General features: G+C 66.0%; 104 protein-coding genes, 3 tRNA genes, 5 pseudogenes and 1 riboswitch (1 of these 113 running past the window's edge). Of the genes and pseudogenes, 60 read left to right on the top strand and 52 right to left on the bottom strand.

Translation table 11 applies throughout. From position 1 onward, the window contains the following. The first annotated feature begins 65 nt into the window (after positions 1–65). From HEQ16_08770 to HEQ16_08710, 13 genes and pseudogenes are all read left to right on the top strand, one after another. Positions 66–157: transfer RNA gene (locus tag HEQ16_08770), tRNA-Ser, on the top strand. Then, entirely contained in the window at positions 130–465 is a 336-nt protein-coding gene (locus HEQ16_08765; GenBank protein MCO4054128.1) for a type II toxin-antitoxin system RelE/ParE family toxin, read from the top strand. Before HEQ16_08770 ends, HEQ16_08765 begins: the two co-directional genes overlap by 28 nt. Next, the gene (locus HEQ16_08760) at positions 462–749 is read left to right on the top strand and encodes a helix-turn-helix transcriptional regulator (GenBank protein MCO4054127.1); all 288 of its coding nucleotides are present in this window, start codon (positions 462–464) and stop codon (positions 747–749) included. Before HEQ16_08765 ends, HEQ16_08760 begins: the two co-directional genes overlap by 4 nt. A gap of 325 nt (positions 750–1,074) precedes the next feature. Next, positions 1,075–1,356: a type II toxin-antitoxin system ParD family antitoxin gene (locus HEQ16_08755; GenBank protein MCO4054126.1), complete on the top strand. Its 282-nt coding sequence runs from the start codon at positions 1,075–1,077 to the stop codon at positions 1,354–1,356. Next, a complete protein-coding gene (locus tag HEQ16_08750; protein MCO4054125.1) occupies positions 1,353–1,637 on the top strand; it encodes a type II toxin-antitoxin system RelE/ParE family toxin in 285 nt (94 codons plus the stop codon). Before HEQ16_08755 ends, HEQ16_08750 begins: the two co-directional genes overlap by 4 nt. 64 nt (positions 1,638–1,701) lie before the next feature. Beyond that, a pseudogene (locus HEQ16_08745) lies at positions 1,702–2,181 on the top strand (IS66 family transposase). Between the two features lie 80 nt (positions 2,182–2,261). Then, the gene (locus HEQ16_08740) at positions 2,262–3,590 is read left to right on the top strand and encodes a DNA cytosine methyltransferase (GenBank protein MCO4054124.1); all 1,329 of its coding nucleotides are present in this window, start codon (positions 2,262–2,264) and stop codon (positions 3,588–3,590) included. 1 nt (position 3,591) lies between these two features. Further along, a complete protein-coding gene (locus tag HEQ16_08735) occupies positions 3,592–4,659 on the top strand; it encodes a restriction endonuclease (protein MCO4054123.1) in 1,068 nt (355 codons plus the stop codon). A 622-nt stretch (positions 4,660–5,281) separates the two neighbouring features. Further along, complete coding sequence (locus HEQ16_08730) at positions 5,282–5,674, top strand: hypothetical protein (protein MCO4054122.1); 393 nt, start codon at positions 5,282–5,284, stop codon at positions 5,672–5,674. Positions 5,675–5,730: 56 nt separating this feature from the next. Beyond that, positions 5,731–7,240 (top strand): annotated as a pseudogene (locus HEQ16_08725) (NAD(P)H-hydrate dehydratase). Positions 7,241–7,541: 301 nt separating this feature from the next. Continuing rightward, positions 7,542–8,556: pseudogene (locus HEQ16_08720) on the top strand (sugar ABC transporter substrate-binding protein). Between the two features lie 104 nt (positions 8,557–8,660). Beyond that, complete coding sequence (locus tag HEQ16_08715; protein ID MCO4054121.1) at positions 8,661–9,755, top strand: ABC transporter permease; 1,095 nt, start codon at positions 8,661–8,663, stop codon at positions 9,753–9,755. Then, positions 9,752–10,534 carry a sugar ABC transporter ATP-binding protein gene (locus HEQ16_08710; protein ID MCO4054120.1) on the top strand — a complete coding sequence of 261 codons (783 nt, stop codon included), beginning with the start codon at positions 9,752–9,754 and terminating at the stop codon, positions 10,532–10,534. Before HEQ16_08715 ends, HEQ16_08710 begins: the two co-directional genes overlap by 4 nt. A 303-nt stretch (positions 10,535–10,837) precedes the next feature. On the opposite strand, the gene HEQ16_08705 is transcribed toward HEQ16_08710, so the two are convergent. Further along, positions 10,838–13,546, bottom strand: coding sequence for a GNAT family N-acetyltransferase (locus HEQ16_08705; GenBank protein MCO4054119.1), 2,709 nt, complete (start codon positions 13,544–13,546; stop codon positions 10,838–10,840). A gap of 105 nt (positions 13,547–13,651) precedes the next feature. Beyond that, positions 13,652–14,179 (bottom strand): histidine phosphatase family protein, encoded by a 528-nt coding sequence (locus HEQ16_08700; protein MCO4054118.1) that lies wholly within the window; start codon positions 14,177–14,179, stop codon positions 13,652–13,654. Between the two features lie 247 nt (positions 14,180–14,426). Further along, a riboswitch (TPP riboswitch) is annotated at positions 14,427–14,540 on the top strand. Between HEQ16_08700 and HEQ16_08695 the strand changes: the two genes are divergently transcribed. The 4 genes from HEQ16_08695 (at position 14,531) to HEQ16_08680 (ending at position 18,222) form a co-directional block, all read left to right on the top strand. After that, positions 14,531–15,139 (top strand): HMP/thiamine-binding protein, encoded by a 609-nt coding sequence (locus tag HEQ16_08695; protein MCO4054117.1) that lies wholly within the window; start codon positions 14,531–14,533, stop codon positions 15,137–15,139. It overlaps the preceding riboswitch by 10 nt. An 80-nt stretch (positions 15,140–15,219) precedes the next feature. Then, positions 15,220–15,807: a thiamine permease gene (locus HEQ16_08690; GenBank protein ID MCO4054116.1), complete on the top strand. Its 588-nt coding sequence runs from the start codon at positions 15,220–15,222 to the stop codon at positions 15,805–15,807. Between the two features lie 28 nt (positions 15,808–15,835). Next, on the top strand, positions 15,836–17,491 hold the full coding sequence (locus tag HEQ16_08685) for an ATP-binding cassette domain-containing protein (protein ID MCO4054115.1): 1,656 nt from the start codon (positions 15,836–15,838) through the stop codon (positions 17,489–17,491). Then, positions 17,491–18,222, top strand: coding sequence for an energy-coupling factor transporter transmembrane protein EcfT (locus HEQ16_08680; GenBank protein ID MCO4054114.1), 732 nt, complete (start codon positions 17,491–17,493; stop codon positions 18,220–18,222). Before HEQ16_08685 ends, HEQ16_08680 begins: the two co-directional genes overlap by 1 nt. A gap of 26 nt (positions 18,223–18,248) precedes the next feature. On the opposite strand, the gene HEQ16_08675 is transcribed toward HEQ16_08680, so the two are convergent. The 7 genes from HEQ16_08675 to HEQ16_08645 all read right to left on the bottom strand — a co-directional run bounded on the left by HEQ16_08675 (position 18,249) and on the right by HEQ16_08645 (position 24,438). Next, a tRNA-Phe gene (locus tag HEQ16_08675) sits at positions 18,249–18,324 on the bottom strand. A 99-nt stretch (positions 18,325–18,423) separates the two neighbouring features. Then, complete coding sequence (gene yacG / locus HEQ16_08670; GenBank protein ID MCO4054113.1) at positions 18,424–18,627, bottom strand: DNA gyrase inhibitor YacG; 204 nt, start codon at positions 18,625–18,627, stop codon at positions 18,424–18,426. Between the two features lie 33 nt (positions 18,628–18,660). After that, positions 18,661–19,320, bottom strand: a complete 660-nt coding sequence (locus HEQ16_08665) for a Maf-like protein (GenBank protein MCO4054112.1) — start codon at positions 19,318–19,320, stop codon at positions 18,661–18,663. A 70-nt stretch (positions 19,321–19,390) separates the two neighbouring features. Further along, the gene (locus HEQ16_08660) at positions 19,391–20,251 is read right to left on the bottom strand and encodes a phosphatidylcholine/phosphatidylserine synthase (protein ID MCO4054111.1); all 861 of its coding nucleotides are present in this window, start codon (positions 20,249–20,251) and stop codon (positions 19,391–19,393) included. 198 nt (positions 20,252–20,449) lie between these two features. Continuing rightward, positions 20,450–21,148 (bottom strand): phosphatidylserine decarboxylase, encoded by a 699-nt coding sequence (locus tag HEQ16_08655; GenBank protein MCO4054110.1) that lies wholly within the window; start codon positions 21,146–21,148, stop codon positions 20,450–20,452. Positions 21,149–21,268: 120 nt separating this feature from the next. Next, positions 21,269–22,525, bottom strand: coding sequence for an MFS transporter (locus tag HEQ16_08650; GenBank protein ID MCO4054109.1), 1,257 nt, complete (start codon positions 22,523–22,525; stop codon positions 21,269–21,271). Next, entirely contained in the window at positions 22,522–24,438 is a 1,917-nt protein-coding gene (locus HEQ16_08645) for an ABC transporter ATP-binding protein/permease (GenBank protein MCO4054108.1), read from the bottom strand. The genes HEQ16_08650 and HEQ16_08645 overlap by 4 nt, the downstream gene beginning before the upstream one ends. A gap of 220 nt (positions 24,439–24,658) precedes the next feature. Here HEQ16_08645 and HEQ16_08640 point away from each other — a divergent pair, with 220 nt between their 5' ends. Beyond that, complete coding sequence (locus HEQ16_08640) at positions 24,659–25,006, top strand: hypothetical protein (protein MCO4054107.1); 348 nt, start codon at positions 24,659–24,661, stop codon at positions 25,004–25,006. 38 nt (positions 25,007–25,044) lie between these two features. Here the strand turns inward: HEQ16_08640 and HEQ16_08635 are convergent, their stop codons facing one another. The 5 genes from HEQ16_08635 to HEQ16_08615 form a co-directional block, all read right to left on the bottom strand. After that, complete coding sequence (locus HEQ16_08635) at positions 25,045–26,646, bottom strand: citramalate synthase (GenBank protein MCO4054106.1); 1,602 nt, start codon at positions 26,644–26,646, stop codon at positions 25,045–25,047. Next, positions 26,643–27,143, bottom strand: a complete 501-nt coding sequence (locus HEQ16_08630) for a GNAT family N-acetyltransferase (GenBank protein MCO4054105.1) — start codon at positions 27,141–27,143, stop codon at positions 26,643–26,645. Before HEQ16_08630 ends, HEQ16_08635 begins: the two co-directional genes overlap by 4 nt. Further along, positions 27,140–27,364: a hypothetical protein gene (locus HEQ16_08625; GenBank protein MCO4054104.1), complete on the bottom strand. Its 225-nt coding sequence runs from the start codon at positions 27,362–27,364 to the stop codon at positions 27,140–27,142. Before HEQ16_08625 ends, HEQ16_08630 begins: the two co-directional genes overlap by 4 nt. Further along, on the bottom strand, positions 27,361–27,732 hold the full coding sequence (locus tag HEQ16_08620; protein ID MCO4054103.1) for an endonuclease domain-containing protein: 372 nt from the start codon (positions 27,730–27,732) through the stop codon (positions 27,361–27,363). The genes HEQ16_08625 and HEQ16_08620 overlap by 4 nt, the downstream gene beginning before the upstream one ends. 179 nt (positions 27,733–27,911) lie before the next feature. Continuing rightward, positions 27,912–29,459 carry a cysteine--tRNA ligase gene (locus tag HEQ16_08615; protein MCO4054102.1) on the bottom strand — a complete coding sequence of 516 codons (1,548 nt, stop codon included), beginning with the start codon at positions 29,457–29,459 and terminating at the stop codon, positions 27,912–27,914. A 326-nt stretch (positions 29,460–29,785) separates the two neighbouring features. Here HEQ16_08615 and HEQ16_08610 point away from each other — a divergent pair, with 326 nt between their 5' ends. Then, positions 29,786–30,109 carry a hypothetical protein gene (locus HEQ16_08610; protein ID MCO4054101.1) on the top strand — a complete coding sequence of 108 codons (324 nt, stop codon included), beginning with the start codon at positions 29,786–29,788 and terminating at the stop codon, positions 30,107–30,109. Positions 30,110–30,112: 3 nt separating this feature from the next. Here HEQ16_08610 and HEQ16_08605 read toward each other — a convergent pair whose 3' ends face one another. Then, positions 30,113–30,637, bottom strand: a complete 525-nt coding sequence (locus HEQ16_08605) for a CreA family protein (GenBank protein MCO4054100.1) — start codon at positions 30,635–30,637, stop codon at positions 30,113–30,115. Positions 30,638–30,808: 171 nt separating this feature from the next. Here HEQ16_08605 and dctP point away from each other — a divergent pair, with 171 nt between their 5' ends. From dctP to HEQ16_08590, 3 genes are all read left to right on the top strand, one after another. Continuing rightward, positions 30,809–31,897 carry a TRAP transporter substrate-binding protein DctP gene (gene dctP, locus HEQ16_08600; protein ID MCO4054099.1) on the top strand — a complete coding sequence of 363 codons (1,089 nt, stop codon included), beginning with the start codon at positions 30,809–30,811 and terminating at the stop codon, positions 31,895–31,897. A 23-nt stretch (positions 31,898–31,920) separates the two neighbouring features. After that, complete coding sequence (locus HEQ16_08595) at positions 31,921–32,430, top strand: MarR family transcriptional regulator (GenBank protein ID MCO4054098.1); 510 nt, start codon at positions 31,921–31,923, stop codon at positions 32,428–32,430. Between the two features lie 111 nt (positions 32,431–32,541). Next, on the top strand, positions 32,542–33,765 hold the full coding sequence (locus HEQ16_08590) for a DUF2865 domain-containing protein (protein ID MCO4054097.1): 1,224 nt from the start codon (positions 32,542–32,544) through the stop codon (positions 33,763–33,765). Between the two features lie 57 nt (positions 33,766–33,822). On the opposite strand, the gene HEQ16_08585 is transcribed toward HEQ16_08590, so the two are convergent. From HEQ16_08585 to HEQ16_08575, 3 genes are all read right to left on the bottom strand, one after another. Continuing rightward, positions 33,823–35,166: a glutamate--tRNA ligase gene (locus HEQ16_08585; protein MCO4054096.1), complete on the bottom strand. Its 1,344-nt coding sequence runs from the start codon at positions 35,164–35,166 to the stop codon at positions 33,823–33,825. Positions 35,167–35,251: 85 nt separating this feature from the next. Further along, on the bottom strand, positions 35,252–36,202 hold the full coding sequence (locus HEQ16_08580; protein ID MCO4054095.1) for a DUF808 domain-containing protein: 951 nt from the start codon (positions 36,200–36,202) through the stop codon (positions 35,252–35,254). Positions 36,203–36,226: 24 nt separating this feature from the next. Continuing rightward, a complete protein-coding gene (locus HEQ16_08575) occupies positions 36,227–37,960 on the bottom strand; it encodes an NAD+ synthase (GenBank protein ID MCO4054094.1) in 1,734 nt (577 codons plus the stop codon). A gap of 199 nt (positions 37,961–38,159) precedes the next feature. On the opposite strand from HEQ16_08575, the gene HEQ16_08570 reads away from it, so the two are divergent. Both HEQ16_08570 and HEQ16_08565 read left to right on the top strand, forming a co-directional pair. Beyond that, positions 38,160–39,014, top strand: coding sequence for a porin family protein (locus HEQ16_08570; GenBank protein MCO4054093.1), 855 nt, complete (start codon positions 38,160–38,162; stop codon positions 39,012–39,014). A gap of 450 nt (positions 39,015–39,464) precedes the next feature. Beyond that, positions 39,465–39,752: a hypothetical protein gene (locus tag HEQ16_08565; protein MCO4054092.1), complete on the top strand. Its 288-nt coding sequence runs from the start codon at positions 39,465–39,467 to the stop codon at positions 39,750–39,752. A 27-nt stretch (positions 39,753–39,779) separates the two neighbouring features. Here the strand turns inward: HEQ16_08565 and HEQ16_08560 are convergent, their stop codons facing one another. The 11 genes from HEQ16_08560 to rpiA form a co-directional block, all read right to left on the bottom strand. Beyond that, complete coding sequence (locus HEQ16_08560) at positions 39,780–41,495, bottom strand: IS66 family transposase (protein ID MCO4054091.1); 1,716 nt, start codon at positions 41,493–41,495, stop codon at positions 39,780–39,782. A 76-nt stretch (positions 41,496–41,571) separates the two neighbouring features. Next, the gene (tnpB, locus tag HEQ16_08555; protein MCO4054090.1) at positions 41,572–41,916 is read right to left on the bottom strand and encodes an IS66 family insertion sequence element accessory protein TnpB; all 345 of its coding nucleotides are present in this window, start codon (positions 41,914–41,916) and stop codon (positions 41,572–41,574) included. Beyond that, positions 41,913–42,296: a transposase gene (locus tag HEQ16_08550; protein ID MCO4054089.1), complete on the bottom strand. Its 384-nt coding sequence runs from the start codon at positions 42,294–42,296 to the stop codon at positions 41,913–41,915. The genes tnpB and HEQ16_08550 overlap by 4 nt, the downstream gene beginning before the upstream one ends. 760 nt (positions 42,297–43,056) lie before the next feature. Further along, positions 43,057–43,236, bottom strand: coding sequence for a hypothetical protein (locus HEQ16_08545; protein MCO4054088.1), 180 nt, complete (start codon positions 43,234–43,236; stop codon positions 43,057–43,059). Then, on the bottom strand, positions 43,233–43,526 hold the full coding sequence (locus HEQ16_08540; GenBank protein MCO4054087.1) for a GIY-YIG nuclease family protein: 294 nt from the start codon (positions 43,524–43,526) through the stop codon (positions 43,233–43,235). Before HEQ16_08540 ends, HEQ16_08545 begins: the two co-directional genes overlap by 4 nt. A 189-nt stretch (positions 43,527–43,715) precedes the next feature. Then, a complete protein-coding gene (locus tag HEQ16_08535) occupies positions 43,716–44,009 on the bottom strand; it encodes a GIY-YIG nuclease family protein (protein MCO4054086.1) in 294 nt (97 codons plus the stop codon). 199 nt (positions 44,010–44,208) lie between these two features. Further along, positions 44,209–45,594, bottom strand: a complete 1,386-nt coding sequence (locus tag HEQ16_08530; protein MCO4054085.1) for a 3-deoxy-7-phosphoheptulonate synthase class II — start codon at positions 45,592–45,594, stop codon at positions 44,209–44,211. A gap of 204 nt (positions 45,595–45,798) precedes the next feature. After that, positions 45,799–46,920: an iron-containing alcohol dehydrogenase gene (locus tag HEQ16_08525; protein MCO4054084.1), complete on the bottom strand. Its 1,122-nt coding sequence runs from the start codon at positions 46,918–46,920 to the stop codon at positions 45,799–45,801. 258 nt (positions 46,921–47,178) lie between these two features. Next, on the bottom strand, positions 47,179–48,540 hold the full coding sequence (gor, locus tag HEQ16_08520; GenBank protein ID MCO4054083.1) for a glutathione-disulfide reductase: 1,362 nt from the start codon (positions 48,538–48,540) through the stop codon (positions 47,179–47,181). A gap of 36 nt (positions 48,541–48,576) precedes the next feature. After that, positions 48,577–49,101: a DUF2059 domain-containing protein gene (locus tag HEQ16_08515; GenBank protein MCO4054082.1), complete on the bottom strand. Its 525-nt coding sequence runs from the start codon at positions 49,099–49,101 to the stop codon at positions 48,577–48,579. 53 nt (positions 49,102–49,154) lie between these two features. After that, positions 49,155–49,865, bottom strand: a complete 711-nt coding sequence (gene rpiA / locus HEQ16_08510; GenBank protein MCO4054081.1) for a ribose-5-phosphate isomerase RpiA — start codon at positions 49,863–49,865, stop codon at positions 49,155–49,157. A 174-nt stretch (positions 49,866–50,039) separates the two neighbouring features. Here rpiA and HEQ16_08505 point away from each other — a divergent pair, with 174 nt between their 5' ends. Beyond that, positions 50,040–50,897: a hypothetical protein gene (locus tag HEQ16_08505; GenBank protein MCO4054080.1), complete on the top strand. Its 858-nt coding sequence runs from the start codon at positions 50,040–50,042 to the stop codon at positions 50,895–50,897. Positions 50,898–50,953: 56 nt separating this feature from the next. On the opposite strand, the gene HEQ16_08500 is transcribed toward HEQ16_08505, so the two are convergent. From HEQ16_08500 to HEQ16_08490, 3 genes are all read right to left on the bottom strand, one after another. Then, positions 50,954–52,072 (bottom strand): hypothetical protein, encoded by a 1,119-nt coding sequence (locus HEQ16_08500; protein ID MCO4054079.1) that lies wholly within the window; start codon positions 52,070–52,072, stop codon positions 50,954–50,956. 22 nt (positions 52,073–52,094) lie between these two features. Continuing rightward, complete coding sequence (locus tag HEQ16_08495; protein ID MCO4054078.1) at positions 52,095–53,321, bottom strand: OpgC domain-containing protein; 1,227 nt, start codon at positions 53,319–53,321, stop codon at positions 52,095–52,097. Positions 53,322–53,650: 329 nt separating this feature from the next. Next, on the bottom strand, positions 53,651–55,099 hold the full coding sequence (locus HEQ16_08490) for an NAD-dependent succinate-semialdehyde dehydrogenase (GenBank protein MCO4054077.1): 1,449 nt from the start codon (positions 55,097–55,099) through the stop codon (positions 53,651–53,653). A gap of 367 nt (positions 55,100–55,466) precedes the next feature. Between HEQ16_08490 and HEQ16_08485 the strand changes: the two genes are divergently transcribed. Continuing rightward, on the top strand, positions 55,467–55,817 hold the full coding sequence (locus HEQ16_08485; protein MCO4054076.1) for a hypothetical protein: 351 nt from the start codon (positions 55,467–55,469) through the stop codon (positions 55,815–55,817). 21 nt (positions 55,818–55,838) lie between these two features. On the opposite strand, the gene HEQ16_08480 is transcribed toward HEQ16_08485, so the two are convergent. Further along, positions 55,839–56,120 carry a DUF427 domain-containing protein gene (locus tag HEQ16_08480; GenBank protein ID MCO4054075.1) on the bottom strand — a complete coding sequence of 94 codons (282 nt, stop codon included), beginning with the start codon at positions 56,118–56,120 and terminating at the stop codon, positions 55,839–55,841. Positions 56,121–56,272: 152 nt separating this feature from the next. Between HEQ16_08480 and HEQ16_08475 the strand changes: the two are divergent. After that, positions 56,273–56,947 (top strand): annotated as a pseudogene (locus tag HEQ16_08475) (hypothetical protein). A gap of 182 nt (positions 56,948–57,129) precedes the next feature. After that, complete coding sequence (locus tag HEQ16_08470) at positions 57,130–57,741, top strand: LysE family translocator (protein ID MCO4054074.1); 612 nt, start codon at positions 57,130–57,132, stop codon at positions 57,739–57,741. A 9-nt stretch (positions 57,742–57,750) separates the two neighbouring features. On the opposite strand, the gene HEQ16_08465 is transcribed toward HEQ16_08470, so the two are convergent. Both HEQ16_08465 and HEQ16_08460 read right to left on the bottom strand, forming a co-directional pair. Next, positions 57,751–59,220: a cytochrome P450 gene (locus HEQ16_08465; protein ID MCO4054073.1), complete on the bottom strand. Its 1,470-nt coding sequence runs from the start codon at positions 59,218–59,220 to the stop codon at positions 57,751–57,753. A gap of 304 nt (positions 59,221–59,524) precedes the next feature. Continuing rightward, positions 59,525–60,958, bottom strand: coding sequence for a DUF2083 domain-containing protein (locus HEQ16_08460; protein ID MCO4054072.1), 1,434 nt, complete (start codon positions 60,956–60,958; stop codon positions 59,525–59,527). A gap of 230 nt (positions 60,959–61,188) precedes the next feature. On the opposite strand from HEQ16_08460, the gene aceA reads away from it, so the two are divergent. The 3 genes from aceA to HEQ16_08445 all read left to right on the top strand — a co-directional run bounded on the left by aceA (position 61,189) and on the right by HEQ16_08445 (position 64,063). Then, complete coding sequence (gene aceA / locus HEQ16_08455; GenBank protein MCO4054071.1) at positions 61,189–62,502, top strand: isocitrate lyase; 1,314 nt, start codon at positions 61,189–61,191, stop codon at positions 62,500–62,502. A 139-nt stretch (positions 62,503–62,641) separates the two neighbouring features. After that, positions 62,642–62,881, top strand: coding sequence for a hypothetical protein (locus tag HEQ16_08450; protein ID MCO4054070.1), 240 nt, complete (start codon positions 62,642–62,644; stop codon positions 62,879–62,881). Positions 62,882–63,367: 486 nt separating this feature from the next. Beyond that, entirely contained in the window at positions 63,368–64,063 is a 696-nt protein-coding gene (locus HEQ16_08445) for a phosphoglycolate phosphatase (protein ID MCO4054069.1), read from the top strand. 12 nt (positions 64,064–64,075) lie between these two features. On the opposite strand, the gene HEQ16_08440 is transcribed toward HEQ16_08445, so the two are convergent. The 3 genes from HEQ16_08440 to HEQ16_08430 are packed head-to-tail and all read right to left on the bottom strand — an operon-like array spanning position 64,076 to position 66,511. After that, positions 64,076–65,719, bottom strand: a complete 1,644-nt coding sequence (locus HEQ16_08440) for a sensor histidine kinase (GenBank protein MCO4054068.1) — start codon at positions 65,717–65,719, stop codon at positions 64,076–64,078. Next, positions 65,716–66,315 carry a sigma-70 family RNA polymerase sigma factor gene (locus HEQ16_08435; GenBank protein MCO4054067.1) on the bottom strand — a complete coding sequence of 200 codons (600 nt, stop codon included), beginning with the start codon at positions 66,313–66,315 and terminating at the stop codon, positions 65,716–65,718. Before HEQ16_08435 ends, HEQ16_08440 begins: the two co-directional genes overlap by 4 nt. Continuing rightward, positions 66,308–66,511, bottom strand: coding sequence for a hypothetical protein (locus tag HEQ16_08430; protein MCO4054066.1), 204 nt, complete (start codon positions 66,509–66,511; stop codon positions 66,308–66,310). Before HEQ16_08430 ends, HEQ16_08435 begins: the two co-directional genes overlap by 8 nt. 185 nt (positions 66,512–66,696) lie before the next feature. Between HEQ16_08430 and HEQ16_08425 the strand changes: the two genes are divergently transcribed. Then, positions 66,697–67,482, top strand: coding sequence for a response regulator (locus tag HEQ16_08425; GenBank protein ID MCO4054065.1), 786 nt, complete (start codon positions 66,697–66,699; stop codon positions 67,480–67,482). 203 nt (positions 67,483–67,685) lie between these two features. Here HEQ16_08425 and HEQ16_08420 read toward each other — a convergent pair whose 3' ends face one another. Then, the gene (locus tag HEQ16_08420; protein MCO4054064.1) at positions 67,686–67,853 is read right to left on the bottom strand and encodes a DUF1328 domain-containing protein; all 168 of its coding nucleotides are present in this window, start codon (positions 67,851–67,853) and stop codon (positions 67,686–67,688) included. A 106-nt stretch (positions 67,854–67,959) separates the two neighbouring features. After that, positions 67,960–68,475: a pyridoxamine 5'-phosphate oxidase family protein gene (locus HEQ16_08415; protein MCO4054063.1), complete on the bottom strand. Its 516-nt coding sequence runs from the start codon at positions 68,473–68,475 to the stop codon at positions 67,960–67,962. 160 nt (positions 68,476–68,635) lie between these two features. On the opposite strand from HEQ16_08415, the gene HEQ16_08410 reads away from it, so the two are divergent. Then, entirely contained in the window at positions 68,636–69,184 is a 549-nt protein-coding gene (locus tag HEQ16_08410) for a DUF1269 domain-containing protein (GenBank protein MCO4054062.1), read from the top strand. A gap of 289 nt (positions 69,185–69,473) precedes the next feature. Here the strand turns inward: HEQ16_08410 and HEQ16_08405 are convergent, their stop codons facing one another. Together HEQ16_08405 and HEQ16_08400 are read right to left on the bottom strand one after the other, a co-directional pair. Then, a complete protein-coding gene (locus HEQ16_08405) occupies positions 69,474–70,775 on the bottom strand; it encodes an ArgE/DapE family deacylase (protein MCO4054061.1) in 1,302 nt (433 codons plus the stop codon). A 4-nt stretch (positions 70,776–70,779) separates the two neighbouring features. Beyond that, positions 70,780–71,441, bottom strand: a pseudogene (locus HEQ16_08400) (ABC transporter ATP-binding protein). A gap of 112 nt (positions 71,442–71,553) precedes the next feature. Between HEQ16_08400 and HEQ16_08395 the strand changes: the two are divergent. The 6 genes from HEQ16_08395 (at position 71,554) to glf (ending at position 76,162) form a co-directional block, all read left to right on the top strand. After that, positions 71,554–72,045, top strand: a complete 492-nt coding sequence (locus HEQ16_08395) for a DUF992 domain-containing protein (GenBank protein MCO4054060.1) — start codon at positions 71,554–71,556, stop codon at positions 72,043–72,045. A gap of 121 nt (positions 72,046–72,166) precedes the next feature. Next, positions 72,167–72,334 (top strand): hypothetical protein, encoded by a 168-nt coding sequence (locus tag HEQ16_08390; GenBank protein ID MCO4054059.1) that lies wholly within the window; start codon positions 72,167–72,169, stop codon positions 72,332–72,334. Between the two features lie 87 nt (positions 72,335–72,421). Then, positions 72,422–72,856, top strand: a complete 435-nt coding sequence (locus tag HEQ16_08385; GenBank protein MCO4054058.1) for a hypothetical protein — start codon at positions 72,422–72,424, stop codon at positions 72,854–72,856. Between the two features lie 236 nt (positions 72,857–73,092). Further along, positions 73,093–73,521 (top strand): hypothetical protein, encoded by a 429-nt coding sequence (locus HEQ16_08380; protein ID MCO4054057.1) that lies wholly within the window; start codon positions 73,093–73,095, stop codon positions 73,519–73,521. Positions 73,522–73,671: 150 nt separating this feature from the next. Continuing rightward, positions 73,672–75,024, top strand: a complete 1,353-nt coding sequence (locus tag HEQ16_08375; GenBank protein MCO4054056.1) for a glycosyltransferase family 1 protein — start codon at positions 73,672–73,674, stop codon at positions 75,022–75,024. 4 nt (positions 75,025–75,028) lie between these two features. Next, the gene (glf, locus tag HEQ16_08370) at positions 75,029–76,162 is read left to right on the top strand and encodes a UDP-galactopyranose mutase (GenBank protein MCO4054055.1); all 1,134 of its coding nucleotides are present in this window, start codon (positions 75,029–75,031) and stop codon (positions 76,160–76,162) included. An 87-nt stretch (positions 76,163–76,249) separates the two neighbouring features. Here glf and HEQ16_08365 read toward each other — a convergent pair whose 3' ends face one another. Continuing rightward, the gene (locus tag HEQ16_08365; GenBank protein MCO4054054.1) at positions 76,250–77,371 is read right to left on the bottom strand and encodes a beta-glucosidase; all 1,122 of its coding nucleotides are present in this window, start codon (positions 77,369–77,371) and stop codon (positions 76,250–76,252) included. 252 nt (positions 77,372–77,623) lie between these two features. Between HEQ16_08365 and HEQ16_08360 the strand changes: the two genes are divergently transcribed. The 4 genes from HEQ16_08360 (at position 77,624) to HEQ16_08345 (ending at position 82,602) form a co-directional block, all read left to right on the top strand. Next, positions 77,624–78,757 carry a DNA repair exonuclease gene (locus tag HEQ16_08360; GenBank protein MCO4054053.1) on the top strand — a complete coding sequence of 378 codons (1,134 nt, stop codon included), beginning with the start codon at positions 77,624–77,626 and terminating at the stop codon, positions 78,755–78,757. Further along, positions 78,754–81,435 (top strand): AAA family ATPase, encoded by a 2,682-nt coding sequence (locus HEQ16_08355; GenBank protein MCO4054052.1) that lies wholly within the window; start codon positions 78,754–78,756, stop codon positions 81,433–81,435. The genes HEQ16_08360 and HEQ16_08355 overlap by 4 nt, the downstream gene beginning before the upstream one ends. Positions 81,436–81,531: 96 nt before the next feature. Further along, a complete protein-coding gene (locus HEQ16_08350; protein MCO4054051.1) occupies positions 81,532–81,759 on the top strand; it encodes a hypothetical protein in 228 nt (75 codons plus the stop codon). A 282-nt stretch (positions 81,760–82,041) separates the two neighbouring features. After that, on the top strand, positions 82,042–82,602 hold the full coding sequence (locus tag HEQ16_08345; GenBank protein ID MCO4054050.1) for a PRC-barrel domain containing protein: 561 nt from the start codon (positions 82,042–82,044) through the stop codon (positions 82,600–82,602). 67 nt (positions 82,603–82,669) lie between these two features. On the opposite strand, the gene HEQ16_08340 is transcribed toward HEQ16_08345, so the two are convergent. Continuing rightward, complete coding sequence (locus HEQ16_08340; GenBank protein MCO4054049.1) at positions 82,670–83,299, bottom strand: TetR/AcrR family transcriptional regulator; 630 nt, start codon at positions 83,297–83,299, stop codon at positions 82,670–82,672. 158 nt (positions 83,300–83,457) lie between these two features. On the opposite strand from HEQ16_08340, the gene HEQ16_08335 reads away from it, so the two are divergent. Both HEQ16_08335 and HEQ16_08330 read left to right on the top strand, forming a co-directional pair. Beyond that, positions 83,458–83,934: a DUF4281 domain-containing protein gene (locus HEQ16_08335; GenBank protein MCO4054048.1), complete on the top strand. Its 477-nt coding sequence runs from the start codon at positions 83,458–83,460 to the stop codon at positions 83,932–83,934. Between the two features lies 1 nt (position 83,935). Next, entirely contained in the window at positions 83,936–84,766 is an 831-nt protein-coding gene (locus HEQ16_08330; GenBank protein ID MCO4054047.1) for a hypothetical protein, read from the top strand. A 45-nt stretch (positions 84,767–84,811) separates the two neighbouring features. On the opposite strand, the gene HEQ16_08325 is transcribed toward HEQ16_08330, so the two are convergent. Beyond that, positions 84,812–84,886 (bottom strand) — tRNA-Val (locus HEQ16_08325). 238 nt (positions 84,887–85,124) lie between these two features. Here HEQ16_08325 and HEQ16_08320 point away from each other — a divergent pair. After that, a complete protein-coding gene (locus tag HEQ16_08320) occupies positions 85,125–85,700 on the top strand; it encodes a L,D-transpeptidase (GenBank protein ID MCO4054046.1) in 576 nt (191 codons plus the stop codon). Between the two features lie 105 nt (positions 85,701–85,805). On the opposite strand, the gene HEQ16_08315 is transcribed toward HEQ16_08320, so the two are convergent. Together HEQ16_08315 and HEQ16_08310 are read right to left on the bottom strand one after the other, a co-directional pair. Further along, positions 85,806–87,485, bottom strand: a complete 1,680-nt coding sequence (locus tag HEQ16_08315) for an ATP-binding protein (protein MCO4054045.1) — start codon at positions 87,483–87,485, stop codon at positions 85,806–85,808. Positions 87,486–87,656: 171 nt separating this feature from the next. Next, a complete protein-coding gene (locus HEQ16_08310) occupies positions 87,657–88,043 on the bottom strand; it encodes a DUF971 domain-containing protein (GenBank protein MCO4054044.1) in 387 nt (128 codons plus the stop codon). A gap of 186 nt (positions 88,044–88,229) precedes the next feature. Here HEQ16_08310 and moaA point away from each other — a divergent pair, with 186 nt between their 5' ends. Further along, positions 88,230–89,249 (top strand): GTP 3',8-cyclase MoaA, encoded by a 1,020-nt coding sequence (gene moaA / locus HEQ16_08305; protein MCO4054043.1) that lies wholly within the window; start codon positions 88,230–88,232, stop codon positions 89,247–89,249. A gap of 6 nt (positions 89,250–89,255) precedes the next feature. On the opposite strand, the gene HEQ16_08300 is transcribed toward moaA, so the two are convergent. Beyond that, on the bottom strand, positions 89,256–91,076 hold the full coding sequence (locus HEQ16_08300) for a hypothetical protein (GenBank protein MCO4054042.1): 1,821 nt from the start codon (positions 91,074–91,076) through the stop codon (positions 89,256–89,258). 864 nt (positions 91,077–91,940) lie between these two features. On the opposite strand from HEQ16_08300, the gene HEQ16_08295 reads away from it, so the two are divergent. The 6 genes from HEQ16_08295 (at position 91,941) to HEQ16_08270 (ending at position 98,922) form a co-directional block, all read left to right on the top strand. Then, positions 91,941–92,501 (top strand): phosphohydrolase, encoded by a 561-nt coding sequence (locus HEQ16_08295; protein ID MCO4054041.1) that lies wholly within the window; start codon positions 91,941–91,943, stop codon positions 92,499–92,501. Positions 92,502–92,882: 381 nt separating this feature from the next. After that, a complete protein-coding gene (gene solA, locus HEQ16_08290; protein MCO4054040.1) occupies positions 92,883–94,040 on the top strand; it encodes an N-methyl-L-tryptophan oxidase in 1,158 nt (385 codons plus the stop codon). Positions 94,041–94,045: 5 nt separating this feature from the next. Next, positions 94,046–94,936, top strand: coding sequence for a DMT family transporter (locus HEQ16_08285; GenBank protein MCO4054039.1), 891 nt, complete (start codon positions 94,046–94,048; stop codon positions 94,934–94,936). After that, on the top strand, positions 94,933–96,111 hold the full coding sequence (locus tag HEQ16_08280) for a multidrug effflux MFS transporter (GenBank protein MCO4054038.1): 1,179 nt from the start codon (positions 94,933–94,935) through the stop codon (positions 96,109–96,111). Before HEQ16_08285 ends, HEQ16_08280 begins: the two co-directional genes overlap by 4 nt. 79 nt (positions 96,112–96,190) lie before the next feature. Continuing rightward, on the top strand, positions 96,191–96,904 hold the full coding sequence (locus HEQ16_08275; GenBank protein MCO4054037.1) for a TRAP transporter small permease subunit: 714 nt from the start codon (positions 96,191–96,193) through the stop codon (positions 96,902–96,904). Positions 96,905–97,023: 119 nt separating this feature from the next. Beyond that, the gene (locus HEQ16_08270) at positions 97,024–98,922 is read left to right on the top strand and encodes a TRAP transporter large permease subunit (GenBank protein MCO4054036.1); all 1,899 of its coding nucleotides are present in this window, start codon (positions 97,024–97,026) and stop codon (positions 98,920–98,922) included. A 22-nt stretch (positions 98,923–98,944) separates the two neighbouring features. Here HEQ16_08270 and HEQ16_08265 read toward each other — a convergent pair whose 3' ends face one another. After that, complete coding sequence (locus HEQ16_08265) at positions 98,945–99,250, bottom strand: hypothetical protein (protein ID MCO4054035.1); 306 nt, start codon at positions 99,248–99,250, stop codon at positions 98,945–98,947. Between the two features lie 261 nt (positions 99,251–99,511). Further along, entirely contained in the window at positions 99,512–100,600 is a 1,089-nt protein-coding gene (locus HEQ16_08260) for a TRAP transporter substrate-binding protein (protein MCO4054034.1), read from the bottom strand. A gap of 561 nt (positions 100,601–101,161) precedes the next feature. Between HEQ16_08260 and HEQ16_08255 the strand changes: the two genes are divergently transcribed. From HEQ16_08255 to ureC, 3 genes are all read left to right on the top strand, one after another. Then, positions 101,162–102,043 carry an urease accessory protein UreD gene (locus HEQ16_08255; GenBank protein MCO4054033.1) on the top strand — a complete coding sequence of 294 codons (882 nt, stop codon included), beginning with the start codon at positions 101,162–101,164 and terminating at the stop codon, positions 102,041–102,043. Positions 102,044–102,062: 19 nt separating this feature from the next. Beyond that, positions 102,063–102,683 carry an urease subunit gamma gene (locus HEQ16_08250; GenBank protein MCO4054032.1) on the top strand — a complete coding sequence of 207 codons (621 nt, stop codon included), beginning with the start codon at positions 102,063–102,065 and terminating at the stop codon, positions 102,681–102,683. A gap of 147 nt (positions 102,684–102,830) precedes the next feature. Further along, complete coding sequence (gene ureC, locus HEQ16_08245; GenBank protein ID MCO4054031.1) at positions 102,831–104,546, top strand: urease subunit alpha; 1,716 nt, start codon at positions 102,831–102,833, stop codon at positions 104,544–104,546. Between the two features lie 187 nt (positions 104,547–104,733). On the opposite strand, the gene HEQ16_08240 is transcribed toward ureC, so the two are convergent. After that, positions 104,734–104,943 (bottom strand): cold-shock protein, encoded by a 210-nt coding sequence (locus HEQ16_08240; protein ID MCO4054030.1) that lies wholly within the window; start codon positions 104,941–104,943, stop codon positions 104,734–104,736. Between the two features lie 208 nt (positions 104,944–105,151). Further along, positions 105,152–106,693, bottom strand: a complete 1,542-nt coding sequence (locus HEQ16_08235) for a HAMP domain-containing histidine kinase (GenBank protein ID MCO4054029.1) — start codon at positions 106,691–106,693, stop codon at positions 105,152–105,154. 77 nt (positions 106,694–106,770) lie between these two features. Between HEQ16_08235 and HEQ16_08230 the strand changes: the two genes are divergently transcribed. The 4 genes from HEQ16_08230 to alaS form a co-directional block, all read left to right on the top strand. After that, complete coding sequence (locus tag HEQ16_08230; GenBank protein ID MCO4054028.1) at positions 106,771–107,313, top strand: thermonuclease family protein; 543 nt, start codon at positions 106,771–106,773, stop codon at positions 107,311–107,313. 301 nt (positions 107,314–107,614) lie between these two features. Then, positions 107,615–108,268, top strand: a complete 654-nt coding sequence (locus HEQ16_08225) for a uracil-DNA glycosylase family protein (GenBank protein ID MCO4054027.1) — start codon at positions 107,615–107,617, stop codon at positions 108,266–108,268. A 302-nt stretch (positions 108,269–108,570) separates the two neighbouring features. Continuing rightward, positions 108,571–109,659 carry a recombinase RecA gene (gene recA, locus HEQ16_08220; protein MCO4054026.1) on the top strand — a complete coding sequence of 363 codons (1,089 nt, stop codon included), beginning with the start codon at positions 108,571–108,573 and terminating at the stop codon, positions 109,657–109,659. 178 nt (positions 109,660–109,837) lie between these two features. Further along, positions 109,838–111,874, top strand: partial view of an alanine--tRNA ligase gene (gene alaS / locus HEQ16_08215; protein MCO4054025.1) — the 5' portion only. 621 nt of this gene lie beyond the right edge of the window; the window shows 2,037 of its 2,658 coding nt (coding positions 1–2,037); its start codon is at positions 109,838–109,840; its stop codon lies beyond the right edge, outside the window.

Here is a 111,874-nt window from a genome sequence, read left to right as displayed (position 1 = left end):
TTTCACCGAAGGCGCCAGCGGCAGGCTTGCCAAATCGGGTCCGCAGCGTCATACACCGATCGCACGGAGACGTGGCCGAGCGGCTGAAGGCACTCGTTTGCTAAATGAGCATACCTGGAAACGGGTATCATGGGTTCGAATCCCATCGTCTCCGCCAGCCTTACCGATGATGTGGTGAAGGCAGGGCTGCACGCTTTGCCGGCCGACCAGATCGCCCGCTTCCTGCGGATCGGCGACATGATCCAGGCCTTGGGGCTTGAGCGTGGCGGAGAGCCCCATGTGAAGCATATCCTGGGGCCTCTTTGGGAAATGCGCATGAAGGGCCGCGATGGCATCTCACGCGCCTTCCGTGTGGTGGCAAGGCCGAAGCGGGTTGTCGCGGTCCGGGTCTTTGTCAAGAAAACGCAGAAGACCCCACGACGGGAAATCGAGCTTGCCTTGAAGCGAGCGGAGCACGTGAAATGACCAGGTTCGATGATCTGAAGAAGGAGTTGCTGAAGCGTGACGACGTTCGCGCCGAATATGACGCCTTGGCCGAGGAATTCTCGCTTGCCGAAGCGCTCCTGCGTGCCCGCGCCGAGGCTGACATGACGCAAACCCAGGTGGCAGAGAAGATGAAGACCTCGCAGTCCTATGTCGCCAAGCTCGAGAGCGGACAGGCGAGCCCGTCAATGAAGGCCTTGCAGCGCTATGCGGCAGCGACAGGAGCGCGGTTGAGAATCAGTCTGGAGCATGTCGTGACGCCATGAGTGATAACTCAGGACTGTCTACCGACTATGGTTTGTCGATGTTGCACTTCAGATTTGAGACCGCCCTCGCTAAAGTGCAGACGCGCACGCATATGCTCTGGCATGTATTCTATGCCTTGAAGGGTTAAAGGGGCTGCGCCCCATCGCCCGTAAAGGGGGCCGAGGCTCCGCGCTGCGCTTGTGCGCCCGCACCAACCCCTTGACCCGCCCTCCCCGCTCATTGGCGCGGGCCTAGTCAGGCTTGCGGGGAAACCCTTCTTTTCAAAAAAGCACTTGTCAGCGGTGGTAATGTTGCCTACCATAAGAACAAAGAGAGGACATATCCATGGCCAATGTTGAAAAGGTGAGCGTTGCCCTTACCCCTGAAATGGCAGCAACCATGCGTCAGGTTGTGGACGCAGGCGAATATGCGTCCGCAAGCGAAGTGATGCGCGAGGCGCTCAGAGAATGGAAGTCGCGCCGTTTGCAGCGCGAACAGGCGATAGAAGAGCTTGGCCGTCAGTGGGACATTGGCATTGCCAGCGGCGCTGCCGTGGATGGTGAGCAGGCCTTTGCACGTATCCGCGCGCGGCTGGACGAAAAATTACCTGCCTCCAGCGCACAATGACATTCCGCCTACGCCCCGAAGCAGAGGCCGACATAGAGGGCATTGCCCTTTATATTGCCGAGGACAACCCCGTTGCCGCCCGCAACTGGTTCAATGACATCTACCTGCGCTGCCAGCGCCTTGGCTCTATGCCTGCCATGGGGGTTGCGCGGTTTGATGTGCGGCCAAACCTGCGCATGTTCCCCGTCGGCAACTACCTCATTCTGTATCAGGAGATAGAGGGCGGCGTTGAGATTGTGCGCGTTCTGCACGGCGCAAGGCAGTGGCAAGAGCTTTTGTAGGCGTGGGAGACAGGCAAACATGATCACAAAAGACCCGCATGCGCCTCTCATGGTTCGGTTTGATAGTTTGACCGAGCTGTGGAGGGTCGAAGATGACGTGCGCGGCCGGAATGCAGACACCCGCGCGAAGCTCCGGCAGGAAAAGTCTGCGCCTGTCGTCGCGCGCCTCTTCGATCTTTGGGAACGGGAGCTCGGCAAGGTCTCCGGCAAGTCCAAGACGGCGGAAGCAATCCGCTATGCGCTCGCCCGCCGTGAAGCACTCGAACGGTTCCTCTCCGACGGTCGCATTGAAATCGACTCCAACATCGTCGAACGGGCCATCAGGCCTCAAACCATTACGCGAAAGAACAGCCTCTTTGCCGGAAGTGAAGGCGGTGGCAGGACCTGGGCTACACTGGGAACGCTTCTGCAAACCGCCAGGATGAACAATGTCGATCCTCTCGACTGGCTGTCGCAAACCCTCGCGCATATCGCCCAAGGATGGCCCGCATCCAAAATCGACGCCCTCATGCCCTGGAACTTCAGGTCAAACGCCCTCAGCTAACCGCTTACGAATGAGAGGGAATACTGGTAGCATAATCGTTATGCATATGTACGAATCGCGGCGGCATCGAAGAATAGCACATGCGCTTTAGACCCTCCTCTGACGCCGTAGTGTCACTGTTTTCTGGTGCCGGAGGCATGTCGCTAGGCTTTGCCGAGGCAGGGCTAAAGCCGTCGCTAGCCGCCGACTTTGAGAAAGATGCCTGTGCGACCTATGCCGCCAACCTTGGCGACGCGATTCAATGCCTCGACCTTGAAGCACCCACTCCGAAATTTATGAAAGAGCTTTCGCGGTATGAAGGAGCATTCGCCCTCATTGGTGGGCCGCCGTGTCAGGGTTTCAGCAGTGCTGGGCTTAAGCGAAGCGGCGACGCCCGTAATAAACTAATTTTTAGCTATTTGAACATCGTCGAGGTGATACGGCCACGCTGGTTCCTTTTCGAAAACGTAGAAGGTTTGCTGACTTCTAACGACGGCGAAAGCGTCACTGACCTTGTGCGAAGCTTCATTTCAATTGGCTACCGAGTACGGCTTGAAAAAGTGAATTTTGCAGCATACGGGCTCCCGCAGGCAAGAAAGCGGGTCTTGTTGATTGGCAATCGCATCGGCGTCGATTTCGAACTGCCTGCGAAAACTCACTCCTACGATGCAGGAAAACATCGCGCACCCTCTAGGCTTCCCCAAGCCCCGTCTTTTGATGAAGCGGTCGCAAGTTTGGGACGCGCTGTCCGAGAAAATAGAGCAGTCTGCACATACGTCAGCGGTGCTAGAAACGCCTACGACGCAGCAATGCGCGTTGGAAACACATGCGGAGGCGTTGATTTACATGCCGCCGAAGAAATGTCCGAAAGTATGCAAAAGGTGTTGCAGCACTTAAGCCAAGGGCAGACGATGAAGGACGTGCCCGAAACGCTATGGCACGAGAGTTTTAGACGGCGGGCTTTTCGTCGCGTAATGGACGGAACACCAACCGAAAGGCGCGGGGGTTCCCCCAGCGGGGTTAAGAGACTTGTGGGAAATCTGAACGCTCTTACCATTACGAGCGCGGCTACACGAGAGTTCATACATCCCCACGAAAATCGCCCTCTTACTTTGCGCGAAGCAGCGCGTCTGCAATCATTTCCCGACCGCTATACATTCGAAGGCGGCGCTATGAGCATTGCCCGTCAAATTGGAAACGCTTTCCCTCCGCTTGCTGCTAGCAGACTCGCAATGCACCTGGCGACGTTGGACGGACAAGCAGGTGCAGGCGTTGGCAGCTTCAAAGAAAGTGGCGCGCTCATTGGATTCCACTTGACCGATGCAATGGGAATGAGCCCCGCATTGGCGAAAACTGACGCCATGCTCGCCGGTCTTTCAATGCAGCAAGTACCTCTCGATTTTAACGCTCTAATGCAGCGAAGTGCATAAAATGGCGCGCGATACTCGCCTGTCCCTTGAACAAACAAAGCGCCTTTCAAGCGCAGGCGTGCTCGGGACAGGGCGCGATATCGTAATCACGCTCGGGGACAATGAGCTTCTGACGTTGCTTGCGGTCATCGCCACGGACACGAACCGCCCCGACTTATTGCGCGGACTACCGACGCTTCCTCCCAGTGCCGGTGGCGACTACTACAGGATTCCAGTCGGCTGGTTTGAGAAACAAAAGGCCACCATTGGTTTGATAGAAACTTATTTGAAGTTCGTGGCTGAGTTGAAGGACTTCGAGACATATTTTGACTGCCTTTGCAGCCTCCACAAAAGGCGGAAGAAATATGCAGTTATTTTGGCTGCGCAGCCTCTACCAACGATGGTTCAGGTTTCACCTAAGTCGCTTTTGGAATTTGGCGGACTGCCTTCTGATGCACTCGCGTCTTGGTTGACATGGCGGAAGTGGTTTTTTGACATCGACAATCGAGCAGCACAGGAAACTGGTTATCTCTTTGAACCTATCCTCGCCAGTTCCTTGGGGGGTGAGCCGTATTCGGCGAGCCGGTCGCCAATACGACGCGTTTCTGACGGCAATAAAGGACGGCAGGTTGACTGTATCGTTGGTAAAGACGCCTACGAATTCAAGTTGAGGGTCACCATTGCGGCCAGTGGGCAAGGAAGATTTGGGGAAGAAATAGCCTTTGCGCGAGATTGTCGCGCATCAGGTTATCGTCCGGTCTTGTTGGTTCTAGACCCTACCCCCAATCCTCGCCTGTCCGACTTAAAAGCTGCATTTGAAGCGGTCGACGGAGTCGCATTTATAGGCGATAAGGCATGGGAGCACTTGGAGAAGGAGGCTGGAAGCACTATGGCGACATTCGTCGAACATTATGTCAGGCGTCCCATTGCAGAAGTGGGAACCCATGCCCCCATCCTTCTCGACCTCAACGCATCTGCGGCAACCGACCGTCGCGAGTTCACGTTTCGCCTCGGCACGGAACACGAATGGAAAATTTCCCGCGCGGAGAACCAAGCGCTCGCGCTTTCGGACGACGGCGAGCCTTCATGAAGGCCTAGTTAGCTAAAAGCCCCCACCTTCGGACATTTAGTTTTGTTGCATAATTCAAGAATTTTGCACGCTTCTTCAACATCAACGATTTCAAACGCTTGAAGCGTGCAGAAATCGCGTGCATAATCAGGGTATGAAATCGATCGGTTATGCCCGCGTTTCGACATCCGGCCAGACTGACCCGCCCCCATTGAATTGGTCCACCCTGAAGTATGTCTTGTGGCAACGAGGAGGATCTGATCGATGCCGAGAGAGCGTCACAAACCCGAAGAGATCGTCGCGAAGTGGCATGTCATGACAACCTGTCACCCTGATGACTGAGCCGATCTGAAAAAGGCATCCCGCAACGGAGATGCGCCCCATAATGACAAGACTACCGGCCGCCACGCTGATGCCTTCGGCTGCGGCATCCACCAGCCCGGCATGCGCTTTTGACTGGAAGCAGGCCTCCGGCACCGAGACCACCCTTATGGCAAGCGAGCATCCCGGTGCGGTTCGATCCCCCTGCATTCGACTGATGTGTCCGGGCGCAGACGATGAATCCGGGCCCGCCAGCAGCTGATCCAGATCAAGCAGCTGCATGCCGGCCGGAGGCAGTGTCGTCCCCACAGGAGACGACGCCATGACGACATATGCCCCGCTCAAGACCATCACGCTGCATCTGGCCCGCACCAGGGAGCATCCTGACGGATCGACCCGTCACGGCTATCAGTTGACTGCGCCCCTGGGACAGGATGGCCGCATCGACGCCGAGGCATGGAAGCACCATCGCAATGGTTGCATCGTGCATCGCTTCTGGGGCGACGAGCCACGCCAGCGCGGCGTCCTTGTCCACCGGGCGGGAGGCGCCGCCGGCGCGCACTGGAGCTTCGATTATGACCGCAGCACCGACAATGACGACGAGGACGGCTACCGGCTGGCCGATCATGTCTTTGCGCCGGGGGAATATGTCTCCATCCGGGATGCCGACGATGAGCTGCACACCTTCCGGGTCGTCTCAGTGGAGCCGTTCTAGGCGGCGCGCCCGCCGCTCGGGGCCCGTGCAGGCCCCTGGCACTGGATCGCGCACACATGGATGAGCGGCAGCGCCAGCTCCTGTCGAATGCGCAGATGGCAGCGGCGGATGCGGCCGCCATCGCATCGGGCGTGCCGCTCGACCGGCTGATGGAAGCCGCCGGGCGCGCCGTCGCAGACGAGACGCCGCCGGGGAGCCCGGTGCTGGTTCTGTGCGGGCCGGGCAACAATGGCGGCGATGGTTATGTCGCCGCGCGGCTTCTGGCAGCCGCCGGCCGCATGGTCCGCGTGTTTGCGGACGGCACGCCAAGAAGTGCGGCAGCGGCGAGAGCGGCGGCGCTCTGGACTGGCGAGATCAGCCCGCTGGCGGTCTTCCATCCCGAGCCCGGCTGCGTGGTGATCGACGCGCTGTTCGGGGCAGGTCTTGCCGGCCCCATCGCCGGCCTGGCCGCTGCGGCCATCGCAAGGCTGAACGATGCAGGCTGCCTCGTGGTGGCGGTGGACGTGCCATCCGGCGTCGATGGCGACACGGGCCAGGCTGCGGGCATCGCGGTGAGGGCCGCGACAACGGTCTGCTTCTTCCGGGCTCGCCCCGGCCATTGGCTCTGGCCCGGCCGGGCCCTGCGCGGCGCACTGCGCATCCGCGACATCGGCCTGATGCCGGCGCATCTGGCAGGACAGGCGCCCTCCACGCATGTGAACGTGCCTTCGCTGTGGCGTGCGGCCCTGCCCGAGCCCGGCCTCGATGCCCACAAATATCGGCGTGGGCACTGCCTCGTCATCAGCGGCCCCGCCTTGCATGCCGGCGCGGCGCGGCTGGCGGCGACCGGATCGCTCAATGCCGGGGCAGGCGCCGTCACCCTCGCCGGCGACCGCGAGGCGCTGCTGGTTCACGCGCACCATGTCACCGCGATCATGCTGCGCGAGACAGCCGACGCCGCAGCGCTGGAGGCCCTGCTTGCGGAAGGCCGCCATGGCAGCGCCGTGATCGGGCCTGCGGCAGGGCTGGGCGAGGCCACCGCCGCGCGCATGGAAGCGCTCCTCGCCAGTGGCCTTGCCCTCGTGATCGATGCCGACGCCATCACCGTGCTGGCGGGCCGGCCGGATCTGCTGGCCGCGCGGCGAAACGCCTGCGCCGGTGGTGCTCACCCCCCATGCGGGTGAGTTCGAGCGCCTGTTCGCGGGCCGGCTCGATGCGGACGCGGCCTATGCCGCCCTGCCTGCCCGCCACCGCGCCTCGAAGCTGGAAAAGGCCCGCGCGGCGGCGCGGCTGAGCGGGGCGATCCTGGTCCTGAAGGGCGTGGACACGGTGATCGCGGCGCCCGATGGGCGCGCGGCGATCAACGCCAATGCCGGGCCGGAGCTGGCGACGGCGGGATCGGGCGATGTGCTGGCGGGCATCATCGGCGCGCATCTGGCGCAAGGCATGCCTGGTTTCGAGGGGGCCGCCGCGGGCGTCTGGCTGCATGCGCATTGCGGCGGGCTCTACGGCGCTGGCCTGACGGCCGACAGGCTGGTGGAGCAGATGAAGCCGCTCGCCGCCTTCAGGCGGGATGTCCGGGCTTGAGGGAGAGGCCGACGCGCGAGATTCCGTCGCCCTTGCAACCAGCCATGAAAGCGCGACAGCGCGACAGCGTGGACCTATGCAGGGGCCCGGGCTGCCGCGCTTCACCGCCCGCTCAGCACCAGTGGACCACTTTCATGCCGCACTGCCGCCCGGAATTTGCTCCGTTGTTGACACGGCAAAAGAGAAAGTTAAGGTTGATGGCCGAGCGCGCGGGAGGCACAGGCTAAGACAAGTCTTCAATCGCCGTACGGCAGTTCAGTCCGCGAGACTGCAAGAAACGTCCATTTGGGAGGAATTAACGATGCTAAAGAAGATTTTGCTCGCCGGCAGCGTGCTGGCCATGATGTCGTCCTCGGCTGTCGCCGCGGATATCGTCGGCTTGATCACCAAGACCAACACCAATCCCTTCTTCGTCAAGATGAAGGAAGGCGCGGAGGCCAAGGCCAAGGAGCTTGGCGTCACGCTGCGATCTTATGCCGGCAAAGCCGATGGCGACAATGACGGACAGGTCCAGGCCATCGAGGCGCTGATCGCCGCCGGCGCCAAGGGCTTCATGATCGTGCCCTCGGATTCGACCGCCATCGTGCCGACCATCAAGAAAGCCCGCGACGCCGGCATGCTGGTGATCGTGCTCGATACCCCGCTCGATCCGATCAACGCGGCGGACGCGACCTTCGCCACCGATAATTTCAAGGCCGGCGAACTCATCGGCAAATGGGCCGCGGGGCAGCTTGGCCCCGACGGCGTGAAAAAAGCCAAAATCGCCACGCTCGATCTTACCGCCAACCAGCCGACAGTCGATTATCTGCGCCATAACGGCTTTCTGACCGGCTTCGGCATCCCGGTGAAGAACCCCAAGCGCTATTCCACTTCGGATGATCCGCGCATCGTCGGCAGCGGCGTCACCGCCGGCTCCGAGGAAGGCGGGCGCAAGGCGATGGAAACCATCATGCAGAAGGCGGACGGCATCAACGTCGTCTATGCCATCAACGAACCGGCGGCAGCCGGCGGCTTTGCCGCGATGAAGGCGGCAGGTAAGGAAAAGGGCGTGCTCTTCGTCGGCGTCGACGGCGGCTGCCCCGGCGTCAAGGCGGTGGCGGCTGGAACGCTCGGCGCCACCTCGCAGCAATATCCGCTGCTGATGGCCTCCAAGGGGGTCGAGGCCATCGCCGCTTTCGTCAAGACCGGCAAGAAGCCGGAAAAGTACCCCGGGCCTCGAATTCACCGATACGGGCGTGACGCTGATCACCGACAAGCCGGTGCCGGGCGTGCCCTCGATCACCAGCGCCGAAGGCTTGAAGCTCTGCTGGGGCTGATCGCCTGATGCATCAATCGTTTTCCAGCCGGCGGGCATTGCCCCGCCGGCTGGTTCTTAGCCGGTTGCCTTTGCCCCCGCGATGCTCCTTCAGGACGGCCTGCCATGTCTTTGCCCAACGAGAGCAGCCAAAAGAACGAACCGTCCGGGGCGGAGTTCGAGAAGGGTCTGCGCGAGGCTGCGACCGACATCGCCTCTTTCGACGAGGATAAGCCTGGCGTGATGAAGCGCCTGCAGCGCTTCCTGCATGCCTATCCGACCGTCGTCCCCTTCATCGTGTTGCTGGCCGGCCTTTTGCTTGGGGCGTCCGTGAACTGGACGCGCTTCGCCACCGGCGCGAATCTCTCCACCATTCTGCTGCAAGTCACCATCATCGGCATTCTGGGCATCGCCCAGACGCTGATCATCCTCACTGCCGGCATCGATCTGTCGGTCGGCGTGGTGATGGTGCTGTCCTCCGTCGTGATGGGCCGGCTTTGCGTCATCAATGGCTGGCCGGTGGAGCTGGGCTTCGCCATGGGCGTCTTGGTCGGCACCGCGTGCGGAATGCTGAATGGCCTGCTCGTGACACGATTACGCATGCCGCCTTTCATTGTGACGCTCGGCACATTGTCGATCCTGACCGCGCTGAATATCTGGTATTCGGAATCCGAATCGATCCGCAATGTCGATTTGCAGGAGCAGGCGCCCTTTCTGCTGGCGATGGGCGAGCCGATCCAGTTCGGCACCGCGCGCATCATCTACGGCTCACTCTTCATGCTGCTGATCGCGGCGCTGGTCTGGTTCATGCTGAACCGCACCGCCTTTGGCCGCCACATCTACGCGGTCGGCGACGACCCGGAAGCCGCGCGGCTCGCCGGCATCAATCCCGATCGCACCTTGCTCGCGGTTTATGTGCTGGCGGGCTTCATCTCGGCGCTGGCCGGCTGGGTCTTGATCGGGCGCGTCGGCGCGGTCAGCCCGACGAGCGGTCAGGACGCCAATCTCGACAGCATCACGGCGGTGGTGATTGGCGGCACGAGCCTGTTCGGCGGGCGCGGCTCGATTGTCGGCACCTTGATCGGCGCGCTGATCGTCGGCGTCTTCCGCTCCAGCGTGTCGCTCGCCGGACTCGACGTATTGTGGCAGCAATTCGCGGTCGGCGTGCTGATCATCGTGGCGGTGGCGCTCGATCAATGGATCCGCAAAGTGTCGTCATGAGCGTCGAGCCCGTTTTGCAAGCCCGCGGCCTGGTCAAGCGCTATGGCCGCGTCACCGCGCTCGATCATGCCGATTTCGACCTGATGCCGGGCGAGATCCTGGCCGTGATCGGCGACAACGGCGCGGGCAAGAGCACCTTGATCAAGGCGCTCGCCGGCGCGGTCATTCCTGATCAGGGCGAAATTCGGCTGGGCGGCGCTACCGTGCATTTCCGCTCGCCCATCGAGGCGCGCGACGCCGGCATCGAGACGGTCTATCAAAATCTGGCGCTCTCCCCGGCGCTGTCCATCGCCGACAACATGTTTCTGGGCCGCGAGCGCCGCAAGCCCGGCTTTCTCGGCAATATGCTGCGCCTGCTCGACCGTGCCACGATGCAGAAAGAGGCCCGCCAGCATTTGAGCGCGCTGGGTCTGATGACGATTCAGAACATCAATCAGACGGTGGAGACCTTGTCCGGCGGCCAGCGTCAGGGCGTGGCGGTGGCGCGCGCCGCCGCCTTTGGCAGCCGCGTCATCATCATGGACGAGCCGACGGCGGCGCTCGGCGTCAAGGAATCTCGCAAGGTGCTGGAGCTGATCCTCGATGTGCGCTCCAAGGGCCTGCCCATCGTGCTGATAAGCCACAACATGCCCCATGTCTTCGAGGTGGCCGACCGCATCCATATCCACCGGCTCGGGCGGCGCGCCTGCGTGATCCGCCCCTCCTCGCACTCCATGTCGGACGCGGTCGCCATCATGACCGGGGCCATGCGCCCGCCCGAGGATGCGCAGGCGGCGTGAGGGAGCCGGGTCAGCGAAGCGACAAGGCGCACCGGGTCTGACTTGGCTCGGAATCAGACGATAGCCCCGCGCAACGCGCCGCGCGATCACGCGCGATCAGGATCAAGAACAATGGCATGAAGGCTGCCGCATGTGCTGGCGGGCGTCATCGGCGCGCATCTGGCGCAAGGCATGCCTGGTTTCGGGGGGGGGGCGCCGCGGGCGTCTGGCTGCATGCGCATTGCGGCGGGGTCTGCGGCGGGGTCTGCGGCGCTGGCCTGACGGCCGACAGGCTGGTGGAGCAGATGAAGCCGCTCGCCGCCTTCAGGCGGGATGTCCGGGCTTGAGGGTGAGGCTGACGCGCGAGATTCCGTCGCCCTTGCAACCAGGCGACACCACGAAGCCGAGCTGGCGGCACATGGCCAGCATCCGGGTGTTCTCTGCCAGCACCTCGCCATTGATCTCGGCGAACCCCTCGGCACGGCCGAAGGCGATGATGCGCTTCATCAGGTCCTGGCCAATGCCCCTTTCCTGCTGGTCCGAGCGGACGAGAACCGCATACTCGCCGCGCTCATGGTTGGCGTCGCCATGCAGGCGGACCACGCCAAGGATTTCGCGCGTGGCGGGGTCGAGCGCGACGATGGCCATTTCGCGTGCATAGTCGAGCTGGGTGAGACGCGCCACGAGGGCATGATCAACGTTGCGCGCGCCGAGAAAGCGCAGCCGCAGATCCGATTGCGTGCAGCGCTCGAGCATGGCCATGAGCCCGTCGGCATCGGTGGGGCGCAGCGGGCGCACCAGAAGGTCCCGCCCATCGGCCAGCCTTGCCATCTGTTCGAGCTGACGCGGATAGGGGCGGATCGCGAAACGGCGACCCGAGGCCAGCGTGCGGTCAATGGCGGCGAGCGGCGCGACCTGCACCCGCGCATCGAGCGCCATCACGCCTTTGTCGTCGGCAAGCACCGGGTTCAGATCGAGGCCGACGATCTCGGGGTTGTCCTCCACGAGGCGGGAGACACGCACCAGCATGTCCGCGATGCGCTCGGCGTCGGCTGCAGGAACGTTGCGATAGCCCGCCAGCAGGCGTGAGACGCGGGCGCCGCGCATGAGCGCCCGCGCCTGGGCGAGGTCCAGCGGCAGCAGCGCCAGCGCCTTGTCGGCAATGACCTCCACCGCGGTGCCGCCATGGCCGAACAGCGCCACCGGCCCGAAGGTGGGATCCAGCGCCACGCCGATGATCAGTTCGCGCGCATGGCTGCGGTGGATCATCGGCTGCACGGTCACGCCCTCGATCCGCGCATCGGGGCGCAGACGCCGCGCGCGGGCCATGATCTCGGCGGCGGCGGCTTCCACCGCCTCGCGCGTCGAGAGCCCGAGGCGCACTCCGTCCACATCGGATTTGTGGCTGATGTCGCGCGACTGGATCTTGACGACGCTGGCGGAGCCGGCATCCAGATAAGGCGCTGCGGCCTCGGCCGCCTCCGGCGGGGTGCGCGCCAGCCGCACTGGGGCCGCGGAGATGCCGTATGCGCCGAGCAGGCTCGACACTTCTGTCGGCGTCAGCCAGGAGCGCCCATCATCAAGCGCGGCGGCGATGGCGCCATCCGCAGCGGCATGATCGGGCACGATCGACGCCGGCATGGCGGGCACGGTCTCCAGCAGCGCGTCGCGCGCCTTGCGCACCTGCATGAGTTGCGCTGCCCCGCGCATGGCTGCGCTCTCGGTCTCGAAGCTGGCGATGCCCGCCGCCCTGAAGGCATCGGCCACTTCGGCGTCGCAGCCCATCCAGACGGCAAAGATGGGACGATCGGCCCCGCCCCTGGCGCGGTGGGCTTCCAGCGCCCGGATCACGCCGTTGGCCGCTGCTGTGGGGGAGGTCAGCGCTGTGGGACAGTTCATGGCCAGCATGGCGTCGACGCCGCCATCGGCGAGCAGCGCCGCCGTCGCAGCCTCGTAACGGCTTGCCGGCGCGTCGCCAATGATGTCGACCGGGTTGGCTCCCGACCAGGTCTCGGGCAGCGCCGCATCGAGGGCAGCCAGCGTCGCGGGCGAAAGAGCGGCGAGGTTGGCGCCATACTCGGCAAGCTTGTCCACCGCGAGCACGCCCAGGCCGCCGCCATTGGTGACGATGGCGAGCCGGTCTCCGGGATAGCGCTTGTGGACCGCCAGCGTGGCTGCGGTCGCGAACATGTCATCAAGATCCATGACCCTGAGGCAGCCCGCGCGCCGGAACGCGGCGGCATAGACCTCATCCGAGCCGGCCAGCGCGCCGGTGTGGGTGGCGGCAGCCTTTGCGCCCTCGGCATGGCGGCCCGCCTTCATCACGAAGACAGGTTTGACGCGCGCGGCCTTGCTGGCGGCCGACATGAACTTGCGCGCATCGGTGATGGCCTCGACATACAGCAGGATCGCGCGCGTGGCCGGGTCTTCTGCGAAGTGATCGAGGCAATCTCCGAAATCGACATCGACCGCGTCGCCCAGCGACACCACTCCTGAAAAGCCGACGCCGCGATGGTGGCCCCATTCGACCAGGCCCGCGGCGATCGCACCCGATTGCGAGATCAGCGCGAGCGGACCTTCCCTGGGCAGCCGCGCCGCGAAGCTGGCGTTGAGACGCGCCCGGGGCGAGAGCACGCCCAGGCAATTGGGGCCGACGAGGCGCAGTCCGGCCTGGCGGGCCTCGGCAGCCGCACGCTCCGCCGGCGAGCCGGGTCCGCGGCCAAGACCCGCCGTGAGGATGATCGCCGCCTGCGCGCCCGTGCGGGCCGCATCGGCGATGACGGCTGGAACCGCGTGGGCGGGGGTGGCGACGATCACCAGATCCACCGGACCCGGCAGATCCTGCAGGCGCGCGCGGCATGGCACGCCGAAAACGTCGTCATGGCTGGGATTGACGGCATGGAGCGCGCCGCCATAGCCGCCCTCCAGCACGCAGCGCAGCACGATGCCGCCCAGCGCTCCCGCGCGCGGGCTTGCGCCGACGACGGCGACGGATGCGGGAGAGAGAAGTGTGCCCAGACGATACGTGCTCATGCCAACCCCGTTAAGCGCCGCAAAAGCGCGTCGCCATGACTTTCATCATGACAGGCCCACATCGATGTGACGGAAACAGGACCGGGTTCGCCTGAGCGGCAGGCGTCAGGGGCGCAGGCGGCCCACGACGCGAAGCTCACCGCCCTCGCGCGTGAGGACCACGGCCTCGCCGGAAGCGGGCACGATGCCCGTCAGCGCGGTGATGTTGACCTGATGGGTCACGACGACCAGCGCGCCCTGCCCTGCCCAGGCCAGCAGCTTGCGGCGGGCCTCGGCTGTCTGGGCCGGGCCGACAGCCCGATCGCCGAAGAAGGAGTTGAACGCCGTCTCCGCGCGCCAACGCCCGGAAAACCCGAGTTCGGCCGTCTCGCTGGCGCGGCACCACTGCGAGGCCCAGACATCGCCGATCGCGATGGCCCGCGCGCGGAAGGCTTGCCCGATCCGTTGCGCCTCAGCGCGTCCGACCGCGTCGAGGTTGCGCTGCGTGTGGCAGGCGCCGAGCTGCATGCCGGGCGGATCGCCCGTGCCCGGCGCATTGGCATGGCGAAACAGCGCGATGCCGCCCGCCTGCAGCGCAGCCCAGCCATCGGCCTCGGTGGCTGAGGCGCGGCCGGCCAGCGCCGCCGGCGCCATGACGGCAGCGAGCCCCAGGGCGCGAACGCAGCGGCGGCGGTTCATGGCAAAGACAATGGCGAAAGCATTCACAGGATGAGCCTTGCCGGACGTGCGATCATGGCTCCGCTGCCATCCGGGCGCCCCGATGAGGTAGGGATGCGGACCGGCGACGCAACCCGCAGCGCCGCAATGCCGCAGCGTCGCCGTCCACAGAAAGGCGGGGCCTCGTCCTTGCAGGCCGGGCGGGTTGGGGCTATAGCGTTTGTCACTTCCACAGGGGTGCTCCGTGTTGCCGGGGCTGAGATGCGGGGCGCGAAGCCTCCGGACCCTCAAGCTGATCTGGGTAATTCCAGCGGAGCGAGGCGGACCATGTTTTCAGGCGCACAGATTTCCCTTTATCCCATGACCGACGATTTCGTGTCGGTCATCCTCGGCGCCATCAAGGCGCTCGACCCTTACCGGCCGCATTTCCGCATCGAGACCGATGACGTCTCGACGCTGATCGTGGGGCCGCCCGGGCAGTTGTTCCCCGCCATGCGCGACCTGTTCGTCTCGGCCTCGAAGTCGGGCGTGCACTGCGTGCTCTCGGCGGCGGTTTCGCGCGGCTGCCCTGGCGAGCCTGATGATCCGATCTGCACGCCCATCAATGACAGCCGTCACGGCGAGCCGCTAGAAGCACGCATCGCTCATGCGAAGGCGGCCGTGCTCGCCGCGCCGCTCACCGGCCAGATCGTGGCCGCCCAGTTCTCGCTCTATCCGCTCGGCGACGGGCACCATATGGACGAGATCTACGGCTGCATCGACTTTCTCAAGGCGTCGGGCGTGTTCGGGAAGTCCAAGAACTTCTGCACCAAGCTGCGCGGCGATGCCGGCCCGGTCTTCGCCACGCTGAGCGAGGCCTTCCTGCGTTTCGGCGCGCCCGAAGGCCATGTCGCGCTCGACATGACGATCTCGGCCAACAGCCCGTCCAAGCCCTGACGGCTCCGTTTCCGCAGGGGCCGTGCGCGCTCACGCCCCCTCTCCCCATCCAGATCCCCCGGACCAGAAGGCGTCGCCTCATGACAAGCTCCCATGCGTGGACCCAGCGTGAAATCCTGATCGTGGCCGTTCTCGGCGCCGTTTTCGGCGTGCTGTATCTGGGTTGGGTGCAGGTCTGGCTGCTGCTCCAGCCCCTCTTCGGGCCGATCACCATGGATGTGGTGATGGGCTTCTGGTTCATCGTCTCGATCATCGCGGCCGCGATCATCCGCAAGCCCGGCGCGGCGCTGGCGTCGGAGATGCTGGCGGCTGGCATCCAGATCCTGCTCGGCAGCCCGGCCGGCCTTATCCTCCTGCTCACCGGCTTCGTGCAGGGCGCGGGCGCGGAAGCCGTGTTTGCGGCCACGCGCTGGAAGAGATATTCGCTGCCCGTGCTCGTGGCGGCGGGCGTCGGGGCCGCGGTGTTCTCGTTCATCTACACCTGGTTCCGCTTCAATTACGGCGCGTTGGCTCCCGGCCTGCTGGTGACCATGTTCACGCTGCGCTGCCTCAGCGGCGCGCTGCTGGCAGGCGTGCTGGGCCATCTGGTGGTCGAGGCGCTCTACAAGACGGGCGTGCTCTCCGGCCTTGGCATCGACCGGGCGCGCCGTTCCGCCGTCCATGCCTGATGCGGGGGCCGCGGCCGGCGCCGATGCCATGCTGCGGGACGCCGCATCATGGCACGGCGTCAGCGTGCGCTACCCCTATGCCCCACGCGATGCGCTCGGGCCCGTCGACCTTGCGCTCAGGCCCGGCGAGCGGCTGCTGCTGCTGGGGCCGTCCGGTTCGGGCAAATCAACGCTGCTGGACACTCTCACGGGCCTGATTCCGCAAAGCATGCCCGCCACCGTGACCGGCGCGATCGCCATCGGCGGCGAGCCGGTGGAAAGCCGCACGCCGGCGCAATGGTCCGCATCGGTGGCGCGCTACTTCCAGGATGCCGACCAGACGCTGTGCGGCATGCGCGTCGAGGACGAGATCGGGTTCGCGCTGGAGAACCGGGGCCTCGCCGAGAGCCTGATCCGCGAACGGGTCGCGGGCGCCATGGCCCTGCTCGGCCTGCCCGAAGTCTGGCGCGAGCGCCGCACCACCACCCTCTCGGGCGGCGAGCGGCAACTCGTGGCGCTGGCGGCGACGCTGGCGCAGGGCGCGCCCGTCATCGTCGTGGACGAGCCGACCTCGCACCTGGCTCCGCTCGCTGCGGCGCGCCTGCACGCCATCCTCACCGAGGTGGCCGCCGGCCGCAGCATGCTCATCGTCGACCACAGGCTCGATGGGCTGATCGATGTCGTGGACCGGGCGGCGGTGCTTGGCGCGGACGGCGCCATTCTGGCGCAGGGCGAGCCGGGTTGGCTGTTCCGGCACCATGGCGCCGACCTCGACGCCGCCGGCATCTGGCGGCCGCTCGCCAGCCGGCTCGATTCGGCGCTGGCGGCAGAAGGGCTGTCCGCGCCGGACGCGCCGACCACGATGCTGGCGCTGATTGCGCAACTCGACGCCTTGCCGCCGGCCCGGCGCGCCGCCGCCCGAGCGGTGATGGCGCGCGCGGCCCAAACCGGCCCCTCCCCTCGCCTTGCCGCTGCGGCGCCGGCGGCGCCCGTGGTGGCGCGGCTCGAGAGCGCCGATTGCGCGCCCTTTCTCGGGCCTGCGGTGCTGAGGGGCATCTCGATGGAGATTCGCGCGGGCGAGATCGTCGGGCTCATCGGGGCCAATGGCGCGGGCAAATCCACGCTGGGGCTGAGCCTTGCCGGGCTGCTGCGCCTCAAGGGTGGGCGGCGCGAGGGCGAGGCCGGGGGCGTGGCCTTCCAGAACCCGGAGAACCAGCTCATCGCCGGCTCCGCCGCCGAGGAGATTGCGCTGGCGCTTGATCGCTCCCTGCCGCTGGAGGCCCGGCTTGCCCGCGCCGCGCCGATTCTGGCGCAATGGGGATTGGCAGGTCTTGGCCCGCGCCACCCGTTCGAACTCTCGCAAGGGCAGAAGCGCAGGCTTGCGCTGGCGGCTCTCACGGCCGGCCCGCGCTGGCCGCTGCTGGTGCTCGACGAGCCGATGGCGGGGCTGGATGCATGCGGCGCCGCGACGCTGTCGGACGAGATCGTGCGCCTTGCGGGCGAAGGCCGCGCCATCGCCCTCATCACCCACGACATGGACCTCGCGCTGGCGCTTTGCACACGCTGCATCGTCCTGGGCTCAGGCGGCATCCTCGCGGCAGGCGCGCCGGGCGACATCCTCGGCGACACGGACCTGCTGGCGCGCGCCGGGCTCGCGCCGCCGGCCATTGCGCCGCTCCTGACCTGGCTGGAGGGAAGCGGCTGATGCTGCGCACCCTTCATCCGCTGCCCAAGCTCATCGTCTGCATGATCTGGCTGATCGCGGCGATCGTGGTGTTCGACGCGCATTTCCAACTGGCCACCATCGCGCTGGCCTGCGCGGCGCTGATCATCTTCAACCGCACCTCGCCGCTGCTCGTGCTGGCGCTGATGGCGCCCTTCGCGCTGTTCGGCTTCGGCTTTCTCACCACCAGCGTGGTGTTCCGCCAGGAAAGCGAGTTTGCGCGCAGCATGGCGCGGGAGGCGCTGTTCACGTCAGAGGGATTCTCGGCGGGCTTCGTGCTGTTCCTGCGCGCCATCGCCTGCGGCATGGTCTCGGCGCTGTTCACCCTGTCCACCGATCCGGGCCATCTGGTGAAGGCGCTGATGCGGGACTGGAAGCTCTCGCCGCGCATCGGCTACGCGCTGTTCTCGGCGCTGAACCTCGTGCCGGACCTCGCCGCCGAGGCGCAGCAGGCGCGCCTGGCGCGCGCCATGAAGCGCGGCAAGCCGCCCTCGCGATTCGCCGGGCCGATCGAGACCGTCAGCCTTATCCTGCCGCTGCTCGCCTATGCGATCCGCCGCGCCACCCGCGCCGCCATCGCCATGGAGGCGCGCGGCCTCACCGCCGGGCCGCGAACCATCGTGGGCGCCCCAAGGCTACGCACCCGCGACGCCATCTTCACAGGCGCCAGCCTCGCCCTGCTGGCGCTGACCTTCACGCTCAGGCATGGCTGATGAACGGCTGTGTGTGAAGGGGATTGTGGTGCCCGAGACCGGAATCGAACCAGTGACACAGCGATTTTCAATCGCTTGCTCTACCAACTGAGCTACTCGGGCGCCGGCGCTGCGAAGGTCTGAAGCGCGGTGGTGGGCGGGGTATAGTCGCTCGCTTTTGGCCTGTCCAGCCGTTTCGTCGCCTCTCGATGTCGTTGGCTGTCACGGTTGCCGTTCGGGCGCGTCCTGGTCGGAGGGGCCTTCCTGATCCTCTGTGGCGGGGATGGCGTAGGAACCCTTGAGCCAGCGGTTGAGATCGATGTCGGCGCAGCGCTTCGAGCAGAAGGGCCGGAAGGCTGCATCGACCGGCCGGCTGCAGATCGGGCATGGCCGGCGCTTCGGCGGCGCGGGTTCGGGTGCGTTCATCGGGCGCTCCTGATGTGCGGGGGCGGGGCTGCCTCAGCTTGCCGCCTGCAGCCAGCCCATGTGGATGGGGTAGCCCTCCCCCCCCAGCAGGGCGAGCGTCTCGTAAAGCGGCAGCCCGACAACGGCGGAATGCGAGCCCACCAGCTTGACGATGAACGAGCCCGCCAGGCCCTGCGCAGCGTAGCCGCCGGCCTTGCCGCGCCACTCGCCGCTGGCGAGATAGCTGTCTATGTCCTGCCCGGACAGGCGCTTGAAGCGCAGCCGCGTCTCCACCAGCCGCTCGCGGTAGGCCCCGCCCGGCGTGACGAGCGTGACGCCGGTGTAGACCCGGTGCGCCCGGCCCGAAAGCATCCGCAGGCACTGGGCCGCCTCGTCCACCACCTCGGGCTTTGGCAGGATGCGGCGACCGAGCGCCACCACCGTATCGGCCGCGATGATGTAGGCGCCGGCGAGATCGGGCTGCAGGGCGGCGGCCTTGTGAGCCGCCTCGGCTTTCTCCCGGGCGAGGCGGCGGGCGAGATCACGCGGACGCTCATTGCGGCCGGGGGTCTCGTCACGATCGGTCGGCAGCAGCGCGTCGGGCCGCACGCCCGCCTGTTCGAGAAGAGCGAGCCGGCGGGGGCTGGCCGACGCCAGAACCAGCTTCGGCCTCCAGCTCTCAGTTTGCGGTTCCTTGCGGCCGAACACGGGCATCATCCTGGGTTTACGAGGGCACGGACAGGCGAGCGGAAGCGCGAGGCCAAAGGCCCGCGAGCCGAACGCCTCAGGCGGGCGGGCCGGACACCTGGGGCGAGGTCGCTGGCAGGTCAGCGGCGCCCTCCCCGGCCCGGGCGCGGTCGGCACGTTCAAGCGCGCGGAAGCTGCGGATGCTCAGCGGCACCGTGGCGAAGTAGCCCAGGACAATGACGCTCAGCGCCTCGAACGGATAGGCCACCACCAGCGCAACCGCGAGGATGACCAGCACGAAGATCGGTGCCACCCAGTGGCGCGGCACCTTGGCGCCAAGGGTCTTGCCCGCAAACATCGGCACGGTGGAGATGGTGAGGAACGCGCAGGCCAGAAGATAGATCGCGACCGGCACCGCGCCATAGGGCGCGACGGGCACGCCAAGGAAGTGCAGATACAGCGGCAGCATGCCCGTGACCGCTCCGGCCGGCGCCGGCATGCCGGTGAAGTAGTTCTTCTGCCAGTCAGGCCGGTTCGGATCGTCGATCATCACGTTGAAGCGCGCCAGCCGCAGGCACATGGCGATCGCGAAGATGATGCAGATGATCCAGCCTATGTTGCGCAGGTCCTTGAGCACGAAATGGTAGAGGATCACGGCCGGGACCACGCCAAAATTGACGAAGTCGGCGAGCGAATCAAGCTGCGCGCCAAAGCGGGAGGTGCCCTTGAGGAACCTGGCCAGACGGCCGTCCACGCCGTCGAGCGCCGCCGCGATGAGGACGCAGACCACGCCTAACTCGAGCCGGCCCTCAATGGCCAGGCGCATGCCCGTTAGGCCCAGCGCAAGGCCCAGCAGCGTGATGAGATTGGGGGCAAGCAGCCTGAACGGGATGGGCTTGAAACGGCGCTTGCGCGGCTCGTCCTTGTCCGGCTGGAAGGGGGGGAACAGTTCGCTCAAAGGGGCCTCTCCGCAGAAGGGCGCAACCTAGTGCATATTCGCAAGGGTGAACAGGCGGCCTCGATGCGACCGCGCGGCGGGAGCCGGGCCCTCTGGTGGGGGTCGCCGTATCCTCCGATTCAGATGACACCGGCTCGCGCACCATCGCCGCGATCGAGGGGCTGGCGCTCCAGTGAGAACCAGCGCCCCGCCGCGACGTCACTGCGTGCGGAAGATTCGCGGCGTCTCGGTCGAGCGCAGGTCTGCGAGCACGGTTTCGCCGGCGATGGCGGTCTGGCCTTCGGACACCAGCGGCCTGGTGCCGAGCGGCAGGTAGACATCGACACGGCTGCCGAAGCGGATCAGGCCGAAGCGCTCGCCCGGAGCCAGAACGGCGCCCTCCTTGATGAAGGGCACGATGCGGCGCGCGATGAGCCCTGCGATCTGCACCACCAGCACCGGGCCGGTGGCCGTCTCGATGTGGAGCGCATTGCGCTCATTGTCATCGGAGGCCTTGTCCAGTTCGGCATTGAGGAACAGGCCGGGCGTGTAGGCGATCTTCTTCACCGTGCCGCTCACCGGCGAGCGGTTCACGTGGCAGTCGAAGACGTTCATGAACACGGAGATGCGCGTCATCGGCTCAGACGGCAGTTCCAGCTCCGGCGGCGGCACGGCCTGCACGATCATGCTCACACGGCCATCGGCGGGAGAGATCACCAGTCCTTCGCGCTGCGGGGTGATGCGGACGGGATCGCGAAAGAAATAGCAGATCCAGATGGTGATGATGAGGCCGACCCAGCCGAACGGCGACCAAAGATTGCCCAGCACGACCGTCGCCACCGCCGCGATGGCGATGAAGGGATAACCCTCCTTGTGGATGGGCACGAAGATCTTGCGGACGGAATCGAGGATGGACATGAAATCGCGGCTTTCGGTTCACGGCGTGGAAGGAGCCGCATTGATGGCCTGATTTAAGCGCGATTGGCCGCGCGCGCCATAGGGCAGTTGGCGCCCGCGCGGATTTGGCCGGGGCTTGCGTCAGGCGGGGCCTGAAGCCTCTGGCCGGGGCATGGCGCCGCCGACCAGCGCGTCGAGCCTCAGATAGGCGATGGCGGCGCACAGGCTGCCAGCCAGCCCTACCCACAGCGCCATCTGCTGGCCGGCGCGCTCGTAGATGAAGGCGAAGAGCAGCGGCGATGCCGCGAACATCAGGTTGAGGAAGAAGGACAGCCGGCCCAGCATGCTGGCATAGCCGCTCGATCCGAACATTTCGAAAGGCAATGTGGCGCGCGAGGTGGCGATGAGGCCAGTGGCGACGCCGTATATGGCCATGGCGGCGCCAAGCGCCGCGAGCTGAGCCCCGCCCGGCGCCATCAGCCCCAGCGCGGCCAGCATCATCACGAACACGATCGGCGAGCCCAGCGACGCAGCCGCGGCGATCCGCACGCCGGTGAACCGTCCCGCCAGGGCAAAATCGGTGACGCGCGCGAAAAAGGTCGCATAGGCCGTGACGGAGGCCAGGATGATGGCCATGCCGGCGTCCATGCCCGCTTCCCGGAACATGGCCACGAAATAGAGCGGCAGGCCCCATGACACGAGCCCGCTGAAGCCTGCGGCGACGATGAGCAGCCAGAAGCCGTGCCGGCGCTGCGCTGCCGTGAGCTGGCCCGGCGTCGGCGCGCTGTCGTCAGCCTCGGCAGCCGCCGATGCCGCGGGTGCGCGCACGAGGCCATGGACCAGCGGCAGGCACAGGAAGACCTGCAGGCCGGCATAGATGAAGCATACGGCTCGCCAGCCCAGGTTGACCTCCAGCCAGCCGGTGAGCGGCCAGACAAGCCCGTTCGAGAGCCCGCCGAACAGCAACAGCGCGCTGAGCCCGCGCCGCCCGCGCTCGGGGAAGCTCTGCGTCACGGCCGCGAGCGAACCGATGCTGAGGGCCAGCGGCGTCGCCAGCCCGATGAGCAGCCAGGAGGCGAGATAGGTCACGGGCCCGGTGCTGAGCCCGATGCCGACCAGACCCGCGCCCAGCAGCAGCTTGCCGATCAGCAGCGGCTGGCGCGCGCCCGACCGGTCGATCCAGGCGCCGAGGCCGGGGCCGGCCAGCGCGGCGACGAAAAGCATCACCGTGATGCCGCCATAGATCACGTCGCGCCCGAGGCCGAGATCGCGGCCGATCGGCTCGTCGAGGATGGAGGGCAGATAGAAGGTCGTGCCCCAGCCAAGGATCTGGGTGAGCGCGATGCCTGCGATGAAGAGCGGGAAAGGCCGCCGCGCCGGCGCGACCGCTGCACTCATCGCGTCAGCGTCACCCGCACGCTCGGCTCCTCGGCGGCGGCCGCGCGCTTGAGGGTTTCCTCGGCGACGGCAACCTCGCGCTGGCGGTTCCACAGCGCCGCATAGATGCCGTCCTGCTGAAGCAGCCCGTCATGGGTGCCGCGCTCCGCGATCAGGCCCTTGTCGAGCACGATGATCTCGTCGGCGTTGACGACGGTGGAAAGCCGGTGAGCGATGACGAGCGTGGTGCGCCCCACCGACACCTTGTCGAGCGCATCCTGGATCTCGCGCTCCGTGAACGTATCAAGCGCGCTGGTGGCCTCGTCGAGCACGAGCACGGGCGGGGCCTTGAGCAAGGTGCGGGCGATGGCGACGCGCTGCTTCTCCCCGCCGGAGAGCTTTAGCCCGCGCTCGCCGACCTGGGTGGCGTAGCCCTCGGGCAGCGAGGCGATGAAGCTGTCGATCTGCGCCATGGCGGCGGCGTTCCGCACCTCGTCATCGGTGGCGCCGTCTCGGCCATAGGCAATGTTGTAGCCGATGGTGTCGTTGAACAGCACCGTGTCCTGCGGGACCATGCCGATGGCGGCGCGCAGGCTGGCCTGCGTCACCTCCGCGATGGGCTGGCCGTCGATCAGGATGCGGCCGGAGCCCGGCTCGTAGAAGCGGAACAGCAGCCGCGAGATGGTGGACTTGCCCGCGCCGGACGGACCCACGATGGCGATGGTCTTGCCCGGCGGCACCGTGAAGCTGATGCCCTTGAGAATGGGCCGCTCGGCAATGTAGGCAAAGTGCACGTCCTCGAAGCGGACCTCGCCCGCGCTGACCGCAAGCGGCTTCGCACCCGGCTTGTCGATGATCTCGGGGTCGCGGCCCAGCAGCGCGAACATCTCCTCGATGTTGAGCGTGGCCTGCTTGATCTCGCGATAGACGGTGCCCATGAAATTGAGCGGCGTGTAGAGCTGGATCAGCAGTGCGTTGATCAGCACGAAATCGCCGATGGTGTTGCGATCCGAGCGGATGCCGTCCACGCACATCCACATCGCGATCGTCAGCGCCACCGAGAAGATCGCCGCCTGGCCAAAGTTCAGCACGGCCAGAGACTGGTAGGCCTTGACGCTGTTGCGCTCGTACTTGGCCATCGCGACGTCGTAGCGCGCGGTCTCGCGCGGCTCGGCGCCGAAATACTTCACGGTCTCGAAGTTGAGCAGCGAATCGATCGCCTTCGCGTTCGCGTCGGTGTCGCTGTCATTCATGTTGCGGCGGATGTTGATGCGCCACTCGGTCGCCCTGATGGTGAACAGCATGTAGACCGTGACCATGGCGAGCAGCAGCAGCACGTATCGCCAGTCGAAGGTGAACAGCAGCACGACGATGATGAGCGTCAACTCGACGATGACCGGCACAAGCTGGTTGAGCCCGAGCCGCACCATGTCCTCGATGCCCGATCGGCCGCGCTCCAGCACGCGGGTCAGCGCGCCGGTCTTGCGCTCGAGATGGAAGCGCAGCGAGAGGTGATGCAGATGGGCGAAGGTCTGGTGCGCCAGCTTGCGCACGGCATGCATGAACACCGGCGCGAACACCGCATCACGCAGCTGGATGAAGGCAGCGGAGCCGATGCGCATCACGCCATAGATCGCGGTGAGAAGCAGCGGCGCGGCGACCAGCCAGGACCAGCTGATCGAGCCGGCGCGGCCCTGCTCGGCCGTGAGGGCGTCGGTGGCGTATTTGAAGGAGAACGGCACGCCGACGAGGATGACGCGGCCGATCACCAGCAGCGCGAAGGCGAGGATGACGCGGATCTGAAGGTCGCGTCGGTCCTTCGGCCAGAGATAGGGCCAGAGCGCCTGAAAGGTCGTGACGAAGCCGCCGCTGCCCGCGGAGACGGCGGGGCGCCTGGCGCCGCTTGAGGACTGGGAAAGGGGCGCTGGCGACATCAGATCGGATCATCCACGGTGAAGCACGGCATATAAGCCAGCGCGGCCTTGCGAACGACCCTTTTCCCTGCAACCGCGCCCTGCCCCCAGCGCAGCCGGGGGGCGGCGCCGTCCATGCGATTTACCTTGTTTGTGCCGCGACGACGGTGTCTCATTGGAGCGCGCCGCCTCCAGCGGGCGGCCCCACCCATGTTGGCGATCTGCGACAAGAGGATATTCCATGCGCGTTCCATCGATATCATGGCCCATCGCGGCGGCTGCGGCCGCATCGGCGGCAATAGCCGGCCCTGCCCTGGCGCAGTCCGCGCAGCGCCCGCCGGCGGAGCTGATTATCATCAATGCCCGCAGCGTGACGCTGACCGCCCTCGAGATCGCCACCACCGGCCAGCAGCCGCGCCTCGTCGGCAAGCTCGCCAAGCCGCTGGCTCCCGGCGCCCAGGTGAGGCTCCGGCTGACCCGGCCGAGCGGCTGCACCTATTTCGTGCTCGCCCGCTTCGATGACGACAGCGAAAATGATTCCGACAGCACCAACCTGTGCGGCGAGCGCCAGATCCGGCTGACCGACTGATCCGCCGCCACGCGCGCCACCGCGGGCGGCGGGCAAGCCTACTCGCCCTTCGCCCCGGCCCGCACCAGCCGATAGGTGATCGAATCGACCAGCGCCTGGAATGAGGCGTCGATGATGTTCGGGCTGACACCGACCGTGGTCCAGCGTTCAGAGCCATCGGCGGAATCAATCAGCACACGCGTCACCGCATCGGTGCCGCCCTGGAAGATGCGGACCTTGTAGTCCACCAGCTTCAGGGCCTTGATGAACTCCTGATAACGGCCGAGATCCTTGCGCAGCGCCTTGTCGAGCGCGTTGACAGGGCCGTTGCCCTCAGCGACCGACATGCGCGACTGCCCCCCGATCCTGACCTTCACGATGGCTTCGGAAAAGGTGACCAGCTCGCCCACGGCATTGTAGCGACGCTCGACATTGACCTTGAAGCGTTCGACATCGAAATAGGATGGCACCTGACCCATCACGCGCTTGGCAAGCAGGAAGAAGGACGCGTCCGCGCCCTCATAGGCATAGCCTTGCGCCTCCTTCTCCTTCACTTCGGCCAGCACGCGGCCAAGGCGCGGATCGGCCTTGTCGATGGTGACGCCGATGCGCTCGAGTTCGGCGACGAGGTTGGACTTGCCGGCCTGATCGGAGACCAGCACGCGCCGCTGGTTGCCCACCGCCTCTGGCCTGACATGCTCATAGGTTTCCGGCTCCTTGAGCACGGCCGAGGCATGGATGCCCGCCTTGGTGGCGAAGGCCGAAGCGCCGACGAAGGGCGCGTGGCGGTTGGGCGAGCGGTTGAGGATCTCGTCGAGCTGGCGCGAGGCCTTGGTCAGGTCGCCCAGCCGCGCCTCGTCCACGCCAATGGCGTAGCGGCTGGCCAGCGTGGGCTTGAGCTTCAGGGCGCCGATGAGGGTGACGAGGTTGGCGTTGCCGCAGCGCTCGCCCAGCCCGTTCAGCGTGCCCTGGATCTGGCGCGCGCCGGCCTCGACCGCCGCCAGCGAATTGGCCACCGCGCAGCCGCAATCATCATGCGCATGAATGCCGATATGGCTTCCGGGCACGATCTCCGCCGTGCGCCGCACAATGGACGCCACCTCCGCAGGCAACGTGCCGCCATTGGTGTCGCACAGCACGACCCAGCGCGCGCCGGCCTCAAATGCGGTGCGGGCGCAGGCCAGCGCGTATTCGGGATTGGCCTTGAAGCCGTCGAAGAAATGCTCGCAATCGACGATAGCTTCGCGGCCTGCGCCGATGGCGGCCTTCACGCTCTCGGCGATCGAGGCGAGATTGTCCTCGTTGCTCGTCCCGAGCGCGACGCGGACATGGTAATCCCAGCTCTTGGCCACGAAGACGATGGTGTCCGCCCTGGCATCAAGAAGCCCGGCGATGCCCGGATCGTTCGAGGCGCTGCGGCCGGGCCGGCGCGTCATGCCGAAGGCGGCGAACCTGGCGCGGCTCGTGGCCTTCTCCGCGAAGAAGGCGGTGTCGAGCGGGTTGGCGCCCGGATAGCCGCCCTCGACATAATCGATGCCGAGGCCATCGAGCAGCGCGGCGATGCTGCGCTTGTCGGAGAGCGAGAAATCGACGCCGGTGGTCTGCGCGCCGTCGCGCAGCGTGGTGTCGAAGAGATAGACCCGTTCGGCCGCAGCGCTCATGGCCCGTCCCCGTCTTCGGCAGGCTCCGGGCTGAGCGGTTTTTCCATGACCATGCTGGGCAGCCATTCCTCGCCGATGCTCAAGGTCGAGCGCCGCACCGCGACATAGCCCAGCCGCTCGAAGAAGGGCAGCGCATTGTCCGTGGCGGCCACGGCCATCTTCGCCGCGCCGCGCGCCTGCGCGAGGCGCTCCAGAGCGTCCATCAACTGGCGGCCCACGCCCATGAAGGCCATGTCCGGGTGGACATGCACGTTCTCGATGACCGTGTTGTCGCGCATGGCCGCGAAGCCTACCGGCTCGCCATCCTCCTCGGCGACAAGCACGAGGCAGCCCGACAGGTGCTTCGACCACGCCTTTTCATCATCGGCCTTCGCGCCCCAGAGCGCGCGCTGCTCGTCGGAATAGGCATCGGAGGCAAGTTCCTCGATGGAGGCCTGGAACAGGATGCCGAGATCGGCGAAATCGGCGGGAAGCGCAGGGCGCAGGGCATAGCTCATGGCGTCGGCTCCGTGCCGCTTTCGCCGGGCTCGGGGGCCGGCCGCCAGGTCGAGCTGAGTTCGCCCGTCACCGGGTCCCTGGCGTCCATCAGCACGACGCCGAGCGCCACGATCTCGGCTCGCAGCCTGTCGGCCTCGGCGAAATCGCGGGCGCTGCGTGCCGCGATGCGCGCCTCGATGAGCGCGTTCACGCGGGCGGGGTCGATTGCGGATGCGGTCATGGTTGTGTCTCTTTGGTGTGCAGTTCGCGCCATATCGTGTCCTCGATCATCTGCGGACTGCTCAAGATCTCATGGTTCCAGAAGCGCAGGACATGAAAGCCCTGCGAGGCCAGCCACGCATCTCGGAGCATGTCGCGCGGACTTTCATTGTGCTGCGCGCCATCCGCTTCCACGATCAGCCGCCGTTCCAGAAAGGCGATGTCGGCGATGTATGGCCCGATGGGCTGCTGGCGCCTGAACTTGAAGCCATCGAGCCTGTGGCCACGCACCAGCCTCCATAACACTCGCTCGGCATCGGTCGGCGCCTTGCGCATGGCCTTGGCAAAGGTCCGCAAGCGTTGGCCGCGCGTCTGCGCCGCTGCCGCCATGCCGCGCGACCCCTCTCCCTCACCCTCTCCCGCAAGGGGAGAGGGGGGCTTTGGCAGTTGCGCTCTGTCTTCGATGAGCGGGCCTGGCGCCGGGATTTGCTGAACGGTCACGTCGTCGAAGTCACCTCTCCCCTTGCGGGAGGGGTGCGGAGAGGGGTTGCGCCGCTCTGGCCCGACGCTCACCGCTTGACCTCCCAGCTCGTGGTCGGCTCGCCCGTGACCGGGTCCTTGCCGTCCTTGAGCGCGATGCCCATGGCGGCAAGCTCGTCGCGGATGCGGTCGGATTCGGCGAAGTCTCTGGCGCGGCGGGCTTCGAGGCGGGCGGTGATCAGGGCTTCAATGATCGCCTTGCGTTCGTCTGGTTCAATCCGCGCTGCTGCAACCCCGAAACCGAGGGGACTCAGGACGAGGCGTTGCCCGATGAGGCCGAGGGTGGCCGACAAGGAAGCCGCCGCCTTCTTGTCGCCTTTGGATGCCGACCTGGCCAGCCCATGAAGCACAGAAACAGCGCTCGCAGTGTTCAAGTCATCCAGCATCGCTTCCAAAAACTCAGCGGAGACATCATCTGCACTGAATTCATATGGCGAGGCTTTCGACAATGAATCGCTCCACCGTTGCAGTGCGCCTTCCGCCTCCTCCAGCGCCCGCACCGTCCAGTCGATCGGCTGGCGGTAATGGGTCTTGAGCATCGCGAGGCGCAGGACTTCGCCCGGCCAGCTGCGGCCGCCGAAGGTGTCGGTGTGCAGCAGCTCGTGAATGGTCACGAAGTTGCCGTCTGACTTGCTCATCTTGCGGCCTTCGACCTGAAGGAAGCCGTTGTGCATCCAGACGCTCGCCATCTTCTCGATGCCGAAGGCGCAGCAGCTCTGGGCAATCTCGTTCTCGTGGTGCGGGAAGACGAGGTCGATGCCGCCGCCATGGATGTCGAACTGCTCGCCGAGCAGTGCGCCCGCCATGGCCGAGCATTCGATGTGCCAGCCCGGGCGGCCGAAGCCCCAGGGGCTGTCCCAGCCGGGCTCTGTTTCGGGGTTCGAGGGCTTCCACAGCACAAAATCCATCGGGTCACGCTTGTAGGGCGCGACATCGACGCGGGCGCCGGCCAGCATGTCGTCAAAATTGCGCTTCGACAGCGCGCCGTATTTCGGCACGCCCGGCAGCGCGTCCATGGATGAGGGCGAGAACAGGACATGGCCTTCGGCCTCATAGGCCACGCCGCGCTCCACCAGCTTTGCGATGATGCGCACCATGTCCATGGGCTGCTCGCCATTGGCGACAAAGTCGGTGGCGCGCGGGGTGTGGGTGGGCTCAAGCACGTTCAGCGCCTTGAGGTCGGCGTTGAACTGGGCGACCGTGCCTTCGGTCAGGTCGCGCATCTCGTCCAGCAGCGGACGCTTGCGGCTCCAGCGCTGGAAGGCGCGCGCGTTGATCTTGTCGTCAACATCCGTGATGTTGCGGGCATAGGTGACGCGGGTCTGGCCCGCGCCGCCGTCGAAGGCGCCCTGCCGCGCGAGATGCCTCAGCAGACGGAACAGCACGTCGAACACGATCATCGGGCGCGCATTGCCGATATGGGCGAAGTCATAGACCGTGGGTCCGCAGACATACATGCGCAGATGGTCAGGATCGAGGGGCGTGAAGGGCTCCCTGGTCCGCGTCAGCGTGTTGTAGAGCTTCAGGGCAGACCTGGCTTCTGGGCCGGGTTCGGGCTTGGCGTCGGGCGGGGACATGTCGCGGGTTCCGAATGGATTGAGAACAGGCATGGCCTGTCCGACCTCCGGCCGGATCGCTTGTCATCTGTGCGTTAAGAAGACGAGACGGCTCCAGCCAGCGTGTGAGCTAGCTGCAAATCCTGCAAATCGCGAGAGCGAAGGTGGCCGAGATCATCATCGGTTTGTCTTGCCTTTTGTGGCCGCTTTGGTCAAGAGGCTGACCGGCGGGCCAGCCGTTCAGGGAACAGCTCTCGCGCCTGAGGATGCTTCATCAAATCTTAAGCGTGTCGGTCCACGCTTTATCGATTGAGCGCAGCTCTCAACCTGTCCAAGGTCCTTTCTTCATGCGCCGCGTCGTCCTGTCCCTCTCCTTCGCGCTTGTGGCCGCCGGCGCCGTTTCGTTTTCGGTGGTGCCCTCGGCCGCCCCGCGCGGCAAGAGCGATCAGAGCGTGTTCCTGCTGCCGGCCAGCGATGGCTACGGCGTGGCCGACTGCATCTCCGGCAATCGCGAATGCGGCAAGATCGTCGCCAATGCCTGGTGCGAATCGAAGGGCTTCGTGCGCGCCGCCTCGTTCGGCGCGGTGTCCCCGACCGAAATCACCGGCTCGGTTGGCGGGCGCGGCGGCGCCCCGAAGGATCCGCCGCTGATGATCGCTTGCGCGGACTGAGGCTCACTTCAGCCATTCGGCGCATTTCGGAGCCGGCTCGGCCACGCCCCAGGGCATGATCGGCACGCTCGAGGTCGAGTTCTTGGGCGAGCCCTCGATGAGCCTGTCCGAATACACCATGTAGATCAGCACGTTGCGCTTCACGTCACAGCCGCGCACGATCTGCATCCGCTTCCAAACCAGCGAGCGGCGCTCGCGCAGCATCACATCGCCCTGCTCGAACTTGGCCTTGAAGCGGATCGGGCCCACCTGGCGGCAGGCTAGCGAAATGTCCGAGACCTCTTCGGCCACGCCGAACATGCCGGCGACCCCGCCGCGTTCGGGCGTGGTGTAGTGGCAAGCCACACCATCGATCAGCGGATCATCGACCCCGTAAACCGCGAGCTTGTCGTCGGGGGTCAGCATCTTCCACACTGTGGACTTCTTGAAGATCAGGTCAGGTTCGCTCTCCGCAAGAGCGGTCTGTGCGGCCCCGGCCGCGGCCAAAGCTACGCTGGCGGCTAAGGCGAGGGTGATGGCGCGGCGCATGGTCGGGCATCCTCTGACGATCCGCTTCCCAGATGGTGCCGCGGTCACGCTTTTTGAAGAGGCCGCTGGCTGCGCGAGGAGAGGCCGCCGCGTCGAACCGGGCTTCACCATGTTCGAAAGCATCGATAAGGTGCATTCAAGAACGACGCAAACGGCACCGGGGAGGACACCATGAAGCGCCGAGATTTCCTGAAGACGGGCTCCATCGCCGCGGCAGCAGCCACGATCGCCGCGCCTGCCATCGCGCAGTCGATGCCGGAGGTGAAATGGCGCCTCACCTCGAGCTTTCCGCGCTCGCTCGACACCATCTTCGGCACGGCGCAGACGCTCGCCAGATACATGGCTGACGCCACCGATGGCCGCTTCCAGATCCAGACCTTCTCGGCAGGCGAGATCGTGCCCGGGCTCCAGGCGCTCGACGCGGTGTCAAACGGCTCGGTGGAATGCGCGCACACGCCCACCTACTTCTATGTCGGCAAGGACCCGGTGCTGGGCTTCGGCACGGGCGTGCCGTTCGGGCTCAATGCGCGGCAGCAGCATTCGTGGTGGCATTTCGGCGGCGGCGAGAAACTGATCAACGAAAGCCTCGCCAGGTTCAACGCCTACTCCATACCGGCTGGCAACTCCGGCTGCCAGATGGGCGGCTTCTTCCGCAAGGAACTCAACACGCCGGCAGACCTCAGCGGCCTCAAGTTCCGCATCGGCGGCATGGGCGGGCAGGTGCTGGCGCGGCTCGGCGTGGTGCCGCAGCAAATCGCGGCGGGGGATGTCTATCCGGCGCTCGAACGCGGCACGATCGACGCAGCCGAGTTCGTTGGCCCCTATGACGACGAAAAGCTGGGGCTGAGCCGCGTCGCCAAATACTACTACTATCCCGGCTGGTGGGAGGGCGGCGCCATGCTCCACCTCGTGATCAACCAGGCCGAGTGGAACAAGCTGCCCAAGCATTACCAGGCCATCCTGACCCAGGCCTGCGAGGCGGCGAACAACTGGATGCTGGCCAAGTATGACGCGGTGAACCCGCCCGCGCTGCGCCGCCTCGTGGCGGCCGGCACGGAACTGCGCGCCTTCCCGCAGCCGATCATGGAGGCTGCGCTCAAGGCCGCGAATGATTACTACGCCGATCTTGCCGGCCGGAACGAGAGCTTCAAGCGCGCGCTCGATTCGATGACAGCCTTCCGCGCCGAGACGCTGCTGTGGTGGCAGGTAGGCGAGTTGTCCTATGATGCGTTCATGGCGCGCACGCGCGGCAGGACCTGAGGCGTCGCGCGCGGGGCGCCGCGATGTCCGGCACCGATCAGGACGGGCTGCCGCCGCTTGATGCTGCGGGAGACAGGCTGAAGCTCGAACGCTTCCTGCCCTATCGGCTCGTGGTGGCCGCGACGCTGGCCAGCCGGGCGCTGGCCCGCATCTACAGCCGCCATTTCGGCATCGGCATCCCGGAATGGCGGGTGATGGCCATGCTGGGCCAGTTCGACAGGCTGACGGCACGCGATGTGGGAGAGCTCTCCCACATGCACAAAACCAAGGTGTCGCGCGCGGTGAGCGAGCTTGTGGAGCGCGGGCTGATCGAGCGCACGCCCAACCGCGACGATCGGCGCGAAGCCTTCCTGTCGCTCAGCGCCCCCGGCCGGCGCATCTACGACCAGGTGGCGCCGATGGCGCTGGCGTTCGAAAAGCGCCTCAGCGACGACATACCGGCTGCCGAGATGCAGGCCTTCGAGCGGGTGCTTTCCACCCTCACAGAACGGGTCCGCGTGCTGTCCGCGGGTTTCACCGCCCCCGACGACTAATTTTTTTCCGGCCGGGGCCGCAACATACTTCCGTCTCGATCATCATCTGTTATCTCTGGCCCCGCAGATCAGGCTTCGAAGCCTGGCTGAGTTTTCTGGAAGCGGAGCATCATGGTTGCACGTCCTGGCCGGCCGGCTTTTCTTCGGCTGGCAATCCTGCTGGTCACGCTCTCCGGCGCGAACGAGATTGCCCAGGCGCAGGCGCCGCAATGCGATGGGTGGCGCGGAGAACTTGCGCGCCTGGAGCGCTCGGGCAGCGGCAATCCGCGAGCGGCGCAGAACGCGCAGAGGGTTGGCGCTGAGCTGGCCCGGGCGCAGCAGGTCTACAGTTCGCTTCAATGCGGCGGCTCCTGGGTGTTCCAGCAACCGCCGCCACAGTGCTTCGCGCTTCGCGGCCAGATCGGCCAGCTTCGTGCCCAGCTCGGGGCCCTTGAAGCAGCGGGCGGCGGCAGCGAGAATCGCCGCCGCGCGCTGATTGCGGCCATCGAGGATAATTGCCGGCCTGGCATCTACCGCACCCAGCCCATCGCGCCGCAGCCACAGCCACAGCCACAGCCGCCACGCAGTCTGTTCGAGGCCCTGTTCGGCGCGCCGGATCGCTCGCCCCCGCCGCCTTATGGCGCGCCGCTGACAGATGGCATCCTGCTGGACGAGGAAGCCAGGATTCCGAGCTGGGGCTCGGGCCGTCCTGTCTGCGTGCGCACCTGCGACGGCTACTTCTTCCCCCTCGCCAACAGCCCCGGCGGACGCGAAAGCCAGAGCGACATGTGCCGCGCCCTTTGCCCGGCGGCAAGGACCGAGGTGTTCTTCATGAGCGCCGACGGCAACATCGAGAATGCCAGCAGCCGCACGGGTTCGAGCTATTCGAGCCTGCCCAATGCCGGGCGCTACCTGCGTCAGTTCGATCCATCCTGCGGCTGCCGCAAGCAGGGCCAGAGCTGGGCCCAGGCGCTGGCAGAGGCCGAGGACATGCTGGAGCGCCGCCGCGGCGATGTGTTCGTGACCGAGCAGCGCGCCAGGGAGATGTCCCGCGCGCGCCTGACCCCCTCGGCGCAGGCCCGGGCGCAAACCGCCCGCCAGCGCGAGCAGCAGGCGACCGCCCCGGTGGCGCCGCAAGCCGAACAGGCGGCCGACGCCGCAGCCGCCCGCGCGCTGGATGAAGCCGGCCGCAGCGCGCCCACCGCCGGCACCGAGTCATCCGGCATCGGCCCGAGGAACCTTGGAACCGGCACCGTCGCCGCCGGTCAGGGCGAACGGCGCGAGGTGACCAATTCGGCAGGCGAACGCCGCACGGTGCGGATCGTGGCGCCGGCCCTTTCGCCGGTCATTCAGTAACGGGCGCCTGCGCAGCCACGCAGCTGACCGTGCGGATGGCTGCGGGCAAGCCCCCGTTCAGCAGATCTCGCCCTTGAGGCGGCGCTCGATTCGTTCGCGGCCCATCAGCGGGAGAAGCGGCGCCAGTTCCGGCCCGTGCTCGCGGCCGGTCAGCGCCAGCCTGAGCGGCATGAACAGCGCCCTGCCCTTGGCGCCCGTCGCGATCTTGATCGCCTCGGTCCACGGCTTCCAGTCCACAGCTTCCAGCGGGCCGGGCGGCAAGGCTTCCAGCGCCTTGCGCGCGAAGGCCTCGTCCCCGATCACCGGGTTGATCGGTCCGGCGACGACGCGCCACCAGTCAGCGGCGTCGGCGAAGCGGTGAAGGTTGCCGCGCACAGCCAGCCAGAATTCCTCCCCGCCCGCGATTCCGAGCGCGTGCAGGCGCGGCGCGGCCTCTTCGGCGGGCATCTGGTGCAGCAGGCGTGCGTTGAGCTGCTCAAGCTCGGCCTCGTCGAAACGGGCCGGCGCGCGTCCGACATGGGCGAGATCGACGATCGCGGCGAGTTCGCCGAGGCTCGATACGGGGCGCACCGCCTCCGCCGAGCCCACCAGCACGGCGAGCGCAGCGACGGCCAGAGGCTCCATGCCGCTCTCGCGCAGCATCCCGAGCGATAGATGGCCAAGACGTTTGGACAGCCCTTCCCCGCTCGCGGTGGTGAGCAGGTTATGGTGGGCGAACACCGGCGGAACTGCGCCGAGCGCCTCGATGATCTGGATCTGGACGGCAGTGTTGGTGACATGATCCTCGCCGCGGATCACATGGGTGATGGCCATGTCGATGTCGTCCACCACGGAGGGCAACGTGTAGAGATAGGTGCCGTCGGCCCGGATCAGCACCGGATCGGAGAGCGAGGCGCAGTCGACTTGCGCTTCACCTCGCACCAGATCCGTCCAGCCCACGGCGGCCGCATCGAGGCGGAATCGCCAATGGGGACGCCTTCCCTCAGCCTCCAGCGCGGCGCGGTCCGCATCGGTGAGCTTGAGGGCGGCGCGGTCGTAGATGGGCGGAAGGCCGCGGGCGAGCTGGCGCTTGCGGCGGCGGTCGAGCTCGTCGGGCGTCTCGTAGCACGGATAGAGCCGGCCCATCGCGCGCAGGCGGTCGGCGGCCGCGCCGTAAAGGGCGAAGCGATCCGACTGTGCATGGACCTCGTGCGGGGAGATGCCGAGCCAGGCCAGATCCGCAGCGATGGCTTCGGCGAAGGCGGCGGTCGAGCGCTCCTTGTCGGTGTCATCGAAGCGCAGGATGAAGCGCCCGCCGTGACGCAGCGCGAAAAGCCAGTTGAACAGCGCTGGCCGGGCATTGCCGATATGCAGGCGGCCGGTCGGCGAGGGTGCGAAGCGAACGATGGGGGCTGGGATCATGCCGCGCTTATGGCGAAGCCGCGCCCAAGGTGCAACGGCTCTTCAGCGGCGGCCGGCTCCGGAATCGTCAGGCCCTGCGCAGCGCTCAGTGCGCCTTCGCGCCCGGCCGGACGAGGGAAAAGGCGCCCGCCACCAGCGCCCCAAGGGCAAGGCCGAGGATGCCGGAGCCGGTCGCCGCGACGAGCCAGGCGGTGAAGCCCCGCGCGCCGCCCACCAGGGCCGAGGCGCTCGCGCCCGCTCCCTCAAGCGCATGCTCGACGCCGGCCCAGCCAAGCTGCGCAAGGCCATGGACGACGATGCCGCCGCCGACCCAGAGCATGGCCGCCGTGCCGATGAGGCTGAGCAGCCTGAGGAAGGGCGGCATGGCCTTGACCATGCCCCGACCGATGGCGCGCGTGGCGGCCAGGTGGCCGCGCGCCATGAAAACGCCGAGGTCATCGCCCTTCACGATCAGCGCCACCGCACCATAGACCAGCAAGGTGACGCCGATGCCGACAGCCGCAAGCACGAAGGCCTGCATCCAGACGCTCTGCTGGGGAATCGACGCGAGCGTGATGGCCATGATCTCGGCCGAAAGGATGAGGTCGGTGCGGATCGCGCCCGCCACCCTGGCGTCCTCGAGGCTGCGCCCGTCGGCAGCGACGATGCCAGCCATGGCCGCCTCGGCCGGAGCCTCATGGCCTGCGACCATTTCATGCACTTTTTCATAGCCCTCGAAGCACAGGAACAGCCCTCCCGCCATCAGCAGGGGCGTGATCGCCCAGGGCGCGAAGAAGGCCAGCGCCAGCGCGCCCGGCAGCAGGACCAGCAGCTTGTTCTTCAACGAGCCCATGGCGATCTTGCCGATGATGGGAAGCTCGCGATCGGCCGCGAAGCCGACGACATAGCGGGGCGTGACGGCCGTGTCGTCGATGACGATGCCGGCAGCCTTGGCGCCGGCCTTGGTCGCCTGGGCGGCCACATCGTCGAGGGAGGCGGCGGCGACCTTGGCGATCGCCGCGACATCATCCAGCAGTGCTATCAATCCGCCGCTCATCAGGCGTCACCTCGGGCAAGGGCATCAGAAGTCGACGACGTCGAGGCGGGATGCCCCTTGCGGGGTGGGGTTGCCGGCCGCCGGCGCATAGGGCGGCTCGCCCGGATCGCGAAAGCGATTGACAATGGGGTAACGCCGGTCGCGCCCGAAAGATCGCTTCGTCACCTTCACGCCGGGGGCTGACTGGCGGCGCTTGTACTCCGCCAGGAAAAGCAGGCGCTCCACCTTCCTGACGGTTGCGAGATCATGGCCGCGCGCCACGATGTCGCTCAGCCGCATCTCGTGCTCGACGAGGCAGGCGAGCATGTCGTCGAGCGCGGCATAGGGCGGCAGCGAATCCTGATCGGTCTGGTTCTCGCGCAGTTCGGCGGTCGGCGCCTTGCTGAGGATGCCGGTCGGGATGACGACGCCGTCGGGACCCAGCGCGCCTCGCGGCTTCCAGCGGTTGCGCAGCGCGCTCAGGCGGTAGACCTCCATCTTGTAGAGATCCTTGATGGGGTTGAAGCCGCCATTCATGTCGCCATAGAGCGTGCAGTAGCCCACCGACATCTCGGACTTGTTGCCGGTGGTGATGACCATCGGCCCGAACTTGTTCGAGACGGACATCAGCACCGTGCCGCGGGCCCGGCTTTGCAGGTTCTCCTCGGTGATGTCGGCGGGACGGCCCGCGAAGAGCGGCGCGAGCGCGGCCTCGAACCCCGCAACGATCGGCGCGATGGGGACAATCTCGTAGCTGACCCCGAGCGCGCGGGCACATTCGAAAGCGTCATTCAGACTGTCCTGAGATGTGTAGCGATAGGGCATCATCAGGCAGCGGACACGATCGGCGCCCAGCGCATCCACCGCCATCGCGGCGCAGATGGCGCTGTCGATGCCGCCGGAGAGCCCAAGCACCACGCTGCGGAAGCCGTTCTTCTCGACATAGCCGCGCAGGCCGAGCACGCAGGCCGCATAGTCAGCCTCGTCCGTCTCCTCGATGAGCGCGAGCGGCGCCGACACGCAGCGCCAGACGCCGCCCTCGCGCGCGAAATCGACGAGTGCGACGGTTTCGCCAAAGGCCGGAAGCTGAGCGGCCAGGGAGGCGTCGGCGTTCAGCACGAAGGAGGCGCCGTCGAAGACCAGTTCATCCTGCCCGCCGACCTGGTTGAGATAGACCAGCGGCAGCCCGCTCTCGACCACGCGGGGAACAGCCACGCCCATGCGCTCGTCGATCACGCCCCGGCGATAGGGCGAGCCATTGGGCGAGAGCAGGATCTCCGCGCCTGTCTCGGCCAGGCATTCGACGACATCGACACCCCAGATGTCCTCGCAGATGGGAAGCCCCAGCCGCACGCCGCGGAAGGTGACGGGGCCGGGCAGCGGGCCGGGCTCGAAGACGCGCTTCTCGTCGAACACGCCGTAATTCGGCAGGTCGACCTTGAAGCGCACCGATTGGACGCGGCCCGCATCGAGCAGCGCATAGGCGTTGTAGAGCTTGCCGCCCTCGACCCAGGGCAGGCCAACCAGCAGGCCCGGCCCGCCATCGGCGGTGAGGGCGGCGAGTTCATCGCAGGCACGGCGGCACGCATCCTGGAAGGCCGGCTTCAGGACAAGATCCTCCGGCGGATAGGCCGACAGGAACAGCTCCGGAAACATCACGAGCGCAGCGCCCTGCGCGGCCGCCCCGGCGCGCGCGGCGCTGGCTTTGGCGGCGTTGCCGACCGGATCGCCGACGGTTGGATCAAGCTGGGCGAGAGCAATGCGCAGGCGGCTGGTCATGAAAACGATTTAGCGCCCCGGCCCACAACGGGCAACGGGGCCGCCTGCATGACGGCTCCTGATTTCGGCATCATGGCTGGAATGAGGCAATAAGGGCCACACTTAACCTTTTCTTAGGATTACGTTTACCGGGCATTAGGGTTACCAAGAGATAACTGCTCCATCGTCGGAACCAGCTGATTTGTCCGGAGCAACCTTGATGCGTCTTCATCTCTCAGCCGTGGCAGCTTTCGCCTTCGCAGGTGTCTTGCCCGCATTCGCCGCCGATTACCCCATCCTGCGCGGCACATCCTCGCCGTCGCTGCCGCCGGCGCCGATGATCCAGGAAGACGCTTCGCCTTGGGAGGGGTTCTATCTGGGCGGATTGGCGGGATTCTCTTCCGTCAACTTCAATCCAAGGACCGGCGCTGCCGATCTGGCACGGCAGATCGCACTGCGCGGCACGGCGGTGGAGAACGAGTTTCAGGCGTCGCGCGCCTTGCAACCCAGTCAGTTTAGTGGCCGCGGTACGACTTTTGGTGGTTTCCTCGGTTACAATATGCAGTTTGGTGAAGCCGTGCTGGGCTTCGAGGCCGACTATATGCGCATGAACCAGGGCGACATGCGCTCCGATCTGAGCAACCGGACCTACACCACAAGCACCGGCTATAGGGAAACCGTTAACTTGGATGGCACCACGATGGCACGATTGGATGATCTGGTGACGTTGCGCCTGCGCACAGGCTACGCCATGGGCAACGTCATGCCCTATCTTACAGGGGGCCTTGCAATGGGTTTTGGCAGGGTCACCAATAAGGCAACAGTTACTCTTTCCGGAGTTGATGCCGATCCGACGCAAGCGCCTGACCTGCCGTCCTTCACCATCAACACGCCCCGTCGTAGCGAAACACGCAAGAATGCATTCATGATGGGCTTCTCGGCTGGCGCAGGCGTAGAAGCCATGTTTGGCGGGCTGATCGTCAGGGGCGAGTATCTCTTCACCCGCGTGGCCGCCCAGGGCGGCGTCGTGATCGACGTCAACCAGGCCCGTGTCGGCGCCGGCGTGAAGTTCTGATTTCTGCCACGCATCGCGAGCACTCCGAGACCGCCGGCACAGCCCGGCGGTTTTTGTTTGCATCGCTCCACGCCGTCATTGCGAGCACAGCGTCACGCCGGCGCTGCGGTTCGCCCCACGCCGTCATTGCGAGCGCAGCGGCACGCCGGCGCTTTTGCATCACCCCACGCCGTCATTGCGAGCGCAGCGAAGCAATCCAGCGCTCTTGCATCACCCCACGCCGTCATTGCGAGCGCAGCGAAGCAATCCAGCGCCCTTGCATCACCCCACGCCGTCATTGCGAGCGCAGCGAAGCAATCCAGCGCTCTTGCATCACCCCACGCCGTCATTGCGAGCACAGCGAAGCAATCCAGCGCTGCGGTTCACCCGGATCGTCAGCATCGCGGCGCACAAAGGCTGGATTGCTTCGCTGCGCTCGCAATGACGGCGGTGTATGAATGACGGCGGTGCATGAATGACGCGCTGTCGGTATGGCTGCCAATGCGTTGCGCCTCCGGCACGGTGAATGAAAACAGCGCATGGCTCCTCCTCACGCAGCGGCACAGCCCAACGCTGCGGTTCGCCCCACGCCGTCATTGCGAGCGCAGCGAAGCAATCCAGCGCTGCGGTTCGCTCCACGCCGTCATTGCGAGCGTAGCGAAGCAATCCAGCGCTGCGGTTCGCCCGGATCGTCAGCATTGCGGCGCACAAAGGCTGGATTGCTTCGCTGCGCTCGCAATGACGGCGGTGTATGAATGACGGCGGTGTATGAATGACGGTAAGCGGTTAGCTGAGGGCGTTTGACCTGAAGTTCCAGGGCATGAGGGCGTCGATTTTGGATGCGGGCCATCCTTGGGCGATATGCGCGAGGGTTTGCGACAGCCAGTCGAGAGGATCGACATTGTTCATCCTGGCGGTTTGCAGAAGCGTTCCCAGTGTAGCCCAGGTCCTGCCACCGCCTTCACTTCCGGCAAAGAGGCTGTTCTTTCGCGTAATGGTTTGGGGCCTGATGGCCCGTTCGACGATGTTGGAGTCGATTTCAATGCGACCGTCGGAGAGGAACCGTTCGAGTGCTTCACGGCGGGCGAGCGCATAGCGGATTGCTTCCGCCGTCTTGGACTTGCCGGAGACCTTGCCGAGCTCCCGTTCCCAAAGATCGAAGAGGCGCGCGACGACAGGCGCAGACTTTTCCTGCCGGAGCTTCGCGCGGGTGTCTGCATTCCGGCCGCGCACGTCATCTTCGACCCTCCACAGCTCGGTCATGGCCATGACGCTGTCCGTGGCAGCCTGCGAGACGCCGCTGATGTGCAGATCGTAGAACCTGCGCCTGAGATGCGCCCAGCATCCGGCAAGCCTCATCGTTTCTGTGCTGCCGGTTTTGGCCTGGCTTTTGGCGTGGCTCTTGGCCTGGCTCTTGGCCTGGCTCTTGGCCTGGCTCTTGGCCTGGCTCTTGGCCTGGCTCTTGGCCTGGCTCTTGGCAAGGCTGCTATAGGCCACGTATCCATCGACCTGCAGGATGCCGTTGTACCCGGACAGATGACGGGCCACACATTCAGCGCCTCTGCCGTCTTCGAAGCGATAGGCCACCATTGGCGGACTGGTGCCGCCATAGGGGCGATCATCGCGCGCGTAGGCCCATAACCAGGCCTTGGTTGCTTTCCCCGATCCGGGAGCCAGAGTGGGCAAGCTCGTTTCGTCGGCAAAGATCCGCTCACCCTCCTTGATCTTTTCGAGGATGTAATCGGCCAGTATCTGCAGTTCAAACCCAAGATGGCCCATCCATTGGGCCATCAGGGATCGGCTGATCTCGACCCCGTCGCGCAGGTAGATCGCCTCCTGACGGTAAAGCGGAAGACCGTCGGCATATTTGGAGACCGCGATAAAGGCGAGCAGCCGTTCCGTTGGCAATCCGGCTTCGATGATGTGTGCCGGTGCGAGCGCCTGGATCACGCCGTCATGGCCACGGAAGGCATATTTGGGACGGCGCGTCACGATGACCCTGAACTTCGGCGGAATGACATCGAGCCGTTCGGAACGGTCTTCGCTGATCAGCACCTTCTCCAGGCCCTCATATCCAGCGGGGAGTTCCGGCTCGATGACCTCCTCGATGCGCTCAAGATGCGCAGCAAAGCCTTTGCGCGGGCGTGGAGCGCGTTTCGGCTTGTCCCTGGCGCCCCGGTCGAGTTCGCTCTGGACGCTCGAAAGGCCGGTCTCCACCTCCTCGAAGGCAAAGGCAATCTGCTCGTCGTCGAGGACCCCAGGACCACCGGCGCGGAGCCGTTCAGAGCGCTTGCCATGTTGCGCGCGCTGCAAGACCTTCATGATCAGCGTCAGGTTGGCAATCCGCTCGTTGGCGCTCTGTTCGATCGCCTCCAGCCGGGCGATTTCAGCCTCCGCGGCTCTTAATCGAACATCCCCTTGCGCCTGCGCACGCGCCAGGGCGAGCACCATCGCCTTGAGCGCATCCACGTCGTCCGGCAAGGTGTTCAGGGGTAAATCCATGGGTGCAAATAGAGCACAAAACCGCTCACTTTCCCAATGATTACAGCAGCATGATTCATCTTGCCGCAGATCGACATCATCCCGTCAGCAAGGGTCGCCGCACCTTTGTCGGACGGATCTTCTTCCAGTCCATCCCGGCCAGAAGAGCCATCAGCTGCGAATGGTCCAGGCGAATGCGAGCCGCCGATAGGGCAGGCCAGCAAAAGCCTTGCTCCTCAAGCGTCTTCGAATAGAGACAAACGCCGCTGCCATCCCACCACACGATCCGAACACGGTCCGCACGTTTCGACCGAAACACGTAAAGCGCGCCGTTGAACGGGTCGAGGCCGCCATCCCGGACAAGCACCATCAGGGATGCGGCACCTTTACGAAAGTCGACGGGCTGGCACGACACGTAAACGACGACACCCAGGCCAATCATGCTTTGCGCACCGCCCTCAGTATCACGGTCAGATGATCCGCATCGATGTCGCCGCCAACACGGACAACCGTATCCCGAATGACAATCTCCACAGCCCAGTTGCCAGCCGCCTCGACGCGCGCAAACTTCACCTCATCGTGCGCAACGGGCATGGCTTTGACCGCCCCGGATGCCCGGGCCTGTCGCCGCCATCCATAAAGCTGCGAAGGGTCAACCCCGGCAGAACGCGCAATCGCCGAAACATTCGCACCAGGCAACAGCGTCTGGGAAATCAGTCGTGCCTTCTCGTCGACCGACCAATCACGTAGCCTGCGCCTCGTCCGCACCGGCGCTGCCGTCAAAACCTCAAAAACTCGATCTTGATTCATACTCTCGCTCATAGGATTCCCCACATGATTCACCGGGAAAATGAGCGATCAGAACACCAAAAGATACGTGGGGTTGCCTACACGCTTACGAATGACGCGCTGTCGGCATGGCTGCCAATGCGTTGCGCCTCCGGCACGGTGAATGAAAACAGCGCATGGCTCCTCCTCACGCAGCGGCACAGCCCAACGCTGCGGTTCGCCCCACGCCGTCATTGCGAGCGCAGCGAAGCAATCCAGCGCTGCGGTTCGCCCGGATCGTCAGCATCGCAGCGCACAAAGGCTGGATTGCTTCGCTGCGCTCGCAATGACGGCGGTGTATGAATGACGGCGGTGCATGAATGACGCGCTGTCGGCATGGCTGCCAATGCGTTGCGCCTCCGGCACGGTGAATGAAAACAGCGCATGGCTCCTCCTCACGCAGCGTCACAGCCCAGCGCTGCGGTTCGCCCCACGCCGTCATTGCGAGCGCAGCGAAGCAATCCAGCGCTGCGGTTCGCCCGGATCGTCAGCATCGCAGCGCACAAAGCCTGGATTGCTTCGCTGCGCTCGCAATGACGGCGGTGTATGAATGACGGCGGTGTCGCAGCGCACAAAGGCTGGATTGCTTCGCTGCGCTCGCAATGACGGCGGTGTATGAATGACGGCGGTGCATGAATGACGCGCTGTCGGTATGGCTGCCAATGCGTTGCGCCTCCGATACGGTGAATGAAAACAGCGCATGGCTCCTCCTCACGCAGCGGCACAGCCCAACGCTGCGGTTCGCCCCACGCCGTCATTGCGAGCGCAGCGAAGCAATCCAGCGCTGCGGTTCGCCCGGATCGTCAGCATCGCAGCGCACAAAGGCTGGATTGCTTCGCTGCGCTCGCAATGACGGCGGTGTATGAATGACGCGCTGTCGCAGCGCACAAAGGCTGGATTGCTTCGCTGCGCTCGCAATGACGGGTTCGGTCATGTCCAGATGAGTTCGTCGTGAAGATCGCGCCAGTCTGGGTTGACCCCTTCGATCAGCTTCAATTTCGCCTTCCGCGATCCGCCCTTCAGCTGCTTCTCGCGGGCAATGGCGTCAATCATGGTTTCGTGGCGCTCGTAGAACACCAGAATCTTGCATCCATAGCGTTTGGTGAAGCCCTCAATGACCCCATTCTTGTGCTCCCAAACGCGCCTCGGCAGATTACTCGTCACGCCGATGTAAAGCGTCCCGTTGCGCTTGTTCGCCATGATGTAAATCGCGGGCTGCCGCACTTTGCCGTTCCGTCATTGCGAGCGCAGCGAAGCAATCCAGCGCTGCGGTTCGCCCGGATCGTCAGCATCGCAGCGCACAGAGGCTGGATTGCTTCGCTGCGCTCGCAATGACGGCGGTGTATGAATGACGGCGGTGTCGCAGCGCACAAAGGCTGGATTGCTTCGCTGCGCTCGCAATGACGGGTTCGGTCATGTCCAGATGAGTTCGTCGTGAAGATCGCGCCAGTCTGGGTTGACCCCTTCGATCAGCTTCAATTTCGACTTCCGCGATCCGCCCTTCAGCTGCTTCTCGCGGGCAATGGCGTCAATCATGGTTTCGTGGCGCTCGTAGAACACCAGAATCTTGCATCCATAGCGTTTGGTGAAGCCCTCAATGACCCCATTCTTGTGCTCCCAAACGCGCCTCGGCAGATTACTCGTCACGCCGATGTAAAGCGTCCCGTTGCGCTTGTTCGCCATGATGTAAATCGCGGGCTGCCGCACTTTGCCGTTCCGTCATTGCGAGCGCAGCGAAGCAATCCAGCGCTGCGGTTCGCCCGGATCGTCAGCATCGCAGCGCACAAAGGCTGGATTGCTTCGCTGCGCTCGCAATGACGGCGGTGTCGCAGCGCACAAAGGCTGGATTGCTTCGCTGCGCTCGCAATGACGGCGCTTCAAGGGCCGCTATCGTCTTCAGTTCGCCTCACTCTGCGGCTTCGACCTCGGGCCGGCCCTTGGCCTGGCGCTCCTTCTTGATCAGTTCGGCCACGAGAAAGGCCATTTCCAGCGCTTGTTCCGCGTTGAGCCGGGGATCGCAGGCCGTGTGATAGCGGTCGGACAGGTCGACATCCGAAATGGAGCGCGCCCCGCCGGTGCATTCGGTGACGTTCTTGCCCGTCATCTCGAGATGGATGCCGCCGGCATGGGCGCCTTCGGCATTGTGGACCGCGAAGAAGGCCTTGACCTCGCCCAGGATCATGTCGAAGGGGCGGGTCTTGTAGCCTGAGGCCGACTTGATCGTGTTGCCGTGCATCGGATCGCAGGACCACAGCACATCGCGGCCCTCGCGCTTCACCGCGCGCACCAGCGCCGGCAGGTGGTCGAACACCTTGTCGGCGCCGAAACGTGCGATCAGCGTGAGACGTCCCGGCTCGTTCGACGGGTTGAGAATGTCGATCAGCTTGATGAGCTCATCAGGCTTGAGCGAGGGGCCGCATTTGAGGCCGACCGGGTTCCTGATGCCGCGACAGAACTCGAGATGCGCGTGGTCAGGCTGGCGGGTGCGGTCCCCGATCCAGATCATGTGGCCGGAGGTGTCATACCAGTCGCCGGAGGTGGAATCGACGCGGGTCATGGCCTGCTCGTAGCCGAGCAGCAGCGCCTCGTGGCTGGTGTAGAAATCGGTCGTGCGGGTTTCGGGATGCCGCTCGGGGTCGATCCCGATGGCGCGCATGAAGTCGAGCGTTTCGGTGATGCGTTCCGCCAGCTCGCGGTATCGGCTGCTCTGGTGGCTGCCCGAGACAAATCCCAGCATCCAGCGATGCGCATTGTCGAGATTGGCATAGCCGCCGGTGGCGAAGGCGCGGATCAGGTTGAGTGTTGCCGCCGACTGGCGGTAAGCCATCAGCTGGCGGCGCGGATCGGGGATGCGCGCTTCGGGGGTGAAGGCGATGTCGTTGATGATGTCACCGCGGTAGCTTGGCAGCTCGACGCCGTTGATGGTCTCGGTGTTGGCCGAGCGCGGCTTGGCGAACTGGCCGGCGACGCGGCCCACCTTCACCACAGGCGAGCCGCCCGCGAAGGTCAGCACCACCGCCATCTGGAGGAACATGCGGAAGAAGTCGCGAATGTTGTCTGCCGAGTGCTCCTCGAAGCTCTCGGCGCAATCCCCGCCCTGCAACAGGAAGGCCTCGCCGGCCGCGACCTTGCCCAACGCCCGCTTGAGCTTGCGCGCCTCGCCTGCAAAAACCAGCGGCGGAAAGCCCGAGAGCGTCTTCTCGACCGAAGCCAGCGCCTCAAGATCGGGATACTGCGGCACCTGCTGAACGGGCTTTTGCCTCCAGCTATCCGGGGTCCAACGCTCGGCCATGGCCTTCTCCTCGCAAACTTGCGCCGCGCCCTGGCCCATTGATGGGTGCGGCGGCGTGACGCTGGAGCTTTAGCGGGTCAGGCTGGCCTGCGCAATCGCGCGCTGGGCCAGCCGGGAGCGCCTCGACGCCCCTGGGCAGCACCATGGCAACCCGATCATCGCGAATGGCGGGGCCGGGACAGCCGCGTCTTGAGGCGCGGCGGTTCAGAAGCTCTCATCGAGCAAGGCGCGGTAATCTGCGAGCGTGACGGGGCGGGCATTGGTGGCGGTGGTGTGATCAGCGAGCGCGTTCCCGGCGACGGCCTCGAACCAGTCGCGCTTCACGCCCATGGCCGAGAGCGAGGCGGGCAGGCCCAGGCTGGCCGAGAGGCCGGCGATGAAGGCATCGAGGCGCGTGCCCTCGGGCAGTCCAAAGGCTGAGGCCAGCCGCTCATACTTGTCGCCGACCACCGGGCGGTTGAAGCGCAGCACGGCCGGCAGCAGCACGGCATTGAGCGTGCCGTGATGCAGGCTGACCTGCTTGAGCCCGCCCAGCGCGTGGGACATGGCGTGGACCGCGCCCAGCCCCTTCTGGAAGGCCATCGCCCCCATCATCGACGCCATCAGCATCTCCCAGCGGGCCTGGCGATCCTGCCCGTTGGCGACGGCGCGCGGCAGGTTGGCCACAGCGCGGACCGCGCCATCCAGCGCGATGGCGGCGGCGGGCGGGTTCTCCAGCGGGGAGATGAAGCACTCGATGCAGTGGGTCAGCGCATCCATGCCGGTGGCTGCGGTGAGCAGCGGCGGCAGGCCAAGGGTCAGTTCCGGGTCGCAGATAGCACGGCGCGGCATCATGGCGGGGCCGACGATCACCAGCTTGCGGCCATCGGCAAAGCTGATGACCGCGCCACGGCCGACTTCCGAGCCGGTGCCCGCCGTGGTCGGGATCGCGATCATCGGCGCGCCCTCGGGCTTCATCAGCTTGAGCCCGCCGAGGATGAGCGCGTATTGCCGCAGCGGCGCGGCATGGGTCGCCAGCAGCGCCACGCCCTTGGCGAGGTCAAGCGGCGAGCCTCCGCCGAGCGCCACGATGCCGTCGCAGCCATGCTCGCGATAGGCGGCCAGCGCCTGCATCACGGCCTCTTCCGTGGGGTTGGCCGGCGTGCCGTCGAACACGGCGGCGCCGGGCATGAACTCCAGGACGCGCGCGGCGAGCCCTGCGGCCACCACGCCCTTGTCAGTGACCAGGAGCGGCCGGCTGATGCCCGCCGCCGCCATGTCCTCGGGCAGGCCGGCGATGGCGCCGAAATCGAACCGGATCGTTGTCAGATAGGAAATGATCGCCATGGCATGATCCGGTCAGGTTGCGGTGTTGATGGTAAGCGATCCTGCGGGAGCGCAGCAGGCAGGGCAAGCGCCGCCGCCGCACCCCCCGGCTGCATCCGGCTGGGGCCGGACGCTCGCTGCTGGACGTTTCGTGATTCCCTTCAGGGCCTTGGAGCCGTTTGCGCACAGGCTGAGTCCGCCGGCTGAGAATTTGAGTCAGCGCATGACGACGGCGGGTGAAATGCTTCAACCGATGATTCAGGATGGGAGAAGGCGGCGTCAGCTGGCGCGCGGGGTGCGCATGGTCACGAATTCTTCCGCGGCGCTGGGATGCAGCGCGATGGTGCGGTCGAAATCCGCCTTGGTGGCGCCCATGGTGATGGCGACGCCGAGCGACTGCATGATCTCGCCGGCATCGGGGCCCAGCATATGCGCGCCCAGCACCGTGTCGGTGTCGGCGCAGACCACGAGCTTCATGTAGGTGCGGTCCTCGCGGCCCGTCATGGTGGCGCGCATCGGGCGGAAAGCCGTGTCGAAGATCCGCACCTTGCAGCCCATCCGGATCGCTTCGTGCTCGGAGCGGCCGATGGCGCCGATCTCGGGCGTGGTGAAGACGGCCGTGGCGATGGGGAAATGCTTCACTGTCCAGGGCCTGGCTCCGAACTCGCTGTCGGCGAAGGCATGGCCCTCGCGGATGGCGACCGGGGTGAGATTGACGCGGTTGGTCACGTCTCCCACGGCGAAGATCGACGGGCAGGAGGTGCGCGAGGCATCGTCCACCTTGATCGCGCCATCGGGACCAAGTTCGACCCCGGCGCTTTCGAGCCCCAGCCCCGCCGTGTTCGGACGGCGGCCGGTGGCCACCATCAGCACGTCGGTCTCCAGCGTAAACCCGTCCGACAAGGCAAGGTGGCGCACGCCCCCCTCGCCTTCCGCGATGGAGGCGATGGTGACGCCAAGGCGCAGGCTGATGCCGCCCCGCAGCAGCGCCTCCTTCAGGCGCAGTCGGATATCCTCGTCGAAGCCGCGCAGCACATTGTCGCCGCGGTGCAGCACCGTGACTGCAACGCCGAGGCGCGCGAAGACGGAGGCAAACTCGAGCGCGATGTAGCCCGCCCCGACCACGACCATGCGGCGCGGCAGCGACGGCAGGTGGAAGACCTCGTTGGAGGTGATGCCAAGCTCGCCGCCCGGAATGGCTGGATCGAAGCTGGGCCAGCCTCCGGTCGCCACAAGGATGCGGCGGGCGCGGATGGTCTCGCCCGAGCGCGCCAGGCGCACCGTGTCCGGGCCCGTGACGACGGCGCGTTCCTCGACGATCTCGACGCCGGCGGCGTTGAGGCCCTTGCGATAGAGCCCGGACAGGCGCGCGACCTCGGCCGACACGGCATCGCGCAGCCGCGGCCAGTCGAAGCTGGCTTCCCCCACGTTCCAGCCGAAAGCGGCCGCGTCCGCGATGTCGTCCGCGAAGCGGCTGGCATAGACATAGAGCTTCTTGGGAACGCAGCCGCGAATCACGCAGGTTCCGCCGATGCGGTCTTCTTCGGCGATCATGACGCGCGCGCCATGTCCTGCGGCGATGCGCGCGGCGCGCACGCCCCCCGATCCCGCGCCGATCACAAACAGATCAACGTCGCGCATGATTCCCCCGGGGGCCGACCAGCGGCCGTTGCAGGCTCAGAGCGTGTGGCCCTTCTTGCGCATTTCCTCGCGGAAGCGCGTCAGGAAAAACTCCGTCGTCTGCTGCATCCAGGGTTCCATGGCCTGGAACACGTCATTCAGAAGCTGAATCTGCACGTTGACGTACTTCTTGCCGATGGTCGAGTTGAAGAAGGTGTTCAGTTCCTTCAGCTCGGCCTCCGGGAAGGCCGTCGCGGCGAGGCGCGCGGTCCGCTCGATGATCTCGCCGCGGCGGGTCCTGATCTCGGGCAACAGGGCGACGAGGGTGTCATCCATGTCCTTCAGCAACTCCGGGCGCGCTGCCGAGAAATTCTGGCGGATGCGCAGCGCCATGTCGGGGAAGGCCGCATCGAAGGTGCGGGCGATGCCGGAGGCTTCGAGAAATTCGCGCGCGACGCGAAGATGGGACTCCGCCGCCGGCTGGGCGGTGACGGAAGGCGTCGAGGGAGCGGTCTGCGCGGCCACCGGAGCGGCGACGAAGGCGGAAGCGGCCACAAGCGCCGCCATGATGGTATGCTTCATTGGCAGTTTCCTTTGCATGTTGACGTGTCCTTGTCAGACCGCAGCATGTGTCGTCAATCAAATTGGCCCAGCAGGCGCACCCCTGAGGCCGCCGCGAGAATGGCGCCGCTTGCGATGCCGAGGAACAGGCCGTGCTCCATGACGCCCGGAATCGCCACAAGCCGGGCGGCCAGCGCCTCGGGTTCGTCAATGCGCCCGAGCGCGGCGTCGAGGAGGTGATGGCCACCATCGGTCATGACAGGCTGGCCGGCTGCATCGCGGCGCAGGGTCAGCGGTCCCTTGCAGCCCGAGGCCGCCAGCGCCGCTTCCACAAGCCGTGCCGTGCTGGCGATGCCGAAGGGCGCCACCTCGATGGGCAGCGGAAAGCGGCCGAGCATCTCGACCAGCTTGGTCTCGTCGGCGATGACGACCATGCGGCGGGACGCGGCCGCGACGATCTTCTCGCGCAGCAGCGCCGCGCCGCCGCCCTTGATGAGCCGCATGCCCGGGTCGATCTCGTCCGCCCCGTCAACGGTGAGGTCCAGTTCGGGGGTCTCATCGAGAGTCGTCAGCGGCACGCCCGAAGCGCGCGCCAGCGCCGCGGTCTGCTCCGATGTCGGCACGCACAGCACGGACAGGCCCTCACTGACGCGCAGTCCGAGCAACTCCACGAAATGCCTGGCCGTGGAGCCAGTTCCCAGACCGAGCCGCATGCCAGGCCTCACCAGTTCCAGCGCGCGGGCTGCAGCGGCGCGCTTCAGGGCTTCGAGATCGGCCATGCTCATCTCCGGTTCATGGACCGCCGCATATCGGTTGAAGAAGCGAAGGTAAACCTGTCGATGTCATCGCGCGGTGCGGCAACGCATGGCGTGCATGGCGACGCTGCCGGAAACGCTCTCCGGCAAGCGAAGCCGGCACGAGCTTGACATGGCGCGGCTTGAGCAAGGATGCCTGGGACGATGATGAACTGCGGTCTGCGTGGCGCCCTTGCGGCCCTGTCATTGCTCGCGGCGGCACAGCCGGCCTTTTCGTCTTTCGACATGCGCGAGGGGCCAGGCTGGTGTCGCCAGGTCAAACTCTCCGCCGACGCCAACCCTGAAACGGCGATCGCCCGCAAGTTGGCGACGCTGGCCGAGAAGGCTGCGCGCCGGGAGACCATCACGCTGGTCGCGATCGGCTCGTCCTCGACGGAGGGCTCCGACCTGAGCGACCGCAGCCTCGCCTATCCCACCCATCTGGAGGCCAGGCTCAACGCGATTCTGGGGCCAGGCGCCGTGCGTGTGGTCAATCGCGGCCGTGGCGGCGAGCGCATCACCGACACGGTCAAGCGCTTCGCCGAGGATGTGGCGCCGATGAAGCCCGACCTCGTGGTTTGGCAGCTTGGCGCCAACGACATCGTGCGCAGCATCGATCCCGATATCGTGGCCCATGGCGTCGCCGAGGGCATGGCGCAGCTTGAGGCGATCGGCGCGCCGGTGGTGCTGATGGATTCGCAGGTGGCGCCGGCGGTGGCGGCCTCTCCCATGCTGCAACCCGTGCAATCGGTGCTCAAGACCGCAGCGGAGCGCCATGGCGCGATGCTGTGGAGCCGCTTCGCGCTGATGCAGGGCATCCTCGAAGCCAGGCTTGCCGAGGACAGCGACCTCATCAAGCCGGACCGCCTGCACATGACGGTGCCCATGCATGTGTGCACCGGCGTGGTGCTGGCCGAAGCCCTCGCGGTTCATCTGGTCCGTGCCAGCGTCGCTGTCGCAGCCCTGCCCCAGCAGCAGCGCATGCCGGCGGCACGGCTCGATCTCGTCCGCAACGAATACTGAGAGGGCCTCGACGGCCCCGTCCGGCGCGAAAGCGCGTGGCGCAGCGCCGGGCGGGATCAGTGCGAAGGCTGGGCCGCGAGATCGATCAGCAGCACACGATCAGCAGCGGTTTCAGTGATCCAGATCTGGTCGCCAAGCCGGGTCATGGCGCGGGCCTGACCGCGCTCGGACAGGGGCGCCACAGAGGCCGCTGAGCCGGTCGCGGGATCGAAGCGCAGCAACCGGTCACGTCCTATATCGGTGACCAGCACGGCGCCGCCTGAATCCAGCGCCACCGCATGGGGGCGAGAGCCGGACCCAAGGCGCCAGGCATCCCAGGCCCGGCGGCGGGGATCGAGCCGCGCGATCCGGCCCGAGCGGAAGGCGCTGACCCAGACGCGGCCGCCGCTATCCACCACGATGCCTTTCGGACCTTCCACGCCCGACGGCATGGCGAACGCCTCCTGCCGCAAGGATTCGGGATCGAGACGCACGACCTGATTTGCAGCGTAAGAGGCGAACCAGATCAGGCCATTGGGGCCCATGGCCATCTGCGCGGGGCCGCGACCGGCCACCGATTCCAGCAACGTCACCTTGCCCGTGGCGGTGTCGAGCTTGCCCACCCAGCCATTATAGCCGGTGAAGACCACCAGATTGCCGCTGGTGCAGACCGCGCCGCTGAGATCGGCGATCTCGCCATTGGGCATGGAGTGGCGGCTGACCTGCTCGGTGGCAGGATCGACCTCATGGATCACGTTCAGCGTCGGATCCAGCACATAAAGGCGGCCATTGGGGCAGCGGGTCAGGCCGCGCGGCTTAGCGCCATGGCCAAGAGCGATGTAACCGACCGTGCGCGAGGCGACCTCGATTGCGCCAACCGCGCTGCGCGCCGCAGCCGAGAACCAGACCGTGGGATTCTCGCCTACGGCCGCAACGATGCCTTGAGGCAAGGCGGAGCCGTCGAGCGCGATGACGGTGACCAGACCGGGCCGCAAGGGCGCAGCCGGCGGGCCCGGTGCGTCAGATGCCGGCGGCGCCGCACCATTTGCCGAGGGATTTGCGGCGGTTGACTGCGCCCGAGCCGGCGCGCCAGCCATCGACAGGGTGAGCGCGACGACGACGGCCCACAGCGCGCTGCGGGCGAAAGCTGGCCCGGACTGTCCGTCGCTGGAGTCTGTCATCATCCGCAGGCCCATGGCGTGATCATGCCACATGCGGTCACTTTGTCGAGGGCTGGGCCATGACCTTGCCCATCAGCGGCGCGGCGGCGCCTTGTGGAGCCTCCGGCGCGGGGCGGGCAGCGGCCTCGCGCTTCAGCGTACGCGCCTGCCAATCGAGCAGCGCGGCAAAGCCGATGAGCAAGGCGACGCCGCCGAGCGTGACCGCGAACTGAACTCCCAGCCCATAGGCGGCCTGCTTCACCAGCACCGTGGCGATGGTGGAGGCAACAAGCCCCAGCACGAAGACCGGCAGGCTGTGACGGCCAGCCAGGGCCAGCATCCGGCCCGCGCCTTTATCGAGCCAGGCCGCGCCGCGATCGACCAGAACTGCGATCAGCCAGAACTTCGCCAGCGCATCGAAAAGGCGCAGCGGCGTGAGGTTGGTCTTGTCAGCTAGCGGCAGATAGGCAGGGTCCAGCACCTCGATGTTGGCGAAGGCCGCGAACTGGCGCCAGGGAGCGGCGGCGAGGACCGTGAAGGCAACATAGCCAAGCGCCAGCACCGTCACGACCTTGAGCAGCGCGCCGCGCGCGAACAGTCCGTCAAGCCTGCCGGCGGCAGCCAGATGCGACACGACAAAGCCAAGCACGAAGAGAAACTGCCACGCGAAAGGGTTGAAAAACCAGACGCTCGAAGCATTCATGTTCGGCAGGTTGAGGCCCGTGACTTGCACTGCTCCGTATAGAGCAGCGCTCATGAGCAGCGGCAGCGCCCAATGCACCCGCAAGGCCAGAGCCGCCAGCGGCAGGGCGGCAAGAAGGATGACATACATGGGCAGGATGTCGAGGAAGTGCGGCAGGAAGGTGAGCGTCATGATGCCCAGCACGGTTTCCGCCGGCTGGCTGAGGAGCACGTCAAGCCCGCTTGCCTCCAGATATTCCGGGTCGCCGAAGCGCTGCGCGGCATAGGCCAGAATGCCGGTGACCAGCACAACCAGCGCCACATGCGTGACGTAGAGCTGCCAGACGCGGGTGAAGATCGGCAGCGAGCCGCGCATGATCGCGCCGGTCGTGAGCTCGGCCTTCAGAAACGGGCGCGAATAGGCATGATAGGCGGCAAGGCCGGCCAGCAGAACGAACGCCTCCGCCGCATCCGCAAAGCCGAAGGCGCGAGGCGTGAAGCCTGCAAACACGAGCCCGGGAACATGCGTGATGAAGATGATCAGAAGCGCGAGGCCCCTGAACACGTCCAACCTCACGTCCCTGCCGCGCACGGGCGCCGCCATCGCCATTCCTCCAGGGCCCAGCCAATGCGCCGCCTCACGGCTGCGCAGATTTCACATGAACAGATATTCAGCTTCTTCGTTCCATCTACACCACATTCACGTGAGCCGGTCAGGAACAGCCGTGCGATGACGCAGATGTGATCCCTGCCACGGTGTGGTTAAGGTAGTGCGAACAGCCTCTGCGCCGAGACGTCGCAGGCCGGCACGCCTCCGCCCGGCGCGCCTGCCCAGCAACGGCAAAACCCTCCGGCAATGCAGCCGGAGGGTCGGATTGACGCCGCGAAGTTTTGGCGAGATATTTGTGATATCTTGGCGAGATCTTGGCGAGATCAGGCGCCGATGCCGCCCAGAAGCACGTATTTGATCTCGGTGAACTCATCCATGCCGTGTCGGGAGCCCTCACGGCCCAGCCCCGATTCCTTGACCCCGCCGAACGGCACTTCAGCCGCGCCGAGCAGCGCGGTGTTGACGCCCACCATGCCGTATTCCAGCGCTTCGGAGACGCGGAAGACGCGCCCGAGGTCGCGGGCGTAGAAATACGAGGCGAGGCCATACTGCGTGGCGTTGGCCTGCTCGATGACATCGGCCTCGTCCGTGAAGCGAAAGACTGGAGCCATCGGGCCGAAGGTCTCGTCGCGCGCCACCACCATGCGGGTGGTGGCATGGCTGATCACCGTGGGCTCGAAGAACGTGCCGCCCAGCGCATGGCGCTTGCCGCCGACCACAACCTTCGCGCCGTTGGCGACGGCATCCTCGATGTGGCTCTCCACTTTTTCTACCGCTTCCATGGTGATGAGCGGGCCCTGCATCACGCCGACCTCGAGGCCGTTGCCGACCTTGAGCTCCATGACCTTCCTCGCGAACTTCTCCACGAAGGCGTCATAGATCGCGTCCTGCACGTAGATGCGATTGGCGCAGATGCAGGTCTGACCCATGTTGCGATACTTCGAGATCATCGCGCCTTCGACGGCCGCGTCGAGATCCGCGTCATCGAAGACGATGAAGGGCGCGTTGCCGCCCAGTTCGAGGCCGACCTTCTTCACCGTGGCGGCGGCCTGGCGCATCAGCAGCTTGCCCACCTCTGTTGAGCCGGTGAAGCCGATGGCGCGCACCGTGGGATGCTCGCACCACACGCCGCCAATGGCGGGGGCGTCGCCGGTCATGATGTTGAGCACGCCTGGCGGCAGGCCGGCGCGGTGGGCCAGTTCCGCCAGCGCCAGCGCAGTCAGCGGCGTCTCGGGGGCGGGCTTGATCACGGCCGTGCAGCCAGCGGCCAGCGCCGGCGAGACCTTGCGGGTGATCATCGCGGCCGGGAAGTTCCACGGCGTGATCGCGGCGATGACGCCGACCGGCTGGCGGGTGACCAGCACGCGCGCATTGGGAAAGGGCGAGGGAATCGTCTCGCCATAGATGCGCTTGGCCTCCTCCGCGTAATACTCGACGAAGGACGCGGCATAGACCACCTCGCCCCTGGCCTCGGCAAGCGGCTTGCCCTGTTCGGAGGTCATGATGACGGCGAGGTCATCGGCATTGGCCATGATGAGGTCGAACCACTTGCGCAGGATCGCGGTGCGCTCCTTGGCCAGCTTCCTTGACCAGAGCCTGAAGGCTGCGCCGGCCGCCTCGACCGCCTCGGTGGCCTCGGCCGCGCCCAGATGCGGCACCTTCGCCAGAACCTCGCCCGTCGCCGGGTTGGTCACGGCCTCGGTGCCTTCGCCGACCCAGCGGCCATTGATGTAGGACTGCGACTTCAGGAGGCTGGGATCTTTGAGTTGCATGGCGTTCCTCTTGGTATGGCGTCCGTCTTGCGGCCACCTGGTTTGCAAGGATGCGTCACCATGAGCGGCCCACCCTGCGTTCCCGGCTGAGATAGCAGCTTGAAGGCACGATTTTAAGACGCGGCGACTGCATGGCCCGGCAGCGCGCGCCAGAGACAGCCGCACCCCGCCCTGCCGGTCCTGGCCTGCCGGTCCTGGCGTGCCGGTCCTGGCGTGCCGGTCCTGGCGTGCCGGTCCTGGCCTGCCGGTCCTGGCGTGCCGGTCCTGGCGTGCTGTGGCCCGGCGGGCGTTCATCCTCTTTGCAGATTGACAGCGCGGCGATTCGACGAAAACCTGCCGGAGGGCAACGATGATTCCGGGGGTTTTCATGATGACATCGATGAAGCTTGCGCTGGCGGGCGCCGCGGCCGCGCTTTGCCTTTCCGCCACCCCGGGTCTGGCCTGCAATCGTGGGGTGGAGGTGTGCACCTTCACGCTGTTCAACAACACGTCGATCAAACTTGAGTCCTTCTGGGCCTCGCCCGCGCGCGTCTCCAAATGGGAGAACGACATCCTCGGCTCGAAGGTGCTGAACGCCGGCAGCGAGATCAGCGTCAACATGAGCGACAATCGCCCCGACTGCATCTACGACTTCCGCTTCAAATTCGCGGATGGCGACATCATCACGCGCAGCGCGGTGAATGTGTGCAAGCTCGACCGCTACACGCTCGACGAATGACGCAATCGCAGGGCGCCGCCGTCACCCGACCCTGACGCCTTTCCAGAAGGCGATCCGGCCCCGGATCTGCTTCGCTGCGTCCCTGGGCTCAGGATAGAACCAGGCGTCGTCCTTGTTCTCCGCGCCATCCACCACGAGGCTGTGATAATGCGCCGTGCCCTTCCAGGGGCAGATGCTCGTGGTCGCGCTTGGCCTCAGCACGGCTGGATCCACGGCTTCGGGCGGGAAATAGTGGTTGTTTTCGACCACTACAGTGTCATCGGACAGGGCGATGACGGTTCCGTTCCAGACTGCCTTGACCATGCCGACCTCTTTCAGGCTACTGCCGTGACCGCCACGGAAAGCGCCGGCGCGGACGCCAATGCCGCGCCATTTCCGCGCTCGGTGCGTGAGTGACATATGGGGCTGCAGCAGCTAGGCTCCACCCATTGTGGCGGGTGTTCGGGGGAGCATCCATGATTGTCTGGCTTTTCGAGCACATCGTCCTCGTTCACATCGTCGTCGGCGCCTTCGGGCTCGCGGCCTTCTGGGTGCCGGTGATCGGGCGCAAGGGCGGGGTGAACCATCGCCGCTGGGGACGGTGGTTCGCCTGGGCCATGCTCGTCAACGGCGTTCTGGCTGCGGCCATGGCTGCGCTGACGCTGATCGCACCGTTGCCCACCCACCCCAAGCTGACCGACACGACGATGATTCGCGGCATATTCGGCTGGATGATGCTGTATCTTGGCGTGCTCACCGCAAGCCTTGCCTGGCATTCGCTGGTGGTGGTGGCCAACAAGGCGGCCCATGCGCGCAACCGCGAGCCGATCCATCTCGTCATGCAGTTCGCCACGCTGGCGACGGCGCTCAATTGCCTCGTGCTCGGGATCATGATCGGCCAGCCGCTGATGATCCTCATGCCCTTCATCGGCTTCGCCTCGGCCGCCACCAATCTGTGGTTCATCGCCAAGCCCGCGCCGCCGCGCATGGATTACCTGATCGAGCACTTCAAGGCCGGCGTCGGCGCGGGGATTTCCTGCTACACGGCCTTCCTCGCCTTCGGGGCCGTGCGCTATGCGCCCCAGCACGCGCTCAATCCCATCGCCTGGTCGGTGCCCTGCATCGTGGGGCTCGGCATCATCTTCTGGCATGCCGGAAAGCGGAACTATTTCGAGCGTTTCGGCTGGAAGAAGAAGCGTGTCGCGGCGGACTGACCGCGGACGCGGCATTGCATGGGGCCAGTTGCGGCAAGCGCACATCATGCCTGAAAAAGAGGTGAAATTCTCGCACAGATCCGCTTAGGTGGCGGCTCCGAACCGGAACGCGGCTCTTCATGGCAATCGACGCTATCCTTGCCTTCACCGGCGCCTTTGTGGTCCTCGCGGTTTCACCGGGTCCGGGCCTTGTCGCCATCCTGTCGCGGACGCTGGGCGGCGGCTACGCCTCGGGCCTTGCCGTGACGGCCGGGCTTGTGGTGGGCGATGCGGTGTTCCTCGCCATCGCCATGGTCGGCCTTTCGGCCATCGCCAGCGCGATGGGGCCGCTATTCCAGATCGTGAAATATGCCGGGGCGGCCTACCTGATCTGGCTGGGCATCCAGGCTTTCCGCAGCGCAGGCGGGCCGGTCTCGATCGAGGCCGCGCGGTCCAAGGGCCTCGCCAGGGATGTGCTGCTGGGCCTCGTCGTCACGCTCGGAAACCCCAAGCCCATCATCTTCTACGGCGCGCTGCTGCCCACATTCCTTGACCTCTCCCGCATCGGCGTGATCGATTTCGTGGTCCTCATGTCGGTGGTCGTGGCGGTCTCGTTCGTGGTCTATGTCGTGTACATGGTCCTTGCCCGGCGCGCGGGGCGGATGCTGGTGTCGAGCGGAACGGCAAAGCGGCTCAACCAGACCACCGGCGTCATGCTTGTGGGCTCCGGGCTGATGGTGGCGGCGCGCTGAAGAGCGCGCTCAGCGGCCGGCACGCAGCTTCACGCGCATCATGATCTCGCTTGCCGGGCGCGTGGTGAGGCGCGCCACGGGCAGGACCTCATCGGGCGCGATCGCCTCGAAATCATAGCGGCGCACGAGGCGCGCCAGCATCAGCCCGCTTTCGATGGTGGCGAAGGCCGCTCCCACGCAGATCCGCGGGCCGAGGCCGAAGGGCATGTAGCTGCCGGGCACGATCTGTTTTTCCGCCGCGCCCGCGAAGCGGTCCGGGTCGAAGCGGTCGGGGTTCGCCCAGAGCGCATGGTGCCTGTGGGTGGTCCATGGCGCGATCATGATCATGGCGCCCTTGCGCGCGCGGTAACGGCCGATCTGCACATCCTCAGCAGCGACGCGCGGAATGAAGGTGATGGGCGGATAGAGCCTCAGCGTCTCGCGGAACACGTCGCGCACGAGTTCGAGCTTCTTCACATGGGCAAGCTCCACCTCGCCCTCGCCCACCACGGCGTCGATCTCGGCGCGCAGGCGCTCGACCATGTCGGGCTGCTGCGACAGGATGAAGAAGGCCCAGGTCATCACGCTCGCCGTGGTCTCGTGGCCGGCCAGGAAGAACACGCCGATCTGGTCGATCAGCTCCTTGCGGGTGAAGCCCTCGCCCGTCTCGGGGTCGCGGGCCGCGATGAGATCGCTCACAATGTCGCCGCCTGATGGGGCCGCATCGAGGGCCGGCGCCAGCAGCGCGTCGATATGGGCGCGGATGCGCTCGCAGGCGACCAGCACGCGCGCCGGCTGGCTGACGCGCTCCCAGGGCTTGCCGAGGATGAGTTGATGCAGATCGACGCTCGCCACCGAGCGCTCGAACTCGGCGAAGGAGCTGAACACGTCGCGCGCGGTCTGCAGCGCCAGCGACTGCGAGAAGATGGTGCGGCAGATGATGTCCGCCGTGAGGTGGCTCATCGCCGCGTCGAGCGAGAAGGCCGCGCCCTCGGCCGCCACCGAGTCGAGGCGCCGCTCGTAATCATCCACCGCCTGCCGCATCCAGCCGAAGGCGCGGTTGATGCCGATATGGGAGAAAGCGGGCTCGACCATGCGCCTTTGCCGCGCCCAGGCAGCGCCATCCGAGACGAAGATCGATTCGCCGACCAGCGGCTCCAGCGCGCCGACCATGAGGTCGTTCTTGGGGTAGATGCCGAGCGGATTGGTCAGGATCGTGCGGGTCAGCTCAGGGTCGTTCACGAGCAGGATTCCGCGCCGCGACATGCCAAGCGGGGTGACCATCTCACGGTAGGCGGCTTCCGGCACCAGCTTCAGCAAGCTGCGCGGCCGCGTCGCCATCACGCGCAGCAGGGAAAGCACCGGTGAAAGGGGCCTTGGCGCAGGCGGACGATAAAGCGCTGCGCCCGAAGCCGGAAGGCCGATCCCGGATGCGCCGGGCGCCGGCGAGGCGGCCGCGTCCTCGCGCTGAGCCGTCGAAGTCAGGGGTGAGGCAGGCATGGTTCCCGTCGCGGCAAAGTCCTGGGGCGTCCCATGGACACCTTCGGCATGGGTGATGGCAAGTCGGTAATGCTCCTGTCCCGCTCAGCGGCCATGCCAGCCGGCCGCTCATGCCAGCGCCGCGGCCCGTGGCGCGCGCTCTACGGCGCCGCAGGGCCTTGTGCTCGGCGGCCGCATGCGCGGTCGAGCCGACCGTGACACGGCGCTGTGCCGCCCTCCATGAGCGATGAATGGCAACCGGAGCTTGAGGCTCCGGTTTTCTTGATGCGTGCGCGCTCTTCATCGGCGGGACTGCGTCCCGCGCTCAGGCCTCGAAATCGAATGGCGATATGCCGCGCACGCTCTCGTCGATCTGCAGGGTGCGCATGAGCGGCGGCGCGGCGCGCTGCGAGCAGTTCTGCCGCTCGCACAGCCGGCAGTTGATGCCGATCGGGGTCGGCTCGTAGGTCTTGAGATCGAGCCCCCGCGAATAGACAAGCCGACTGGCGAACTTCAACTCGCAGCCCAGGCCGATCACGAACTGCGCCTCGGGCTCGCCCCAGGGCGAGGCGGTGCGCCGCACCGTGCGCGCCATGGAGAACCACCGCGCCCCGTCCGGCAGCTCCACGATCTGGGTCAGCACGCGGCCGGGCGAGCGGAAGGCCTGGTGCAGATTCCAGCGCGGGCAGGTGCCGCCGAAGCGCGAGAACGGAAAGCTGCCCGAGGAGAACCGCTTCGAGACGTTGCCCGCCAGATCGGCGCGGACAAGAAAGAACGGGATGCCGCGGGCGGTGGGCCGGGCCAGCGTGGTCAACCGATGCGCCACCTGCTCGAAACTGGCGGAAAAGCGCGCGCTCAGCACATCGACATCATAATCCAGCGTCTCGGCCGCCTGCAGGAAACGCGCATAGGGCATCATCAGCGCGGCCGCGAAGTAATTGCCCAGTGTGATGCGCAACAGGCGGCGCACCGGCCCTTGTCCGGGATCCAGCCGGGCGGCGATGGCGTCGATCAGGTCATTGGCCTCGATGAAGGCAAGCTGGCAGGCTGCCTGAAAGGTGCGCCCGCATGGCTCCACCAGTTCGGAGATCATCAGGCGGCGGCGGTGCCGGTCGAAGCGGCGCAAGGCCTGGCTCATCACGTCCACCGGCAGGATCTGCACCCGCAAGCCGTGGCGCTCGCGCAGCCTCTCGCCCAGGGCGTGGAACAGCTCATGCCCGGCGCCGGACAGCTCGCCGGCAACGCGCTCGGCAATCTCTTCGATTTCCGGGAAATGATTGTTGGCCGCGTGGAGAAAGTCTCGCACCCGCTCGACCGGATTGTCACGCCCGATCTGCCCGCCCTCGCTACGGTCCGCATCGGTGAAGCCGCCCTCCCCGCTTTCGCGCGTCTCGACATAGGCGCGGTAGAGCCGCTGGATGGCGCTGACGAGCGAGGGGGCGATGTCGGCCGCCTCGCGCAGCTCCGTCTTCGGCACGGGCGACGCGCGGAACAGCGGATCGGAAAAGACCTCCTCCAGCTCGCTGGCGGCGCGGATCTCCTCCTCGCGGGCAAAGGAGCGCGGATCGACGTCATAGACCTCGGCAAGGCGGATCAGCACCTGCGCAGTCACCGGGCGCTGGTTGCGCTCCATGAGGTTCAGGTAGCTCACCGAAATGCCCAGCTCCATCGCCATCGAGGTCTGCGACAGCGCAAGCTCGCGGCGCAGACGCCGGAGCCTCGCCCCGGCCAGGATCTTGCGCCCGGATTCGTCGGACATGGCGGAACCTCTTCGTTCTCGGCGGCGATTACACGTACAGCTTTTACCGTTTTACATTTACACAAAAGTCAAAGCCACTCAACGCTACCTTTCCGGATAAATGTCCGACTTGTGCCTTTTATCGCAGTGCAGCACACATAAACCACCCCCAGCGACCGAGTTGGACGCCCTCCACCTGCGTTCAGACCAAAGTTGTAAAACCTCTGTATGAGCTGAAACGGAGCCTTCCCATGAGCAAGCCGACCTTCAAGGACCTCGTCCCCGCCGCCCCCGAGGGCCGCTATGACGGCATCCGCCGCACCTACACGCCTGAAGACGTGGCGAAGCTGCGCGGCTCCTTCCCTATCGCCTACACGCTGGCCGAGCGGGGCGCCAACAAGCTCTGGAAGCTGCTCCACGAGGAGCCCTTCGTGAACACGCTGGGCGCGATGACCGGCAACCAGGCCATGCAGCAGGTCCGCGCTGGCCTGAAGGCCATCTACCTTTCGGGATGGCAGGTCGCCGCCGATTCAAACACCGCCTCGGCGATGTATCCCGACCAGTCGCTTTACCCCGCCAACGCCGCGCCGGAATTGTGCCGCCGCATCAACCGCACCCTGCAGCGCGCCGACCAGATCGAGCACGCCGAGGGCGGCGCCAAGCGCGACTGGTTCGCCCCCATCGTGGCTGACGCCGAAGCCGGCTTCGGCGGCCCGCTCAACGCCTTCGAGATCATGAAGGCCTTCATCGAGGCCGGCGCGGCCGGCGTCCACTTCGAGGATCAGCTCGCTTCCGAGAAGAAGTGCGGCCATCTGGGCGGCAAGGTGCTGATTCCGACCGCGGCCCATGAGCGCAACCTCACCGCCGCGCGCCTCGCCGCCGACGTGATGGGCGTGCCGAGCCTGGTCATCGCCCGCACCGACGCCGAATCGGCCCGGCTGATAACCTCCGACGTGGACGAACGCGACCGCGAATTCATCGAGCCCGACAGCCGCACGCCCGAAGGCTTCTATCGCCTGAAGGAAGGCACCGGCCTCGACCATTGCATCAAGCGCGGCCTGGCCTTCGCGGAAGTCGCGGACCTGCTGTGGTGGGAAACCTCGCACCCCGACCTGGAGGATGCCCGCAAGTTCGCCGAAGCGGTTCACAGGAAACACCCTGGCAAGCTGCTCGCCTACAACTGCTCGCCCTCCTTCAACTGGCGCAAGAAGCTGGACGAGGCGACCATCGCCAGGTTCCAGCGCGAGCTGGGCGCCATGGGCTACAAGTTCCAGTTCGTGACCCTGGCAGGCTTCCACTCGCTGAACCTGTCGATGTTCGATCTCGCCGATGGCTACCGCGACCGCGGCATGGCGGCCTACTCCGAGATGCAGCAGCGGGAATTCGCCGCAGAGGAACGTGGCTTCACCGCCACCCGCCACCAGCGCGAAGTCGGCACCGGCTATTTCGATCAGGTGGCCGTCACCATCTCCGCCGGCCAGTCCTCCACCACCGCGCTGGCCGACTCGACCGAGGCCGACCAGTTCAGGAAGGATGCCGCGCCGAAGCTTCAGGCTGCGGAATGACGAGAGGGCAGCGGGGAATCGGCCGCGGGCACTCGAATGACGCCCGCCGCCGCCCTCCCCTGCCTGATCGCCTGACTGCCCACTACCCCACTGCCAACCCCACACTCGGACCGCGGCCAGCATACCCGCGCATAGAGGAATGACGACGATGACCAAAGCCAATGTGAAAGAGCGCGCCGAAGGCTTCGCCTCCAGCATGAACGAAGAGCAGAAGATGGCGATCCGCATGCTCGCCAACGACCTGCACCGGCTCAACGCCTCTGTGATGAAGGCGGTGGATGCAGGCCTCTCGGTCGAGCTGCAACGCTCCGCCCGCCACCACCATGAAGGCGGCTTCTGGGGAGACCTGCTCACCCCCATCGTCGTGAAGCAGAAGTAAGACGGCCAGACCGAACAAGGCGCGCCCTCAAGCGCCGTCGGCCAGATTTCGAGGAAACGTCCCGAGCCCCGCCTCTGAATCAGGCGGGGTTTTGGCGTGCGGCCCCGTTGGCGGCCTGTTGACGCGATGTCCAAACCGGACGGCAAGAGATCTGCGCGTTCGCTGGCGGCCTGCAACGTCGCGGAGCCCTGCCGATCACCATGAACATCAAAATCCATGTGCGCCTGAGTGCAAGCTCCGGACCCGCCTTGAGCCTGCGTCCGGTCGTGTTCTTCGGCTTCGGCAGCGCTCAGGCTGCGCCGGCTGCCAGCGAGAAGGCAGCACCTCGCCGCCCTGCGCCAGCAGGCACCGCGCGGCCGGCGTCGGGTTTCGGGGCTCTCAACTGAAAGCCCGCCATGCGCTGTTCGGCATGATGCAAGGAGAGGCGCACGGTCTGAGTTTTATTGTCTTGCCATGGCGGCGGGAACCCAGCACAGGTGCGCCACCATGAACATCACGCGCGCCCTCTCCCCGCCCACCATCGTCTTCGATCTCGACGGCACGCTCGCCGAGACCGCCCCCGACATCATCGGCACGCTGAATGTCGTGCTGGCGAAGGAAGGGCTGGAACCCGTGCCGGTGTCGAAAGCGCGCGATCTTGTAGGGGCGGGTGCACGGGCGCTGATCGAGCGGGCCTTCATGCTCTATGGCAGGCCCTTGTCTGCCGACACGCTTGAAGCCTTGTTCGAGACGTTTCTCGATGTCTATGCCGGGCGCGTGGCGGATGCATCGCACCTTTATGATGGCGTGCTGCCGGCGCTGGAGGCCCTTGCCGCATCGGGGCACCGGCTCGCGGTTTGCACCAACAAGCCGGAACGGCATTCGCTTTTGCTGCTTGATGCGCTCGGCGTCACCCGGCGTTTCGCCGCGATTGCGGGGCGCGACAGCTTTGCCTTTTTCAAGCCCGATGCGCGGCACCTGACGCTGACGATCGAAGCGGCGGGCGGGGATGTGACGCGCGCCATCATGATCGGGGATTCGCGCACCGACATACTGACGGCGCGCAATGCCGGCCTGCCGGTGATCTGCGTGCCCTTCGGCTACACCGATGTGCCGATCGAGTCGCTCGAGCCCGACCTCGTGATCCAGCACTTCAGCGAGTTGCCCGCCGCTGTCGCTGCGCTGGGCGCGCGCTTCGGCTGAAGATTCCGCCCCTCAGGGACGGAAGATCCAGTGCATCACGACGCCGGGGGCGCGGTCGGCCACCAGAGCGCCCAATTGCCCGGCCAGGCCCATCACGATGCGCGGCGCCGGATTTGCCGGGTTCAAGACGCCATCGGTGGTGACCACCAGTTCCAGCTGGCCATCATCCAGCGTTTCGATCTGCGCCATCACCTTGCGCGCACCGTCTGCCTGAAGGGCGGCGATCACGGCTTCCACCAGACCAAGGCCAAGCGGTATCACCCGGTCGACGACCAGCCCGGCATCGGCAGCGACCCGCACATCCGTCCACTGATCCGCGCGCCGCAGCGACGTGGACAGCGAATCCATGATCTCCTCGACGAAGGGCTTGATCGCCACGGGCCGCATGGTCCCTTCGATGAGCGCAAGCCGGTAGGCGACCGAGAGCACTTGCACCATCGCCTCGGTTTCCACGAAATGCATCCTGTGCCCGGCGTCGCGCTGCCGGCGCGAAAGAGCCAGATGGCTTTGAATCACCTGCAGCGAATTCTTCACGCGATGATTCAACTCCTTCATCAGGAACTGGTTGGCGTCGAGGGTCAGGCGCAGGGCCTCCTCGCGCCGGTTGGCATCCTCCACCATCGCGTTGAAGGCTTCGGCCACGAGCCTGATATCCTGCGGCATCGAAGGCCCGACCGGGGCGAGAGCCTCGGGATGGACCTTGTGAGCGAGCGCCGCCGTCTCGATGCCGCGGATCCAGCGCACAACATCGAACTGGATGACGCGGGCATAGGTGATGAAGAGCACGACCAGCGTGAGCAATGGCGTGACGCACAACACGAGGAATTGCAGATAGGCCGCGCCGGAGGCCGCGTTGTCGAAGCGGGCCAGAACGTAGAGGTTGGGCTCCGCAACCATCTGCGTGCCATAGACATAGGAACTGTCCCCCGGCCGCTGCGACTGCCACCTTCGCGGCTCCGGGCTGAAGCTTTCGCGAAGAGGCAGCCAGTCCTGCCCTGATGTCCCGCGCTCGACCAACACCTTCCCGCCCTCCATCATCAGCGCGACAGCCGTCGTGCCGTCGGTGGCGCCGATGGCGAAGGCCTGCTGCAACAGCGCAGGGTCGATCAGCACCGTTGCCCGCCAGGAGCGCTCATCACTGGATGGATTGACGGCATGGACGACCAGATGCAGCCGGCCATCGATGGTCGTCGCGCCATACCGGGCCTGCGCGATCTCAGGCCCGCTCCAGATCGTGGTCGCAGCGCGCCTGACCTCTTCGCTAGCGATCGCATCCATGACCCCGGGCGTGAGTTCGGACCTGTCCGTGGCGTGGCAATTGATCCCATCGCCCATCACGATACGGATCGCCTCGAAACCGTCGATGCCAACCAGCACGTTCCTGAGCATGGCGTCGCAAGCGGAGTTGGCAGGCTCCAGAGCCTGCACGCTCCGCACCACGGAAACGAGGCTCCGCAACGAGCCACGGAACCAGAGCCTGGCTCTCACCGCATAACCGGAAACCGCTTCGGTCTGGGCCGATGCAATGCTCGCCGTCACGGAGCGGTAACTCGTCGTGGCGAGGAAAAGGCTCATGGTGGCGATGGGAATCACCACGAACGCCATCAGGACCAGCAGGCGCGCGCGAACGGTCTGGAAGCCAGACAGGTCGATCATGGCGTCAATGTGGGTTGCCTTCGTCCAGTCCCGGCACGCAGCTCCTTGCCCCCATCCCCTGCCCGTTCCCCTGCCCGTTCCGCAGGCGCCTCGGCGGCATCGGTCATGCCAAGCATTTCGGCGAGCTTGTTGCGGGCGCGGTTCACGCGGCTCTTGATCGTGCCGACGGCCACGCCGCAGATCTCGGCGGTCTCCTCATAGGACAGGCCGGTGGCGCCGACCATGATCAGCACCTCGCGTTGCTCCTCCGGGAGCTTCGCCAGCGCGTTGCGGAAGTCGGCCAGATCAATCGCGCTTTCCTGGTTGCCGGGGACAGCGACCTTGCTGGAGTAGATGCCGTCCGTGTCCTGCACCTCGCGGCCACGACGCCGGTAGAGCGAGTAATAGGTGTTGCGCAGGATGGTGAAGAGCCAGGCGCGGATGTTGGTGCCCTCGATGAAGCTGTCCGCATGGCTCCACGCCTTGAGCAGCGTGTCCTGCACAAGGTCATCAGCCTGCTGCACGGAGCCCGAAAGCGATGTCGCGAAAGCCCGGAGGTTGGGGATCTCCGCAATCAACCGCTCACGAAACAGAACGGAGGAGCGGTTATCAGTCATCGCGGCGTTCCTTGGCCTCGAGTTCGGCCAGAAGAACGAGGAAGCGGTCCGGTATGGGAGCGCTCACCAGATCGTCGTAATGGGCCTTGAGCGCGCGCCCCAGCGCTTCCTGAATCTTGGCGTCAAGTTCGACAGCCCCGTTCGGTTGGCCGTCGCCAACACGATCGGCATCGCCGCTCACCGGTTCACACGTCATGGTCAAGCCCTGTCCCCATTCCTGATAGCATCGCACGTCAAAATCATCGCCGACTGCTCGGAGACGAGCTTCATTCGACCCCAAAACCCGTCAGAAACAGGAAGGTTCCACAAAACTCAAAAAACAAATTTCTTGTAATGACCTCTATGCTTGCGATGCTGGCACTAGACAGAAACAGGTGAAACATGTCCATTGCTCGAGAAATTGCGTCGTATCTTCCGTATCTTAGGCGCTATGCCCGCGCCTTGACCGGCTCCCAGCATAGCGGTGACGCCTATGTCGCGGCGACGCTGGAGGCGGTGGTGGCTGACCCTTCCGTGTTTCCGAGTGAGCTGCCGGGGCGCATCGCGGTCTACAAGCTGTTCGTGCAGATGTGGTCTGCGGCCAGCCATCTTGAACGCCTGCCCATCGATCGCGGCGCGGTCGAGATGAACCTCGATGGGCTGACGCCCTTGCCGCGACAGGCCTTCCTGCTTCGCACCGTGGAAGGTTTCAGCATCGAAGATGTGGCGCTGATCCTTGGCCGTCGCCCGATCGAGGCGATGCAGCTTGTGGAGCAGGCCGGCCGCGAGATCGCCGAGCAGGTGGCGACCAGCGTGCTCATCATCGAGGACGAGCCCATCATCGCGCTCGACATCGAAGCGATGGTGCAGGAGCTTGGCCATGACGTGACGGGCATCGCCCGCACCCACAAGGAAGCGATCGCGTTGGTGAGGATGCGTCGCCCCGGCCTCGTGCTGGCGGACATCCAGCTTGCCGACGGCAGCTCCGGCCTTGAAGCGGTCAACGAGATCCTGACCTCGATCGACGTGCCGGTGATCTTCATCACGGCCTATCCGGAGCGGCTGCTGACCGGCAACAAGCCGGAGCCGGCCTTTCTCATCACCAAGCCCTTCCAGCCCGACGCCGTGAAGGCCGCGATCAGCCAGGCTCTGTTCTTCGACCGCCGGGCCAGCCGCAAGGTGGCCTGAGCGCGGCAGCGCTGCAACCAGGACGCATGACGACGGCTGAAGCTTTCGAAGATCCGGCCGCCTGATCGCTCAAGGATCATGGGCCCGTTGCTCACCAGCCCAGAACATACAACAGGCCGAGCAGCGGCAACGGCACACCCAGAGTCAAAAGGCCAAGCCAGCGCATGGCGAACTCCCTTGTTCAGGTGAAGATGGTGACGGCGTCAGGCCTTGCGGCGCACCACGCCCATCACTGCGGAGATCGCGAAGGCGATGAGCGCGACGAAGAAGATGATCTGCGCGGCCGACATGGCCGTGCCGGCAACGCCGCCGAACCCGAGCACGGCTGCGACGAGAGCGACGAGCAAAAAGGTGATGGCCCAGCCGAACATGGCGGAACTCCTGTGTTGATGATGGTGCCTTTCCAACGCCCTCGAACTGGAGAAGGTTCCGCGTCAGGCGGCGAGCGAAGCCGCGCATCCCCGGGCCGCCGCGTCTTCACACGAACTCGACCTTGCCGTGATCGCCCGGATCTGGCGGCGCGCCTGTCAGGCGGGCCTTGATGTATCCGTAGGCGTGGACCATCGTCGAGGAGGCGCTGTCCCAGTATTCGGCGGCCTCGACCTTCACGCGGATGAGGGCGATGTCGGAAGCATCCGGCCCCCTGGGAAACCAGGTGCGCAGCGCCTCGCTCCAGCGCCTGCGGATCTCCGCCGGGTCGCGCACCAGCTGGGCCTGGCCAGTGATCGAGACGTAATTCTGCCCCGAGGTGTCGGCATAGCCGAGCAGGACACGTCCGCTGCGTTCGAGGTCATGCACCTTGCCGCTGGCGGCGGCGGTGAAGAACCACAGTTCCCCGTCAAACTCCTCCTGCTGCGCGGCCATGGGACGCGAGCGCATCTGGCCATCGGCCTCCTGCGTGACCATCAGGCAGATGCGGATGTCCTTGATCATCGACCAGACCTTGTCGCGGGCCTCGCGGTCGGTCCTGATCTCGTTGTCATTGCCGGTCATGGGCGTGGCGTCCTTTTGCGGGAAGTCTTGCGGATGAGAAGCAAACGCCAGCGGACACAAGGCAGTTCCGCCCGCGCCTGCCCGGCGGAACCTTCGCAATGGCAGGCACGTTGCGAGTGAACAGCTTCACCGATCCGGCCAGCACGCACGAGGACCCGCCATGAAGACGCTTTTCGCCATCACCTATCCAGCGACGACCAGTGCCCGGGCCGCACTTCAGGACGTGCAAGCGATGCAGAAAGGCGCAACAATCTCGCTCATCGATGCCGTGCTCGTGACGCGCACATCCGATGGCGCGGTCAAGCTCGAGCAATCGGTCAACACCACGGCCATCGGGGCCTTGTCGGGGGCGATGTGGGGCAGCCTGATCGGCCTGCTGTTCCTCAATCCGCTGCTCGGCGCAGCGGTCGGAGCCACCGCAGGCGCGCTCTCAGGCTATGCCACGGATTACGGCATTTCGGACGAGTTCATGAACACCATCGGCCAGCGACTGGCGGGACACACCACGACGCTGTTCATCCTCGCGGCCGAGTTGACGCCGGACAAGGTGGCCGCCGCGCTGGCCCGCCATGGCGGCGACATCGCCTACACATCCATGCCCGACGACATCGAGGAGCGTTTCAGGTCGCGCTTCGAGCCAGGCGGACGCGCGACGGCTGATGCGCTGACGCCCCACTCTGCGCCGGCAATGACGGCCACAGACCCGTGACGGGTCAACCCGGGTAGAACCTCGCCACGCAGCCGCCATGCGGCTCACGCCCTTGGCAAACCCGGCGGGCGTGCCCGGCGAGAAGGACAGGCGCAGGCGCTTCGTCTGCGGCCGGCTCTGATGGACCGGATCGCCAGGACCGGATCGGCAGGACCGGATCGGCAGGACCGGATCGGCAGGACCGGATCGGCAGGACCGGATCGGCAGGACCGGATCGCCCGGCGCCGCCGCCGCGACTTCAGAATCGAACGCTTGGCGCGCGGTCAGCTGCCCGCTTGCGGGAGGGCGCTCATGGCGCAACCGCCTCGACGCCGCACCATTCGGCAACGAACAGCGCCATGGCGGTGGTGATGCGGCGCAGCGATTCAACGCTGACCGCCTCGTCGAAGGCGTGGATGTTCCGCGAGATCGGCCCGTAGCACAGAGCCGGAATGCGGTCATACAAGGCGTAGACGCGGGTATCGAGATAGCCTGCGGTCATGACGGTTTCGAGCTTGCGGCCGGTGGCCTCGCGATGGGCGCGGCCCAGCACGGATTCCGCATCCGAGCCGGGATCGAGCACGTAGCCCTCCGAGAAGAACCCGTTGAACGTGACCCTGGGCGGGTTGTTGGCGAGGTAGCGGTCGGACCGTGCGAAGGCGGCGACCCAGGCCTCGACCTCGCGCGCCGCTTCCGCTGCCGAGACGCCGGGATAGATGGCGAGGCGGCACTGCACCTTGCACCAGCACGGCACGGAAGAGCCCCAGTCGCCGCCCTCGATCTTGCCGATGTTGAGGTTGATCGGATGGTCATGCTCCGCGAAATGCTCGCGGCCAGCCTTGCGCGCGTTGATCTCGGCTTCAAGCCGGCGCAAATCGCCGATGACGCGGTAAGCTGCGTCGATGGCGTTGGCGCCGGAGCCCATTTCGCGGACATGGGCCGGCTGGCCCCGAACCTCGATCTCGAACCAGAGCACGCCGACATTGGCGCGCACCAGCTTCTCGTCCTCGGGCTCGGGGATCAACGCCGCATCGGCCGTGTAGCCGCGCAAATGAGTCATAAGCGCGCCATTGCCGGTCGACTCCTCCTCGACGACCGACTGGAAATAAACCGTCGCTGCCGGCTGGAGGCCAAGGCGCGCCAGCGCATCGAGACAGGCGAAGCTTGCGGCATGGCCGGCCTTCATGTCGGCGCCGCCGCGCCCGTAGAGCCAATCCCCCTCGATGCGCGGCTCATAGGGCGGGCTCGTCCACATGTCGTGCGGGCCTTCCGGCACGACATCGACATGGCCCTGCAGGATGAGCGAACGGCCCTTCTCATCGCGAGGGCGATGGATGCCGACCACGATCGGAGCGCGAGAGTGATCTGGCGAGAAGGGGCCGCCGCCGGGATGGCGGCCAAGCGCGGCCTCGTCCATCTCGAACCGGTCCATGGACAGGCCGCGCCGGCGCATTTCGCGAAAGACGAAATCCTGCACAGCATGCTCGGCCCCGCGCTGCGAGGGAAAGCGCATCAACGCCTTCGTCAGCTCGATCTGCGCATCGAACCCTTCCGCAACCGAGGCCTTGATGCGCGCGGCGAGCGCAGAGTCGAGAATGGAATCCGATGTCATGGTATCAAGCCCGCTGGAAAAAGCTGCGGTCAGGGACCGCCGCGAAGAACGGCTGCGTGAAGGCGTGCAGGGAGCGGCGAAGAGAGCCGCCGCCTCGCCCATCTCCACGATTTCGCCCTTCTGCATCACCGCGACCCGGTGGCAGAGCTGGGCTGCGACCCCAAGATCATGGGTGGCGAACAGGATGGCAAGCCCAAGCTGGCCCTGAAGCTCGCGGATGAGATCGAGGATCTGGGTCTGCACGGAGACATCGAGCGCGGAAACGGGCTCGTCCGCGATGAGGATGTCGGGGTCCAGCGCAAGGGCGCGGGCGATGCCGATGCTCTGGCGCTGGCCGCCCGAGAACTCGTGCGGAAAGCGACCTGCTGGCGCGGGGCTTCGCCTCGCCATGCGCCATCGGACCCTGCGCGATGATGCGCCCCACGGTGGGCCGCGGGTTTGAGCGAGGCGAAGGGGTCCTGAAACACCATCGGGATGCGTTTGCGGTTCGGCCGGAACGCCCGTGGCGACAGCTCGCGCAAGCAGAGATCGCCGATGCGGATGGCGCCGGCATCAGGCTCGATCAGCCTCAGGCAGCAGCGCGCGACGGTGGACTTGCCGGAAACCCGACTCACCCACGATGCACAGCGTCTCGCCGGCATTGATGCTCAGGCTCAGGCCCTCCACCTCGAATAAACCGTCTCACTGTGCCGGGAACCTTCCACCTTACCCAGCGTTATGCCTGTTCGAGCGCCACCCGGTCCTTGGGTTGGCGGGGGCAAAAGGGGGACTGGCGAGCATGATCAAGCACAATCTGCGTTTCGTGGTCCGATCGGCTCATCTGTTCGCTGTCGGCGTCGCTCTTGCCGCGCCGGCCGCCGCGTCGCGCGCCGAGGAAGCCTGGACTGTAGGGACCCTGGTGTGCCCCCTGCCGCTTGGCGCCTCACCGGGACTTCCCGCCATGAGCGCCATGCAGTGCCACTTCAGGCCCCTGAGAGGCCCTGCCGAGGCCTATAGCGCCAGGGTGGACCGCATGGAGTCGGCGGAGGGTGAACCGGGCCGCGCCACGCTGAGCTGGTATGTGATGTCCCGCGAGCCGGACATCGAACGCGGCGCACTGGCCGGACGCTTTCGGCTGACAGCGACCCCGGCGGAGTTGAACCTCGCCACGGCTCCGGCGCCTCTGATGGGCAATGGCGGGCTGACGCTGCGCCCGATCCTCATCCAGAGCGTCAGACATCTCAACCTTGCAGCGGGCGTCTGGGAACTGACGCTCGACTTCGGCGTATGAGACTCCGGCAGGAGAAGATCATGATGCAACGCGAACGTGGCTTGCCGGACAGCGAAGCCGCCGACGAGCCCACCGACCTGCTCGGCAACGAGGCGCCGGAGCACGATGACACGATGACACGATGACGCCGAGCGAGGTGCAGGAGATGCGCCTGGGCGATGAGGGCCCTTATGCCCTGATCGACCGTGATGAGGATGCGCTCGACGTGCCGGATCCCGACGAGGACCTGGAAGCCTCTGATGACGACATCGCGCAGGACCGATTGTCGGGCTACGCCGTCCACCACTGACAGCACACAGCTTTTGCGTCGCCTCAACCCTTCTTCAGCCACGAGCGACGCGCTTTTGCGTCCGATCCACCCTGAAAGGACCTGTCCATGACCCTGTTCCGCCGCCGAAGCCGGATTGCCCGGCAAGAAATCGACAATCTGCGCGCCGAGATCGCCTCGCTGGCTTCGAACCTGCGCTCGATGACGCCGCGCGCCAATGCCGGCTCCAGCTGGTGGCCGGGTTCCAACGGTTCGTCCGCATCGAGCTGGTGGCCGGCCTCCGGCAGATCCTCCTCCTCGAACTGGCCCGCGAGCCTGTGGCCCTCCGGCCATCGCGAAAGCTGGAGCGACCAGGCCTACCACCGGCTTGGCGACGCGCGCGACGTGGCCCATCACGGCGCTGACGCCATGTCCCGCCAGGTCGACTGGGCGCTCGCCAGCGCGAGCCAGCAGCTGCGCGAGCGGCCGCTGACCGCCGTGGTGGCGCTGCTCGGCATCGGCGTGGCGCTTGGCCTCGCGGCGAGGAGCGTCTCCTCCGACTGAGCGGCACACTCGATCGTCAACTCGCAATCGCTTGCATCGCGATGCCCTTCAGCCGGGAGGAGCTGGCGGGCACGCCGGCGGCGGATGCCCGGTGTGATCGGCCGATTCGATCCGTCCAGGCTCGCGCGGCGCGCCGATCCGTGGGCAAGCTCCCGCTCCAGGCGCAACCGTCTGCCTGGTCCGCGCTGACGTCACGCGCTTCGGAACAAATGCTCGGCGGGCGTGGTTAAAGTCGCATGACACAGCTCAAGACCTTCCCCAGCGCCCCACGGGTGCCTGTCGGCACACGGGTCCTGCTCATCGGCCATGCCCTGCCAGTCGCGCTGCTTGAAGCGGTGCTGCTGCGGTACGGCGCTTCCAATTATCTGTGCGTGGACAGCCTCGAGGCTGCGGATTGGCTGATGCGCGACGGATTCGATGCGGCGCTTGTCGTCGCTCATGCGCGCCTGTTCGACAGCGCGGAGGCTCAGGCGCGATGGCGCGCGCGCAATTCCCGATCGCGCCTGATGTTGCTGCCGGCCACCTGCGAAATTCACGCGATCGAGCGGCAGATCGGTGCGGAGCTTGAGGATTGCGCAGGCGCCGATGAGCCCGCCAGCGCAATTTCTCGCGACAACGCAGCGTTTCGGCGCAACCTGTCCGCCGGGCACGCCGGTTTGGCGTGATTTGACGGGGTATTGGAACAAAAACCCGCCCTCGCGGTTATTCCCGGACAAACCCCTTTCCATAACCCGCCTGCTTCATGATGTTCTCTGCAAGGGCGCCGGCGCGCCCGGCACGAATCCGCATGCCGCAGGCATCGCGGAGACAGCGCCATGCAGACGACCCCGAATTCGCCCGCGACGCCCCTTCGCGAACACGGCCCGACGACTGAGCGTGGCGTGGAAAGGCCGCTGTTGCTGTGCCTGTCGCATCTGCGTTGGGATTTCGTGTTCCAGCGGCCCCAGCATCTGCTCACGCGCGCCGCGCAGTCCTTCCGCGTGATCTTCGTTGAAGAGCCGATCTTCGTGGACGTGCCCGCGCCCAGGCTGGTGCTGTCCCCGCGCGATGGCGGAATTACGGTCGCCGTGCCGCATCTGCCGCCTGGCCATACCCCGACCGAGGTCATGCGCCTGCAGCGTGAGCTGATGAGCGAGTTGGTGGAGGCCGAAGGGAAGCCCCAGGTGCTGTGGTATTACTCGCCGATGGCGCTGTCCTTCAGCGCGCACATCGAAGCGCCGGCGTGTCTCTATGACTGCATGGACGAGCTGTCGGCCTTCCGCGGCGCGGCTCCCGATCTGACCTTGTGGGAGCGCAGGCTCTTCGCCAGGGCCGATTTCGTGCTGGCAGGCGGGCGCACGCTCTATCAGGCCAAGCGCCGCCAGCACCAGTCCGTTACGCTGCTTCCCAGCAGCATCGACACGGCGCATTTCGACAGGGCACGGGCCAAGCCGGATGATCCGGCCGACCAGCGCGACATCCCCCATCCGCGCCTCGGCTTCTTCGGCGTGATCGACGAGCGCTTCGACGCCGAACTGCTCGGCGAGGCGGCGGCGCTGAGGCCGGACCTGTCCTTCATCATGATCGGCCCGGTGGTGAAGATCGACCCGGAAAGCTTGCCGCAGGCGGCCAACATCCACTGGCTGGGCAGCAAGAGCTATCCGGATTTGCCGCGCTATCTCGGCAACTGGGACGTGGGCATCATGCCCTTCGCCATCAATGAATCGACCCGGTTCATCAGCCCGACGAAGACGCCGGAATTTCTCGCGGCCGGGCTTCCCGTGGTCTCGACGCCGATCACCGACGTGGTGTCGCCCTATGGCGATGCCGGAGTGGTGGAGATCGCCTCCGGCGCGGAGGACTTCGTGGCGCAGGCCGCGTCGCTGCTGGAGCGGCCGCGCGGAGAGTGGCTCGCCAGGGTCGATGCGATGCTGGCGAACAATTCCTGGGACAAGAGCTGGCAGCGCGTGGACAGGCTCATCCACGACACGCTGATGCTCAAGGCGGCCCCGGCCGCCCAGGTCGTGGGCAAGGCGAGCGCGATCCAGGCTTCGCAGGGACGGGCCAGCGCAGGCCCCGCAGCGGCGGGCGGCGGCGGGCCGGGAGTGGCGCTCAGCCCCGCGCCCCGAGCCTGGGCGGGCGATTCAAGGCTGCGCGCGCGGGCGGCATCGGCCGCCGGGAAGGAATAGGCCGATGTTCGACTGGCTCATCGTCGGAGCGGGCTTCGCGGGCAGCGTGCTGGCTGAACGCATCGCCTGCGAACGCAACGAAACCGTGCTGATCATCGACCGGCGCAAGCATATCGCTGGCAATGCCTTCGATCGTCATGACGACGCAGGCATCCTGATGCATCAGTACGGCCCGCACATCTTCCACACCAACGCCGACCCGATCGTGAAGTATCTGTCCCGGTTCACCGCCTGGAGGCCCTATGAGCATCGTGTGCTGGCCGAGGTGGACGGCAAGCGCGTGCCGATGCCGATCAATCTCGACACGGTGAACGCGCTTTACGGGCTCTCGCTCACCCCGGAGGAATTGATCAGCTTCTTCGCTTCGCGGGCGGAGCCTGTGGCAGAGGTGCGGACATCGGAAGACGTCGTGGTCTCGGCCATCGGCCGCGATCTCTATGAGAAGTTCTTCCAGGGCTACACGCGCAAGCAGTGGGGGCTCGATCCCTCGCAGCTCGACAAATCGGTGACGGCGCGGGTGCCGACCCGCACCAACCGGGATGACCGCTACTTCACGGACACGTTCCAGTGCATGCCGCTGCATGGCTACACGCGCATGTTCCAGAAGATGCTGGATCACCCCAACATCAAGGTTATGCTCCAGAGCGATTATCGCCAGGTCCGGGACATCATCCCGCACAAGCGGCTGATCTACACCGGGCCGATCGACGAATTCTACGGACACCGCTTCGGCAAGCTGCCCTACCGCTCGCTGCGCTTCGAGCACGAGACGCTGGACATGGCCCAACACCAGCCGGTGGGCACCGTGAATTATCCGCAGACGGAAGCCTTCACGCGCATCTCGGAGTACAAGCACCTCACGGGCCAAGAGCACCCGAAGACAACCATCACCCGCGAATATCCCACCGACGAGGGCGACCCCTATTATCCGGTGCCCCGCGCGGAGAACCAGGCTCTCTACAAGCGCTATGAGGCGCTGGCGCTGGCTGAGGTGGACACATGGTTCGTGGGCCGGCTGGCGAGCTATCGCTACTACAACATGGACCAGGTGGTGGGTCAGGCGCTGGCCACCTTCCGCCGCATCCAGGAGGATGTGCCGGCCAAGCTTGGCGACAGCCCGCGCCTTGCCGCCGTGTGAACGGCCCGATGACGGCCTGAGTTGGGGCCTGACATGCAAAAGCCTGAACGGAGCGATCCGTTGAGGCTTTCATCAGGGGGGGTGTGTTCAGGCGCTTCGTCGCAGCCCGGCGCGGAGATCCCGCTGGCGAAACAGCGCCTCGGCCAACGGCGCATGGACGGAACGGCGGAAGCTGCGGCGGTCGTAGTCGATCAGGCCGTTGGGGCAGTGGCGATCATCATCCCAGCCGGGATGGTTCATGATGGGATAGAGGCAGATTCCGCCGATCGGGACCCCCGCCTCCATGCTTGCGAAGACCTCGCCGCAGACATAGTCGAACCATTGCGGCCTCAGCCCGGCCTCGATCCCGGTTTCCGCGATGAACATGGGCCGTCCGTAGCGGCGATGGGCTCGCGCCAGCAGGTCGCGCAAGGGGATGAAGCGGCTGTCGCTGCCCTGCCAGTCCAGCGGGCCCGCCCCCACCACCCACTGGTTGTGGCAATAGTAGTTCACGCCCAGCACATCGAGATATTCCGGCTTGCCGCCAAGCCCGGGCCAGGAGCGGCCGGACATCATGTCCCAGGCCTGGTACTGCGCGCGGGTGTGGCGGCGGGCGCGGCCCTGCGTCGACGAGCTTCCCGGCACGGGATGGACATGGATCAGCGGATCGGCGTGGACGAAGCGGGCGCGCGGATCGACCGCCCAGATCGCATCCATGGCCGCGATGGCCGCACGAACCAGCTGGCGCTTGAGTTCGTCGCCCCGCCCGCGCGCGCACGGGTTGAAGATGGCGAAGTCCCCTCCCGCCCATGACATGAAGGAAATCTCGTTGACCGGGCAGTACCACGGAACCTCGTCGCCGCGATCGCGAACGAGCCGGGCGAGCGCGCCGGCGAAGGCCGCGAACCGGTCCACGAAGGCGCTCGACCAGATGTCGAGATGGTCCGGCCAGCCATAGTGCAGCAGGTCCCAGATCACCTCGGTGCGGGTCAGCCTGGCCGCGTCCAGCATGGGCAGCAGGCTCGACCAGTCATAATGACCGGGCGCGCCCTCGATCAGATGCCAGCGCGCGCCATCGCGAACCGTGTACACGCCTAGCCCGTGCAGCAGCGCATAGTCCTGCGCCGCCATCACATCGTGGCGGGTGGCGGCGATGATGTCGAGGCGCACGCCATCGTCACGACGATGCGTCGAGCACTCGAACCCGCCCTGGAAGAAGCTTTTGAACATGATGGGCGTTCAATGCCGGGCGACCTGATTGGTTCCGACAGGGAAGGCCCGGACGCGCCCTTCCATCACGGCGCCGTGACCACTGCCGGCGCAACCGATAGCCGGGCCGGGACGCCGAAGCGTGACGGGAGCGGGCTGCCGCCCAGCGCAGCGCGCCACGACGTCGCCGACCCGATGTCCTGCCGATACCGTATCGCCTCGCAAGCCGCAGATCGCTAAGATTACTGCGGGGCGATCAGGGACGGCGAATCGATGATGCGGTTCATCCACACGGCCGACTGGCAAATCGGCAAGGTGTTCCGCCTGTTCGGCGAGAAGGAGCCGGTGCTGCAGCAGGCGCGGCTCGACTGCATCAGCGCGATCGGGGCGCTGGCGCGGGCCGAGGGCGTGAGCGACGTGCTTGTCGCCGGCGACATCTATGACCACGAAGCTCCGTTGCCGCGCACGCTGCGCGAGCCGCTCGAACGCATGCGCCAGCATCCGTCCGTGCGCTGGCATCTCATCCCGGGCAATCACGATCCGCACCGCCCGCGCGGCCTCTGGGACTGCGTGCAGGACCTTGGCCTGCCGGGTAACGTCGTCACGCATCTCGCGCCGCAGCCCTTCAGTCTGGACGGGGCGGTGCTCTTCCCCGCCCCGCTGATGCGCAAGAGCGAGGTGCGCGACCTCACCGTCTGGATGGATGCAGCGGAGAGCCCGGCCGGCGCGCTGCGCATCGGGCTTGCACATGGCTCGGTCACCGATTTCGGCGCCGAGGGCGAGGCCGGCAATCCGATCGACGCGGCGCGGCCGCGCCTTGCCGGGCTCGATTACCTCGCGCTCGGGGACTGGCACCGCACGGTCGAGATCGGGCCGCGCCTGCACTATGCCGGCACGCCGGAGCCGGACCGTTTCGACAGCCAGCCGGAGGGCGTGGCCCTGATCGTGAGCATCGAAGGCCCCGGCGCGACGCCGCAGGTCGAGCGCCGCGTGGTCGGCAGGCACCGCTGGATGCGCCAGAGCCGCCGGCTCGACGATCCTGCGGCCATCCCTGACCTCGATCGGCAGATCCGGGGCATGACGGGGCTGAGCAGCATGGTGATGCGGCTCGACCTTGAAGGCGCGCTGCCGCTCGAGGCGCATGCGGCGCTGCAGGACAGCCTGGACGGGTTGCAGGCCGCGATGCTCTGGCTCGACGTGGAGCGCAGGGGGCTATCGGCAAAGCCGAGCCTTGCCGATCTCGAGGCCATCGACTTCGACGGCGTTCTGCGCCGGAGCACGGACCAGCTGCTCGCCATGGCGCAGGATGGCGCGCTGGATGCGGATGCACGCCGGCTCGCTGAGGAGGCGCTGGTGGAGCTTTACACGCGCAGCGCGGGGCGTGGCGCCAGGGAGGCCGCGCCGTGAAGATCACGCATCTTACGGTGGAGGGCGCGGGTCGCTTCAACGGCCGCATGTCGGTCCAGGGCTTTGGCGACGGCGTGAACGTGCTGTGCGAGCCCAATGAGGCCGGCAAGTCGACGCTGTTCCGCGCCCTGCGTATCTGCCTGTTCGAGCGCCACAGCACAAAGGCGTTTCATGTGCAGCAACTGGCCACCGCCGGGCTGTCGCTGTCCTTGATCGTCACGCTCGGCTTTTCGCTGGGAGTCCATGCCTACCAGATCCGCAAATCCTTCCTGCGCGGCGCATCGGCCTCGCTCAGCCGCGACGGGTTGGAGATCGCCCGCGGCAGCGAGGCAGATGAAAGCGTTTGGAGCCTGCTCGGCATCGCGCCCGGCTCGGGCCGCTCGGTCGATGACGCAGCCTTCGGGCTGCTCTGGGTGGCGCAGGGCGATTCCTTTCACCCGCCAAAGCCGACCCATGCCGCCAGCGGAGCCCTGAATGCCGCCATCGAGGCTGAAGTGGGCGCGCTGGTGGGCGGCGAACGCGCCCGCGTGCTACAGGCAGAACTCGCCCGCGACCTTGGCGTGCTCGTGACCGAGAAGGGCAAGGCCAAGGCGGGCGGGCCCCTCGCCGCGGCGCTGGGGCAGGTTGAGGCAACGGCGGCGGAGCTGTCCGTGATCGAGCGACGGCTGGCGGCCGTGGATGCGCAAATCACGCAGGTTGGGGAGGCGCGTCAGGAGCGCGCCAAGGTTGCCGACCCCGCACAACTCGCCGAGATGCAGACATCCGCCGCCGAGGCCGAGCGCGAACTGGGCGAGGCGCGCGCCGCTGCGGCCCGGCTGGCCCCGCTGGAACTGGCCGAGGCACAGGCGCAGGCGATCCTTGCCGCAGCCGAGCGGCGCCGGGATGAGATTCTGGAGAGGGCCGCACGCATCGACGAGACGCGGCAAAGGCAGGACGCGCTGGCGCGGCGGCTCGCTTCCATCGCCCGGGAGGAACGGGAGGCGCTGGACCGGCAGGCCAGCGCCCAGGCCGAAATCGATGCGCTGGCCAGGGCGGGCGCTGCCGATGACGCGAAGCTGCGGATGGCGCACGGCTTTCGCGCCGCCATCGCCAGCGCGACAAACCGCAGCGCGCTCTCCCAACGCCGGACCACGCTCGCCGATTTGGGGCAGCGCCTTTCGAGCGCCGATGCCGCGCTCGCCGACAACGCCGCAAGCGCCGAGGCGGTGCGCGAACTCGACGCGCTGGAACGGGACATCGATCTCGCCGAGGCGCGGCTCAAGGCCGGAGCCGCGCGGCTGGGCATCGAGATGCTGACCTCGGGCGCAGGGCAGGTGACGCTGGATGGCGCGACGATCACGCAGGCGCTCTCGCAGCCGGTGACGGCGCCGATCGAGATCCAGGTGGGCGACCTCGCGCGCATCAGCGTGGTTCCGCCGGCAGGCTATGGAGCCGAGCAGATGGAGGCGCGGCAGGCGCGGGGTTCGCAGCTCGAGGCGCTGCTGGCGCGCTGCGGGCTTGCATCCGCCGGGGAATTGCGCCGGGCGCACGAGGCGCGGCGCGAGGTCGAAGGCGAGAGGCAAGCCATCGCCACGGCACTCAAGGCGCTGGGCGCCTCCCCTGCCGCTCTCTCAGCCGAGCTGGCGCGGATCGACGGCGAGCTTGCGGCTGCGGACCGGCTGGCGGCCCGGACGCTGGCGGAAGCAGGCCTCGATGCACTCCCGGACCTCGCCAGCCTGGAGCAGCACGTGGCGCTGGCCGAGGCGAGGCAAGACGAGGCCCGCGCGGCCCGCGTGCGGCTGGATGCTGTCAAGGACGGCGCCAACGACATCCTCAAGATCCTGGCGCAGGAGCTGGGCCGCCTCGACGCCGAGCGCGCCGAGGGGGCGCGATCGCTCGACCAGGACCTCGCGCTGCTGCCGGACGCTGGGCGCCACGCGATCATGGCGCAGTGCGAGGCCGGGTTGGCGCAGGCACGGCTGGCCAAAGGCGCCGCCGCCGAGGCCCTTGCGACCCTGCGCAGCAAGACGCCTGACCCGGCCGAGATCGAGCGGCTGGACAATCGCTGCGTGCGGCTGCGCTCTGCGCTGGCGCAGCAGCGCGGGCGGATTGGCGAACTCGACCTCGTGATCGCCAATCTCGAAGGCCAGATACAGAACGCCGGCGCCGAGGGTCTTGGCGAACGCGCAGCCATGATGACCGATGAGCTTGCGCTGTGGCAGCGCGAGACCGAGCGGCATCAGCGGCGGGTGCGTATGCTGCAACTTCTGCACGACACCGTCGCGCGCTGCCACGCCGAACAGCGCGAGCGGCTCAACGCGCCGATCAAGCGCCATCTCAAGCCTTATCTGGCCGATGTCTTTGCGGCGGCGGAACCTGAACTGGGCGACGGCTTCCGCGTCCATGCGCTGAATCGCGCCGGGCTTGGCGCGCAGAGCATCGACCTGCTCTCGGACGGCACGAAGGAACAGATCGCCGTGCTGACCCGCCTCGCCATGGGCTCCATGCTGGCCGAGCGCGGGCAGAGCGTGCCGATCGTGCTCGATGATGCGCTCGTCTTTGCCGACGACGACCGTATCGAGCGCATGTTCGATGCGCTGGCGCGCGCGGGCCGCCAGCAGCAGGTCATCATCCTCACCTGCCGGACCCGCGCCTTCGCGCGACTGGGCGGCTTGAGGCTGAGCCTCGTGCCTGGCTGAGGCATCGCCGCACGGCCTCTGTCACCCTGTCGCAGCAGCGGAACAATCGCTGTCTGCGGTGATTGTTTTCGGGCAATCGCCATACAGGAGGATCGGATGCATCACGGACAGCACTACGATCACGACAATCGCAGGGGCCTTGGCTCGTGGCTCAGGTCGAGGCTGCTTCTGGGCGGCCTTGGCTATGTCATCTACCGGCTCTGGAAGCGCAGCGGCAGCACCCGGCAGGGCACGGCCCGCATCGGCAATGCCGGCAGCGGCGCCGGCGCCACGGCCGGCGAAGGCGCCAGTGCGCGCGCGGCAGGCTCCATCTCGCGCGGCTGATCGGCTCATTCTCAGGTCATGCAGGAACGGCCCGCTCCGACGGGCCTGTCCATTTGCGGCTGGAGCGCGGCAGGGCAGGGCTGACAGGGCTGGCAAGGCATCCGCGAGCGGAACCATCGCGTTCCCAACCCGTTGATTCAGCACTCAGTCTTTTCAATCGCAAATGGAGGATCATCCATGAAAACCCATGTCAGTTTTGCAGCGTTGCTGCTGAGCGCTGCCCTTGTCGCGCCCGTCGCGGCCCAGACGACCGGCGCGCCGACGACGCAGCCGAACACCAATATGCAGACCCAGCAGCCCATGGGCGCAACCGGGGGCGTCCAGCAGGGCGCACGCGCCGCCATGCAGGCCGTGGCCACGCCGCAGCCGGGGCAGATGCTCGGCTCGGACCTCACCGGCACGAATGTCTACGGCATGAACAATGAGAACATCGGCGACATCAATGACCTGCTGATCGGACGCGACGGTCGCGTCGTGGCCGTCGTGGTCGGCGTCGGCGGCTTCCTCGGCATCGGCCAGAAGGATGTCGCGGTGCCGTTCGAGGCGCTGGAAATCCAGAGCGCCGCGACGACGGGCACCCGCGCGACCGGGACGGGCACGACGCCCGGCGTCACGGGGATCGGCGTCACGGGGACCACGGGCATGGCCGCGCATGGCACGCTCCACCCTGACCGCATCGTGCTGCGCGGCATGACCCGCGCCGACCTCGAAAGCGCTCCCGCCTTCGACGCCGAAGGGACGCGCAGGGTCGGTACAACCGGCTCGACCGGCATGACCGGCACTGGCAGCGGCACAGGCACGAGCACAGGCACGGGCACCAGCGCCACGCCTCCGCGTCCCTGATCCAGATTTCAGGCCGCACTTCCGTGCCCGAATGACAGATCACGCCCGGCCATCAGGCCGGGCGTTTTCATGAAGAGGCATCAAATCCGCGCATCAGCACCAACAGCGCGCGGGCCACCTGCTGCTGAGCCATCGGCAGAACCTGATCCGGTGCATCGCAACGCGCGCCGACCTGCCGCTCCAGCATCAGATCGGCATGACCATGCGCCAGGGACCAGATTGCAAGGGTGCGAAACTCAAGCGTCTCGTCATCCACGCGCTCATCCAGCGCACGCACGGCGTCGACCAGGATCTGGTAAGCCCTTGCGCCCTCCTCGGCATGTTCGGCCGTCCGCTGCGCGATCGCGTCATGGTTGAACATCAGCCGGAAGAGCGCCGGATGCGCCCTCGCAAAGGCGAGATAGGCCCGGCCCATCTCGGCCATGGCCAGCGCAGGAGTGTGCCCGCGAGCGCGCGCAGCCAGCAAGGCTTCGGAGAATTCGGCAAAGCCGGATGCGGCGCAGGCCGACAGGAACAGCCCAAGCGATGCGAAGTGATGCGCCGGCGCTGCGTGGGAGACTCCCGCACGCCGGGCCACCGCCCGCAGACTCAGGGCGCCGAGACCGCCTTCCTCGAGAATCGTGCGGCCGGCCCCGATCAGTGACACCCGCAGATTGCCATGATGATACCGCTCCGGCTTTTGCGGTTGCTGCGTCATGGTCTCGTCTCCTGTACGGCCATCGGCCTGGCGGGCTCCTCCTTAGCGCCTTCACGGCCATCTTGTCATTGACAAGAACGAAAGCGCCCTGCATCTTGTCTCCGACAAGATGAGGATCGCGCCATGCATCTTGTCGCCGACAAGATGAGGATCGCGCCATGCAGCCTGACGACCTGTTCCGCCATGCCAGCATACTGGCCATGTCAGGCTGGCTGGTGCTGACCGCTTCCATCCTTCTGCGCTGGCGCATGGGACGGGATGTCATCGCCGGGCTTGCAGTGCCCGGGCTGCTGTCCGTCGGCTATGTGGCGATCATCGGAGCGTACTGGTCTTCCGCACAGGGCGGGTTCGGCTCGCTTGCAGAGGTTGCGGCCCTTTTCGGATCGCGCTGGATGCTGCTCGCGGGCTGGGTGCACTATCTGGCTTTCGACCTGTTTCTTGGCGCCTGGATTGCGCGCGATGCCGAAGCCCATGGCGTATCCCGCTGGCTGGTGCTGCCGCTCCTGCCGGCCACATTGCTGTTCGGGCCGCTTGGCCTTGCCTTGTGGCTGGCCATGCGCCTCGCCATGCTGCCGAACTCCGGCCTGCGCCGCGGCGGCGGGTCTCACGCGAACAATGTCGGGAGCGCATCGTGACATGATCGCGGCAGCCCTTCCCCTTGCTCGCGGCCAGCGCTGGCATGAGCTGCTCACCGCAGCGCATCGCGGTTCCGCTCCGCTTGGCATCACCGCCATGTTGATGCTGCTGGCGATGATCCCCACCACGCTGGCGGGGCTGATCGACCCGCGCGAACTCAACGGAGTCAACATCTGGATCAAGCCGCTCAAGTTCCAGCTGTCCATCGCGGTTCATCTGGCGACGGTGGCTCTGGCATTGCTGCTGCTGCCCCCGTCCGTGCGGGACCGCTGGCTGGTCCGAACGGTGGTCTGGGCGCTGGTGGCTGCAGCGCTGTTCGAAGCCATCTACATCACGGTCCAGGCCTCGCGTGGCGCCGCGTCGCACTACAACGTTTCCGCACCGTGGGCCGCGATGATGTATCTGCTCATGGGGGGCGGCGCCGTGATCATGGCCCTGGGGGCCGCCATCATCGGCGTGCTGATCGTGCGTCATGGGCGCAAGCGCGACCCCATCGCCCTGGCAGCCGGACTCGGCTTGATGCTCGGCGGCGTCCTTGGAGGCCTGTCGGGCATCTACATGTCCGTGCAGCCCGCCCACTGGGTGGGGCCGATGCCGGGTCAGGCCGGGTTGTGGCCGTTCGGCTGGTCGCTGGTCGGCGGCGATCTGCGCGTCGCCCATTTCTTCGGGCTGCACGCCATGCAGATGCTGCCGATCACGGGCTGGCTCGCTGCGCAGGTCTTTCCTGGACGTGAGCAGATGGCGATATGGGCTAGCGCCGTTCTGGTGACCGCCATAACAGGCCTCGCCTTCGGCCAGGCCGTCGCGGGCGTGCCCTTTATCCGTCTCTGATGGACGGGAGCGCCTGGCCGCCGATGCGGCGCCATATGGGGGAAATGGTGGGCGCGACAGGGATTGAACCTGTGACCCCTCCCGTGTGAAGGGAGTGCTCTGCCGCTGAGCTACGCGCCCGATCCGGGCGGTTGGATAAGCGCAAGCCGGGGGCGCGTCAAGCGCGGCGGCTTTGCTGCGTGAACCAAATCGGAGATGCCTCCGTCAATCTACCTGTGGCCAATGTGCAACGCTGTTTTTCCGCCTGCAAACACATTCGTGAGACGCGGCCCGCCCCAATTGCGTTGAGGCTGGAAATCAGACATTGGCTTGGGCCATGGCGTAATCAAGCCAATCCATTCATCACACCGAGGTTATCATGCGACGTTTCGCTTCCGCGTTCGCCGCGATCGCCCTGAGCGTAGGCTTCGCCGCGCCGGCCATCGCAGAGATCGATCCGCTGACCCGTCAGCCGCTGCTGAGCGTGCAGGAGGAGTTCAGGCCGCAGGCGACCGCTATCCCGCGTGAAACCGTCACGTATAATTCGCGCTATGCGCCCGGCACAGTGCTGGTCGACACGCGCGAACGGCGCCTCTACTTCATCCTGTCGAGCACGCAGGCCGTGCGCTACGGCGTGGGCGTGGGGCGTCCCGGCTTCGAGTGGTCCGGGACCAAGCCCGTGACACGCAAGGCGGAATGGCCCAGCTGGACGCCGCCCGCGCAGATGCTCAGGCGCCGGCCCGACCTGCCGCGCTTCATGCCCGGCGGTCCTGAGAATCCGATGGGCGCACGCGCGCTTTATCTCGGCTCTTCGCTGTATCGCATCCATGGCTCGAACGAGCCCGAGACCATCGGCCAGGCCGTCTCCTCGGGATGCATCCGCATGATCAACGAGGACGTGATCGACCTTTACGAGCGCGTCCGCGTCGGCGCCCGGGTCGTCGTGCTGCGCTGAGATGTCGCTAGCATCGCCGGATGCGGAAAGGCCGGCGCCACGCCGGCCTTTTTCGTTGGGGCCGCCCTGCCGGTGGACGGGCTGCGATCACCCACCCCTGCCCGCTCAAAAGCGTTCGGACGGATCTCCGGCGCCGCGCATGCGGCCGATGATCCCGCGCAGGCTGATGTCGTCCTCACTGAGCTGACCTTGCGGCGCTCCGCCATGCTGCGCGGCGGGCAGTTCATGGGCGCGCTGGCTGCGGAAGGTGATGCGCATCGGTGTGGCCACGCCCTCGCCGAAGGCGATGGCCTCGCGGTTGCCGATCGACGACAGGAACCCGATGGTGCTGGCCGATGAATCGGCGATCGCCGCGCGAATGATGTCCTGGTCGCGCGTGTTGCCGAGGCGCATGGCGAAGACCGTCGAGCATTGCGACAGGATGGTGGGGTCGAGTTCGCCCGGCCGCTGCGTGACGATGCCGACATAGGCGCCGTATTTGCGGCCTTCCTTGGCGATGCGGGCGATCGAGGCGCGGGTCGGCGCGAAGCCGAGCGCCCGGTCTTGCGGGATGTAGCGATGCGCTTCCTCGCACAGCACGAGGACTTCGAAGCCGCCGCCGCTCCAGGAGGCGATGTCGAAGGCGAGGCGCGACAGCACCGACACCACCGCGTTGACGACCTCCGACGGGATGCCCGCCAGTTGCAGGATGGAGATCCGCTTGTTTTCGTGGGGGATGCGGAAGATGGTGCTGATCACCTGGTCAAGGTTGTCCTCGACCGTCGAGCGCCCGAACATGAAGCGATAGCGCTGATCGGCGAACAGGTTTTCGAGGCGGCTCTTGAGCGAGCGCAGGTGAAAGCGCGGGAAGCGCGGTTCGAGCTGGCCGAGGTATTCCTCGATGATCCTGTAAAGATCGTTGAAGCGATAGGGCACCGGCGCGTCGGAAGACATGCCCCCGATGTCGAGCGGCTTGCGGATGAGGCGCGAGACGGTGGCGCTCTCGCTGGAGACCCGGTAGCGGCCTTTGGCGAGCCCGATGATCTCGCGCAGGATGTCGATCTCCTCCTGCACCGCTTCGCGGCCGCGAAAGACGACATCGATCATCTCCTCGAAGCTGAACATCCAGTAGGGCAGTTCCAGCGTGTTCGAATCGAGCGTCGTCGACATGCCGTGGAAGGCATGGGCGTATTCATTGTGCGGATCGAGCACGAGCACGCGCAGATTGGGCTTCTTGGCCACGGCCTCGCGCAGCAGCAGGGCAACGGCGCTGGACTTGCCGACGCCGGTGGTGCCGACCACGGCGAAATGGCAACGCAGCATGTCATCGACGCAGACCGTGGCGGGGATGGATGAATCCTGCGAGAGCCAGCCTATCTCGATGCCCCTGCGGTCGCCCAGATCATGGACGGCCAGCAGGTCCGTCACGCGGATGCGGTGCGCGACGGCGCCGAGATTGGGATAGGCGCAGATGCCGCGGCGGAACTCAAGCTTGCCGTCGGAGCGGTCGACGATCTCGCCGACAAGCTCGACCTTCACATGGATCTCATTCTCGAGGCCTTCGGCCCAGACATTGGCAGTGGCGCTCATCTCGCAGACCAGGCCGACCACGCGCGTCTGGCCCATGCTGATCGAGATCAGCCGGCCGATCGACCAGAAATCCGTCGCGGCGCCGACGAGGCTGGCGGCCGACGCCGCAATGGTGGCGCGCGAGCCGTCGCAGGCCACGATGCGGCCGATCAGGCGTTCGCTTGGCTGACGTGCGTCCCGCCGATCGCAAGCGCCCGCGTCGAGCGGGAGGTCCATGACAAGCGCCTGCATCCTGGTCGTCCCCGTCCGTATTCACCGTTCACTCTTCCAGGACGACGATTAAAAACTGGTGTGAATGCAGCAGCAGGAAAACAGCATACTTAACAAGGTGATACAGTGCATCTGCAAGTTGAATGCCTGCATTGCCCATACAACTTTCAGGAAAAATCAGCGGCGCGGGGTCCGCGCGGCCGGCTCACGGCCGAGCCCCGCGATCTCCAGCGCATCGAGATAGGCGCGCCATTTCACGGAATGGTCCCGCCCCATCTGGGCCAGCGTGTCCCAGCCATAGATGCCGGTGTCGTGCAGATCGTCGAAGACGAGCTTCACCGCATAATGGCCCACCGGCACCACCGACAGGATCTCCACGTTCATCTTGCCGGCGATGAGCTTCTTCTCGTTCGGACCATGGCCCTGCACCTCCGCCGAGGGGCTCTCCACCCGCAGATACTCGGCCGGCAGATCATGGCGGCTCCCATCCTCGAAGGTGACGCTCAGGGTGCGCCTGTCCTTCGAAAGGCGGATCTCGCTGGGCCATAGCTGCTGATTGGACATGGTTCCGGCTCCCGAAGGCAGGCGCGCATGATGTGAAATCAAATTGACGCTGCACAGCTCCTCGCACAGCATGGGAAAAAGAGGTAGAGGATTGCTGCGGCCAGCCTGTGGGTCGAGCAGCCCACCCAGCTCCCCCGCACGCCGCTGGCCGCAGCGGCGACATTACGGACTCGATATGGTGAAGCCATGGATCTTCTGACCCCCCGCCAGGCGCAGCCGCTGGTCGACCCTTTCGGCCGCACCATTGAATACATCCGCATCTCGGTTACGGACCGCTGCGATTTCCGCTGCGTCTACTGCATGTCCGAGGACATGCACTTCCTGCCCAAGCGCGATCTGCTGACGCTGGAGGAACTCGACCGGATCGGCTCGGCCTTCATCGCGCGCGGGACGCGCAAGATCAGGATCACGGGCGGCGAGCCGCTGGTGCGCCGCGACATCATGAGCCTGTTCCGCTCGCTGTCACGCCATCTCGACAAGGGCCTCGAGGAACTGACCGTGACGACGAACGGCTCGCAGCTCGCGCGGCATGCCGCGGAGCTGGCTGCGATCGGGGTGCGCCGGATCAACGTCTCGCTCGACACGCTCGATCCAGACAAGTTCCGCGCCATCACGCGCTGGGGCGACCTCGCAAGGGTGCATGAGGGGCTGGCCGAGGCACGCGCCGCCGGCCTGCGCATCAAGATAAACGCCGTGGCTCTCAAGGGGGTCAACGAAGGTGAGATCGAGGAACTCATCCGCTGGGCGCATGGCGAGGGCATGGACATCACCTTCATCGAGGTGATGCCGCTGGGGGACATCGAGCCGGCGCGAATCGACCAGTTTCTTCCGCTGAGCCAGGTCCGCGCGCGCCTGCTCGACACGTTCACGCTGGTCGATGACCCCCACCGCACCGGCGGCCCGGCGCGCTATGTGCGCGTGGCGGAGACGGGCGGGCTCCTGGGCTTCATCACTCCGATGACGCACAATTTCTGCGAGAGCTGCAATCGCGTCAGGCTGACCTGCACGGGCACGCTCTACATGTGCCTGGGTCAGGAGGATGCGGCCGACCTGCGCTCGGTGATCCGCGCCAGCGAGAGCGACGGGCCGCTGCACAAGGCCATCGAGGACGCCATTGCGCGCAAGCCCAGGGGGCATGACTTCGTGATCGACCGCAAGGTGGCGCGCCCCGCCGTGGGCCGGCACATGAGCGTCACCGGCGGTTGACCGCCTCTATTCCGCCGTGACGGGCGACGGCGTCAGCCTGAAGCCGACCTTGAGGCCGCCCCAGTGGCGGTCGTTGACGAAGATGGGCACGGCGATCTCGCGCACATGGCCGCCTTGGCCTTGGCCCATCTCGCGGCGATAGGACTGGATGACGAAGGGGCGGACCGAGCGCGCCGCCGTCAGCCCGGCTTCGTCATCGTAAAAACGGCGGTCGCGGGCATTGGCGACGTTCCACTCGCGCTCCCCTGGCCGCTGCGGCTGCGCGTAGATGCGATTGTGCACGGGGATGTAGCCATTGCGGTCCATCGCCACGCAGTAGACCACGTTCGCATCCTCCAGCAGCATCGGCTCGCAGATCGGAGGCATGACCGCGCAAAGGGCAGGCAGGGAGGGCGTCTCGAATTGCGGCGGGTCGGCGCCCGCTATCGGGGTGTAATCGGTCGCGAACAGGGCCTCCTCGGACAGGGTACCTTCCTTGACCAGCGCCTGCATGGCCAGCGCGATGCGCGCGGCCAGCTTCCGGGTGCGCTCGATCATGGGCTGATACTCGGCCTGGACCGAGGCGATGCGCTCGCGCAGGCGCCCGGCCAGCATCCGCTCCATGTCGTCGAAGGCGCAATGCAGGCCTGACGGACTGATCACGAGAAGCGTCGCGGGCAGCGTGCCCACCCCGTCCATGACCAGTTCCAGCTTCTCGCCGCGGAGCGCATCGAAGTCGGGAGGCCGCCCGAGCAGCGCGCCGCCCAGGCTGATGTCGATGGTTGCGGCGCGCCAGGATTTCACGCCGCTTTTGATCATCAACGGCAATTCGCACGGAAAGCGGTCATGCTTGCGCCGCGCGACGAAGCCGGCCTGCCGGATGGCTGCCACGAAACGCGACACGTTGGAGGCTTCCCGAATCGCCTTTTCGGCTGCGCTCGCAGCACTTGCGCTGCGCTCGGTGGCGGTGGTGGCGGTGGCGCCCACCTGCCCCACGCGCTCGGCCACCGTCTCGACGAAGCGGGCGGTCTGCTGGGTGCGGCGCGTCAGTTCCACCACCGACATGGCCTGTTCATGCATGGCGTCATCAATGGCCGACACCATGGGGTTCACGTCGGTGATCAGGCCAGCGATCGCGGCGATGGCGTCGAATGATTTCGTGGTGGCCTGCTCCAGCACATGCACGCGCTTGCGGATGTCGGCGACGCGCTTGGCGGTTTCCACCGACAGGCTCTTGACCTCCTGCGCCACGACCGCAAAGCCGCGGCCGCTGTCGCCCGCGCGCGCGGCTTCGATGGTGGCGTTGAGCGCAAGCAGGTTTGTCTGCCGGGCGATCAGCGCGATGGTGTCGACCATGGTCGAAATCTCGGCAGAAGCCGTGGAGAGGCTCGACATGATGTCGGTCGCTGAGGACGCGACCTTCGCCGCCTCGGCGACGCTCTGGCGCGCCTGCGCGACATTGCTGCTCACCGTCTCGACGCTGGCCGAGACCTTGCCGGAGGAATCGGCCAGTTCGGCCACGTCGCGCGCGGCGAGCGCGGCCGCCTCGCGCAGCGCGGCCATGCCGGCATGGATCTGGTCGAGATCGCTTGCGGTCTGGCCCGTGATCTCGCCGGAGGTTCCGATGAGGCGCGTGAGCCGGTCGAGGGCGGCCGACACGTCATGCTCGATCATGTCGATGGATTGGCGGAAGTGGCGCTGGCGCGCATCGATCTCCAGCCCCGTCGGCGGCGTTGCCTCAGTCACAGGGAGGGATGGCGCAGGCCTTGGCGCAGCCGGGCCTGACCGCATCAGAAGCGTGCGTGCATAGTCCAGCAAACCCATGTCCGGCTCCGACGTGTCCGACATATCGCAGCCTCCGCTTAAGGTTTCGTTAATCCTGTCAGGAGCTCTTCGGATGAGACGCGCGACGATGGCCGGGCCGGCGAAAAGCTCATCCCGCATTCGCCGGACAGAGCATTGACTTGCGGCTGAGGGCATCCGATTAATGTATATCTTTCAATGTATTAGATTGAAATACACAAGGCCGCCACGGAGAACCTGGCGGGTGAATCGACTGATGGCGCCCTGAGGCGCGATTTCGACCGCCGTTTGAAGTTGGGGTTCCATGGCTCGCGAATCACTTCCGATGCCGGATGGCTCGCCTGTCGCATACTCGACGACACGCCTGGTCTCAGCGCGATGGCAGGCACCATGCTTGCCGATACGCGCGCCGGCAAGAACGGCCGCCTCCATTTCCATGCTCTCGCCTGCAACATCGGCAACTTCCTGCGCACCTGGCCGCGCCAGAGCCCATCAGGGACTGGTCACTGACCAGCCTCGAGGAGACGCTCATCAAGATTGGCGCCAAGGTCATCAGCCATGGCCGCTATGTTGTCGTCCAAATGGCTGGGGTGGCTATCTCGAAAATGCTGTTCGCCGAAATCCTGAGACTGATTGCCGGACGGCCGCCACCGCCTGATCCAGCGCCGACATGGGCAGGCCGGTTGTGATGAGTTCCAACAAAACCCAGGGGAGAGGCGCGTCTCCATCAGGGAGAAATCGTCAGTTCCGGCGCTGAAAACGCCATTGTCGCCGCCATCAGCGCCTGGCGGCCTGCTTTGGCGGGCGCGATGGCGCCAGGACATTGCCAAATGACAACCAACGCGGCAACATCAACCCAGAAACGTCGGACATCCCGTGGATGTCGTATCAACCAAGGAACTATGTTTGATGTCAGACATCACGATCAAGATGGAAAGACCCTTTGTCGAAGAATTATTCGCGCAATACGAGACTCTGATTGGCAGAGACTTTCCGGGATATCGGAACCATGTTTACCGCACGATCACTTATGCAATGCATTTTCTGGGCAATGCCAAAGAACATGAGAGGCTTGTCGAGGCTGCGTTTGTCTATCATGACATTGGTCTCTGGACAGATCACGAATTGGCCTATCTGGAACCATCCGAGGCCGTAGCAATAGCCGACAACCAAAAGCTTGGGCTGGGTTTGGATCCCGATCTGCTTCGTGGAGCCATCCATTGGCACCACAAGATTTTTCCTTACACCGGACCACACAGGGAAATCATCGAGGCCTGCCGAAAGGCCGATTGGATCGATGCCTCGAAAGGAATGCTCCGTAAGGGCATGAGCAGAGCTGCGATTGGAAAAGTTGAGGCAGCGTTCCCAAACTTAGGTTTCCATGACACATTGATGCGTCTTGCGAAAGATTATGGAGGCTCAACATTGGTTGGTGGCATTAAGGTAACTCTCGGAATCGTCAAGTTATGACCGCAATTTTTATACGGACTAAAATTTGATTCAGATTTTTTATTATTCAATTCATTTTAATTATAAACTTTTTATCAGAAAATATATAAATAAATGCTAAAAAACATCGTCAATGCCAATTTTAGTAATCAACATGGCAATTATATTGAATTCAATTCTCAAAGCTAATGTCGGCTATGTGTACGTTCAGTTTAAAGAACTTAATCCGTCAGGTCGAAGCCGCCTTCAATGCAGACCTTTCGCATTGGATGCGGTGATCCGTTTTCGACGAACCAATATCTTGGGGGTATCCCGGCGCATGCAGCCATGTTGCGCCGGAGCGTGGCCCATCGCGCGATCCATGGCATAAGCGACAGGCAGGACGGGACCTGCGGGACGGGAATGGGAAGCGGGATGTCGGATCAAGCCTATGACGTGATCGTGGCCGGCGTGGGCGGCATGGGCTCGGCCGCGTGCTGGCATCTCGCGCAGCGCGGTCAGCGCGTGCTGGGGCTCGAGCGCTTCGACCTGGGCCATTCAATGGGCTCCTCCCACGGCATGACCCGGATCATCCGCCTCGCCTACTTCGAAGGCTCGCACTATGTGCCGATGGTGCGTCGCGCCCATGAGCTCTGGGCCGAGACGGGCCGAAAGGCCGGGATGCAGCTTCTGCACGTCACCGGCTCGATCGATATCGCGCCGGAAGGCGCAGGTTTCGTCGAAAGCGCGCGCCAGTCCTGCATCGACCACGATCTGCCGCATGAAACGCTGGACCGCGCCGAGATCATGCGTCGCTTTCCCGCATTCGCGCTCCCTGAAGGGCAGATCGGCCTGTGGCAGCCCGATGGCGGCTTCGTCGCATCCGAGCGCGCAATCTTCGCCCATGTCGGGCTCGCGCAGGCCGCCGGGGCCACGATCCGCGCCAACGAGCCCGTGCTCGAATGGAGCGTGACCGGCCATGGCGGCGTGCGCGTGACGACGGCGAAGGGGCAATACACCGCAGGCCGGCTCGTGCTCACCAGCGGGGCCTGGATGGACACGCTCAACACGGCCCTGGCGCCGCACCTGAAGACCGTTAGGCAAGCCATAGGCTGGTACAGCGTGAAGGATCCCGAGCCGTTCAGGATTGGCAAGATGCCGGTCTTCATCCTGACCGTGGAGGAAGGCAATTTCTACGGCTTTCCGCTCTGGGAACATCCTGGCTTCAAGATCGGCGGCCCGCACTTCGCGCGGGAGCAGCTCGACGCCTCCGACCCCAGCCGCACGCCGAGCGAGCGTCAGGTTCGTATGCTGGGCACGGCGGTGGCGCGCTATTTTCCACACGCCACCACGGAGCCGCTGGCGATCAAGGGTTGCCTCTACACAGTGACGCCCGACGAGCATTTCGTCATCGACACCATTCCGGGCGCCGAGCAGGTGGTTTTCGCCTCGTGCTGTTCCGGCCACGGCTACAAGTTCGCCTCCGCCATCGGGGAGATCCTGGCCGACCTCAGCACGAAGGGCCAAAGCGCCTTCGATCTGTCGCACTTCAGCCTGAAGCGCTTCGAGGCGGCGGCGTGAGGGCCATGCCCATCGGCGCCTCGGCGGCCAGCAACCGGCGCGGCGTGATCGCCATGGTGTGCGCCATGGCGCTGTTCGTGGTCAATGACGCCTTCGTGAAGCTGGCCACAGCCGCCTATCCCACCGGGCAGGTGCTGGCGATCCGGGGCGTGTTCGCCACAGCCGCCGCGCTGCTTCTGGTGCGCAGCTTCGGCTCGCTCAGCGACCTCAAGGCCATGCGCGAGCCCATGGTGCTGATGCGCGGGGTGATCGAGGGGCTCGTGGCCATCACCTTCATCACGGCACTCGCCAAGCTGCCGCTCGCCAACATGACGGCGATCCTTCAGGCCGCCTCGCTGATCGTGGTGGCGCTGGCGGCGATGCTGGGGATGGAGCGGGTGGGCTGGCGGCGCTGGCTCGCCATAGGGGTCGGCTTCGTGGGCGTCCTCATCATCGTGAGGCCTTCGGCGGACGGGTTCAACGTCTATGCCGTGGTGGCGCTGGCCAGCGCGCTGCTGGTGGGGTTCCGCGACCTGATGACAAGGCGCATCGGCGTGGACGTGCCCTCCACGGTCATCACCTTCTCGACCACGCTCGTGGTCGGCAGCATGGGGCTGGTTCTGGGGCTGACAGAGACCTGGCGGCCCTTCGCCCTGCGCGAGACGCTGTATCTGGTCGCCGCCGCGCTCTTCGTGGCGCTGGGCAATTACGCCATCATCGTCGCCTACCGCGATGCGGATGTCTCGCTGGTGTCGGGCTTCCGCTACACGGTGCTGGTCTTCGCCATCGTGCTCGGCGCCGCCATCTGGGGCGATTGGCCCGACGCGCCCTCGCTGGCGGGTGCAGCGCTGATCGTCGGCAGCGGGCTCTACACGCTGCATCGCCAGCGCGTGCGCGCCAGGGAACCGGCGGCATGAAGGCCGCCCCGATGATCCGGCCATCGCTCGCCATCCTCGTGCTGTGCAGCGCGGTGCAGCCCTTCGCGCTCAATGTGCTGGCGCCGGCGACGCCGGCCATCGCGCGGTCGCTCGGCACCGATTACGGCACGATCCAGCTCACGCTGACCTTGTATCTCGCCGCGGTTGCGCTCTCGCAGCTCGTGGTGGGGCCGCTCTCGGACCGGATCGGGCGGCGGCCCTGCATCATCGGGGGGCTTGGCCTGTTCACGCTTGGCTCGATCCTGGGCTATGCGTCGGACAGCCTCGTGACGCTGCTGCTGGCGCGGATGCTGCAGGCCGCAGGCGCAGGCACGGCCTTCGCCCTCACCCGCGCCATCGCCCGCGACATGGCGGGCAAGGACGAGGCGGCGAGCATCATCGGCTACGTGACAATGGCGATGGTGGTGGCGCCCATGCTCGCGCCGCTGGTGGGCGGCTTCGTCGAGAAGAACCATGGCTGGCGGCTGATCTTCGCGCTGATGGCCCTTGTGGGGCTGATCGCCACGACCGGCGCCATGCTCAAGCTTCCGGAGACGATGCGCCGCACCGGTGCACCCGCCAGGGTGCTCGACATGTTCCGCGCCTTCCCGCGCCTGATGCGCGAGCGGGCCTTCCTCGTCGCGAGCGCGATCCTGACGCTGACCTCCGCCACATTCTTCAGCTTCATCGCAGGCGCTCCCTATGCGGTGGTCGAGCACATGAAGGCGGGGCCGGATGTGTATGGCTTCTTCTTCGTCATGATGGCGGGCAGCTACATGCTCGGCAACTTCCTCACCGGCCGCTTCGGCCAGCGCATCGGGGCGGCGCGGATGATCCCGCTCGGGCTGGCCATCTCCGCCGTCTCGGTCGGCATCGCCTCGGCCCTGCCCTTCATCATGGTCTGGCAGCCGGCCCTCCTGTTCGTGCCGCTGATGCTCAACGGCATCGGCAACGGGCTCACCATTCCCAGCGCCACGGCGTCCGCGCTCTCGGTCAGGCCCGAGCTGGCCGGCGCGGCGGCGGGGCTGACCGGCTTCGTCCAGCTCGGCATCGGCGCGGGCGCGGCCTACCTGGCCGGGGCGCTCACCCCCATATGGCCGCCCGCCTTCCTCATGCTCATGCTGGGCTGCACGCTGGGCGCGGCGGCGATCCGCTTCCTCGATCGGCGGAGCTGACCGCCAAGGCCTGCCATTGGCGCAAATATCAGCTTGCGGCTGGGAATTGCCTTGGTTATCACCCCGTCAAACAACAGCCATGCATTGTGCTTTCGGCAGGCGTCCTGACGCGAGCCGGGCGCGAAAAGGGGGCAGCATTTTGGGTGGTCTACTTTCCTTCAGCCGCGCCATCGACGCGGCCAACACGCGCATCGGACGCATCGTCGCCTGGCTGATCGGGGTCGCGATCCTTGTCGCGACCGTGAACGCCATCATCCGCAAGCTCTTCGACCTGTCGTCCAACGCCTGGCTCGAACTGCAATGGGTGCTGTTTGGCGCGGTGTTCCTTCTGTGCGCGCCCTGGACGCTGATCGCGCAGGAGCACATCCGCATCGACATCGTGAACAACCTTTTCCCGCGCTGGCTCAAGCAGGTCATCGACCTGGTCGGCCACGTGCTGTTCCTGATGCCGTTCTGCATCATCATGATCATCGACGGCTGGCCCTTCTTCACGCGCTCCTTTGCCCTCAACGAGCAATCGCTGAACGCCGGCGGCCTGCCGCAATGGCCGGCAAAGTCGCTGGTGGTCATCGGCTTCTTCCTGCTCGCGGTGCAGGGCATCTCGGAAATCATCAAGCGCATCGCGATCATGCGCGGGCTGATCGAGGACCATACGCACACCGCCAGCGACGGCGGCCATGCGGCAGCGGCGCTGGCCGAGGCCGAACGGCTGCTGAAGCAGGCCCAGGCCGACGGCCTCGCTCCCATCGCTGCGGCCGAGCCTGCGCCCGGCGCCAACCGGCCCGGCTCCTGATGCCCGCCCGCCTCTCCTTTTCCGGAAATCTGTCCATGACACTGCGATTCTTCCTGCGCGCCGCCGGGCTGGCGTCCATCGCCGCCCTTGCGATGCTGGCGCTGCACACGGGCGATGCCATGGCCGCCACAGCCGGCGGCGGCCTCTCGGGCTTCGTCAAGGACAACATGGCGCCGATCATGTTCGCCGCGCTGGTGGTGTTCCTGCTGCTGGGCTATCCGGTGGCCTTCGCGCTGGCGGCCAACGGCCTGTTCTTCGCCATCATCGGGATCGAGCTTGGCCTGTTCGTGCCGAACTTCCTTCAGGCGCTGCCCGAGCGCATCTACGGCACGATGAACAATGACGTGCTGCTCGCCATCCCGTTCTTCACCTTCATGGGCCTGGTGCTGGAACGCTCCGGCATGGCGGAGGATCTGCTCGACACGATCGGCCAGCTCTTCGGCACGATCCGTGGCGGGCTTGCCTACGCTGTCATCTTCGTGGGGGCGCTACTTGCCGCCACCACGGGCGTCGTGGCCGCCTCGGTCATCTCCATGGGCCTCATCTCGCTGCCGATCATGCTGCGCTACGGCTATGACCGGCGCGTCGCCTCGGGTGTCATCGCGGCCTCAGGCACGCTGGCGCAGATCATTCCGCCGTCGCTGGTGCTGATCGTGATGGCGGACCAGCTCGGCCGCTCGGTGGGCGACATGTATGAGGGCGCCTTCATCCCCGGCCTCGTGCTCTCGGCCATGTATGCCGGCTACATCTTCCTTGTCGGCCTGTTCCGCCCCTCCTACGTTCCCGGTCTTCCGGTTGCAGACATCGGCTTCAAGGAGCCGGATGGCTCGCGCGGGGTCTGGCAGTTGGGCGTGCTCGTGCTGTTCTCGGCGGTGGTGGGCATCTATGTGCTCGGCCAGACCAGTGTGAAGGGCGGTGCCGATTTCGTCATCCTGACCATGTCGGTGGGCGTTGTGGTGTCCTTCCTGTGCGCGGTCTTCCACCGGGCCTTCGGCGCCAAGCGCGCGCCGCTGACGGCGCTCATCACGCTGGCGCTTGCTGCCGGCTGGTACTTTCTCAAGAACGCCGGCTACGGCAACTGGGCCCTGCTCTCCGAGGCGCTGGCCGCCGGCGCGCTCTACGCCACAGTGGTCGGCTTCATCGAGCGCGCCACCGGCTTTCGCCTGATGTCCCGCATCGCCACCCAGGTCACCTTCGTGATGGTGCCGCCCCTGGCGCTGATCTTCCTGGTGCTCGGCACGATCTTCATCGGCGTCGCCACGCCGACGGAAGGCGGCGCCATGGGCGCGGCCGGCGCGATCCTGCTGGCGGGCCTCAAGCGCTACATGTCCAACGAGCCCAACCGGCTGAATTGGGGCATCATCCGTTCGGCGATCGAATCCACGGCGAAGCTCTCCGCCTTCGTGCTGTTCATCCTGCTCGGCGCGCGGGTGTTCTCGCTCACCTTCTATGGCGTGAACGGCCATCTGTGGGTGGAGCACCTGCTCGTCTCGCTGCCGGGCGGCCAGGTCGGGTTCCTTGTCGTCGTGAACGTCATCGTGTTCCTGCTGGCCTTCTTCCTCGACTTCTTCGAGCTGGCCTTCATTATCGTGCCGCTGCTGGGGCCGCCGGCCGAGAAGCTGGGAATCGACCTGATCTGGTTCGGCGTCATCCTGGGCGTGAACATGCAGACCTCGTTCATGCACCCGCCCTTTGGCTTCGCGCTGTTCTACCTGCGCTCGGTGGCGCCGAAATTCGCCTACACCGACAAGGTCACCGGCAAGTCGATGGAGCCCATCACCACAGGGCAGATCTACTGGGGAGCTGTTCCCTTCGTCGTGATCCAGTGCCTCATGGTCGCGCTTGTCATCACCTTCCCGCAGATGGTGATGCACTACAAGAAATCCGCAGTTCAGCTGAACCAGGACCAGATCAACCAGCAGTTCAACAATATCGGCATTCCCAGCCTTGACGCACCAGGGGGCGGGCCGGGAGGGCTGCCGCCGCTGGACCTGACGCAGCCGCCGCGCATCCAGTGAAGCGGCAGGCGGCGGCTGCCTCTCAAGGCAGCCGCTCGCCGCGCATCCTCACCACCGCCCTCGCCGGGGCCGAGGCCGGGGCCGAGCGCCATTCGAGCGAAACGCCCGAGCCCGCGCCCAGCGCCGGCACGGGCGCAGAACGCCCTTCCCAGGACGAGCGGCGCTGGCGCACCACGGCCTCGCCGCGCACATAGCCGCCGACACGCACGCAGCCGCCACTCGAAAGGCGCACGAAGCCCGGACCATATTCAGGGCAAGGCGGTGCGATGGGCGCGGCCGGCGCGGCACGGCGCGTCGGCGTCTCCGCGAGGGCGGGCACCGCCAGCATCGCTCCGGCCAGGGCGCACGCCGCGAATGCGCGGGAGGCAGCGCGGGCGTCGCGCGCACGCCATGCCGGACGTGGCTGAGCAGCTGAAGAGATATCCTGCGCCATCGGATCACTCCGCTTTTTCGGGAGCCTAGCATGTCGGCGGCGGCAGCGCCGCCAAGAAAAAACCCCGGCGCGAGGCCGGGGTTGCAATCTGGGGTGGCCGATCTTGCGTGTCGGCTTCACCTGTCTGGGCGCCGGCGCAGCGGCGCAGGCCATGGATCAGCCGCGGGCGCGCGAGCGGATCATGAAGGTGTCCATGTTGTATTCGGCGATCTGCCACCAGAGGAACTGGTCGCTGCGGAAGGCGACCATCTGGTCGTAGACCTTCTTGAACTCGGCGTTCTTGGCCGCGGTCTCGGCATACACCTCGTTGGCGGCCTTGAAGCAGGCTTCCATGACATCCTGCGAGAAGGGGCGCAGCTGCGCGCCGGAGCCGACGAGGCGCTTGAGCGCGGCGGGGTTGCGGGCGTCATACTTGGCCTGCATGTCCACATTGGCCAGCGCCGCAGCGGTGGTCAGAATGGACTTGTAGGCGGCGGGCAGCGCGTCCCACTTGGCCTGGTTGATGAAGAAGTGCAGCACGGCGCCGCCTTCCCACCAGCCGGGATAGTAGTAGAACGGCGCGACCTTGTTGAAGCCGAGCTTCTCGTCATCATAGGGTCCGACCCATTCGGCCGCGTCGATGGTGCCCTTTTCCAGCGCCGGATAGATGTCGCCGCCAGCAACCTGCTGCGGCACGACGCCGAGCTTCTGCAGGACCTGGCCGGCGAAGCCGCCGATGCGCATCTTGAGGCCCTGAAGGTCCGCGACGGTCTTGATCTCCTTGCGGAACCAGCCGCCCATCTGGCAGCCCGTGTTGCCGCCCGGCAGGGAGTAGATGTTGTACTTCTTGTAGAAGTCGTTGATGAGCTGCTGCCCGCCGCCATGATAGAACCAGGCGTTCTGCTGGCGCGAGTTCAGCCCGAACGGAACCGCCGTGCCGAAGGCGAAGGTCGGGTCCTTGCCGACATAATAATACGAGGCTGTGTGCGCCATCTCGACGGTGCCGTTGGTCACGGCGTCGGCAGCCTGCAGGCCGGGCACGATTTCACCGGCGGCGAAGACCTGGATCTGGAACTTGTTGTCGGTGGCTTCAGCAACCGCCTTGGACAGGATTTCCGAGGCGCCGTAGATCGTGTCGAGCGACTTCGGGAAGCTCGACGTCACACGCCACTTCACCTCCGGCATGGACTGGGCGATGGCCGGGCTGGCGATCGCGCCAGCAGCCGCGCCAACGGCGGCCGTCTTCAGGAATTGACGACGCTTCATAGTTCATTCTCCTCTCGTGGTCGGTTTGACCCCATGGAACCCATGTCGTTTGGATGCACCTAAAGCACATCCCGGACTTGCGTTTTCGTCATACCGAAGGAAGCTGCGCTGCTGCAAGGGTTTCCTGCACAGTCGCGCCACGAATTCGCCACTACGTGTTATTGCGTGGCTGAGATTGGCCGTCATGAAAAAAGCCGGTCTCCCGGCGCATCCCCGGTGGTTCTATCGACCCCGCACGGCCTCGGCCAGCCTGGCCGGCGCGCGAGCGGATCATGAAGGTGTCGCACCTGATGAAATGGCGTCTTTGCGTGAGGGGTCTCCCTTAAGCCGCAACGCGCGGCCCGATCGACCAGACCAGCGCAATGCCGCGTCCGTTTGACGATGCATCGAGGACGCACGCCAAGGAGAATTGAATCCGATCCATGGCCGTCACGCCTATATCGCGGCCTTGCCGGGGCAGCGGCGCGAATGCCCATTATTGAGGCAAGAGGAGCCATCCCCTCCCCTTGCGCGCCCCCGGGGCAGCGGCAATCATCGCCGTCGGGGGATTTCACAGCTGCAATGCTCGATCAGCCGCTTCATCAGGACAACCCGGATCATGACGGATCGTCGACAGCGCCCTGTCCGCTTCCGCTCGTGCCGGCGCACATCCGCGCGCAGGGCGGCGTGCGCATCCGTTTCGAACGAGCAGGGCCGCGCACCGTCAGGACAGAGGCGGACGAGAGAGGCGGTTTCAGGGTGCGCTTTCCCCGTGCGCATGGCGGCCCCTGCGAAGCCGTGCTGATCAATACCGGCGGCGGCATGACGGGGGGCGACAGCCTGCTGACCGGGCTCCATGTCGAGGCCGGGGCGGAAGCGGTGGTCACCACGCAGGCGGCAGAGAAGATCTACCGCAGCCAGGGCCCCGAAACCCGGGTGGACACCCGCATCCGCATCAAGCCCGGCGCGCGGCTCGACTGGCTGCCGCAGGAGGCCATCCTTTTCGGCCAGGCCCATCTGGGCCGCACGCTCGAGGCCGATCTGGCGCCGGACGCCACGCTGATCGCCTGCGAAAGCCTGTATTTCGGCCGCAGCGCCATGGGCGAGGCGCTGGACGAGGCCCGCTTCGCCGATCGCTGGCGCGTGCGGCGCGGCGGTCGGCTGATCTTTGCCGAGGATGTGCGCCTTGCGGGCAAGGTCCATGCCCTGCTTCAGCGGCAGGCCATCGCCGGCGGCGCGCGTGCCGTGGCCACGGTGCTGGTGGCCGCGCCGCAAGCCCATGAACGGCTGGAGGGGGCGCGCGAGGCGATGGCGGGCGCCGTCTCGGAATGCGGAGCCAGCGCCCTGCCCGACCTGATCGTGGCGCGGCTGCTCTCGCCGGACGCCGCCGCGTTGCGGGCGGATCTTGCCCGCCTGATGATCCATCTCACCGGCCGCGCCTTGCCGCGCAGCTGGCAAACCTGACACCTGAGGACCCAATCCCATGATGTTGTCGCCCCGCGAAAAGGACAAGCTGCTGGTCTCGATGGCCGCAATGGTGGCGCGGCGCAGGCTCGATCGCGGCGTGAAGCTGAACTATCCAGAAGCCGTGGCGCTGATCACCGATTTCGTCATCGAGGGGGCGCGCGACGGGCGTTCGGTGGCCGACCTCATGGAGGCGGGCGCGCATGTGCTCACCGCCGAGCAGGTCATGGACGGCATCGCCGAGATGATCCACGACGTGCAGGTGGAGGCGACCTTTCCGGACGGCACCAAGCTGGTGACGGTCCATGAGCCGATCCGCTCCGCCAGCCATGCCCTTGAGCCGGGCAAGGTGGAGACGCTGCCCGGTGATCTCGTGCTCAACGAGGGCCGCGCCACCGTGACGCTCACGGTCGCAAACACAGGCGACAGGCCGATCCAGGTCGGCAGCCATTACCATTTCTTCGAGACGAACGCCGCGCTGAGCTTCGAGCGGGCCAAGGCGCGCGGCATGCGCCTCGACATCGCGGCCGGCACGGCCGTGCGCTTCGAGCCGGGCCAGAGCCGCGAGATCACCCTCGTCGCGCTGGCGGGCAAGCGCGAGGTCTACGGCTTCCAGCAGAAGGTGATGGGCGCGCTGTGATCCGATTGCGCCAAACCCGTATCCCGGCGCCACGATGACCACCGTTTTTTGACAAGGACCACAATCATGAAGCGCCTCCCGCCCCTCGACTCCCGCCCCTCGCCCTCGCCTTCCCGATCTGACGATCCGCCGGCAGGAGCCTGATCCATGGCCTTTCGCATCGCCCGTTCCGCCTATGCCGACATGTTCGGGCCGACCACCGGCGACAGGGTGCGGCTTGCCGACACGGATCTCGTCATAGAGGTCGAGCGCGACTTCACCACCTATGGCGAGGAGGTGAAGTTCGGCGGCGGCAAGGTCATCCGCGACGGCATGGGCCAGGGGCAGATGAGCAATGCCGAGGGCGCGGCCGACACGGTGATCACCAACGCTCTGATCCTCGACCATTGGGGGATCGTGAAGGCCGACATCGGCATCAGGAACGGGCGCATCAGCGGCATCGGCAAGGCCGGCAACCCCGACATCCAGCCGGGCGTCACCATCCTCATCGGCCCCGGCACGGACGTGATCGCCGGCGAGGGCAAGATCGTCACGGCCGGCGGCTTCGACAGCCACATCCACTTCATCTGCCCGCAGCAGATCGAGGATGCGCTGATGAGCGGGCTGACCACCATGCTGGGCGGCGGCACTGGCCCCTCGGCCGGCACATCGGCCACCACCTGCACGCCGGGCCCCTGGCACATGAGCCAGATGCTGCGCGCCGCCGACAGCTTTCCGATGAACCTCGCCTTTTCCGGCAAGGGCAATGCGGCGACCCCTGCGGCGCTGGTCGAGATGATCGAGGCCGGCGCCTGCGCGCTGAAGCTGCACGAGGACTGGGGCACCACCCCGGCCGCCATCGACAACTGCCTGAGCGTTGCCGATGACCATGACATCCAGGTGATGCTGCATTCGGACACGCTCAACGAGGCCGGCTATGTCGATGACACCATTGCCGCCTTCAAGGGCCGCACCATCCATGCCTTCCACACCGAAGGCGCGGGCGGCGGCCATGCGCCCGACATCATGAAGGTGGCGGGGCTGCACAATGTCCTGCCCTCATCCACGAATCCGACGCGGCCCTTCACCGTCAACACGCTCGACGAACACCTCGACATGCTGATGGTGTGCCACCATCTCGACCCGTCCATCCCCGAGGATCTCGCCTTCGCCGAGAGCCGCATAAGGAAGGAAACCATCGCAGCCGAAGACATCCTGCATGACCTTGGCGCGCTCTCGATGATGAGTTCCGACAGCCAGGCCATGGGCCGGGTCGGCGAGGTCATCACCCGCACCTGGCAGACCGCGCACAAGATGAAGGTGCAGCGCGGCGCGCTGCCCGAGGATGCCGGGCGCGGCAACGACAATTTCCGCGCCAAGCGCTATGTCGCGAAATACACGATCAACCCGGCCATAGCGCACGGCGTCTCGGCGCATATCGGCTCGATCGCGACCGGCAAGATGGCCGACCTCGTGCTGTTCGACCCCGCCTTCTTCGGCGTGAAGCCCTCCATGATCATAAAGGGCGGCGCCATCGCCGCCGTGCCGATGGGCGACCCCAATGCCTCGATCCCGACCCCGCAGCCGGTGCACTACCGGCCCATGTTCGGCGCCTATGGCAAGGCAATGACGGCCACCTCCGTCACCTTCGTCAGCCAGGCCTTCATCGCCAATGGCGGCGCGAAAAGGCTTGGCCTCTCCAAGGCTTGCGTGGCCGTAGCCAATGTGCGGGGCGGCATCTCCAAGAAGAGCATGATCCACAACGACGCCACGCCCGACATCCGCATCGACGCCGAGACCTATGCCGTCACCGCCGATGGCGAGCTACTGGTGTGCGAGCCGATGAAGGCGCTGCCCATGGCGCAGCGGTATTTCTTGTTTTGAGGGCATGATTGATTTCACGTTGCAATTTGCCATCAATGACAAGCGATATCAGGCCACAAACTCATGAACGGTCACGTCGGGTCGCCTCACAGCGGCCATCGTGATGCAGCTCCTTTTCGGGAGCTTCGCGATGGGCCGCTCCGGTCTGACGGATTTCGAGTGTGTGGCGATGAGGCTGCGGCCTGGCTCAGCTTACGCGCAACTGGTCGGCGGATTGCTTGCCGGTCCGGCGGTCCGTGGCCATTTCGAAGGATATCTTCTGGCCTTCCCTCAGTTCCTTCAGCCCCGCGCGTTCCACTGCGGAGATGTGGACGAAGATGTCCTTGGAGCCGTCATCGGGCTGGATGAAACCGTAGCCCTTGGTGGCGTTGAACCATTTCACGGTGCCGCTTGCCATATCAGGTGATGCCTTTTCGTCATTGCCAGAGTGCCGGTCCGCCTTTCGCGGAGCCGCGTGTTCATCGAAATCCTGGAGAGAGATGACGGCAAAACGCAACGGTTCCGCTTGAAGCGGCAGCCTCGACCAGCTCGTCCAGCCTCGAATTCGATCACGCAAAAAAGCTATGAGATGGCGAAAGAGCTGTCAATCGCGGTTGACGCGACGTTCAGGCAATGCGCCGGGCCGGCTCCGGCGCGATGGCCGGCAACGTTTCCATGACGCGCGCGGCGGGAATCGTGAACATCACTTCCGTGCCGACCCTGATCTTGGACTTGAGCGTGAAGACGCCGCCATGCAGGTCCACCAGACCCTTGACGATCGGCAGGCCAAGGCCCGAACCCTCCTCGGCAGTCTTGATGGCCTGCGAGCCGCGCCCGAAGCTGGAGAGCACGGTGTTGAGCTCGCTCTCGGGAATGCCGGGACCGTTGTCGGTGACGCAGACGTATTGCCCGCCATTGGTCGTCCAGCCGACCTTGAGCGCGATGTCGCCGCCCTGCGGAGTGAACTTCACCGCGTTGGAGAGGATGTTCAGGATGATCTGCCGCATGGCGCGCTCATCCGCCCAGACCTTCGGCAGGTTGGGCTCGACGGCCTGACGGATGGTCTGGCTCTTGCCGCGCGCCCTGAGGCTGAGCATGTGCAGGCAATCATCCGCCACATGGGCGAGATTGACAGCTTCTTCCTTGAGCTCGTAGCGACCTGCCTCGATGCGCGACAGATCAAGAATCTCGTTGATCAGGGTGAGCAGATGCTGGCCGCTGGAATGGATGTCGGAGGCATATTCGCGATAGGAGGGCGAGCCGTGCGGGCCGAAAACCTCGTTCTTCATCACCTCGGAGAAGCCCAGGATGGCGTTGAGCGGGGTGCGCAGCTCATGGCTCATGGTGGCCAGGAACTTGGACTTGGCCAGGTTGGAATCCTCGGCCTTGCGGCGGGCGTCCTCGGAGTTGATCGTCGCGGTTTCAAGCTCCGCGATCAGGATGTCCTTCTCGGCCCGGAACTCCAGCGTCGCCACGGCCTGCGAATAGAGCCGGTTGGCGAGGAAGAGGAAGAAGGCCTGCCCGACGATGCCCACCACCGCGATGGTGAACGTGCCCAAGTCGCGGTTGAACCAAAGGAAGGTGCACAGCGCCACGGCGAGCGGGCCGAGCGCCACATGCACCGCCAGCGGCACCGTGTAGGCGCTCATCACCACAACTGTGCCGTAGAACATCAGCGCGGCGACCACGAAGACCTTGGCGGCCGGGTCGGCAACGGCCGGGATCATGAGCACGAGGCCGGCCCAGATCGCAGCCACGATGGCCATGCCGATCACCAGCCTGCGGCGGCCCAGACCAGTTTCGGTCTCCCAGGTGCGCAGGGCGCGGCGGGCCAGCAGGAACAGAAGCACCGCCGAGGACAGGCCGAGCGAGCCCCAGACCGCGATGCGGAACGGAGGCAGCCAGAACGAGGCCACCAGGCTGACGGCCAGCGTGAGTATGACGAGGATGATGCAGGAGGCGCCGGAGGCCTTGGCCGCGAACTGCCGGAGCAACTCGGACTCGAAGGAACGCTCGAGCCCGCTGGCGGAGGTCAGGCGTTCACGCACGCTCTGGAGATTGCGGCCCAGTTGCCGGCGCTGGCCCAGCCTGTCCTCATCGTTCGCGCGCACAGCAGCGGTGGCCACCGGCGCGATCTGAACGGTTTCTGGGGTCAGACGGCCAGTCATGCTGGAGCTCGGGACGCTTTCACGCTAGACAGACGCGGGACCCAGAAACTTGCACGGGAATCGTTAACGCCTTGCTGATGCGGTCTGCTGAACTGGGGCCGCGCGGCCCGCGGAGGCGACGCAGCCGCCTCGTGGACTGGCTCGCCGGGGCAGGGATGCTGATGCTGCTCTTGCTCGGCGCGCAGCAGCTCGAGCAGCGATGGAACGCCCCGGATCAGGTGGCCGGCTTTGGCGAGGCCATCGATGGCGACTCTTTGCGGGTGGCCGGCCGGGAAATCCGGCTCAAGGGCGTCGATGCCCCCGAAATCGATCAGTATTGCGCGGACCGGACAGGGCGGAACTATGCCTGCGGCGTGGTGGCGCGCAGCTGGCTGCATGCGCGCCTGCAGCGCGGGGCCGTGATCTGCCGGATCGAGGGGCGCGACCGTTATGGCCGCCTGCTGGGAGCCTGCACGCGGGGCGAGGAACTGCTCAACGCCGCCATCGTGCGCGAGGGGCGCGCTGTGGACTATGGCGATTACCCCCGCGAGGAGCAGGAAGCGCGGGCGGCCCAGCGCGGCCTGTGGAGCGGCCGATTTACGCTGCCCTCGGAGCACAGGGCCATGAAATCGCAAGGCTGAAGGACTGCGCAGAGGGCTTCGCAGCCATCTTGCTTCATAGCCTGCTGGCCATCCCGCTCCCATCTTGAGAAGCATCACCGTTCCCACGAGCCGCCGTGGCGCGCGAAGCATGTGAACGCCCTTCCTTTGCGGCGACGCGATCAGCATCGCGGACATCATCGGGGGCGTCGCGCTCGATTTCGCGCGGGCGCAGCGCATCGCCATGCCGCCGGAGCTTGCGCATCGGGCGCGCAGGCATGATCAGGCGCGCGGGCATGAAAGCCTGCTGGCGCGCCCGAGCCGGAGCGCCTAGACAAGCGGCATGCCCCGCAAGATCCGTTCCGATGAAACCCTGACCGGCACGCTCGATGATCTGCTCGTCGAGCTGCGCGCCTGCCGCGTGTGCCGTGACATGCCCCGCAAGGACAGGCCGCTGGCCCATGAGCCGCGCCCGATCATCCAGGCCGCCGCCACCGCCCGGCTGTGCATCGCCAGCCAGGCGCCCGGCACGCTGGCCCATGCCACGGGCAAGCCCTTCATGGACCCGTCAGGAGTCAGGCTGCGCGAATGGCTGGGGCTGAGCGAGGCGCAGTTCTATGATGCCTCGAAGGTGGCCATCGTGCCGATGGGCCATTGCTTCCCCGGACAGGACGCCAAGGGCGGCGACCTGCCGCCGCGCAAGGAATGCGCGCCGCTCTGGCGCAACCGCGTCTTCGAGGGGCTGCCCGATCTCGAGCTCGTGCTGGCCATCGGCCAACATGCGCAGGAATGGCATCTGGGACGGCGCGGCGGCGGCGGCGGCCTGACCGAGATGGTGCAGAACTGGGAGAGCGTGTTCGCCACCCCGCGCACGCCGCGCATCGTGCCCCTGCCCCACCCATCCTGGCGCAACAACGCCTGGCTGAAGAACAACCCGTGGTTCGAGCGCGAGCTGCTGCCCTTCCTTCGGGGACAGGTGGCAAGGCTGTTGCGCTGACGCTGGCTGATCGCCCGCCGCGCAAGCTGACAGGCGGCAGGCCGATACGGATTGCTTCACCGGCTGCGTCCCGCCCGTCCGCACCTTCACAACCCGTGTCGCCGGCGCTGTCGCCTCAGCGCCCAACAGGCGCAGGCGGCCGTTCCGGACGTTCTCGCAGAGCGCCCGACAAATTCGGGACGAGAACAAAATTAGAACTTGTAAACGAGAACAAAGAGCGTACATTTCCGACAAGGCAAGGGCGGCGCGGAATCTTCATCGCGTTGTGAGGCTTGCCGCCACATGCCATAAGGACCGCGAACATGGCCCAAGCGAATCTCAAACTGGTTGAAGGCTCTTCCATGGACAAGACCAAGGCTCTCGACGCCGCGCTCTCCCAGATCGAGCGCGCTTTCGGCAAGGGCTCGATCATGCGGCTGGGCAAGAACCAGAAGGCTGTCGAGATCGAGACGATTTCCACCGGCTCGCTGGGCCTCGACATCGCGCTGGGCGTCGGCGGCCTGCCGAAAGGCCGTGTGATCGAGATCTATGGCCCTGAATCCTCCGGCAAGACCACGCTGGCGCTCCACACCATCGCGGAAGCGCAGAAGAACGGCGGCGTTTGCGGCTTCATCGACGCGGAGCATGCGCTCGACCCAGTCTATGCCCGCAAGCTGGGCGTGAAGCTCGACGACCTCCTGATCTCGCAGCCCGATACAGGGGAGCAGGCGCTGGAGATCACCGACACGCTGGTGCGCTCGGGCGCGCTGGATGTGCTGGTCATCGACTCGGTGGCGGCGCTGGTGCCGCGCGCGGAAATCGATGGCGAGATGGGCGACGTGCAGCCCGGCCTGCAGGCTCGCCTGATGAGCCAGGCGCTGCGCAAGCTGACCGGCTCGATCTCGCGCTCGAACACCATGGTGATCTTCATCAACCAGATCCGCATGAAGATCGGGGTGATGTATGGCTCGCCGGAAACCACGACGGGCGGCAATGCGCTGAAGTTCTATGCTTCGGTGCGTCTCGACATCCGCCGCACCTCCACCATCAAGGAGCGTGACGAGGCGGTCGGCAACCAGACCCGCGTCAAGGTCGTCAAGAACAAGGTCGCGCCGCCGTTCAAGCAGGTGGAGTTCGACATCATGTATGGCGAGGGCATCTCGAAGGTGGGCGAACTCATCGATCTGGGCGTCAAGGCCGGCATCGTGGAGAAGTCCGGCGCGTGGTTCTCCTTCGACAGCCAGCGCCTTGGCCAGGGACGCGAGAACGCCAAGACCTTCCTCAGGGCGAACCCCGATGTGGCCGCCCGCGTCGAGATGATGATCCGCCAGAACCAGGCGATCGTCGCCGACCAGATCCTGCAGAACGCGACGCCGACTGCCGACGATCTCGACGAGGGCGAGCCCGAGTGAAGTCTGCCTCCAGATGAGGCGCGCCCGTTGGCGTTGATGCGGCGCGGGCCGGCCCCAGCCCAGCTGGCCGGCCCGCAGCATCGGCTGTGTGGACATCGGCTGAACCCGCCACTAGACAGACAGGATTGCGAGGCGGCCCGCCGTGCCGTCGCGGTCCTTTGAATCGGGTGCTCTGGCCATGAGTGGCGTCAACGAGATCAGGTCGACTTTTCTGAATTACTTCAAGGCCAATGGCCATGAGGTGGTGCCTTCGAGCCCGCTGGTTCCGCGCAACGATCCGACCCTGCTGTTCGCCAATTCGGGCATGGTGCAGTTCAAGAACATCTTCACCGGCGTGGAGAAGCGCCCCTACAGCCGCGCCACCACCGCGCAGAAGAGCGTCCGCGCCGGCGGCAAGCACAACGACCTTGACAATGTTGGCTATACCGCCCGCCACCACACCTTCTTCGAGATGCTCGGCAACTTCTCGTTCGGCGACTACTTCAAGGATGTCGCCATCGAGCTGGCCTGGAACCTGGTGACACGGGAATATGGCCTGCCCAGGGAGAAGCTGACCGTCACGGTCTTTTCCGAGGATGACGAGGCGCACGGGCTCTGGCGCAGGATCGCGGGCCTGCCCGACAGCCGCATCATCCGCATCCCGACATCGGACAATTTCTGGCGGATGGGCGATGTCGGTCCCTGCGGCCCGTGCTCGGAAATCTTCTACGATCATGGCGAGCACATCTTTGGCGGCCCACCCGGCTCGCCCGATCAGGATGGCGACCGGTTCATCGAGATCTGGAACCTCGTGTTCATGCAATACGAGGAGACGGCCGAGGGCCAGCGCCTGAGCCTGCCCCACCCGTCGATCGACACCGGCATGGGGCTGGAGCGGATCGCCGCCGTGCTGCAGGGCACCCATGACAATTACGAGATCGACCTGTTCCGGGCACTGATCGGGCGCGTCGCAGACCTGACAGAGGTCGATCCGGCCGGCGCCCGGAAGGCGAGCCACCGCGTCATCGCCGACCATCTGCGCTGCGCGTCCTTCCTGATCGCCGATGGCGTGCTTCCCTCCAACGAGGGGCGCGGCTATGTGCTGCGCCGGATCATGCGCCGCGGCATGCGTCATGCGCAGTTGCTCGGCGCGCGCGAGCCCTTGCTGCACAAGGTGCTGCCCGTGCTGGTGCGCGAGATGGGGCAGGCCTATCCGGAGCTGGCGCGCGCCGAGGCGATGATCGCCGAGACGCTTGAGCTCGAGGAGACCCGCTTCCGCACCACGCTGGCGCGCGGCCTCTCGATCCTCGATTCCGAAACATCCGGCATGGGCGCGGGCGACAAGCTCAAGGGCTCGGTCGCCTTCACGCTCTACGACACATTCGGTTTCCCGCTCGACCTGACGCAGGATGCGCTGAGAGCGCGCGACATCGGCGTGGATGTCGCTGGTTTCGATGCCGCCATGGCAGAGCAGAAGGCCAAGGCGAGGGCGGCGTGGGCCGGCTCCGGCGAGGCTGCGGCCGACACGGTGTGGTTCGGCCTGCGCGACAAGGTGGGGCCGACCGAGTTCCTTGGCTATGCGTCCGGGAGCGCCGAGGGCGTGATCACCGCGCTGGTGCGCGGCGGCGCGGAGGTGGAGGCGCTGGCGGCCGGAGAGACCGGCTTCGTGCTGGTGAACCAGACGCCGTTCTATGCCGAGTCCGGCGGTCAGGTTGGCGATACAGGCATCGTCAGGGGCGAAGGCTTCAGCGCCCGCATCACCGACACGCAAAAGAAGGTGGGCGATGTCTTCGTCCACGAGGTGATGGTCGAGGCCGGCGTGCTGGCGCCTGGCAAGGTGGCGGAGCTTGTGGTGGACAGCGGCCGCCGCGGCGCCATCCGCGCCAACCATTCGGCGACCCATCTGCTGCACGAGGCGCTGCGCCTGACCCTTGGCGACCATGTCGCGCAGAAAGGCTCGATGGTCTCGGGCGAACGGCTGCGCTTTGATTTCAGCCACAGCAGGGGCATCGCCCCCGTCGAGCTGGAGGCCGTGGAAGCGATCGCCAACCGCATCGTGCTGCAGAACGAGCCGATCGTGACAAGACTCATGGGCGTGGATGACGCCATCGCCTCGGGCGCGCGCGCGCTGTTCGGCGAAAAGTATGGCGATGAAGTCCGCGTGGTGTCCATGGGCACTGTGCGGACGGGCGAGCGCGCGGGCAAGACCTTCTCGGTGGAACTCTGCGGCGGCACC

Source organism: Bosea sp. (in: a-proteobacteria), assembly GCA_023910605.1.
Lineage (GTDB): Bacteria > Pseudomonadota > Alphaproteobacteria > Rhizobiales > Beijerinckiaceae > Allobosea.
This window is presented reverse-complemented; position numbering and strand designations above follow the sequence as displayed.

What these genes read in the sequence shown, in the direction of transcription:
- HEQ16_08680 (MCO4054114.1), top strand. Translation starts at nt 17,491, where the DNA reads ATGCTGCGCACCCTTCATCCGCTGCCCAAGCTCATCGTCTGCATGATC.
- HEQ16_08345 (MCO4054050.1), top strand. Translation starts at nt 82,042, where the DNA reads ATGCAGACCCAGCAGCCCATGGGCGCAACCGGGGGCGTCCAGCAGGGC.
- HEQ16_08730 (MCO4054122.1), top strand. Translation starts at nt 5,282, where the DNA reads ATGACGACATATGCCCCGCTCAAGACCATCACGCTGCATCTGGCCCGC.
- HEQ16_08285 (MCO4054039.1), top strand. Translation starts at nt 94,046, where the DNA reads ATGCCCATCGGCGCCTCGGCGGCCAGCAACCGGCGCGGCGTGATCGCC.
- HEQ16_08585 (MCO4054096.1), bottom strand. Translation starts at nt 35,166, where the DNA reads ATGATCCCAGCCCCCATCGTTCGCTTCGCACCCTCGCCGACCGGCCGC.
- HEQ16_08300 (MCO4054042.1), bottom strand. Translation starts at nt 91,076, where the DNA reads ATGTCGGACACGTCGGAGCCGGACATGGGTTTGCTGGACTATGCACGC.
- HEQ16_08690 (MCO4054116.1), top strand. Translation starts at nt 15,220, where the DNA reads ATGACAAGCTCCCATGCGTGGACCCAGCGTGAAATCCTGATCGTGGCC.
- HEQ16_08755 (MCO4054126.1), top strand. Translation starts at nt 1,075, where the DNA reads ATGGCCAATGTTGAAAAGGTGAGCGTTGCCCTTACCCCTGAAATGGCA.
- HEQ16_08765 (MCO4054128.1), top strand. Translation starts at nt 130, where the DNA reads ATGGGTTCGAATCCCATCGTCTCCGCCAGCCTTACCGATGATGTGGTG.
- HEQ16_08265 (MCO4054035.1), bottom strand. Translation starts at nt 99,250, where the DNA reads ATGCTGGCGGTGCCCGCCCTCGCGGAGACGCCGACGCGCCGTGCCGCG.
- HEQ16_08490 (MCO4054077.1), bottom strand. Translation starts at nt 55,099, where the DNA reads ATGCAACTCAAAGATCCCAGCCTCCTGAAGTCGCAGTCCTACATCAAT.
- HEQ16_08505 (MCO4054080.1), top strand. Translation starts at nt 50,040, where the DNA reads ATGATGAACTGCGGTCTGCGTGGCGCCCTTGCGGCCCTGTCATTGCTC.
- HEQ16_08275 (MCO4054037.1), top strand. Translation starts at nt 96,191, where the DNA reads ATGCATTGTGCTTTCGGCAGGCGTCCTGACGCGAGCCGGGCGCGAAAA.
- HEQ16_08450 (MCO4054070.1), top strand. Translation starts at nt 62,642, where the DNA reads ATGACGACGATGACCAAAGCCAATGTGAAAGAGCGCGCCGAAGGCTTC.
- HEQ16_08365 (MCO4054054.1), bottom strand. Translation starts at nt 77,371, where the DNA reads ATGTTCAAAAGCTTCTTCCAGGGCGGGTTCGAGTGCTCGACGCATCGT.
- HEQ16_08360 (MCO4054053.1), top strand. Translation starts at nt 77,624, where the DNA reads ATGATGCGGTTCATCCACACGGCCGACTGGCAAATCGGCAAGGTGTTC.
- recA (MCO4054026.1), top strand. Translation starts at nt 108,571, where the DNA reads ATGGCCCAAGCGAATCTCAAACTGGTTGAAGGCTCTTCCATGGACAAG.
- HEQ16_08235 (MCO4054029.1), bottom strand. Translation starts at nt 106,693, where the DNA reads ATGACTGGCCGTCTGACCCCAGAAACCGTTCAGATCGCGCCGGTGGCC.
- HEQ16_08565 (MCO4054092.1), top strand. Translation starts at nt 39,465, where the DNA reads ATGAATGACGCGCTGTCGGTATGGCTGCCAATGCGTTGCGCCTCCGGC.
- HEQ16_08715 (MCO4054121.1), top strand. Translation starts at nt 8,661, where the DNA reads ATGTCTTTGCCCAACGAGAGCAGCCAAAAGAACGAACCGTCCGGGGCG.
- HEQ16_08410 (MCO4054062.1), top strand. Translation starts at nt 68,636, where the DNA reads ATGAAGACGCTTTTCGCCATCACCTATCCAGCGACGACCAGTGCCCGG.
- HEQ16_08580 (MCO4054095.1), bottom strand. Translation starts at nt 36,202, where the DNA reads ATGAGCGGCGGATTGATAGCACTGCTGGATGATGTCGCGGCGATCGCC.
- HEQ16_08380 (MCO4054057.1), top strand. Translation starts at nt 73,093, where the DNA reads ATGACACAGCTCAAGACCTTCCCCAGCGCCCCACGGGTGCCTGTCGGC.
- dctP (MCO4054099.1), top strand. Translation starts at nt 30,809, where the DNA reads ATGAAGCGCCGAGATTTCCTGAAGACGGGCTCCATCGCCGCGGCAGCA.
- HEQ16_08425 (MCO4054065.1), top strand. Translation starts at nt 66,697, where the DNA reads ATGTCCATTGCTCGAGAAATTGCGTCGTATCTTCCGTATCTTAGGCGC.
- HEQ16_08340 (MCO4054049.1), bottom strand. Translation starts at nt 83,299, where the DNA reads ATGACGCAGCAACCGCAAAAGCCGGAGCGGTATCATCATGGCAATCTG.
- HEQ16_08315 (MCO4054045.1), bottom strand. Translation starts at nt 87,485, where the DNA reads ATGGACCTCCCGCTCGACGCGGGCGCTTGCGATCGGCGGGACGCACGT.
- HEQ16_08630 (MCO4054105.1), bottom strand. Translation starts at nt 27,143, where the DNA reads ATGAGCTATGCCCTGCGCCCTGCGCTTCCCGCCGATTTCGCCGATCTC.
- HEQ16_08590 (MCO4054097.1), top strand. Translation starts at nt 32,542, where the DNA reads ATGGTTGCACGTCCTGGCCGGCCGGCTTTTCTTCGGCTGGCAATCCTG.
- glf (MCO4054055.1), top strand. Translation starts at nt 75,029, where the DNA reads ATGTTCGACTGGCTCATCGTCGGAGCGGGCTTCGCGGGCAGCGTGCTG.
- HEQ16_08395 (MCO4054060.1), top strand. Translation starts at nt 71,554, where the DNA reads ATGATCAAGCACAATCTGCGTTTCGTGGTCCGATCGGCTCATCTGTTC.
- HEQ16_08260 (MCO4054034.1), bottom strand. Translation starts at nt 100,600, where the DNA reads ATGAAGCGTCGTCAATTCCTGAAGACGGCCGCCGTTGGCGCGGCTGCT.
- HEQ16_08390 (MCO4054059.1), top strand. Translation starts at nt 72,167, where the DNA reads ATGACGCCGAGCGAGGTGCAGGAGATGCGCCTGGGCGATGAGGGCCCT.
- HEQ16_08685 (MCO4054115.1), top strand. Translation starts at nt 15,836, where the DNA reads ATGCTGCGGGACGCCGCATCATGGCACGGCGTCAGCGTGCGCTACCCC.
- HEQ16_08595 (MCO4054098.1), top strand. Translation starts at nt 31,921, where the DNA reads ATGTCCGGCACCGATCAGGACGGGCTGCCGCCGCTTGATGCTGCGGGA.
- HEQ16_08470 (MCO4054074.1), top strand. Translation starts at nt 57,130, where the DNA reads ATGGCAATCGACGCTATCCTTGCCTTCACCGGCGCCTTTGTGGTCCTC.
- HEQ16_08635 (MCO4054106.1), bottom strand. Translation starts at nt 26,646, where the DNA reads ATGAGCGCTGCGGCCGAACGGGTCTATCTCTTCGACACCACGCTGCGC.
- HEQ16_08460 (MCO4054072.1), bottom strand. Translation starts at nt 60,958, where the DNA reads ATGTCCGACGAATCCGGGCGCAAGATCCTGGCCGGGGCGAGGCTCCGG.
- HEQ16_08735 (MCO4054123.1), top strand. Translation starts at nt 3,592, where the DNA reads ATGGCGCGCGATACTCGCCTGTCCCTTGAACAAACAAAGCGCCTTTCA.
- HEQ16_08640 (MCO4054107.1), top strand. Translation starts at nt 24,659, where the DNA reads ATGCGCGTTCCATCGATATCATGGCCCATCGCGGCGGCTGCGGCCGCA.
- HEQ16_08760 (MCO4054127.1), top strand. Translation starts at nt 462, where the DNA reads ATGACCAGGTTCGATGATCTGAAGAAGGAGTTGCTGAAGCGTGACGAC.
- HEQ16_08270 (MCO4054036.1), top strand. Translation starts at nt 97,024, where the DNA reads ATGGCCGCCACAGCCGGCGGCGGCCTCTCGGGCTTCGTCAAGGACAAC.
- HEQ16_08375 (MCO4054056.1), top strand. Translation starts at nt 73,672, where the DNA reads ATGCAGACGACCCCGAATTCGCCCGCGACGCCCCTTCGCGAACACGGC.
- HEQ16_08515 (MCO4054082.1), bottom strand. Translation starts at nt 49,101, where the DNA reads ATGAAGCATACCATCATGGCGGCGCTTGTGGCCGCTTCCGCCTTCGTC.
- HEQ16_08550 (MCO4054089.1), bottom strand. Translation starts at nt 42,296, where the DNA reads ATGAGCGAGAGTATGAATCAAGATCGAGTTTTTGAGGTTTTGACGGCA.
- HEQ16_08385 (MCO4054058.1), top strand. Translation starts at nt 72,422, where the DNA reads ATGACCCTGTTCCGCCGCCGAAGCCGGATTGCCCGGCAAGAAATCGAC.
- HEQ16_08620 (MCO4054103.1), bottom strand. Translation starts at nt 27,732, where the DNA reads ATGGCGGCAGCGGCGCAGACGCGCGGCCAACGCTTGCGGACCTTTGCC.
- HEQ16_08740 (MCO4054124.1), top strand. Translation starts at nt 2,262, where the DNA reads ATGCGCTTTAGACCCTCCTCTGACGCCGTAGTGTCACTGTTTTCTGGT.
- solA (MCO4054040.1), top strand. Translation starts at nt 92,883, where the DNA reads ATGGGAAGCGGGATGTCGGATCAAGCCTATGACGTGATCGTGGCCGGC.
- HEQ16_08705 (MCO4054119.1), bottom strand. Translation starts at nt 13,546, where the DNA reads ATGAGCACGTATCGTCTGGGCACACTTCTCTCTCCCGCATCCGTCGCC.
- moaA (MCO4054043.1), top strand. Translation starts at nt 88,230, where the DNA reads ATGGATCTTCTGACCCCCCGCCAGGCGCAGCCGCTGGTCGACCCTTTC.
- HEQ16_08575 (MCO4054094.1), bottom strand. Translation starts at nt 37,960, where the DNA reads ATGACCAGCCGCCTGCGCATTGCTCTCGCCCAGCTTGATCCAACCGTC.
- HEQ16_08665 (MCO4054112.1), bottom strand. Translation starts at nt 19,320, where the DNA reads ATGCCCGTGTTCGGCCGCAAGGAACCGCAAACTGAGAGCTGGAGGCCG.
- HEQ16_08530 (MCO4054085.1), bottom strand. Translation starts at nt 45,594, where the DNA reads ATGGCCGAGCGTTGGACCCCGGATAGCTGGAGGCAAAAGCCCGTTCAG.
- HEQ16_08655 (MCO4054110.1), bottom strand. Translation starts at nt 21,148, where the DNA reads ATGTCCATCCTCGATTCCGTCCGCAAGATCTTCGTGCCCATCCACAAG.
- HEQ16_08710 (MCO4054120.1), top strand. Translation starts at nt 9,752, where the DNA reads ATGAGCGTCGAGCCCGTTTTGCAAGCCCGCGGCCTGGTCAAGCGCTAT.
- HEQ16_08350 (MCO4054051.1), top strand. Translation starts at nt 81,532, where the DNA reads ATGCATCACGGACAGCACTACGATCACGACAATCGCAGGGGCCTTGGC.
- HEQ16_08405 (MCO4054061.1), bottom strand. Translation starts at nt 70,775, where the DNA reads ATGACATCGGATTCCATTCTCGACTCTGCGCTCGCCGCGCGCATCAAG.
- HEQ16_08525 (MCO4054084.1), bottom strand. Translation starts at nt 46,920, where the DNA reads ATGGCGATCATTTCCTATCTGACAACGATCCGGTTCGATTTCGGCGCC.
- HEQ16_08440 (MCO4054068.1), bottom strand. Translation starts at nt 65,719, where the DNA reads ATGATCGACCTGTCTGGCTTCCAGACCGTTCGCGCGCGCCTGCTGGTC.
- HEQ16_08615 (MCO4054102.1), bottom strand. Translation starts at nt 29,459, where the DNA reads ATGTCCCCGCCCGACGCCAAGCCCGAACCCGGCCCAGAAGCCAGGTCT.
- tnpB (MCO4054090.1), bottom strand. Translation starts at nt 41,916, where the DNA reads ATGATTGGCCTGGGTGTCGTCGTTTACGTGTCGTGCCAGCCCGTCGAC.
- HEQ16_08700 (MCO4054118.1), bottom strand. Translation starts at nt 14,179, where the DNA reads ATGGCGCCGGCGGCGCTGGCCGGCCGCGCCTCAGCCACCGAGGCCGAT.
- HEQ16_08560 (MCO4054091.1), bottom strand. Translation starts at nt 41,495, where the DNA reads ATGGATTTACCCCTGAACACCTTGCCGGACGACGTGGATGCGCTCAAG.
- aceA (MCO4054071.1), top strand. Translation starts at nt 61,189, where the DNA reads ATGAGCAAGCCGACCTTCAAGGACCTCGTCCCCGCCGCCCCCGAGGGC.
- HEQ16_08650 (MCO4054109.1), bottom strand. Translation starts at nt 22,525, where the DNA reads ATGAGTGCAGCGGTCGCGCCGGCGCGGCGGCCTTTCCCGCTCTTCATC.
- HEQ16_08750 (MCO4054125.1), top strand. Translation starts at nt 1,353, where the DNA reads ATGACATTCCGCCTACGCCCCGAAGCAGAGGCCGACATAGAGGGCATT.
- HEQ16_08240 (MCO4054030.1), bottom strand. Translation starts at nt 104,943, where the DNA reads ATGGCAAGCGGCACCGTGAAATGGTTCAACGCCACCAAGGGCTACGGT.
- HEQ16_08610 (MCO4054101.1), top strand. Translation starts at nt 29,786, where the DNA reads ATGCGCCGCGTCGTCCTGTCCCTCTCCTTCGCGCTTGTGGCCGCCGGC.
- HEQ16_08500 (MCO4054079.1), bottom strand. Translation starts at nt 52,072, where the DNA reads ATGGGCCTGCGGATGATGACAGACTCCAGCGACGGACAGTCCGGGCCA.
- HEQ16_08485 (MCO4054076.1), top strand. Translation starts at nt 55,467, where the DNA reads ATGATGACATCGATGAAGCTTGCGCTGGCGGGCGCCGCGGCCGCGCTT.
- HEQ16_08320 (MCO4054046.1), top strand. Translation starts at nt 85,125, where the DNA reads ATGCGACGTTTCGCTTCCGCGTTCGCCGCGATCGCCCTGAGCGTAGGC.
- HEQ16_08545 (MCO4054088.1), bottom strand. Translation starts at nt 43,236, where the DNA reads ATGACCGAACCCGTCATTGCGAGCGCAGCGAAGCAATCCAGCCTTTGT.
- HEQ16_08465 (MCO4054073.1), bottom strand. Translation starts at nt 59,220, where the DNA reads ATGCCTGCCTCACCCCTGACTTCGACGGCTCAGCGCGAGGACGCGGCC.
- HEQ16_08230 (MCO4054028.1), top strand. Translation starts at nt 106,771, where the DNA reads ATGCGGTCTGCTGAACTGGGGCCGCGCGGCCCGCGGAGGCGACGCAGC.
- HEQ16_08430 (MCO4054066.1), bottom strand. Translation starts at nt 66,511, where the DNA reads ATGACGTGTGAACCGGTGAGCGGCGATGCCGATCGTGTTGGCGACGGC.
- HEQ16_08255 (MCO4054033.1), top strand. Translation starts at nt 101,162, where the DNA reads ATGCTCGATCAGCCGCTTCATCAGGACAACCCGGATCATGACGGATCG.
- HEQ16_08445 (MCO4054069.1), top strand. Translation starts at nt 63,368, where the DNA reads ATGAACATCACGCGCGCCCTCTCCCCGCCCACCATCGTCTTCGATCTC.
- rpiA (MCO4054081.1), bottom strand. Translation starts at nt 49,865, where the DNA reads ATGAGCATGGCCGATCTCGAAGCCCTGAAGCGCGCCGCTGCAGCCCGC.
- HEQ16_08645 (MCO4054108.1), bottom strand. Translation starts at nt 24,438, where the DNA reads ATGTCGCCAGCGCCCCTTTCCCAGTCCTCAAGCGGCGCCAGGCGCCCC.
- HEQ16_08435 (MCO4054067.1), bottom strand. Translation starts at nt 66,315, where the DNA reads ATGACTGATAACCGCTCCTCCGTTCTGTTTCGTGAGCGGTTGATTGCG.
- HEQ16_08570 (MCO4054093.1), top strand. Translation starts at nt 38,160, where the DNA reads ATGCGTCTTCATCTCTCAGCCGTGGCAGCTTTCGCCTTCGCAGGTGTC.
- HEQ16_08695 (MCO4054117.1), top strand. Translation starts at nt 14,531, where the DNA reads ATGTTTTCAGGCGCACAGATTTCCCTTTATCCCATGACCGACGATTTC.
- HEQ16_08420 (MCO4054064.1), bottom strand. Translation starts at nt 67,853, where the DNA reads ATGTTCGGCTGGGCCATCACCTTTTTGCTCGTCGCTCTCGTCGCAGCC.
- HEQ16_08250 (MCO4054032.1), top strand. Translation starts at nt 102,063, where the DNA reads ATGATGTTGTCGCCCCGCGAAAAGGACAAGCTGCTGGTCTCGATGGCC.
- HEQ16_08335 (MCO4054048.1), top strand. Translation starts at nt 83,458, where the DNA reads ATGCAGCCTGACGACCTGTTCCGCCATGCCAGCATACTGGCCATGTCA.
- HEQ16_08495 (MCO4054078.1), bottom strand. Translation starts at nt 53,321, where the DNA reads ATGGCGGCGCCCGTGCGCGGCAGGGACGTGAGGTTGGACGTGTTCAGG.
- HEQ16_08480 (MCO4054075.1), bottom strand. Translation starts at nt 56,120, where the DNA reads ATGGTCAAGGCAGTCTGGAACGGAACCGTCATCGCCCTGTCCGATGAC.
- HEQ16_08330 (MCO4054047.1), top strand. Translation starts at nt 83,936, where the DNA reads ATGATCGCGGCAGCCCTTCCCCTTGCTCGCGGCCAGCGCTGGCATGAG.
- yacG (MCO4054113.1), bottom strand. Translation starts at nt 18,627, where the DNA reads ATGAACGCACCCGAACCCGCGCCGCCGAAGCGCCGGCCATGCCCGATC.
- ureC (MCO4054031.1), top strand. Translation starts at nt 102,831, where the DNA reads ATGGCCTTTCGCATCGCCCGTTCCGCCTATGCCGACATGTTCGGGCCG.
- HEQ16_08415 (MCO4054063.1), bottom strand. Translation starts at nt 68,475, where the DNA reads ATGACCGGCAATGACAACGAGATCAGGACCGACCGCGAGGCCCGCGAC.
- HEQ16_08605 (MCO4054100.1), bottom strand. Translation starts at nt 30,637, where the DNA reads ATGCGCCGCGCCATCACCCTCGCCTTAGCCGCCAGCGTAGCTTTGGCC.
- HEQ16_08310 (MCO4054044.1), bottom strand. Translation starts at nt 88,043, where the DNA reads ATGTCCAATCAGCAGCTATGGCCCAGCGAGATCCGCCTTTCGAAGGAC.
- HEQ16_08225 (MCO4054027.1), top strand. Translation starts at nt 107,615, where the DNA reads ATGCCCCGCAAGATCCGTTCCGATGAAACCCTGACCGGCACGCTCGAT.
- HEQ16_08295 (MCO4054041.1), top strand. Translation starts at nt 91,941, where the DNA reads ATGTCAGACATCACGATCAAGATGGAAAGACCCTTTGTCGAAGAATTA.
- HEQ16_08280 (MCO4054038.1), top strand. Translation starts at nt 94,933, where the DNA reads ATGAAGGCCGCCCCGATGATCCGGCCATCGCTCGCCATCCTCGTGCTG.
- gor (MCO4054083.1), bottom strand. Translation starts at nt 48,540, where the DNA reads ATGCGCGACGTTGATCTGTTTGTGATCGGCGCGGGATCGGGGGGCGTG.
- HEQ16_08625 (MCO4054104.1), bottom strand. Translation starts at nt 27,364, where the DNA reads ATGACCGCATCCGCAATCGACCCCGCCCGCGTGAACGCGCTCATCGAG.